Below are 81,036 nucleotides of genomic sequence, written 5' to 3' on the forward strand. Positions count from 1 at the left end.
GGCATAAAAACAAAAAACAAACACACTATCGAGTTCACAAACAACACCCCCACATTTGCAATTCACCCGAGGATGAATCTCAAAGGGGCTTTAGCGCCTTGCAACGTTTCCGTCGCCCTCAGCGCAACGAGTTATAGATTAGGCCGTTTAGAGGCTCGCCGTCAAATCAAAACACTATGACGACGAGCACACCTTTAAAAACGGCTCATCGGACAGCAACTACAGCCAGATTCCTGCGGCCCTTACGGATCAAAACCAGCCCGCCAGCCAGCAGATCATCCGCACTCAGCACTGCCTCTTCGTCTTCCACTTTGACCTTATTGACGTATGCTCCACCACCCGCGAGGGTACGACGCGCAGCACTGCGCCCCTTTTCAAGGCCGGTCTCTACAAGAGCGTCAACAAGAGTCGCCCCCAACGGAAGTTCCGCGCGCGGGAGGTCACTTGTCGCAGCAGCCAGGGTGGCCTCGTCAATCGACGAAAGATCACCGGTCCCCCACAAGGCCTCGGTCGCAGCCTGCACACGCTCAAGCTCCTCTTGACCGTGAACCAACGCAGTGACGCTGGCAGCCAATGCTTTCTGTGCAGCGCGCTGATGCGGACGCTCTGCGACCTCAACCTCAAGAGCCTCGATCTCTTCGCGCGAGAGGAAAGTAAAGATCTTCAGAAAACGAACCACATCGTCATCGGCAACCTGCAACCAGAACTGGTAGAAGGCGTAGGGGCTCATCATCTCAGGATCGAGCCAGATGGCACCGCCCTCGGACTTGCCAAACTTGGTTCCATCGGCCTTAGTAATAATGGGTGTCGTCATCACATGGGTATCGGCGCCTTCGATCTTATGGATCAGATCGACGCCACCAACCATATTGCCCCACTGATCATTCCCGCCGGTCTCAAGGGTGCAACCATAGCGACGGAAAAGTTCAAGGTAGTCATTTGCCTGAAGGATCTGGTACGAGAATTCCGTGTAGGAAATACCCTCGTCAGAGGCAATACGGCGCGCAACAATATCCTTGTTGAGCATGGTGCCAACACGGAAGTACTTACCGATCCCACGCAAGAGATCAATAGCGCTCATCTCTTGCGTCCAATCGAGGTTGTTCACCATTCGCGCTGCTGCAGGACCCTCGAAGTCAAGAAAACGAGAAATCTGCGCACGCAAGCGATCCGCCCACCCCTGGACAACTTCAGTGGGCTGGAGTTGGCGCTCGCCACTTTGACGCGGGTCGCCAATCTGGCCCGTTGCGCCACCCACGAGTGCAAGCGGACGGTGTCCCGCGAGTTGCAGGTGACGCATAACGATCAGCTGAACAAGGTGACCGTGGTGAAGTGAAGGAGCTGTCGGATCATAACCGCAATAGAAAGTGACCGGGCCCTGCGCAAAGTGAGCACGAAGTGCATCAAGATCAGTGTGCTGAGCAATCAGACCACGCCATTGGAGGTCGTCAATAATATCGGTCACGGAAATACCTTCTTCTTGTTGGAATACGTGCGCAATACAGTGTACGGGAAAAGACTCGCCTTAAAGGACGCGTCTTAGTCTTACGAGGCCGCAGATCGGTCTGCGTAGCCGGCAGCACCTAGCCGACGCGAGGCCTCATCCCCACGTCGAGGCGGGTGAAAATCAATTGATTCTGCTCGAACCTTCAGCCAGGTAGCAAAAGCCACGAAGAGAACCCAGTTACCCTCAGTGAGCAAACGAGACTCGGTGAATGACTGGACGAACATCGCCAGCATAAGAACAGCGGCGAGGACGGGAATCAGATCACTCTCAAGATCGCGAAGGGCAACACGGAAGACACGAATCATGACCCACAACACCGCGAAGGCCAAGAGCATAAGCCCGACAATGCCAGTTTGGAATAGTGCCTCGATGTAAGCGTTATGCGCCTGCATTGTTGGAGTACCATCCGGACGAACGACAAGGTTCTTGAACAGAGGCAACCACGGGGGCCACATCACAACCCATCCCCAGCCGAGAAGGGGATGCTCGGTCCACAATTCCAAAAGCTTCGCCCAAATAACACCGCGCCCAGTCATGTCAGAACTGCGTCCCAGTATCTCAGTTACCTGATCCTTCATCACAACAGCCACCAGCAGGAAACTGGCCGCAGCGGTCAAAGCCACACGAACAGCGAAACGCCGCTCATAGAACCCGAGATGACGGATGATCAAAAGGAAGACGAGTGCGCTGACGGAAACCAGCATGGCAACGAACACTGTTGCCGAACCGGTGAGAATAAGAATGCCAACGCAGGCACACACCCACAGTAAATTGCGAACATGCTGATTTCGATCCTGGATCCAGAAAACAAGCACGCACAGAAGCAGTAAGAGCGCAATAAACGCTAAAGGATTGCGGTTTCCCACGAAACCTTGAATCGGCCCTCCCTTAAACAGGGAGTCATTGATCCAGTAATAGAGCTCTGGGACTTCTTTCCAATGGCGCATATACATGGGAGGAATTCGATGGCCAACGAAGAGCGCGACCCACAACTCAAGAAGATACGACAAAACAACAACGATCTTCATCGCATCCATAAATACTTTCAGCATCTGTCGAAGCGGAAAAGCAATTGCCACAAGTATCCCAGCGGAGCTCGTGGCAAGAGTAATCAGAGCTGAGGCGAAAGTTTCAAGACGGTACTGGCTCCAAATCACCGACAGACAGCAGAGCACGATGTAGGAAGAAACAGACAGCGAAATCCTTCGTAAGGTCACACGTCGTCCGGCAGCAAAAAACACGACCCAGCATGCGACCAAAACCAAAACGGTGATGATGCCAAATCCGAGCCAACCGAATGTGTTGCGAACTCCTTGGCCCGCAAAGGCCAAGAAGAAAATCGCGACCCCCGCAATGGGCAGCAGCGACTCGGCTCGAGAGCTAACTGTTGTATTCACGCATGTCCTCAAGACAGAAAGAAATTCTAGTAGGGAGAATAGCCGCAAGAAGCCGTGCCCGCTAGCGACAGGCTAGCGGGCACGGCTGTGTTTGATGAAAACCTAAGAATCGATCGTCCTTAGAGTGCGCTCGGTTGGGATCCTCCCCCAGCCAAGGATGTCAGGTAGTCCTGAGCGTTAAGGGCGCCTTGAGCACTGGTGCAGATAATCAAGACGGTGTCGTCACCCGCGATCGTTCCCACAACGTCGTCAATGCGTGCAACGTCAAGAGCAGAACCAAGAAGGTTCGCTGCTCCAACAAGAGTGCGCAAAACCAATTGATTTCCCACGCATGTTGAAGTGACAAGGAGAGTTTGAAGCCACCGCTGAAGGCGTTCAACACTGGCTTCAGCCTCATGGGACTGCGAACCATCAGCATTGGGAACCGAGTAAATCAGCGCACCACTTCGATCGCGCATCTTTGTTGCGCGCATTTCCATGAGATCGCGAGAAAGGGTGGCCTGAGTGACTTCAATTCCTTGGCTTCCCAATGCACTGCGAAGCTGCTCTTGCGAACTAATGGTTTGGGAGACCAAAAGATTTCGAATCGCCGCGTGGCGGCCAGCCTTCGTTTGAGGTGTCGCTTCAGATGACATCAAAACCCCTTAACTACGTCCGTGAATCGACATTGACTCCACTCCCGTTGCACCAGTGTAAGCGAGAAACGGGCCGTGTGCGAAAATCTTCGCGCACACGGCCCGTTTTCTAAGCGATGCAGAAGTTAGTGATACCTCACTCCTACTTCAGTTGCTCTGCAATGGAGTCTGCCCACTGGTCAATTGCATTCCAATCACGGAAATCGCCTTCAACAGCGCCTGCAAGTCGAACAATCGCACGCTCACGCAGCGACAAGATCGAAGGATCGTACCGTCCAGCAAAGGAACGCAGTTCCTTTGCATCGACACGGGTCAGCACAGGACCGATCCTGCTGGGATCTTGCGGAACATGCTTGGGAACACCATTCATACCGACGGAGAAAGCCCACACGGGTAGCTTATGAAGCTGCTGAGCAAAACGTTCCATAAAGTCGTGAGCTTCAGGCAGCCACTGGGTCATGTACACAGCAGATCCGCAGATCACTGCATCAAAGCCATCAAGTGAGTCAACCTCTTCGGGCGACTTGCGGACAACCTCAAAACCATCGCTGGTCAGACGGCGTGCAATCGCATCCGCAACTTCAATGGTTGCACCGTGATGTGAAGCCGCTGTTACTAAAACCTTCATTAACTACTCCTTCGCGCCAATAACCACATTAATCCTAGCAAGAGGAAACTTGATCATCCGCGCAGCGTTGCTCCAAGAACCTTTCCTGTCTTGCTAACGATGTCAGCACGAACTTTTTGCACCTCATCCGGAGTCAAGGTGTGATCGCTGGCGCGAAGGCGCACAGAGAAGGCAAGAGAACGGCAACCCTCAGGAACCTGGTCGCCCTCGTAAATGTCAAAGAGGACCAGATCTTCGATCAATGCACCCGCAGCCTGGCGAATGACCTGTTCAACACGTGCTACAGGAACATTCGTCGGAACAACCAGTGCAAGGTCTTCTTTCGCTGCAGGATATGTCGAGACAGGCTTAACCTGCATGGGTTCATCGCTCATCACAGAGATCAATGCATCGACGTCAAGCTCGAGGGCGCAGGCTCGTGCAGGCAATCCAAAAGCCTTACACGCCTTCGGCGAGAGCTCACCAGCAAGGGCGAGTTCAACACAATCTTTACCCTGACGGGCGAAAATACGAGCAACCCGCCCCGGGTGCCAAGGAGCGACCTCAGCGGGATCCGTTGCAGCCTCGGGAACTCGAGGCCCCTTAAGCGTTGAGGGTTCAGCAAGCCAAGCACGCGTGACCTCGACGCGCACCCCCAATTGATCGCAGATTGAGCGCGCAACCTCGACTGCATCTGCCCAATCGAAATTACGTTGCGAATCAAGAATTCCCGCGGGTCGGGCATTACCAGCCAGTACTGCGCCAACATGCCACGGCTGGGAAGGAGTCCCTGCTTCAAGTGCTGCAAGTTGCGCGTCACTGGGACGGTGCTCTGCAGAAATCAACCCGGTGGGGACCACACCCTCGGGATGAACAACCTTTGCGATTTCGAAAATCGCAACCGAAGGGATACCGCGAGCCCAGTTGCGTGCGGCGGTATCCAGCAAGGTGTCCAGAACCGAAGTACGAAGCAGTGGCGCATCATCGGCAAGCGGATTACGCAGCTTGACAGCACGACGGCGAGGGTCATTCGCACTCAGGCCCTGCTTATCGAAAGAGTCTGAAACGAAGGGATAACTTTCCACCTCGGTAAGCCCAGCGTGGGCCAGTCCCTGGGCCACCAAACGACGTGCGCGCTGGGCAGTAGTCAAACCAGTACCTGCAGGGGCTGTCGGCAAAACCGAGGGAATACGGTCATAGCCATCCAAACGCGCAATCTCTTCCACAAAGTGTGCAGAACCCGTGAGATCAGGCCGCCATGAAGGAGGAGTCACGCGAACGCGCTGCCCATCAATATCCTCAAGGACACATCCGACCTGCTCAAGCAACTCACAAACACGCTCGGGAGCGTAGGAAACGCCAGTCAGACGCTCAGCATCGCTCAACGCAAACTCATAGCTCGTCGGCACTGGCAAAGTGTTGAGATCAAAAACTGCAGGGTCAGCCTGACCGCCACCGTATTGAACAAGCAGATCAACAGCGCGCTGCGCTGCAACCGCAGGAAGGAGCGGGTCAGTTCCACGTTCGAAACGCTTCGCTGCCTCAGAGTGCAGCTTGTGACGGCGCGAAGAACGAGCAACAGAAACCGCATCGAAGTGCGCAGCCTCGAGGAGAATATCAGTGGTCGAATCCTCGACCTCGGAATAAGCACCACCCATCACGCCGGCGATGCCCAAGAGCCGCGAGCCTTCTTCACCACTGGGCGAATCAGAAATCACCAAATCTTCGGGATCCAAAGAACGAGTGACCTCGTCCAAAGTTGTCAATTCTTCACCTGCGCGAGCACGGCGAACCACGATCGGTGCAGCAAGTGCGGATAGATCATAGGCGTGCATAGGCTGCCCCAGATCCAGCATGACGTAGTTCGTAATATCAACTGCCAGAGACAGCGAACGCATCCCTGCCATCTCCAAACGCTCAACCATCCAACGAGGAGTAGGAGCCTTGGGGTTGACACCGCGAACAATACGAGTCACAAAACGGTCAGCACCCACGCGCCCATGGATGGGAGCACTGTCAGCAACCACAACGGGGAAACCGGCCTCGTTCGCCTCGGGAACCGAAGACACAAGAGTGCCAACCATTCCAGGATCGCGGAAGGCCGCGCCCGTCGAATGTGAGAACTCACGAGCGACGCCTCGCATAGAGAAGCAGTAGCCACGGTCCGGAGTGACGTTAATTTCCAAAACCTCTTCGCCCAAGCCAAGGAAGGAAATCACGCTGTGGCCAACAGCGGGCAGCTCTGCATCGGGGAAGTCCTTCTGCAAGATGATGATGCCGTTATGGTCTTCACCCAAGCCGAGTTCGCGCGCCGAGCACATCATGCCATCAGAAACATGGCCATAGGTCTTTCGGGCAGCAATTTCAAAGGGACCGGGAAGAACCGCACCCGGAAGTGAGACAACGACATAGTCGCCAACCTCGAAATTGTGTGCGCCACAAATAATGCCTCGTGATGGGAGATCACTAGGTTCTTTACCCGTGCCGGGAGCGTCATTGTGCTCTCCAACATCAACACGGCAATAATTCACGAGCTTGCCATTGGACGCTTCAAACTCATCGCGCGTCAGAACACGCCCGACGACAAGCGGACCGCTGACACGAGCCGGGTGAATAGTCTCTTCCTCAAGCCCGACGCGAACCAGGGCAGCTGCGAGCTCCTCGGTGGTCATTGCCGGATCTGCATCGACATAGTCACGCAGCCAGCTCATTGGAACCATTGGCATGTCAGTTGCCCCTTCCCAGTCCATTAACGCCGAATTGCTCAGAGAAACGCACATCGCCCTCGACAATGTCATGCATGTCTGCGATGCCGTCTCGCAGCATCAGGGTTCGTTCGACACCAACACCGAAGGCAATACCTGTGTAAACCTCAGGATCGATACCCGTTGCTCGAAGAACATTCGGGTTGACCATTCCACAACCGCCCCATTCAATCCAGCCGGCTCCGCCCTTCTTTTGGGGGAACCACAAATCCATTTCCGCGCTGGGTTCGGTGAAGGGGAAGAACGACGGACGCAAACGCGTCTTCGCATCGGGGCCGAACATGTGACGAGCAAAGTGATCGAGCACGCCCTTAAGATGCGCCATTGTCAGACCGCGATCGATCGCTAGTCCTTCAACTTGGTGGAAGACAGGGGTGTGTGTCGCATCCAGCGCATCGGAGCGAAAGACCTTGCCGGGGCAAGCCATGTACAGAGGAACGCCTCGAGAAAGAATCGAACGCGATTGCACGGGCGATGTGTGTGTTCGCATCACCAAGTGGCCATCTTCTTCATTTTCACCACCGACGCTGCGACCATCAATGTAGAGCGTGTCCTGCATTTGGCGCGCGGGGTGATCGATATCGAAATTCAAAGAATCGAAGTTGAACCACTCGTGTTCAATTTCCGGTCCCTCTGCAATCTGCCATCCCATTCCGACGAAGAAATCCGAAATCTCTTCCATGATCGTTTCCAGGGGATGACGTGCACCTTGACGCTCGCGCGCGGTAGGAATGGTGACGTCTACAGCTTCGCTCACCAAGACCTGCGCGTCATGGCGTTCCTGAAGGAGCTCCTGACGCTCCTCCAATGCCTGGGTAATGCGCGAGCGGGCACCTCCCAAAAGACGACCAGCAACGCCTCGATCTTTCGGATCCAATTGCCCGATTCCACGGTTTGCCTGGACAAGAGCAGCTGAGTCTCCCATAAATTCCAGGCGAACTGCTTTCAATTCATCGAGGGTTTCGGTATGAGCAATAGCTGAAGTTGCTTGAGTAACGAGCTCTTCAATTGCCTGCTCATCCAAGGGATTGAGGCCACCAGCGGTGCCGGTCATGTCCTACTCTCCTATGATTGGTGTCAGCATTTTTCCTCGTCAAAATACGAGGGTTTTCTTCATTGTAGGTCAACAGCTTCTTCTGGCTGGAACGAAGCCGTAGTGCGGACTAGGCTCATAGGGCAACGAAAGGAAAAGAATGACGGGTTACCTCGCTGACGATTCAGCGCCTCGCACGGATGCTTCGCCCTCCCCTTCTCAGGCTTCCCAAGGCCCTCTAGACAAGAAACGGATCCGTATTCAGCACCTTCAGGCAGCAAAAGAGCAGGGCGTTAAGATTTCGATGTTAACGGCCTATGACGCACTCACTGCCTCGATTTTTGATCAGGCCGGGATCGATATGATCTTGGTGGGAGATTCACTGGGCAACGTTGTTCTGGGATATTCCTCGACGCTACCGGTCACTATTGAGGACATGGAACGCGCCACTTCCTCCGTTGCACGGGCAAGTAAACGTGCTTTCATCGTCGCGGACCTCCCCTTTGGCAGTTACGAGGCCTCCCCCGCCCACGCCCTTACAAACGCAGTCCGCCTGATGAAGGCAGGTGCACACGCTGTCAAGCTCGAAGGCGGTGCGCAGCGCGCCGAGACCGTCAAGCTCTTGACCGAGGCGGGTATTCCGGTCGTGGCACACCTGGGCTACACCCCTCAATCTGAAAACGCTTTGGGTGGGCCTCGCGTTCAAGGACGCGGCGAAGGTGCACAGATCCTTGCGCGCGATGCCCATGCATTAGCTAACGCAGGCGCTTTCGCAGTCGTCTTTGAAATGGTCCCTGAACCGATAGCCACTCAACTGAGTCAGGAACTTTCGATCATTACGATTGGAATCGGTGCGGGCCCACACACCGACGGGCAGGTTTTGGTCTGGTCGGATATGGCCGGTATGACCTCGTGGTCGCCTTCCTTTGCACGCCGTTTCGCGCAGATCGGTCAAGAACTCCACTCCGCGACACAAAGCTATATCTCCTGTGTTCGCGACGGCTCATTCCCCTCAACCGAGAATTACCGAACAAACTAAGGACTACACCGCAATGTCGCACTCAACTGGTGCCGAGCGCGCCCCGCTTGGCAATCTCAAACCTGGGATAATTTCTCCGCGTCGTCCTGTCCCGGCACACATTGATCGTCCGGAATACATGTACCACTCGGGTCCAGAAGTAATCACTGCCTCTGATATCAAGACACCGGAAACCATTGAGAAAATCCGCAAAGCCGGCCAAATCGCAGCACAGGCTCTCCAAGCAGTGGGGGAAGCAATTCGTCCTGGGGTAACCACTGACGAATTGGATCGTATCGGCCACGATTTCATTATTTCGCGCGATGCCTACCCCTCATGCTTGGGGTACATGGGATTTCCGAAGTCCCTGTGCACCTCAATCAACGAAGTAATCTGCCACGGTATCCCCGATGATCGTCCCCTTGAAGATGGCGACATTATCAATGTCGACATCACCGCTTATTACGACGGCGTGCATGGAGATACATGCGCGATGTTCGAAGTCGGGACCGTTGATGAAGAGTCCCATCTTCTGATCGAGCGTACACGTGAAGCGATGATGCGCGGCATCAAGGCTGTTCGCCCTGGTCGAGAGATCAATGTAATTGGCAGGGTTATTGAATCCTACGCACATCGTTTCAACTACGGTGTTGTTCGTGACTACACCGGACACGGTGTCGGCGAGGCCTTTCACTCAGGTTTGATTGTCCCCCACTACGACACTGCCCCCGCACACAGCGAAATCATGGAAGAAGGCATGGTTTTCACCATTGAGCCCATGCTGAATCTGGGCGGAGTTGAATGGGAACAATGGGATGATCAGTGGACAGTCGTGACAAAAGATCGCGGCCGCTCTGCACAGTTCGAGCACACAATCGTTGTCACAGAAAACGGCGCTGAAATCCTGACGCTTCCATAATTCTGGCGTGAATTTTAACGATCCGATAAAGACGGTTATCCTTAGAGAAAAGGCCTTCGAAGGAGAACAACATGACACTTGCATGTGGAATTGATATTGGCGGTTCAGGTGTCAAGGGTGCCCTTGTTGATCTTGAAACAGGGACCTACTCCTGCGAAAGCGTAGTGATCGAAACCCCGGCCCCGGCGACTCCAGATTCAGTTGCACAGGTCTGCGGTGAGCTTCTGCACCAGCTCGGCGTCACCGATGATATTCCCGTCGGGATCACCTTCCCCGCGCCAATTATTCATGGACGAGTTCCCTTTATGGCGAATCTTGATCCATCATGGGCAGGAATCGATGTTGTCGAGCTCATGGATCGCCACTTGGGGCGAACCATCGTTGCTCTAAATGATGCCGATGCCGCCGGATTAGGCGAAGCGATCTACGGTGCCGCTAAAGATGTTCCCGGAGTTGTCATTGTCACCACTCTTGGAACAGGAATCGGATCGGCCATCATCAATGATGGTGTCTTAATTCCAAATTCAGAACTTGGTCACCTTGAGATTGACGGCCACGATGCCGAAACTCAAGCTTCTGCAGGTCAGAAGACCGCGCAGAAACTGGATTGGGTCACATGGGCAGGGCGCCTCCAGCGCTACTACTCGCACGTTGAGATGCTCTTCTCCCCCGACCTTTTCGTTATCGGTGGCGGAGTGAGTGCTAATCACGAGAAGTTCCTCCCCCTGCTGAACCTCCGTACCCCCGTTGTCCCCGCAAAGCTACGTAATACCGCCGGTATTGTTGGTGCGGCTTACGAGGCCGCGCGCGCAGCTCATAAGTAAACGGGCACTCATCGACTGGCAAATAAACTAAAAGGTGTGGCCGCTCGGGTTAACGAGCGGCCACACTTGCATGACAGCCAACCTGTACGCCGGGTTCTGTTCTACGTATTCGTAGTGGCGACCATCTATCTAGGACCACCGTTGCCGATGGTCTCAAGCAACCTACCCGCAGACAGCGAAGGGGCACCTCTTAACGTCTGCTGCTCGGTCTTGCTCCGGATGGGGTTTACCTAGCCGATACGGTCACCCGTATCGCTGGTGAGCTCTTGCCTCACCGTTTCACCCTTACTGCTCTATGCAGCGGTTTGTTTTCTGTGGCACTAGCCCGCGAGTCACCTCGGGTGGCTGTTAGCCACCATCCTGCCCTGTGGAGCCCGGACGTTCCTCGAGACAAAAGCCGCGCGGCCGCCCAGTCGACTGGCATGCACAGGGAATTTTAGCGCGTTTCCCACTAGTGTGGAGGCGTGGAAATTTGGCTGCCCCCATCTGAAGGAAAGAACCCGCCTGGAGAAGGTCCATCTCTTAGCCTCTCAGCACTCTCTTTCCCGTCTTTGACAGATACGCGTAAAAAGATCATCGACGCCTGTGCACAAATCACTGATGAAGAACAGGCGCATCAGATCTTCAATGCCAGTCTTCGTCACTCAGCAGAAATTGAGGCCAACCAAGTGCTGATGTCCCAAAGCTGCGCACCGGCCTCGGCAGTTTTTAACGGCGTACTATTCGACGCCCTTACCGCCCAAGAACCCCGTGCATGGACAGGGGAAGGAAGCCAACACATCACGATCTTCTCAGGACTATTTGGTGCGCTGAAGCCAACTGACCTCATTCCTTTACACCGCCTTGCGATGGGAACAAAGCTCCCCGCGCTTGGAAACGTCACCTCCTTGTGGAAGTCAGTCTTGGGCAGCGCGCTCGCAGAAGATTATTCTGGAAAGCTCGTTCTTGATTGCCGCTCAAGTGACTACAAGCAGGCCTGTCTGGCGCCGTGGGCACACCTGTGGGAAGTTCGCGTTGAACGCCTGCGAAACGGCAAACGTTCCGTTGTCTCTCACAACGCGAAAAAATGGCGCGGAATGCTCAGCGGGGCATTAGCTTTGCGATGCAGCGGGATTGAAGACACTAGCGATTTGGAAGATGCCTTAGCCGAAGTGACACCAACGCTACGATCTCACGATGCACGAGGCACCATAAGCCATGTGAAAGAAATCGAAGTCTCCCCCGCAAAAACGACTTTCCAGGGCGGCAGTGCGCGTACTCTCACGCTGGTAACAGTCGAGGACTGAGGGATCTAGATTCACTAAAAGATCTAGGCCCGGGTCCTCACAACGATCTGACCGGTTTCCTCGGCAAAGTAGAGTTCATCGGCGGGAGTCAGGCGAATACGCTCAAGTTCCATGGGAGAGAGCTCTGCAAAGCCCATTGGGTTCCCATCACGAACTTCGATCACCGCGAGCGCTCCATTCTTTGAACGTGCGCTCTCATATTCGTCAAGAAGCTCGGGATCAATCTGGCCAGCACGTTCACGACGCTGGGCAATCACGCCACGAAGCTCATCATCAAGCTGAGCGACCTCTTCAAGGAAGCGGGCCTTAGTTGCTTCGATATCCGCCTCAATAGCCTGAGCTTCCGCATTCATCTGCTCACGGGCGGCACGTGCTGATTCCGTGCGCTCTTCAGCAGCGAGTTGCTCTTCTTCTAAGCGGGCAATACGCGAATCCATCTGAGCGATTTCATGTTGCATCGAATTAATATCACGCAGGGGAACCTGGTTCTTTTCGATACGTTCGTTCTGGCGATCCCGGCGAGCCTTAACACGTTGGATCTCATCCTCGATCCGGGCCACCTCACGTTCGCAGTCTGAAATAACGGCTCCTTGCGTAACCGCAGCACGCTGCAGGTCAGCAAGACGTCCAGCAAGCTCTCGAACTGTCTCATGTGCCGGATGAGCCTGGCGACGGTGGCGCAGGGCAGATTCTTTCTGGTCTAGCTTTTGTAGCTCAAGCAGGACAAGTTGCTGAGGATGAGGCGCTTTCACAGGTAACTTCCCTCCGTATCCAAATGTAGGCTCCAAGGTTCTGTGACAATGGTAGAGACTTTCACCTCACAGGTGATAGCCAAGCGGCGTGCTTCTTCCCTCAGTTTCTGTGCGAGGACAGGAAGCCACAGGCTTTCCGTTGCCCAATGACTGGCACAAATCAGACTGCAGCCACCATCCTCAAGGAATTCGCTGGCCGGATGATGACGTAGATCAGCGGTGATAAAAACGTCAGCGTTACTGGCACGTACAGCATCAAACATCGAGTCTCCAGCACCGGGACTAACCGCTACACGTCGAACCACACCGTCGAGATCTCCTCCGACCAAGAGGCCCGTTGGTCCTTTCGGCATCACCCGCGCAACCGTATAAGCGAACTCACGCAAAGGTGTTGGCTTGATGGAGCCAATCCTTCCCAAACCGATCGCTTGACCATCAGCATTCACGCCTTCGGGTGAAAGTACTTCGATATCGCTGAGCTCTAGTGCCTGCGCACAGGCCTGCGCAACGCCATCTTGTGCGACGTCACCATTGGTATGAGCATTAAAAAGCGCAATCTCATGGCGATTCAGCGCGGAGATGATTCGTCCCTTCGCACTTTCGTGATTAAGGAAGGATGCCCCTCTCAGCAGTAGGGGGTGGTGAGTGATGATCATATTTGCACCCCACTGCAGAGCTTCCTCGACCACTGCCTGGGTGGGATCTAGCGCAAGAAGAATTCGATCAACCTGAGCCTGTGGCGCTCCGGTAATTAATCCGACCTTGTCCCATCCATGGGCACTTTCAGGCGGATACCACTGATTCATCAGCGAACGAACGTCACCAACATTCCACTTCGTCATAGCTTTAGTGTAGCCGGGTGACTGACAGGTCACACCGATAGGACGAATGTCCCACTCACTAACCAAGACACAGGAATTACCCACAACTAAAATTGAGGGGTGCGGATTTTAAACCTCATCCCTAGCGGACTCACCGATTATTCGGCCGTGAATGACTTCCAACATACTCTTCACGACCAAGTGGCCTCAGGACAGGCCGAAGACACTCTGATCGTCGCCGAGTTCGCACCCGCGTGGACTGCGGGACGTCACACAAAACCTGAAGATATCCCGGACTCAACTGTGCCCATCATCCACGTCGACAGGGCAGGATCCGCCACCTGGCATGGCCCCGGACAAGTTGTTATCTACCCGATTGTTCGCTTGCGAGAACCAGTGGACCTCTACGCTTGGATCCGAAGCGTAGAAAATGGCGTTCTGCAAACCCTACGAAAAGAGTGGGGACTTCCCGTCGAACGAATCGAAGGAAGAGCCGGAGTCTGGCTGCGCGGATCTCAAGGTAGAGATCGAAAGATCTGCGCGATCGGCCTCAAAGTTGCACGCGGCGCCACCATGCACGGAATCGCCCTGAACGTGGCGATCGATCCTGCACATGCATTTAGCGGAATCATCCCTTGCGGCTTAACTGATGCCGACGTTGCTTCACTCTCATGGGAAGGGATCTACTCAGATGTGCCTCATGCTGCTCATCTGCTTGTCCCCCATTTGATCCAGTCCATTACCCCTCAATTAGCCACGCACCCAGAGCCAATTCACTGGGAAGAAGCCCCCGCTGGCGCATTCGCACCGACGGCCTCGTCGGAATCACAGTCGGAAGGACCCACGCAATGAGCACCCTGCCTGATCCCGAAGGACGCAAGCTGCTGCGCGTTGAAGTTCGCAACGCACAAACCCCGATCGAGCACAAGCCTGAATGGATTCGCACAACTGCTCGCGCTGGTGAGAACTACCAGGACATGCGTTCTCTTGCACGCGGCGCAGGGCTGCATACAGTGTGCGCAGAGGCCGGCTGCCCCAATATTTACGAATGCTGGGAAGACCGCGAGGCAACCTTCCTACTCGGCGGAGCAATCTGCACACGCCGCTGCGATTTTTGCGATATCGCCACCGGTCGCCCCACAGAATACGACCGCGATGAGCCACGACGTATCGCTGAATCGGTCGCACAGATGGGACTTCGCTATGCAACCATCACCGGCGTCACCCGAGATGACCTTCCCGATGGCGCAGCATGGCTCTACGCAGAGACAACGCGCCAAATCCGTGCCAAGAGCCCAGGTACTGGTATTGAGTTACTCGTCGACGACTTCCGCGGCTCGAACGAGGCCATCGACATGGTCATTGAAGCTGCACCCCAAGTTTTTGCCCACAATCTTGAAACTGTCCCGCGAATCTTTAAGAAAATTCGCCCAGCTTTCCGTTACGAGCGTTCCCTCGCGATGATCCAGCGCGCCCACGATGGCGGAATGGTCACCAAATCGAATCTGATTCTTGGTATGGGTGAAACTCGAGAAGAAATTATCGAGGCCATGCGTGACCTTCATGAATCCGGCTGTGATCTTCTCACGCTCACGCAGTATCTGCGCCCCTCACCCCTGCATCACCCGATCGACCGTTGGGTGCACCCGGAAGAATTCATCGAGCTTTCTGCTGAAGCTGAGGCTATGGGCTTTGCCGGAGTCATGGCAGGCCCACTCGTGCGTTCCTCGTACCGCGCGGGATTGTTGTGGGCAAAGGGAATGCGCGCCCGAGGCTTCGAGATCCCCGCACATCTGGCACATATTGAAAACTCGGGATCGACCCTGCAGGAAGCTGGATCGGTGCTCGACCGTTTGAAGAAGCGACAGGAACTCCATCGTTCAATGGCTGCCGCGCAATCTGCACAATGACAGAGCAAGAAACGAGCGACGTGAAGACGCCCAATCTCTCCCCCGCTCATGCATTGCTTGCTGCCGCGTATCAACGTCCAGATCGCCCAAGTCTGATCGACGCTTCAAGCGGACGCAGCCTGTCGGTTGAAGAAAGCGCGAGGCTAACCCGCGGACTCGCATGGTATTTCCATTCCCTAGGAATTCGGAGCGAAGACCGCATTGTTGTGTGCGCTCCAAATAGCATCTGGCACTTCATTGTTCACGCAGCAGCATCGTGGATCCATGCGGTCACTGTTCCCCTCTCACCGTTGCTTCCCGACAAGCAACGGCAAGAAATTTACGAGCTCGTCTCCCCCGCACTGATCATCAGCACCGACGGGCATCCCGTTGATGGCGTTTCGGCGCTTCCTCTCTCCCTCATTGAAGAACGTGCATCAGAGACCGCCAATCAAATCCCCGCCGGATGGGAGCCTTTGACATGCTACGAGCAGACTGCCGCTTTGGTTTTCACCTCCGGCACCTCAGGGAAAATGCGCGCAGCTCAGCTCAGCCACGCAAATCTATGGTGGGCATCTCAGTGCTTTAGGGATGGTTTCGAGTACTCACCTGGCTCTGCAATCTGCGGAGTCGTCGCACCGCTGTCACATATCGGGGGTTTCAACGGAACCTCAATGGATATCTTCACTCACGGTGGAACCGTAGTTGTTTTTTCCTCTTTCCAGCCGCTCTCAGTGGTACGAGGTATTGAGAAATGGCGGATTTCGATCATGTTTGTCGTACCCGCTATGTGCCACATGCTGCTGAACGCAGCTTATGAAAATAACGTGGATTTAAGCTCATGGACACACCCCCTAGTAGGCGGCGATGCAATGGGCGAATCACTGTATTCGAAGATGCGCGAGGCCGCGCTTTCCCCTATTCATGTTTGGGGGATGACAGAGCTTGGCGGAGCTGGAACTTTTCTTAGCCCCGAGGCCTGGCAGCATCATCCCGGAGCCATCGGCTATTCCTTCCCCTACATTGAGTTGCGTCTGGTTGATCCTCAAGGAAACCCCATTGACGAGGCCGGGCACAGCGGCTCCATTGAAGTGCGCGGTCCCGGGGTGGCAGCATGCTACTGGGGTGACGAGCCACGCCACCCGGATGAGTGGTTTTCAACCTCAGATATTGGTGTTTTTGATTCAGACATGTGCCTCCACATCCTTGGTCGCGCATCACGAGTTATTAACACCGGCGGTGAGCTCGTCTCCCCCATTCGCGTTGAAGAAGCTCTTCGCACTCTTGAATCAGTTGCTGACTGCTGCGTGCTCGGACTGAAGAATGAAATCTGGGGACAGATCGTTGCAGCAGCCTTAATCCCCGCTTCTGATCAGCGCCCGTCATTGCGCGAATTACGTCAAGAGTTAAACGAGGCCTTGGCGCCTTGGCAGCATCCCCGGAGCATTGTCTGGGTTGATGTGCTCCCCCAAACGACAACTGGGAAAGTCGATATTTCCAAGGTATCGCGGTTATTTGAATAAAAGCTACGTGTAGAGAAAATGTGGGGTGCAGACGGATGTCTGCACCCCACAACGCATAAAGCGGCTCTTCAGAGTTGAGTGTGGGTGACCGGGTGTTGGTCGGGGGTTGCGGGCGATTCGCTGGGCGATCCGTCAGTTACGTTTCGAGGGAGCCGCCATTGCAGGATTGGCTCGACAACTGGCAACTACGTGGAACACCGTGTGGTCCCATATCAAGCCGTGTCTGCAATCCGCATCTGATGACCCCACCCGTTTCACAGGGGTGTGCAGGTACTGGGAGTCGATGAGCACGTGTGGCACCACCAGGACCGAAGCCGCCGGGGCCCACGTGAACTCACCGGTATCGTGGACCTGACACGCGGGAAGGATCATCCCACGGCCCGCCTGTTGGACCTGATCCCAGGAAGGTCTGGCACCGTGTACAAGAACTGGCTGGCCGAGCGCGGCGAACAGTTTCGCTCCGGTATCCAGATCGCGACGCTGGATCCCTTCCAGGGATATAAGAACGCCATCGACGATCAACTCCAAGACGCAACCAGCGTGCTCGATGCCTTTCACATCCTCAAGCTCGCTGGCGACGCCCCAGGTGAGGTGCGTCGCCGCGTCCAGGAAGACACGACCGGTCACCGCGGGCGCAAGGGTGATCCCCTCTATCAGATCCGGCTTCTCCTGCGCGCCTCGCATGATCGGCTCACGAAGCGTCAACAAGAACGACTCCGCGCAGCCTTCACGGCAGATGAAGCGCATATCAGTGTCGAAGTCGCCTACCTTCACCGGGCAAGTGCGCGAGGTCTTCCACCAAGCCACACCCGTCCAAGGCCAACGCCTGGCCACACACCTCATTGAACACCTACCAACGTGGCCCATCCCCGAAATCACTCGCCTGGGCCGGACCCTACGCAAGTGGAAGGACGCCTTCTTGGCCTACCTCGACACAGGCGGAGCCAGCAACGGCCCCACCGAAGCCATCAACGGACATTATCGAACTAGGCAGACGCACCGCCAGAGGCTACCGCAACCCCACCAACTACAAACTCCGAATGCTCCTCATCGCAGGAGGCTTAGACGCCTCCACCCACACTCAACTCTGAAGAGCCGGAAATCTACTACCGTAAGCAATAAACTTTCGTAATGAAAGACAAGGGAGCCAGGTGAAGGAAGAAAAACGTGATTTTATTAATTAAAAGCAGCATCATTGGCATCAAAGCAACCCTCGGAAGGGTGCCTATCGCTTTAAGGCCCAGCCTGGTTTATATAATTCTTGTACTGGTGTCAACGATTCCGCTGCGGCTGCTACATTTCCCTGCTGGATCGACAGAAAGGATGATTCAGCTCGGGTTTCCTATACTTATGTATTTCATCCTAGCCCCGGTACTGGCAGCAATGAGCATCAGACAAGAAGACTTATCAAGGCGGAACCTTCCTGCCTTGATTGTAGCTGGCGTGATACTGTTTTTATGTATTCCAATCAGCCGATTAGCGTACTTCGCCTTTTGGGAGAACCAGTATTTCACTTTTTCGGCCATTATTGTAACTGTAGTTCCTTTTGTTGTGACTGTTGTGGCGACCTTAACAAAGATTGGCGACCTTAATAAAGATTAAAGTCGCCACAACAAAGGTGCAGTAGTTAGCGGCTAAAGATGAAGCTAGCTAGCGCTTTGCAGCAGGCGGTTATCACGTCTGAATCCGGAGCTTCAGATGCAAGCGGATCACGAAATATTGCGTCACTCCATGTCGTATTATCCTCGAACTCGGTAGCTGCGTTCCCTTCTTGTTTGGCACCCACACTCAACTCTGAAGAGCCCATAAAGCGATCACTCACTGGCCGATACTTAGCCCTTGACGCCTCCTGCCTCAACTCCCTTGAAGAAGTACTTCTGTGCAAAGGCAAAGAGAATGATCAAGGGGATCAAAGCAATCATTGTTCCAGCCGCAACGACGCGTTGGTCTGTACCAAATGATGACTGAAGATACTGCATACCAACCGTCAAGGTGTACTTTTCGGGCTCGTTCAAAACAACCAATGGCCACAGGAAGTCATCCCACGCACCGATAAAGGACATGAGCGCCACAACCGATGCCATACCTTTGACATTTGGCCACACGATGTGGCGTAGACGCTGGTATGTGGTTGCGCCGTCAATTGCTGCTGCATCCAGAATCGAATTTGGGATGGCGCGTGCTGCGGTGTACATCAACAACACATTCATCGCCGAAATTGCCCCCGGAAGGAAGACCCCGACGAGGCTGTTCGCAGCGCCCAAAGACTTAATGGTGAGATACTGAGAAGTCAGCGTCACTTCACCGGGAAGCAGCAGGGTTGACAGCATGATTGCCATGAACAGCCCCTTGCCCCTGAACTTCATCTGTGCAAAGGCATAACCAGCAAAGGTCGAGAAGACGACATTTGTCAGCACTGTTCCAATACCAACAAGAAGCGAGTGCCACGCGTAGCTAATAACGGGGACAGTGCGTAAAACCTCTGAGTAATTATCCAGCGTTGGGTTACTGGGGATCAGGCTGGGAGGGAACGCATAAATATCATCCCCAGGCCCTTTGAGGGAGGTTGAAAGTTCCCAAAGGAAGGGGCCAACAGTGATAACGAAACAGAAAAGTAACAGCAGATAACGACCGATAAAACCGGGAAGCGTTGGCTTGTCAAAACCTGCTTCTCCACGTCGCCTCCACGGAAGCTCACGTCTGGGGGTTTCACTTCGAGTATTCACGGTTGCGGTACTCATTGCCTGATCCCCTCCGTGTTTGATGCGCATGCCTCGGCAAGTTCTTCGCGTCCAACGTGAACATTCGTCTCCTTCAGAGATGATTGTTCCTTAAGCCTTAATTCATGAGCCTTCTGTGCCGCCTTGGACTTCTTTCGCAGGCGAAGAGCAGCACGGATTTCAGGTCCCTGATTAATCCACGCAACCAGCAAGAGAGGACCAATAGTCAGGAAGAAGAGAGCTACCGACAGTGCGGAAGCATAGCCAAGATTTCCGCGGAGTCCCTTTCCGGTTGCTTGAATCAACATCACAATTGACTGAGCTTGACCGCCTGGCCCACCAGATCCATTGGTCAGCACGTAAATCTCAGAGAAGATTCGCATTGCCGAGACCGTAATGAGCGCTGAGATCAGCAACATTGCTGGCTTGACGGCAGGGACGGTCACGGTCCAGAAACGACGCCATGCACCCGCACCATCCAGTGCGGCAGCCTCGTGTAGTTCCTTATTCACGCCGGCAAGAGCCGCAAGATACACGACCATGTAGTAGCCGAGGCCCTTCCACACTGTCAGCGACGTTGACGACAGAAGAATGAGCCAGCGATCAACGAGGAAGTTAATCGAGTGGTCCGTCATTCCGACGAATTGAAGCGATTGGTTAATAAGACCCTTCGAGTCAAACAGCCAGGACCAGATGATACCGACCACCACGACCGAGGCGATGACCGGGAAGTAATAGCTCGTCCGGAAAATAGAAATTCCGGGAACCTTCTTCTCAACCAGTAGCGCAAGAAGAAGGGGCAGGAAAGTCAGTAGGGGGACACAGACCAGAACGTAAACCAGTGAAGTCGTCAGAGCGTAACCAAAGCGCTCATCACTAAAGAGAGTGACAAAATTCGTCAGCCCAATAAATTTGGCAGGCTTGAGCGGGCGCGCATCAGTAAATGCAAGAACAACGGTGTTCAAGAAGGGCCAGATGGAAAATACCAAGACCCAAATGACTGCCGGCGCAAGCAGAAGATAGGGAGTTAGCCTCGAATGGGATTTCATGTGTTGTTCCTCCTTATCCCAAAGGAAGTCGGTACACAGTGCCGCCACTGATAACAAGAGCGGCGGGGACGGTGGTGTTGGGAGAAGCTAGCTCCCAACACCACCAAGTGATCAGAGAATCACTTTGCCAGGTTGTCGTTGCAGTACTTGACTGCCTTTTCAAGGGCGTCCTTCGAGGAGATTTCACCCTTCACAGCAAGAGCAAGCTGCTGCTTGACGTAGGTACCCATCTCGTCGGTGAACTGCAGCGGAGACTGTTCAACGGTGTTGGGCAGTTCCTTTGCGGCCAGCTCAGTAGCCTTCTTCTGCAGGTCAAGAGAGACAACAGAGGTGAAAGCCTCGGGCTTCTCGTTACCGGCCTTGGTTCCGGGGAAGAAGCCCTGAGCGATCTTGACGAACTCAACCTGGTTCTTCGTATTGGTCACGTACTGCGCGAACTTCACGGCAGCGGCCTGGTTCTTAGAGTTCTTCGCAACCGAGATACCTTGGATGAACACCGGTGCGTGGCCGATGCGCGGGGTAACCTCGGTCTGATCGATCAGAGAAGGAGCATCTGCCTTAAGCGCGGATGCGAAGCCAGCTGAACCGGTGGTCCAGGTGCTCTTGCCCTGCTTGTAGAGTGCTGCATTGCCCTGGTAGTCAGCGTTCAGCGCCTCGGCGGGCATTGCGCCATCCTTGTAGGCCTTCTGGAACTGGTCGATGATCTTGGCAGCTTCATCGGTGTTGAAGACGAACTTGCCGTCCTTGTAGATATCAATACCAGCAGCCGAGAAGGTACCAATATCGGGAACGGAGGAGATCATCTTGACCTCGCCGTTGCTGGCCTTAGCGACATCTGAGGCCATCGAGAAGAGTTCCTCGAGGGTGGTCGGAAGCTTAGAGGTGTCGATGCCCACTTCCTTCATCTTGCCGACGTTGTACCAGTTCAGATCGGTACCCAAGTACCAGGGGTATCCATAGTGGCCCTCGATGCCCGGGAACTGGTAGGACTTCGCAGCACTTTCGACATACTCGGAGACCTTCGCACCTTCAACCTTGTCGAGGTCGACAAGAAGTCCGGTGTCGGCAAGCTTGTATGCAAATCCCGGGGGCAGATTCAGGACGTCGGGGAGCTCACCGGAGTTAGCTTGCTGGAGGATCTTGTCCTCGTAGCCATCACCGGGCTGATCAATCCACTTGACCTTGATGTCGGGGTTCTCAGCCTCGAAGTCCTTCACCAACTGTTCGAAGTAGGGGGTGAAACGATCGTTCTTCAGTGACCAAGTCTGGAAGGAAATCTCAGTAGTGCCGCCTGCTGAGCTAGAAGCACTGGAGGTGGAGCTTGCACCGGATCCGCCGGTGCAAGCGGCGAGGCTGAACGCCGCAGCAAGTGCGACACCAGTCACGATAGTGCGCGTCTTACGCATGGTCTTCTCCTTCGAAGGTTTTTTCGTTGAACGCTGTGGAATTAGGAATCCCACGTTGAGAGGAAAATATTCTTCTCCTCGTTCTTGCTCTCACCCAAAGAGCGATAACAAGAACGATTCAATTCGATACGCCGGACATCGCCCGCTAATGCGAGTTCCATCCAGCGATCGAAATATTCGTGCCGAGCGTCGGTATCGACGCGCGTCCACTCCTGTGCAGTCAGGGGGAGGGACGAACGTTGCTCACCGCGAGCTCGCACATCCGCCCAACGCTGAGCAGCACGATGGAAGGCCTCTCCAATGGGTTTTGGATTGCCATCCTGTCCCAACAGTCCCAAGGAATGCTCGAGTGCCGGGAAATCCGAAAGCTCACGGGAGACATCGTGGGAGCACCACCAGGTGACTCCTTCGAGGCCTGGCGATACTCCGCCGCCTCGTTCTCCCATGAGAATGTCTACGGTGTCAGTGAGGAACTGCGGAGCCTCTTCGGGATCCACGTAGTTCTCAGGCGCACCGATTTCTTGAAGCCATACTCCACGCGCGGGGTCCTCGGCCCACGCAGCTGCGAGTTCGCACAGGTAACGGGCAAACCACACGAGCTGCGGGGCACGAGCACCAAGACGCGGACCAACCCGACCAAAAATCCATGAATGGACAGTGGTCAGATCTCCCAATGACGTGGCCATTTGGGGAGAAAAAGGCTGGTCGTTTTCAAACCATAGATCGTCATCATGACTGTGGGTGTGAACACCTTCGGGCCATTCTTCACGGGCCGTACCGAGCATTTGCTCCAACCAGCGTCCTGCCTTTTCCTCAGTTACTTTGTGAGGAAAAGGATGACGCGATGCGGCAAATTGGAAGAACTCATTGCCAATCGACAAGCCACTAGCGGCGGGGATACCACGCAGAGCCTGAGCCATCTCGCTGACCAGATTGCGTTCTGCTTGAACGACATCCGGGTCAGTGAAGAGATTGCGTCGATGCCAAGAGGTGACCCATGAAGGCAGGAAGTCAAAAGATGAGAGGTGTCCCTGAAGGACGTCCACAGTCACCTCAAGACCGCACTCCCCCGCAATTTCAACCACGGTTGCAACATCTTCAATTGCCTTTGGGCGAATGAGACTGCGATTGGGTTGAAGTAGCGGCCACAGCGGGAAGATCCTCACGTGGTCAGCACCGATAGCACGGATCGCGTGGAAATCATCCCGCACGGCCTCGGAATCAAAATCCAACCACGAATGGAACCATCCCTGCCGCGGGGTGTAGTTCACACCGAACTTCATGACGACTCACCTATTCACTTCGCGAAGGAAACCCGCAGCGTAGTGATCTGGAAGGCAGACAGATCGAAGCTCCACTCCCCCTGGCCACCGCGGAGCTCGGGTTCGCTTTCGCTCGGACGGTAACGCAGATCGCAAGCGGTAACAGAGCCAGCCTTGGGGGCACGGAAGGTGACGCGAGAGGGCCCACCTTCGGCCTCGTACAGGCGGATCACAAGGTCACCACTGCGGTCAGGAGCCAAGGCAACAGATTCAACGACCGCACCATCGACACTGAAAGGAGCATCGACGGGGGCGCCGTTGATCTCTCGCTCACCCAGGTTAATCTGCTGACCGGCAGCGACTGCCTCGAGAACCGAGGCGTCGGGAACGATCCTGAAATTCCACTGGTGGTGTCCCTGATCCTGATCGGGATCGGGGAATCGAGCCGACTTCACCAAGGTTGCGCGCACCTGCGACCATGTACCGCGCCTGTCGTTTTGGTGACGCGTGACATCCCACCCATAGGTGGCATCGTTTGCGATCGCCCACGAACGCGAGGCATTTTCCAAGCGGACCCAGCGGTGAGCAGAAACCTCAAAGCGGTAGGCATCCCACGAGGTATTCTCATGGGTCGGACGGGTAATGTAGCCCATCTGCGTTTCGTACTGGGCATGATCGGTGTGGAGTTCAACCGGGATCGAAAGCTTGAGAAGCTTTTCGTGCTCGTGCCAATCGGCCTCAACATGGAAGTCAATTGCTTTGCTTCCCGAGGTGAAAATCCAGACCAGCTCCATGCTGGAAGAATCAATACGCGCGGTGGAATGAATCTCTACCCGATCATGTTCAACGACGACATTGGACACTGAACGGTCAGTGACAACACGCAGGGAGTTGCGGTAGAAGGGATCCAAATCCCAAGCGTCCCACATATTCGGGAAGTCCTGATGAATATGGAATTCTCCTGCCTTTTGACCAGCGGGGATCCATTCACGATCAGATTCAATTTCTCGCAGCGAGGTCAGTTCGCCACTTGTAGAAACACGCGCCTTGAAGAAGGCGTTCGTAATTTCGTAGCCATCGTCAACCTGGAGCAGGTGAACACCCTGGGAGTCCTTTTCTTCCACAGGAGCAGCAACCGACAGGGGTGCAGTTCCATGAAGCGAGAAGGAGGAGGCATTGGCAAGCAGTTCCCCGCTCTGACCGTCCTTACTTGATGCGGTAAGAACCGTGAGCGCCTTCTGAATGAGCGCTTCACAGCCTTCACGAATCTGCTTATGAAGCTCACGGACTTCGCGGTAGACCCAAGCGATAGATGTTCCGGGAAGGATGTCGTGGAACTGGCAGAGCAAGAGGGTACGCCAGTAGGAACGAAGCTCCTCGTAGGGGTAATCCATCAAGCCTTGAATCGCCGCGTAGGAACACCACAGTTCGGTCTCGCGCAGGATTGATTCGCCTCGGCGGTTCCCTTGCTTCGCATCAATCTGCGAGGTGAAGGTACCGCGGTGCAGCTCAAGGTAGAGTTCACCGACCCACACCGGGATCTGGTCAGCGTCTTCCAGCGCCCGATCAAAGAACTGCTTGGGAGTTTCCATCACGACTTCAGGCGCGCCGCGGAGAGAGCGGAAGCGGTCAATGCGTTCAAGCATTTCACGGGTGGGGCCGCCACCGCCGTCACCATAGCCGAAGGGCATGAGGGAAACACTTGCGTGTCCCTTGTCCTTGAAGTTTTCGACGGCGTGAGTGAGGTTTTGGCCGGTAACTTCCGCACCGTAGGTGTCCATCGGCGGGAAGTGCGTAAAGATTCGCGATCCATCAATGCCTTCCCACAACAGAGTGTGGTGCGGGAAGGTATTGACCTGGTTCCATGAAATCTTTTGCGTCAGGAAGCGTTCAATTCCGGCTTCTCGGGCGATTTGAGGAAGTGCGGCAGAATAGCCGAAGGAGTCAGGAAGCCAGATTTCTTGGCACGAGGCGCCAAGTTCATTTTCAAAGAAGTCCAAGCCCTCAACCAACTGACGGCACATTGCCTCGCCGCCGGGAAGAACAGCATCCGGTTCGACCCACATTCCGCCTACGGGAACGATTCGGCCCTTTGCGACGAGCTCGCGGACGCGTTCGAAAAGTTCGGGGTCGTCTTCCTTAAGCCAAGCCACATGCTGAGCAGCGGGGAGAGCGAAGATTAAGGAAGAACCATCCTCGATAAGACGGACAACGTTGGCAAGAGTCCTGTTGACCTTGCGACGTGTTTCGCGCAGCGGCCACAGCCATGCAGAGTCAATGTGTGCATGGCCAACAGCGCTGATTCGGTGCGCTCCGGGGTAAGCAGCAGCCTCCATAAAAGGCTTAAGAACTTCACGTGCTGCGCCGGCAGTTGCAACCACATCGTCAAGATCAAGGCAATCGAGCGCACGATTGAGTCCCAGCAGGACATCCCATTCATGATCGCCAAAGTGAGGCGTCGCCTCGATCATCTCGTGCAGAACTTGAATATCAAGTGCCAGTCCGTAGACATCTTCGTTCACGACGACAAGGTCTGCTTGGCGGAAGTGGTACAGCTCCTCGTGCGAAGCCGTGAGCTTGTCGCCATCGTGAGTGGGCTGGAAGGGAGGAATGCCCAAAAGCAAGGGATTAGCCGCTGCCTCAATGACGTAGTCGATGTCGCTTCCGGCTTCTTGTGCGACAGGAAGCCATCGGCTTCGAGGGTTCAGGGCCTTGACAGTCTTTCCCGACGGATCCCTTACCAGTGCTTCGGCGTGGAAACCTACAGAGTGTTCTTCGAATCCCAGATCGATTCGAAGCTCAAGACGCTGACCTTGCGAAAGTTCCAAGTCGCTGGGAACTTGCCCGTGGAGCTTGAACCACGTTGTCTGCCACGCTCCGCCCCATGTCTGCCCTAATTCAAAAGGAGTGAAGTCAGCTTTCATGGCCTGTGCAAAACGAACTGGCTCCGAGATGACACCATCTTCTAAAGGCTGGCGCCACTGAGTGACATGCAGTGAAGAAATCTTCGTGTACTCACGCGGAAGGATTCGTTCCTTCAATGTGCGTGTCACACGCTGCATGAGGATTTCTTTATTATCGTGCATCACGTCTCCGTCTTCTGCAGCACCTCTACTTCGAGGCACTGCGTTCAGAATAACAACTAATCCGGTTTAGTACGAGGTAAACTTGTAACAATCCGATTACGACCAGAGAAGGTGTCGCGATGGCGCGTCCAACAATCCGTGATATTGCGCGAGAAGCAGGCGTCTCCCGCGCAGCCGTATCATTCGCCCTCAACGATCGTCCCGGCGTTTCGCCTACCACACGGGCAAGAATAATCGATATCGCGGCCAAGATGGGATGGCGCCCAAATGCGACAGCACGTGCACTTTCCTCCTCACGTTCCAACGCAATTGGCTTGGTCTTACAACGCCCGCGTGTCAATAATTCTTCAGAACGCTTCTTCTTCGAATTCATTACCGGTATCCAAGACGCTTTAGACAACAGCGGCATTGATCTTCTCCTTCACCTTTCCCACTCAATGGAAGAAGAACTCAAGGCATACGAAAACTGGTGGGCCCAAGGACGCGTCGACGGAACGATTGTGGTTGACCCTCGTGATGACGATCCCCGTCCAGCAAAACTCAACGAATACGGGCTTCCGACCGTCGTTATTGGGCAAAAGTTTGATGAATGCGGCGCAGTTATTGGTGACGATGAACAGATGGTGCGCCTTCTTGCACTTCACTTGGCCGAGCAAGGGTGCCGACACATCGCATTCGTCTGCGGCTCTTCATCCTTCACACACATCCAGCAACGCATTGCCACCCTGCACGATTTTGGTCAGGAGTGCGGAATCTCAATTACTATCGCGGCGAATAACGAGTTTTCCGAGGCCTCGGCCCTTCATGCGACACGAGCACTATTAGCTACAACCAACCTTCCTGACGGGATCATCTTTGCTAACGAAATCCTGACCTTAGGCGGCCTGCAGGCAATCACTCACGCGGGACTGAAAACCGGTAAGGATATTAAGGTCTGCTCCTGCGAAGACTCCCCCATGTTAGGAATGTTCTCTCCCGCTGTAACTGCTATATCTCGAAATCCCGCAACGCTTGGGTTTGCGGGTGCACAACTCCTTCTGGAGCAACTACACGGCGAAAGCCCACGCACAGTTTCCGATCAAGAACCCACGCTTATCGCTCGATCTTCAACTACGTCAACCCAATAAGCTACTCATCCTCTAATTGGAGATGAGTGAAAACACATACGCCTGCCTTTGATGACAATAGGGATTTTAGTAAGCTTTCCCTTATCTAATTAAGGAAGGTATATGCCTCGTCATCGTATTGTCATCATTGGTTCCGGCTTTGCAGGATTGACTGCCGCACGTCGCCTCAAGCATGCAAACGCCGACATCACCATTCTTGCCCGTACATCACACCATCTTTTCCAGCCTCTCCTCTACCAGGTTGCGACCGGAATTCTCTCTGAGGGTGATATCGCACCAACTACGCGCGAAATCTTACGCAAGCAGAAGAACGTGACCGTTCTGCAGGCGCTCGTCGAGGAGATCGACGTCGAGGCTCGCGTCGTCAAGTGGCGCAACCACAACAAGCATGAGCGCACCGAATATGACACGCTGATCGTGGCGGCGGGCGCGGGCCAGTCCTACTTCGGTAACGATCACTTCGCGGTGTTCGCGCCGGGCATGAAGACGATCGACGACGCCCTGGAGCTGCGCGCGCGTATTTTCGGCGCCTTCGAGCTGGCCGAGATCGAGACCGACCCGGCTGCGGTCGAGAAGCTCCTGACCTTCGTCGTCGTGGGCGCAGGCCCGACCGGCGTTGAGATGGCCGGACAGATCCGCGAGCTCGCCTCTCGCACTCTCAAGGGCGAGTTCCGCAACATCGACCCGACCAAGGCGCGCGTCATCCTGGTGGACGGCGCCGAGCATCCGCTCCCCCCGTTCGGCGAGGAGCTCGGTATTAAGACCGAAGAGGCCCTGGCCAAGCTCGGCGTCGAGATGAAGATGAACGCCTTCGTCACCGACGTGGACTCCGAGGGCGTGACACTGAAGTACAAGTCCGGCGAGGAAGAGCGGATCGAGTCCGTGTGCAAGGTATGGGCCGCCGGCGTCGCCGCAAGCCCGCTGGGCCGCGCGCTGGGCGAGGCAACGGGTGCCGAGGTGGACCGCGCAGGGCGCGTCACCGTCGACAAGGATCTCACCCTGCCAGGCCACCCCGAGATCTTCGTGCTTGGTGACATGATGGCATTCCCGGGCGTGCCGGGCGTCGCTCAGGGCGCGATCCAGTCCGCGCGCTTCGCCGCCGACACGATCGCCGCCCGCCTGTCGGGCCGCGCACCCAAGGCCACCGAGTTCTCCTACTTCGACAAGGGCTCGATGGCGACGATCGCGCGTTTTAAGGCCGTCGTGAAGATGGGTAACAAGAAGCTCACCGGCTTCGTCGCGTGGGTGGCCTGGTGTTTCCTGCACCTGCTCTACATCGTCGGCTTCAAGTCGCAGGTGGGCACGCTGGTGAGCTGGTTCTTCAGCTTTCTGTCCGGCGCACGCCCCCAGCGTACGACCACAAACCAGCAATTGGTTGCGCGTCTAGCGATGGAGCAGCTGGGTAGCGGAGTTTCCGGCAAGCTTGTCGCCGGAGAAGACGTCGTTGAAGAGATCGTTCAGGCAGCTCAAGAAGAAGTTCACGAGGCCGAGGATTCGCAGCCAGATAACGCTGAGTAGACGCCGCGTAGTTCTGCAAAAAGATTGGGGTCGGAAGCTTAAGGCTTCCGACCCCAATTCTGTGGGCCCTACCGGGCTCGAACCGATGACCTTCTGGGTGTAAACCAGATGCTCTAGCCAACTGAGCTAAAGGCCCAAAGCACGTTCTGTAATGAACGCACCAGTACAGCATAGAGTACAAGCAGCATTTACTTGGAATCAGACGCTGTGAGATGCATTGCGCACGCTACAAAAGAGCGAGCGCAACACCGTTACGCAAGAATAAATTGCGCGAAAGCTCAGTGCTTTCTCGAACGTGCGGTTAGACGGATTCCGGCCCATTCAGGAGCCAGCGCACTTGCCGAAGTCGCGTGGAGCCCGGCAGTATGAGCAGCCTCTTCAACATCAGAAACCGGGACAGTTCCGGGACGTCCGGGCTTGGGAATCAAGACCCAGATCAGGCCACCATCATCAAGGTTTGACATGGCATCGACCAACAGATCCGCCAGATCTTCCTCTTCGGCATCATCCGCGCGCCACCAAACGATCGCTCCATCGACGACATCTTCGTAGTCGGGATCGACAAGCTGATTACCGCTCTCTTCTTCAGCAAGTTGGCGCAGCGCTTGATCCGCATCATCGTCAACGTAGAACTCTTGAATAATCTGGCCCTTCGTGAACCCTAGCTTGACACTCACCGGAGTTCCCCTTCGAGCCACGACACAGACAGTGTTACATCGCTTTTCACGGCTTCAATCGTAATGCACGCAGCGCAATTATTTTTTGTTTCTCTCGATTCCTGTGATTTTCTCAGCAAAGCACCATCTTTGTCCTTGACAAATGAGGCGTGAATCATGGGTCTGAAGTCCCATTTTCACTCGCATTTTCCACGCGCAGGTACCAAAATAGACCTGTAAGCACGAGGGCGTGCCCCACCAGGCGCTTCCGCTAAGTTAATCAGAGGAGTTCGAGATCCAGTGAGCGAGAACCACCCCGTCGTCAACGGGTTACTCAGCCAGGTACCCGACAATGACCCCGCAGAAACCTCAGAATGGGTCGAGTCACTGAGTGGCCTGATCGAAGAAAAGGGCGGCCCACGTGCACGCTACATCTTGCTGCACATGCTCGATGAGGCACGCCGCAAGGGAATCCAACTTCCTCAGGAATACACGACCCCCTACGTCAACACGATTCCTGTCGATCAAGAACCTTACTTCCCCGGCGACGAGGCCATGGAACGCCAGTACCGCCGTTGGATCCGCTGGAACGCAGCAGTCCAGGTAACCAGGGCTCAGCGCCCGGGCATCAAGGTCGGTGGACACATCTCCTCCTACGCCTCGGTTTCAACGCTTTACGAGGTTGGCCTCAACCACTTCTTCCGCGGTAAGGATCACCCGGGCGGCGGTGATCACGTATTCTTCCAAGGCCACGCCTCTCCCGGACCCTACGCACGCGCATTCATTGAAGGGCGCCTCTCTGAAGAAGAGATGGACGGATTCCGCCAGCAGGTTTCCACTCCTCACGGACTCCCCTCTTACCCCCACCCCCGTCAACTCCCCAACTTCTGGGAGTTCCCGACCGTCTCCCTTGGCCTCGGGCCAGCAGAGGCGATCTACCAGGCTTGGTTTGATAAGTACCTGCACCTGCGTGGCATTAAAGACACCTCATTGCAGCGCACATGGGCCTTCTTGGGCGATGGTGAAATGGACGAGCCCGAATCTCGTGGCATGCTTCAGCTTGCCGCGCAGCAGGGCCTGGACAACCTGACTTTCGTCGTGAACTGCAACCTGCAGCGCCTTGATGGCCCTGTTCGCGGCAATGGCAAGATCATCCAGGAACTCGAAGCCTTCTTCAAGGGTGCGGGTTGGAACGTTATTAAGGTCATCTGGGGTCGCGGTTGGGACCAGCTCTTGGCCTCGGATAAGGATGACGCGCTTGTTCACCTGATGAACGAAACTCTGGATGGCGACTACCAGACCTTCGGCGCAAATGATGGCGCATACATTCGTGAGCACTTCTTTGGTCGCGATCCTCGGACCAAGGCAATGGTTCAGAACTGGACCGACGATCAGATTTGGGCGTTGCAGCGCGGCGGCCACGACTACCGAAAGGTGTACGCCGCATACAAGGCTGCAACCGAGCACACCGGTCAACCGACCGTGATCTTGGCTCACACCATTAAGGGCTATGCGCTGGGTAGCCACTTCGCTGGTCGTAACTCGACGCACCAGATGAAGAAGCTCACCGTGGAAGACGCGAAGCTTCTGCGCGATCGTCTGCAGCTTCCCATCACCGATGAAGAGCTGGAACGCGATCCCTACATGCCTCCTTACTACATGCCGCCGGCAGATCACCCGGCTCTGCTGTACATGAAGGAACTGCGTGAGAAGCTGGGCGGTTGGGTTCCCGAGCGCCGCGATCACCAGCCGAAGCTTCCTGAGCTTCCCTCGAAGCCTTTCGAGGCCCTTTCCAAGGGATCCGGCAAGCTCGAAGTCGCGACCACCATGGCTTTGGTGCGCCTGATCAAGGACCTCATCAAGGACAAGAACGTCGGCAAGTACTTCGTTCCGATCATCCCCGACGAGGCGCGTACCTTCGGCCTGGATGCGATCTTCCCCTCGGCGAAGATCTTCAATACGACGGGTCAGGCCTACACCCCGGTTGACGCAGATATGATGCTGTCCTACCGCGAGTCCGAGCAAGGTCAGGTTCTGCACACCGGTATTACCGAGGCCGGTAGTGCGGCGGCATTCCAGGCGGTCGGTACGGCCTACGCCACGCACAACCTGCCGATGGTTCCCTTCTACATCTTCTATTCGATGTTCGGGTTCCAGCGCACGGGCGACCAGTTCTGGGCTGCCGGCGATCAGCTTTCAAAGGGCTTCGTTATCGGCGCAACTGCTGGCCGTACAACCCTCACCGGTGAAGGCCTGCAGCACATGGATGGTAACTCCCCCGTTCTGGCATCCACCAACCATGCCTTCATCACGTACGATCCTGCTTATGCCTATGAGCTGCGGTACATCATGGCCGACGGCCTTGAGCGCATGTACGGCGACGCAGGTGGACGCGATCCGAATGTCATGTACTACCTGACGGTGTACAACGAGCCCATTCACCAGCCCGCAGAGCCCGAAAACCTTGATGTCAACGGACTTATTAAGGGCATCTACAAGGTCGACGATCACGCGAACTTCGGAGGCCCGAAGGCTCAGCTGCTCGCATCCGGTGTCGGCGTTCCGTGGGCACGCGAGGCACGAGAGCTGCTTGCACGTGATTGGGGTGTCGACGCAGCAGTTTGGTCGGTCACCTCGTGGACCGAGCTTCGTCGCGAGGCACTGGACGTAGAAGAGTTCAACTTCCTCCACCCGAACGAGCCTCAGCGCACGCCCTTCGTCTCCAGCCAGCTGCAGGGAACCGAAGGCCCCTTCGTGGCGTCTTCTGACTTTGACCGTCTTCTGCCCGACCAGATTCGTCAGTGGGTGCCCGGTGACTACTACGTCTTGGGTGCTGATGGCTTTGGCTTCTCTGATACTCGTCGCGCGGCTCGCCGTTGGTTCCACATTGATGCCGAGTCGATGACGGTTCGTGTTCTGAAGGCCCTGGCTGACCGTGGTCAGATTGATCCTTCGGTTGTCCAGCAGGCAATTGACCGCTACCAGCTCTTCAACTACGCGATTTCCGGAGCAGATCACGCTGGCGAAGAGTAAACACTCCTAAGCCTGCGTAACAACAAGCGCAGGCAAAGTGCTGGGTGGTGAGGTTCTCGAAACCTCACCACCCACTTTTCGTTCTGCTATCAAAACAACACAGATTAATAGCAAGAGTCTGAAAGTTGAAACTGCTTGTGCTCTTTCAGTCTCTGGCGTAGTGTCTGTTGTACAAGCAGCGATGCAACGTGTCAGTGGCGATGTGGAGGTAAGTAGAGTGTTACCTGAATCTGCAGTAATTACCCCCCCTCAGCAACACTGTGTCGGAACTCCCCAATCAAGCTACAACGGGATTGAAACAATCTCATGGGATTTCACAACAAATGTTGATGCAATGTTTGCTGCCGACACCCTATTCCAAACTTTGATTGATAACCTTACCAATGCAGCGAACCACGCTTATGCCGCTAGACGTATCATGGAAGGTCAGGCAGCAGCGTGCGTTCCACTGGCGCGAGGAGATTTAAGCCGTATCGAAAACTCGGCATTAGACATCGCAACACTCGTTAAGACCTTGCGGAGCACACTATCTACCTATGCGTGGAGTATGAAAAAAATCCGTGACGACTTCCGATCGATAACCGCTGACGCACAAAAGGCATCTCTAGCCGTCAGTACATGTGGAGAAAGCGCGTTTATTCATCTAGAGGATTCCCAGCGTGCATCTCTACAGTCTTTGTTCGATTCTTTAGCTCAGCGATGCTCATGGGCAAAAACTGCAATGGAGCGAGCAAACTATGAATTTAGTGCTGACCTTGCCAAAATCGACACAAGCTTCATTGAACAATTACTCTTGGATCTGGTTAAACGTTTTAAAGATAAGTTCATCCCCCCAACGGGACATAACGCAGCCTTCAACATGCCAAAGTATCTTCAAGGCTTACTCTCCGAGGGCGCAAAGACTGTACATGGCATCTATTTGTACGCTGAACACGCTTCCTTCTCACCCGGTGAGCAGTTTAAAAACTCGCCAAAATTAAAACGCTTTCTTGCACGCGGAAAATTTGAGAATTGGAAGCCGCAACGTGGTAAACACGCAAAAATCACCATCGAAACTCCACTTGAACCCCTGCCTCGCTCTGGAGCTACAGGCACAGCAGAAGCAGCCGTGACCACTAGTACACTCCCAAAGTCTGTCACTCTTATCGAAAAAGGGGGCAAGATCGGAGGTGGTGCAATCGCGATCCTTGGCGGCGGAATTACTGCTTACGAGTCCTATCAATCCGATACCTACCACCATCCCGGAATGGGCGAAGGGACAAAAATCGCGCGTGCCGGCATCAAAGGTGCGTTAAGTGCTGGTGGCGGCTGGGGCGGCGCAGTGCTAGGCGCAAAAGTTGGGGCTGCAGTCGGAGCCTCGCTAGGTCCTCTCGGAATTGTTGCAGGAAGTATAGTTGGTGGTCTTCTAGGCGGGTGGCTAGGAGGCAACATAGGCAACGGTAGCGCAACATTTTTCAACAGTCACGCGCGTCCTCTTAGGGAAAATTATGGATTCAAGCATTCTTTTTACTGCTTTAGGTTTTCCTTTTGGCTGTTTGGGACTGTACGTCTGGTACATCGAGACATATACGGACACCCCATTGGCCCAGTTTTGGCGGGCATACAGCAAGGAGAATGTACCACGGCGCGTCAACGAAATTGCCATTCCGTTGTGGATGCTTTGCATGATCTCAGGTTCTCTCTTGCTGTTTTCTATAAAGATCGCTCTGCCACAGCCCATCCAATCGGTTTTTGCTGGAAGTATTCCTTTCTTCCTCATGCTCAGCATCGTCTTTTTATTGCCGATTCCAATTCCACACCTAGTGGACCAACAATGGCAGTGGCATAAACGCCACGGCTTTATTGACGAAAACGGAAAGATCATCCCCCCGACCCCTCACCAAACCATTTATTGCTCGTACACCCTTGGAGGTGAAACCGTGACCATCCAAACAAGCATGGAACTACCCGAGACATGGCGAGCACTCGATCTCAATAACCCCAATTCCCCCCTCATCCCTCATCTCCCCCATACATCGACGACACTCAACAACCTCAAAAACTCACTCTTCATCGCTGTCAGCATCCCCGAAAGAACCACAGGGTTCCGACCTAACCTCATCATCACAATGGATCCGACCGGCCAAAATCCCATTCCCCTGGAAGACGCAATCCCAGGATGGCTAACAATCGAAGAAGTTCCATTCCCCATCCACAGTCCAGACGCAACCATGTCAAGCGGAATCTACATAGATGACCAGCAGTCCTACACCGCTATCCAATGGACGTGGACACAAAGAATTGCAGAACATAATATCCGCATTTATGCCACAGCGACATCTACAACAACCCACATCAACCACATCGCCGACGACCTACCAGACATGATCAGTAGCCTAGAAATCACACAATGAACACCAATACACCAAATCCCAATCGCCCCGCGATCGTCATCCCCACAACCTTCGCTCCCTCTTTCATCAGTGTGGCCATCAACCCCCATAATGGTTTTGAAGAATGGAAACACGTGGAAACACGCGCCGGGCGCCACTTATCGGAAGTATCGACGGGAAGCTCCCTAACACCCACTGCGCAGGCGCTGCTCGCGCCAATTGCCGCATGCACCGGACCAATTACCGTCTATTCGTGCTCCCCCGCATATACAACCGATGCCACACGCAAGTTATGTGTATTCCAAGCAAAGGACCACTCGACAGTCCTTCGTAGCGTTGGCGACACAACTCACGTATATCTCGTTGATACCGAGGAAGTTCCTCATGTGGTCCTAGCAAATAGCCCTTTACACACCCGCGAAGGGGACAATGACGCTCCGCACTATATTTTCGATGAAGCAATTCGCGCAATGAGTCACGCAAATTTCGAGCAAGTACAAAGGCTCCTTGCTGATTCCATCACTCAAGATAAGTACCGCAATTTCGCGTCATATATACAAAACGGGCTCTGGGAATACGCAGCGTGGACACGATGGAGGCGAACAGCCACGACCTATGCTCCTACTTCAAGCGTTACTACACTCTCCACGCCAGCGTCAAGTTATCGCTTTGAAACACCTTTAGTTCCTGAGAGCTATCTATCCGCTACTACCTCATTACCATCAAAGGCAAAGAACAGACCGTACGCTCCCCTAGAGGCGTGCTACGAAACACTGCTCTGGTGCGAACTGGCGGCCTACTTTAACTTCACGCCACACACGCTTAAATACTAGGAGCCGTTAAATGTATGACTTCATCGAATGGAACCCTGAACAGGTAGCCGAGTGCGCAAAAAAGTGTGATGCTGCAGGTGAGATCTTCTCAAAAAGCAAGCTCACCTCAATTTCTACCGGCGCTCAACACCAAGAAGATCTTGACGAACTTATTCAAGATATTAACGGGCTTATCGCGGGGCTCACACTTGCATGCGCTGGAGTCTCACAAGCAACAACAGCGGTCAATCAAGCCTTCCAGGAAACAGAAGAACAGAACCGCCATGCGTTAGAAACAGATAAGATTTACGGTCACAACAAAGGCAAGTAATACCGAAATCCCGACATACAAGCATCACCCATCAACGCATTAAAAGACGGGTGTCGGGCAGCTTGCACCGGCCCGACACCCGTTAAGTAAAGAAATCAGTCAACCTGCGCGCCTCGGTAATGAGGGTTCGCGAGGTTTTCCGGCGAAAGAATCGCCTCGACCTCTTCATCCGAAAGCAATCCCATCTCGGCAATCACTTCGCGAACAGTCTTCCCCTCCGCAGCAGCACGCTTACCCACAACATCTCCGAGGTGGTGCCCGATAACGTCATTGAAGTACGTGACAATACCAATAGAGTTCTCAACGTAGGAACGGCAAACCTCGACATTCGCCGTGATTCCGTTGACGCAGCGCTCACGAAGAGTGTCGCACGCATTAACTAGAAGATCGATCGATTCGAAGGTTGCCTGCGCAATAACTGGCTCCATGACGTTCAACTGAAGCTGTCCAGCTTCAGCGGCCATAGTAACAGTCTGATCATTTCCAATGACCTTAAAGCAGACCTGGTTGACGACCTCGGGAATAATCGGGTTCACCTTCGCAGGCATGATCGACGAACCTGCAGCCATCTCAGGAAGATTAATTTCGTTCAAACCAGCGCGTGGTCCCGAAGCAAGCAAACGAAGGTCATTACAAATCTTCGACAGTTTCACGGCTGTGCGCTTAATTGCCGCATGCATTGACACATACGCACCGGTGTCGGAAGTTGCCTCAACCAAGTGGGTTGCAGCCTTAACTCGAGAGCCGGTAATACGGCGCAAGTGACGAACAACCACGTCCTGGTAACCAGTAGGAGTATTTAACCCCGTACCGATTGCCGTTGCACCCAAGTTTGTTTCCAGGAGAAGCTCTGCATTCACTTCAAGACGCGGATCTTCCTCACGAAGCGTAACTGCAAAGGCCGTCATTTCCTGTCCAAGCGTCATCGGCACCGCATCCTGCAGCTGAGTACGCCCCATGGTCAGCACATCACGGAACTCATCGCCCTTCGCGGCGAAAGCATCGGCAAGATCCTCTACAGCACTGCGAAGCCTCTCGATCTTTCCGTGAAGTGCCAAGCGAAATGCGGTCGGATAGGCATCGTTCGTCGACTGCGAATGATTCACGTGGTCATTGGGGTTGATCACGTCATAATCCCCACGAGGTAGCCCAAGCATCTCCAACGCGCGATTCGCAATAACCTCATTGGCATTCATATTGACGCTGGTACCCGCGCCACCCTGGAATTGATCAATCGGAAATTGATCCATGCAGGTTCCATGAGTCAAAATATCGTCACAAGCCGCAACAATAGCCTCTGCGGTCTTAGCGCTGATTACATGGAGTTCACGATTTGCCAGAGCGCAAGCCTTTTTCACCTGGATGATTGCGCGGATCATCTCAGGAACTTGGTTGATTGTCCGACCACTGATTTGATAGTTCTCAAGGGCGCGAAGCGTATGGATTCCCCAGTATGCCTCATCAGGAACTTCTCGCGTACCAAGCAGATCTTCTTCGATTCGTGCCACCTGTGATTCTCCTTGAGTTGGTGTGGTCGCAGACAATAACACCATTCTAGGTCAGAAGTTTGAGACTACCTCACCAGCTCACCGGCACTGCTCGCAATATCTCCGATGGTCACCCATTGGGATACCGCGGCATCCGGGATAGTGATTGCCAGTTCACGTTCGATGGCCGAAACAGCGGCATAAAGAGATAACTTGTCCAGATCAAGCTCGCTCAATAAGGACGAATCATCGATATTCTCTGGAACTACTGAAGCGTTTGAAACAAGCGCATCCTGCACAACCTGACGCACGTGCTCAGCGCGTTCTTCTGCAGCCTGCTCACGTGCCCCTTCAATTGCCTCAACAGGGGCAGCATCAGAATTCGAGGCTAAAGCCTGTCCCAGCGCATCGCCTAAAAGGTCACCGATAGTACCCATAGATTATTAACCTACGCGGTTAAGCCAGCGAACAGGCGCTCCTGCTCCTGCATGACGGAAGGGCTCGAGCTCATCATCCCAAGCCTGGCCCAAAGCCAGATCGAGGCCTTCACGCAGTTCTTCATAAGAACTTGCCTTTTCGATAGCTGCACGCACGCGGTCTTCGGGAACGACGACATTGCCAACGCTGTCCATCTGCGCATGGAAAATACCCAATGACGGCGTATGCGACCAGCGTCCTGCATCGCACGAGGGGCTGGCTTCTTCGGTGACCTCGTAGCGCAGGTGCTCCCAGCCGCGTAGTGCCGAGGCCAAGCGAGCTCCCGTACCGGCGCTTCCCACCCAGGAGTATTCGCAACGGAGCATTCCCGGGGCAGCCTCTTGGGGGGTCCACTGAAGGTGAACTTCACTTCCCAAGGCAGCACCGACAGCCCACTCGATGTGCGGACATAGAGCGGGCGGCGTTGAGTGTACAAAAAGTACACCGCGGGTATAGGACCCTCGCATTGTGGCCTCCTGTGTTTGAGGATCGTCTTCCCCTACGCCCTCAATCCAATGCCACAGCAAACGGTGTGCATTCATTCTAACGCAAAAACTGCGGCGGATCGCGTGGGATCCGCCGCAGTTGCGCAAAGATCAGTTCGACATCTGTCTTTTAATAGTTTGCCTCGCGAATTTCACGCAGAGCGCGTTTACGCGTCTTGCGATCCAGTCGATCAATATAGAGCATGCCGTCAAGGTGATCACACTCGTGCTGAATGCAACGAGCCATCAGTTCTTCACCCTCGATCACTACCGACTTTCCATCCAAGTCAATACCTTCGCAGCGGGCATACCACGCGCGCTCCGTGGGGAACCAAAGCTGGGGAACAGACAAACAGCCTTCGTCACCGTCCTGATACTCGTCTTTGCTGAGCTCAACGATCTTCGGGTTCAAAACGTAGCCGATCTCCCCGTCAATGTTGTACGAGAATGCACGCAGCCCCACACCAATTTGGTTGGCGGCAAGACCTGCACGTCCATCCATATCAACGGTCTCAAGCAAGTCTTCGACCAGTGCCTTCACAGAAGCATCGATATCAGTAATGGGATCACAGGGGGTTCGAAGGACCGGATCACCGATCACACGGATCTCACGCAGAGCCATTTACTTACCCTCCCCCATCAGCTCACGATGAAGCTGCTCGATACGCTCAACCGCAGATTCAACCGGAACCTCGAAAGACTCACCGCTTGCACGAAGACGAATCTCGACCTTTCCATCTGCCAATCCGCGGCCAATAACAACCGCAATCGGAAGACCTACCAGTTCCGCATCAGCAAACTTCACGCCGGCAGATACCTTGCGACGATCATCAAAGAGAACATCGAAGCCATCGCGGTCCAGTGCTGATGAGATCGACTCAGCAGCCTCGAAAATCTCATCCGTCTTACCCGTAGCAAGAACGTGAACATCAAATGGTGCAATATTCGCAGGCCACGCCAAACCGCGCTCGTCACTGTTGGACTCAGCAAGTGCAGCCAGAACACGCGAAACACCAATGCCGTAAGAGCCCATGGTGACAACCTGGCTCTTGCCGTTTTGGTCCAGAACAGTCAGGCCCAGGGACTTTGCATACTTGCGGCCCAGCTGGAAGATATGACCAACTTCGATGCCGCGCTCCAAGTGAAGCGGACCAGAGCCATCTGGAGCCTGATCTCCCTCGCGAACTTCGGCAGCCTCGATGGTACCGTCGGCGGTAAAATCACGCCCCATCGTCAGCCAGTACACGTGCTTCCCGGGAGTATTTGCACCAGCAATCCACGTGGTTCCATCAACCACGCGAGGATCAACCAAGAAGCGAATCCCGCCCACAGAATTACCATCCTCATCGAGGTGGCGAGCAGGCGAATTCGGTCCTGCAGCCATGGGACCGATGTAACCGGGAACCAGCTCGGGGTGCTTTGCCAGATCTTCCGGACCGGCCATTTCAACTTCCGCTGGTGCGACCGAAGCCTCAAGACGCTTCATATCGACATCACGATCACCAGGCACGCCCAAGAGGACGACCTCACGCTCACCGTCGGGATGCGTGAGCGTGACGACGAAGCTCTTCAACGTATCCGAGGCCTGCCAGGGGCGGTCATCGCGGGGGTAAAGCTCATTGGAGCGTTCAACCAAGGCCTCGATAGACGGAGCATTGGGAGTTTCGCGCATCTCAAATTCGGGAATCCCATCGAAAGGAAGCGGCTGCGGAGCAGGCGTCACCACGGCCTCGGCGTTGGCAGCGTAGCCTCCCGGAGAACGCACAAAAGTATCCTCACCAATCGGGCTGGGGTGAAGGAATTCCTCGGAACGAGAACCACCCATGGCACCCGACATCGCGGAAACGATGACGTACTCCAAGCCCAGACGCTTAAAGATGCGCTCGTAGGCATCGCGTTCATTCTGGTAGGCAACATCCAGACCAGCATCATCAATATCGAAGGAATATGCATCCTTCATGACGAACTCACGGCCTCGGATCAAACCCGCGCGCGGACGGGCCTCATCGCGGTACTTCGTCTGAATCTGGTAGATCGTCAGAGGCAGGTCCTTGTACGAAGAGTACTGATCCTTCACCAAGAGGGTGAACATCTCTTCATGGGTAGGAGCCAAGAGGTAGTCCCCGCCCTTACGGTCTTGCAGCTTGAACAGGGTCGGACCGTATTCATCCCAACGATCCGTAGCCTTGTAAGGCTCTGCAGGAAGAAGCGCAGGAAGGTGGACTTCCTGAGCGCCGATACGGTCCATCTCCTCACGAACAATTGCCTCTACCTTGCGCAACAGGCGCAGGCCAAGAGGAAGCCACGTGTAGATACCGGGGGCAGTACGACGAATGTAGCCCGCACGGACAAGGAGCTTATGGGAAACAACTTCGGCATCAGCCGGATCTTCGCGCAGCGTGCGCAGGAAGAAAGAGGAAAGAGTTCTTAACACACCTCAATCCTAAAGCACAGCGGGCACAGGCACGAAGCCTGCACCCGCCGTGGAGTATTGTTCAGCTCACAAAGCCTCTGCGGCTTCCTTCAAATCACGCAGCATCGACATGGTCGAGTAGGACTCGGCACACACGCCGGCCCAGAGGCGCCAGATGGGAGTCGACTCGGTGGCCTGGTGACGCTCACGCAGGTGAAGGCGGGTGCGCCCATTGGCCTCGGGAAGTAGAGCAAAAGTGCAGGTACCGGTGTACTCATCCACTTCGTCTTCCCACTCCAGATTGCGTCCCGGAGCGGGAACGCGAATCACCAGGCAATCACCCTCCTGGCGGATCAGGACACGCCCGTCCTCATCCTCTTCAAAAGCAGCATCGATGACTTCCCACACGCGAGTCGGCAGTGCGTCAATCTCTACCGCACGATCAACGACGACATCAGCATTCGGAAGCTCAAGATCGCCGGGAAGCGAGACCGAGGCCTCAGAACGAGTCAGGCCAATACGGCGCGGAAAACCCGTCGCGTAAATTGCGCCAGCACAGCCCAGGATTCCCAGAGCAGCTACGGTACGAATCTTCATAACAAATCCCCTTTGATCAGGCTGTTACACTCAATGTTCTTATACGGAAGGATACGTGAAATATTCGCGGTTGTGACCCTTATCGGACAACCGGCAGAACTTCGACAGATCCTTCGCCTTCTTCAAGTCCCATTTCTTCAGCAAGCAGGTTCGCATGCTTAATAAGGGTTGGGACAATGTCATCTTCGGGAACGGTTTCAACAACCTCCCCCCGGATGAAGATCTGTCCCTTGCCATTGCCTGAGGCCACACCGAGGTCAGCCTCACGAGCCTCGCCTGGCCCATTCACGACGCAGCCCATGACGGCAACGCGAAGGGGAACAGTCAGATCCTTGAGGCCTTCGGTGACATTTTCTGCCAGCGTCCAAACATCAACCTGCGCACGCCCACAGGAAGGACAGGAAACAATCTCGAGGGTCTTCTCACGCAGGCCCATGAATTCCAAGAGCTTCGTACCGACCTTGACCTCTTCAACAGGAGGTGCCGAAAGAGAGACACGGATCGTATCGCCAATACCATCAGCCAAGAGCACGCCGAAAGCTGCGCAGGACTTAATGGTTCCCTGAAAGGCTGGCCCAGCCTCGGTCACGCCGAGGTGAAGCGGCCAATCGCCCTTTTCAGAGAGCAAACGGTAGGCCTGAATCATGGTCAAAACATCGTGGTGCTTCACCGAAATCTTGAAATCGTGGAAGTCGTTTTCTTCAAAGAGCGATGCTTCCCAGACCGCTGATTCGACAAGTGCTTCGGGGGTTGCACGACCGTACTTCTTGAGAAGACGCGGATCCAAAGAACCCGCATTCACACCAATACGTAGCGAGGTTCCATGATCGGAAGCAGCGCGGCAAATTTCCTTCACCTGATCATCGAACTTACGAATATTTCCGGGGTTCACACGAACCGCACCGCAACCGGCCTCAATCGCTGCAAAAACATACTTCGGGTTGAAGTGAATATCAGCAATGACAGGAATACGCGATTGCTTGACAATGATCGGCAGCGCTTCAGCATCCTTATCGGTCGGGCAGGCGACACGAACAATGTCGCAGCCCGCTGCGGTGAGCTCTGCAATCTGCTGCAGCGTTGCGCCGATATCGTGGGTCTTCGTTGTGGTCATCGACTGAACAGAAACGGGAGCACCCCCGCCAACAGGCACATCCCCCACCATGATTTGACGAGTCTTGCGGCGCGGAAAAGGAGCTTCGTGGACGCTGGGCATCCCTAAGTTTATTTCAGTCACCTTGTCATTATCTCCCACTTGTATGCAGCTGGCACCCGGGCCAGCCAGAGGCTGATGAAAACCGATGAAAGCTCGCAGTGCTGTGAGCGGCCTATTGCAGGCTGATTGGCACGACGATGTCTGCAATCATCAGCAGGACCGTCATCGCTACCAAAATAGTGCCCATCGTGTATGTCAGTGGCATAAGCCGCGCAGTATCGACCGGTGGCGGCACTTCTCTTCCACATACCCGAGCAAGGCCTCGCCGAATCCATTCGTAGATTGCCGGAACGATATGTCCACCATCGAGCGGCGGGAAAGGAAGAAGATTAAACACGAAGAGCGCCATGTTGAGAGAAGCCAGAATCGACAGTAATAGCGCCGCCGATCGCATCCAGCCGCCGCTGCTTGCCGTAGCATCAGACGACGTTGCATCTGCAGCAATCCTGCCGATACCGACGACCGACATGACGCCACCCGAATCACGGGGTGCACCCGTGAAAATCGAACGGCCAACATCCCACAGGGCAATTGGCAGGCGGGCAACAACGCTCACTGTGCCGGTAAAGGTCTCCCCTACGGCGGAGGCGACAGTTCCTACGCTGGCAGCTTGATATTCAGTCCCCGCAATGACACCAATGCTGACGCTATCTCCCGATCGCAACGGATCAACTTTCACATGAAAAAGTTGGCCATTTCGCAGGTAGTCAATATCGATACTGCCCTGTGAGCCTGCAACGTTTTGACGCATCTGCTCCCACGAGGTCACGGCACTACCGTTGACTCCTGTGATCGTATCCCCCGCTCGAATACCTGCGGCGTATGCCGGCGCATCGACAGTGGCTCCCTGAGTAGTCAGCTGCTGCGGAACCTCACTCAGCGTCAAAGAAGCTTTGGGAATTCCAATTCCGACCAGAGCAATCGATAGGAAGAGAATTGAAAGGAACAGATTGACCAGCGGACCACTGATCATGACGATGATCTTCTGTGCGGGATGAAGAAGATAAAATGCGCGAGAGCCGAAGCCTTCAGGAATTTCTTCCATGCTGGCCTCACGAGCCTCCTGGGCAAGGGTCGGCTTTCCGCGTCGATTCGTCGTTTTCACCCCGTCACGAGCCGGTGCAAACATCCCTACCAAACGAACGTAGCCACCCAGAAGAATCGCTCGAAGAGAATAGGTCGTCTCCCCTTTTTTGACGCCAAAAATCTGAGGCCCAAAACCAACAGCAAATTCAGGAACGTAAACGCCAAATTTCTTTGCAGGAATCATATGGCCACATTCGTGAAGTGCGACAGAAATTAACAACCCCACGACGATGACTAGAACACCGATAATTCCCACGAAAATCCTTTTTCTTTCCTCTCACATGATGTGAGAACGAGCAGAAGCCTTCGCCCACTCTTGGGCGCCAAGAATATCGTCCAGCGTAGGCTCATCGATGCCTTGGTGCTCGGCCAGAACTTCCTCAAGAAGATCCACGATTGACAGATACGCAAGCTGTCCGCGTAGAAATGCATCAACGAAAACTTCGTTTGCGGCGTTGTACACAGCGGGATGGGTCGGCGATTCACTAACAGCCGCACGTGCCAAATTTATCGCTGGGAAAGTCTGCGAATCAACCGGCTCAAAAGTCCATTCTTGTCGCTGAAGGAAATCCACCGGTTTTTCGATATCTGGAAGTCGCTTGGGCCATGTCAATCCCAATGCAATAGGAAGCTTCATATCGGGGGGCGAGGCTTGTGCAATCGTCGCCCCGTCCTTCCAGGTCACCATGGAGTGAACGATGGACTGAGGATGGACAACTGGGACAATATCCGAGGCGGGAACATCGAACAGAAGATGCGCCTCGATGAGTTCTAGGCCTTTATTGACCAGAGTGGATGAGTTAATGGTGACAACAGGTCCCATATTCCACGTTGGGTGCGCCAGCGCCTGCTGCGGGGTTACTTCCGCTAGATCAGCGCGTTTCTTTCCCCTAAAAGGCCCTCCCGAGGCCGTGAGAACCAATTGCGCAAGCTCACTCTTGCCGGTGACTCGCTGTGCGGTCAAACCTCTTTCGTGAACTCCGCTGGCAAGACATTGGGCAATGGCCGAGTGTTCTGAATCGACGGGGACGATTTGCCCATCGCGCTTCATTGCACGCCGAACTAGGGGGCCACCAACAACCAAGGATTCTTTATTTGCCAAGGCAAGGGTCGATCCGGCCCCGAGGGCGGCAAGGGTGGGACCAAGGCCAACACCGCCGGTAATACCGTTGAGGACGACTGCATGAGGGAAGGACCCCGCAATCTGTGTTGAGGCATCCGGCCCAACCAAAATCTCTGGAATTTCACCAGCAGCTGCAGCAATCAGGCGCTCAAGGCTGTGCGCATCACCATCGTGGATGCCAACGACCCGAGGTCGATAACGAACACATTGCTCCGCCAAAAGCTCAAGAGAGCGGCCGCCAGCGCTCAGCGCGACAACCTCGAAATCGTCGTGGTGCTGGTCAATAACCTCAAGCGCCTGTGTGCCGATTGATCCCGTAGAACCAAGCAGAACAACCTGTGTACTCATGTGTCAGTTCACTGAAAGAAGGATTTCAACGGCGCGCCCAAGATAGGCATCGACCGGACCCATTGCATAGGCTTTTTTACCGCGCGCGGACTTGAAAAGCGCATGCCGCACATCATCAGCAGCCAGATCCTCACGATCGTCAAAGAAAGCTGCAATCTGGTCCAAAAGGTCATCGACCTGTTCAGCGTTATAGCCGATTCCCGAACGGGGATGTGAAAAACGCTGTCCATAGGGGCGGAGCAGACGCGGATACAGTGTCGTCGCACGATCGGCTACCTTTTCGTACCAAGCGCCTTCGCCATTAACAGCGATGTGATCGGCACGGTCGCGCTGGACAAAAGCAGCTTCAAGTCGGCTCATTGCCGCATCTACCGCTTGGGTGTCATAGCCATTACGTTGCCTCGGGAAGGACGCTTGACGAACCTGTTCAGCACTGAACTGTTCAGCCGGAAGCCCTCCTTCATATGCATGACGAGCATCGATGAAGAACTCATCTACGGCATCCTTACCGTAACCGCGCCGGAAAATTCCCGTAGTCGGGAAAGCGTCGCTCATCACTTCTCCTCTTCGTGTGCACTATTTTCACGTGCACTCTGACGTGCACGCTCACGGTTATTAACAGCCGTTGCGAGCTGACCGCAAGCCCCGTCGATATCGGAACCACGTGTGTCTCGAATCGTTGTCGAGATTCCATTGTCTCGCAGCGTCTTCACAAATGCATCCTGCGCCCGACGGGTGGATGCAGTCCAGATCGAACCAGGAGTGGGATTCAACGGAATGGGATTGACGTGTGCCCATCCCTTGCCTCTCTTGTTGAGTTCATCTGCTAGCAACTGAGCACGCCAAACCTGATCGTTCATGTCTTTAATCAGCGCATACTCGATAGAAACGCGCCGACCAGTAGCCACAAAGTACCTACGCGCCGCGTCCAGAAGCTCCCCGACTTTCCATCTGGAATTAATAGGAATGAGCTCATCGCGAAGGTCATCATCCGGTGTGTGCAGTGAGACCGCAAGAGTCACCGGAAGACCTTCTTGAGAGAGACGATCAATTGCGGGAACCAAGCCAACCGTTGAAACCGTCACGTTCCGTGCAGACATCCCAAAACCGGCAGGTGCGGGATCGATAATGCGGTGAAGAGCTGCGACTACTGCCTTGTAGTTGGCTAAAGGCTCCCCCATTCCCATGAAGACCACATTTGACAGGTGTGTTGGAGAGCCCCCAACCAGCCCTTCTTCACATGCTTGGTGGGCAGCACGCACTTGGTCAATAATCTCTGCGGTTGAAAGATTTCGGGTGAGCCCCATCTGCCCCGTAGCGCAGAAAGGACAACCCATGCCGCATCCAGCTTGGGAAGAGATGCAGAGCGTCGTACGGTCGGTATAGCGCATCAAAACAGATTCGACGCGGGCACCATCATAAAGTTCCCATAGGTGCTTGAGCGTTTCCCCGCCATCAGCTTCCAGAACAGCAACCTCACGGACAAGAGATGGAAGGAGAGTCGATGCAATAAGATCGTGGGCGCTCTTTGGCACGTCCGTCATGAAAGCAGGATCGCTGATATGACGCTCAAAGTAGTGGCGCGACAACTGATCAGCGCGGAAGGAAGGAAGTCCGGCCTCGGAGACAAACTCCTTGCGTTCCTTCTGATCAAAATCTGCAAGGTGGCGAGGAGCCTTACCGCGCCGACGCGCTGCAAAAGTAACTCGAGGCTTCGCATCAGGCGAGGTCGCACCCTCTGGTAACTGGTCGGTTGGGCGAACTTCTCGTCTTGCTCGATTGGTTGTGCTCATTCGTTGCTCCTCCTCTCCCCGTGCATAGCCTAGTCGCATGCACCCTCAAGTGCTTTCATTCAGATGCGAACTTAACGCAAAGCGAAAATAAAGATCACATAGAAAACAGGGGCGGTCATCACCAGCGAATCAACACGATCAAGCACACCGCCGTGTCCTGGGATCAATCCTGACATGTCTTTGAGCCCAACCTCACGCTTAATCAAAGATTCGGTGAGGTCCCCAATCGTCGCGCACACGCAGCCACAGACACCGGCAATGACACCCCACCACCACGTTGCACCCAGCAGCATAAAGCCACCGATTCCAGTAAGGATGCAGAAAAGCAAAGAACCGATGAAGCCTTCCCAGGACTTCTTCGGAGAGAGCCGCGGTGCCATGGGGTGTTTACCAAACATAATCCCTGCAAGCCACCCACCGATGTCATTGAAGCAGGTGACAAGGACATAAACACCGATCACCGCTGGCGAGCGAAAATCTCGCAACAAGAGAACAACAAAGCAGGCTAAGAAAGGAACGTAGACGGCGCTGAAGACACTCGCAATGATGTCAGTGATTCTGGAAGGAGTCGGCGCATCCACCAATCTCCATGCGACAACAGCAAAAACCGTCAAGTACAGCGCCATTGTGACGGCCTCGGGACCCAAGAACCACGCGCACACCATCATCCCGATTGCGCCAAGATACAGCGGCGCCATGGCAAGACGCGTCCCCACGCGAGCAAAGGCTCCACCCAGCTCCCATAAACCGAGGAGTGCAATGCAGCATACAAAGGCAACAAAAATACCTTGAACAACAAGCAGTGAAGCAACAAGAAGGGCAATCAGTACGACAGCAGAGGAAACCGCTGCCGGAAGGTTCCTTCCCGCTCGCCCGGTAGGTGCAAGCGGCTGAGTGTTTTCGCGCGGCTCCGGAGAGAAGACGCGCGAAAACACTGAGGGACGCGGTTGATGGGATGAAGCCGACATCAGATTGTCAGGAGTTCGCTTTCCTTCGTAGCCAAAAGCTTGTCGATCAACTCAACACGTGCCTTTGTAGCGGATTCGAGGGCTTTTTCTGCGCGTTCGACCTCATCCTCACCTGCATCGCCGTCCTTCTTCAGGCGATCAAGAGCTTCCTTGGCCTTACGACGGATAGAGCGAACAGAAACGCGAGCGTCTTCGGCTTTGTTCTTTGCCTGCTTCACGTATTCCTTACGGCGTTCTTCAGTCAGTGCAGGCAAAACCACGCGGACAACATTGCCGTCATCGGTCGGGTTGACGCCCAGATCCGACTCACGCAGAGTCTTAATGATTTCTTGAGTCGCAGTGCGGTCGAAAGGCGAAATCAGAACCGTGCGGGCCTCGGGAATCTGGAAAGAGGCGAGTTGCTGCATGGGAGTCGGGGCACCGTAGTAGTCCACCAAGAGCTGTTCAAACATTCCGGCATTTGCGCGGCCAGTACGGATATTTCCGAACTCATGGCGGGCAGCCTCGACCGTCTTATCCATCTTGTCTTCTGCTTCGAGCAGGATGTCATCAATCACGGAAGTGTTCCTTTCAGTGTGATTCGCTGAGCACAAGCGTACCGATTTTTTCGCCTCGTAGCGCTGCAGTAACGTTACCAGCTTCGGACATGCCAAAGACGCGCATTGTGAGACCGTTTTCCTGCCCAAGAGCAAACGCTGCCGCATCGACAACCTTCAGGCCTCGGCTCAAGGCATCTTGGTAGGTGACAAAGTCAAGTTTCTTCGCATCGGGGTTAATTCGGGGATCGTCATCATAGACGCCGTCCACACCATTCTTTGCGACAAGCAGTTCATCGCAATGAGTTTCCAAGGCTCGCTGCGCAGAAACGGTATCGGTGGAGAAATATGGAAGGCCCGCGCCAGCACCAAAAAGAACGACGCGGCCTTTCTCCAAGTGACGGATTGCGCGCAGAGGGATGTAAGGTTCTGCAACCTGCTGCATGGCAATAGCACTCTGGACGCGCGCGGGAACACCGGATTGTTCAATAAAGTCTTGAAGCGCCAGTGCATTCATGACAGTTCCGAGCATTCCCATGTAGTCAGCGCGGGAGCGGTCAAGCCCCTGCCGAGAGAGCTCAGCACCACGGAAAAAGTTACCTCCACCAACGACGACTGCAACCTGGATCCCTGCATGAACGGCATCTGCGATCTGTTCTGCGATTGAACGGACTACCGTGGGATCGAGGCCGACGGAACCTCCGCCGAAAGCCTCACCTGAGAGTTTGAGCAGGACACGACGAGCAGCTGGCATGAATTCTTCTCCTTTGAATATGTGCTGAGTCGAAAGAGATAGGGCGATGGCCCCGCCAGAAGCGGGGCCATCACACGAAATCAGGCGCCGACGTGGACGCGCACGAACTGGGTGACCTTTGCACCAGCCTCGCGCAGGACCTGTCCGACGGACTTTGAAGGATCGCGGGCAAATGCCTGATCGACCAAGCAGTTGTCCTTGTAGAACGCTTCAAGGCGTCCCTGAACGATCTTCGGAACGATGTGCTCGGGCTTGCCTTCCTCAAGGGTGATCTTCTCGAGGGTTGCGCGCTCCTTGTCAAGGACATCGGCAGGAACCGAGTCACGATCGAGGTAGGCGGGCATGTATGCGGCGACGTGCATCGCGATATCGTGGGCAACGCCTGCACCTGCTGCGTCGGTAACGACGAAGACACCAACCTGCGGAGGCAGGTCAGGGCTGGTCTGGTGCAGGTAGAGATCAACGTTCTCGCCCTCAACGCGGATCACGCGGCGGATCTCAAGCTTTTCGCCGATGACAGCGGCCATAGCATCAAGCTGATCCTTAACGGTGGAGTCGCCCATGGGGGCTGCAAGCAGCGAGTCAACATCAGAAGCACCGGAAGCAACTGCGGCTTCGAGTACTGACTTAGCGAAGTCAATGAACTTCTCATTCTTTGCGACGAAGTCGGTCTCGGAGTTGACCTCAACCATAACGCCCACGCCATCTTGAACCGAAGCGGCAAGCAGGCCTGCAGAAGCCTGACGACCCTCACGCTTGGACAGAGACTTCAGACCCTTGAGGCGAATGATCTCGAGAGCCTTCTCGGCATCGCCATCGGCTTCCTGGAGCGCCTTCTTGACGTCCATCATGCCTGCGCCGGTCTTCTCGCGCAGAGCCTTCACATCAGCGGCAGTGAAATTAGCCATTACTGAATTCCTTTCTCAGCTCAGTCCTGTGCGGGCTTTTCGGACTCTTCGGCAACAGCTTCTGCTGCGGACTCGTCAGCCGCAACTTCACCTTCGAGGAGTTCGCGTTCCCACTCAGCCAGAGGCTCAACTGCGGAGGAATCCTCAGAAGCATTCTTACGGCCGGCGCTGCGCGCAAGCAGGCCTTCAGCAACTGCGTCTGCAATCACGCGGGTCAGCAGTGCAACTGCGCGAATTGCGTCGTCGTTGCCGGGAATACGGTAGTCGACCTCATCCGGATCAGCATTGGTGTCCAGGATGGCAACGATCGGGATGTTGAGCTTGCGAGCTTCAGAAACAGCGAGGTGTTCCTTCTTGGGGTCAACGATCCACACTGCGGAAGGCACCTTGACCATATCGCGGATACCGCCGAGGGTGCGAGCAAGCTTGTCCTTCTCGCGACGCATCATGAGCAGTTCCTTCTTGGTGCGACCAGAAGACGCCACATCGTCGAAGTCGATCTGCTCAAGTTCCTTCAGGCGCTGGAGGCGCTTGGAAACGGTGGAGAAGTTGGTGAGCATACCACCGAGCCAGCGGTGGTTCACGTAGGGCATGCCAACGCGCTGTGCCTGCTCGGCGACAGCTTCCTGTGCCTGCTTCTTGGTGCCGACGAAGAGGATGGTTCCGCCGTGTGCAACGGTTTCCTTGACGAAGTCGAAGGCAATATCGATATCGGCAATGGTCTGCTCGAGGTCGATGATGTAGATGCCGTTACGTTCGGTGAGGATGAAGCGCTTCATCTTCGGGTTCCAACGACGGGTCTGGTGCCCGAAGTGAACGCCAGATTCCAGAAGCTGGCGCATGGTGACGATTGCCATTGCATCGTCCTTTCCCCGCTGAGCGGGATCATGGGGTTTCCCCCGGTTTTCTCGGTTAATGTGCCTTTCGGCCCTGGTGCCATGACGTTGCGACCCATTGGACCGTGACGCAACTGCCCCGGCACTTTCACTTCCGTGAGGTGCTCGGAAAATGGCACGCGAAGTCATCCGCATAGCGAATGCTGTTCAATCCTACCGTATTCGTTACGGAGATTCGGCCTTCAGAAGGTGCGCGACGACGAAATTCAGCTTGTGATTGCTCACTTTTTATCCACAGGGTGTACGCCCTCTCCGTGTTGTCCACAGATTCAAGCATGCTCATGCATACAGATGGCTTTTAAAGAGATCGTCGTCTATGGCGATATTTCCTAATCTTCGAAAGAAGCTGACACACATAGGACTGGCAACACTCGTTGCCTTTGCATTTCTAGGTCTACCGGCATACGGCGTCACTCAGCCACATTTCGCTTCGCAGTGGCACCAACCTTTCAGAGGCGGCTTCACCCTGGTTAAAACTTTTAACCCACCGGACAGACCCTGGCTGAGTGGATCTCGAGGAGTATGGCTCAACCTCTATAACCCCCAAGGCACAATCGAATCGCCATGCGATGGCAGGGTGATCTACAGCGCCGATCTCGCTGGTCGAAAGGTTCTTTCAATTGACTGCGGCGGAATCCATTCGACTTTCGAACCTGTGGTGACCACACTGCGCACGGGCCAAAGTGTGAGGCGAGGAGAGCAAATTGCGTCAGTTCCTCCCCTAGGGAGCGAATGGACAAGCACATCTATTCGAGAAGCACAGATTCATTGGGGTGCAAAAGTATCGCGCACTCGATATATCAACCCATTGCGAATGCTCACTGGGCACCCCAGGCTTAAAACCCTTTGAACACGCTAGGCACGCGGGTGTGCTTGTCGATAGATTGCACTTAGGCGCTGGGCATCAACATGCGTATACCTTTGCGTTGTTTGAAGCGAGGAATGCCCAAGCATTTCTTGCACTGCCCGAAGATCGGCTCCCCCACCCAAAATATGCGTTGCTGCGGTATGCCGAAGGGCGTGAGGTGCAATATCTCGAACCCCTGCACGTGCACACATCCGGTGGAGCATTCCTCGGATTACGCGCGGATCGATACGTTTACCTTTGTCACCGACAAAGAGCGCCTTCCCTGCTTCCGGATGGGCCAACTCTTGTCTTGGCCCATTAAGCCAACGCTGAAGGGCGTTGAGACAAGTTCGGGTAAAGGGAACAATGCGTTCCTTGTTTCCTTTACCAATCACACGAAGGGTCATTCCCTGTTGATCAATCGAGGTCGTATCCAAGGAGCAGACTTCGCTCACACGCATTCCAGTCGCGTAAATGGTTTCTAGAATTGCCCAATCTCGTACTGCTGCTGGCGAGGGATCATCACTGGCTTGGAGCTCAGCACATGCAAGGAGACGTTCAGTGTCAGAAACTGTTTGGACCTGCGGAAGCTTTTGATCACCGCGAGCGCTGGTCACAAGCAGCCCGGGATCAGTTGTGAGATAGCCCCGACGGTGAGCCCACGCGGTGAATGAGCGTATCGAGGCAGTCTTCCGTGAGACAGTTGAGCGTGAGTTCCCCTTGCGAAGTTCATCCGCAAGCCACATGCGAATTGCGCGCAAGGTAACGACGTTATTGACGTTATCTACTGTGAGCTCATCGGTATCGGTATTTTCGAGAAATGAATGCAAGTCTCCGATGTAGGCACGCAGAGTATGCGGAGAAACTACAGCATTAGCGCGCAGGTAGGTCTCCCACGCTTCCAGCAGTCTCTCATCCATACCGAGCAGTTTAGTGATGTGGGGATTTACTTCGGTGCCAGCCGCGCTCATCGTTTGCGACATAACCCTCTAATTGAAGTCGAACAAGCGCGATCTTCACGCTCTCTTCATCCAGACCAGCAGCAACCGCCGCTCTTTCAATTGTCATTGAACGCCTCTGCGGAAGCGCCTCAAATACTCTGCGCATCAGTGGCTGAAGCGCATCAATCCCATGATCGGAAGCTACTGGGTCTCCAAATAGTGGCATTTGGTTTTCTTCAGGGAGCTTCTCCCCGATCATGTCGACGATATCTGCCCAATCACGAACGAGTATTCCTCCGTTACGTAACAGTTCGTGGACGCCTCGTGAAGCCTCTGAATAGACCGAGCCGGGAACTCCGCCAACGGGGGTCCCCATCTCTAGTGCCCAACGCGCAGTTGCCAGCGCACCAGAGCGTGGCGAAGCCTCGACGACGACAACCCCAGCGGCAGCTGCGGCGATCAGGCGGTTCCTTCCTAAGAAGCGCCACTTAGCGGGACGGAAAGTGCAGGGAACTTCGGATACTAAGGCCCCTCCACACCTCAGAATCGCACGAAATAGATCGCTATTGCTGGCTGGGTAGAGGTTTCCCAATCCACCAGCCATGTAGGCACAGGTCTGGCCTCGAACATTAACGCTTCCCTGGTGCACCGCGGTATCTATGCCTATCGCCCCGCCCGAGATTGTCCCATAACCACGATGCGACAGCTCTGATGCCAGTTCACTTGCTACTTCGTTCCCATAGTGCGATGAGGCTCGAGCGCCAACGATTGCGATAGCTGGCGACTTCGGCATTTCCCCGATGACCCAGAGCAACCGAGGCTGCCCTTCCCCTAGTTTTTCAAAGCCACCAGGCCAGTCAGGATCGCTCGGAAGAACAAGACGCCCACCGATTTTATTCAAGATTTCCAATTCAACGTGTGGATTCGCAGACAAAGCGCGCGGTCGCCAGCGCTTCCAGCAGGAACGAAATACTTCTTCCTCACTTCTCAAGCACTGAGGGATTACCAGCGTCGAGGCTAAAATCCAAGATTTCGCTTCTTCGTCTCCCAAACGCAGTCGCAAAAGATCAAGGTGCGCATCCGATGGTTCGCTCACGCTATTCCACCAGATTTCGTCGAGTAGTTCGGGGGTCTCATCCAATGCCATAGTTCTCGCCTCCTTGCCTGAGCTGGAGAGCTGCAGAGAACTCATCCAGTCCAATCGAGTTTTTTCCTGAATAATCCGCGCAGGTCCACATAAGTCGCAGTAAGCGATCCGCTCCCCTCATTGAGAGCCGACCTTGATCAACTGAGTGATCGATCATGCTCAGGATCTGATCCGAAGGTGGGTGATGCGATCGAATCCACGAACCCGCGACATCCCGATTCAGACGCCATTGAGTACCTTTAAGTCGATGAGCAGCTCGTTCACGCGCCTCGCAGACCTTGTCTTTGAGTGAATGCGAGTTGAAGTGAGATTCACAAGCAAGATCCGCCTGGCTGGGAACACGCATCGACAGTGTGATGTCAATGCGATCAATCAGAGGTCCTGAAAGACGTGCCAGGTAACGCCTCCTTTGGATGGAGGAGCAGGAACACGAACGAATTCGTCCACCCAGGTGCCCACACGGACAGGGATTTGTTGCCATCACCAATTGGAAAGAAGCCGGGTAACGTGCCGTATGGCCTGAACGCTGGATACGCACCCACCCTGACTCAAGCGGTTGCCGAAGAGAATCCAGAACTGCCGGCGCAAATTCTGTCGCTTCATCAAGAAACAGAATTCCTGCATGCGCCAATGAAGCGGCACCCGGGCGGATCACACCGCTGCCTCCACCAACCATTGCAGGGATCGACATCGAGTGATGCGGAGCTTGAAATGGAGGTTCTGTAAGCAATTGTCCGCTGCTCAAGTCTCCGGCAATCGAATGAATAGCGCTAGCAGTTAAGGCATCGCTTTGTTCAAGTTCTGGAAGGATTGAAGGAAGTCTGGAAGCCATCATCGTCTTCCCGCTTCCGGGTTCGCCGATCATCATCAGATGATGGCCGCCCGAGGCCGCGATGGCGACCGCCTCGATTGCCGAGTTATGCCCACGTACTTGAGAAAAGTCTCCTACTCCCCCGCTTTGCATTGCTTCTTCCCCAGCATTTTTAAGCACCGATTCTTGAGCGGCTAGCCCAAGTACTCGTGCTCGTTTTGCCTGCCCGCCGAATGCCTGGACGAAGTCCGCGAGGTGCGCGAATGCGCACACTTCTATCCCTGGAACGAGTTGGGCTTCGCTGCGCGCCTCAAGAGGAACGAATACTCGGGTAATACCCGATCGTCGCGCCGAAATTACCGCGGGCAAAATTCCCGGAAGAGTATGCAGACTGCCGTCCAAAGCAAGTTCACCAATGAAGACTTCACCTGCAACTCCTGTGCTTTGGATCTTCGAAGTTGCCAGAAGTATCGAGGCGGCAATGGAGAAATCAAATCCCGAGCCCGATTTTGGAAGCCCAGCGGGAGAAAGTCCGACCGTAACGTGCCGGTCGAGAACCTCCAACTCACAGGCTTGGAGGGCTGAGCGAACACGATCGCGAGCCTCTCTTAGGGATGCATCCGGAAGCCCGACGAGGGTGAAATTCACCAGCCCGCGGCCAACATGCGTTTCAACGTCGACGATATTTCCATCTAGGCCCACCAGAGCAATTGCGCGAGTACGTGCAAGCGAAGAAGTCACGCGATCCCCCTGAGCCATTCGATCTTCGGGGGATACCGCAAGAAATCTACACTTCCGCCTTCTCGCAGTTCTTGTCCGCAGGCGCGAGGCACCGTCAACGCAACGATGTCGATACGCAGTTTTGAATGGAGCCTGCGCTGACGAGCCCACTGGGCTGCAAGCCGTCGAAGTTTCAGTACCTTCCGAGTATCAATTGATTCGAGCGCGCTGCCGTAACCAATTCCGACGCGAGTGCGCACCTCGACAACGACTGCGGTATTTCCTTCGCGAGCAAGAATGTCGAGCTCTCCGCGGTTCGAGTCGCGCCAATTCCGTTCAAGAACTTCTAGTCCTTGTTCTTCAATGAAACGACACGCATATTCTTCGCCCGCTTGACCGAGGTATTTTCTGTAGTCCACCACAGCTCCTTCCCGTTGAAGGAAGGATGACAAAACAGGGATTGCAGGAAAGTGTCCACACGAAATTCTGTGGAAAACACCGATGAAGTGTCATCCCTGTGGACAATGCGCCTGCCGCAATAATGAGATGCTCAGCAGACAATGAAGCACGCATCGGATTAGTCGATACGTGCTTTCCAATAGAAGCACCAACTTAAGCGAGAGGGAGCTCAGGCTTATTGAGTTCCTCGACGTTGACATCCTTGTAGGTAACGACGCGCACTGAGTGTACGAATCGCGAGGAACGGTAAATATCCCAGACCCATGCATCGGTCAGGGTCAATTCAAAAAAGATATCCCCGCCAACTGGACGAGCCTGCACATCGACGTGGTTACACAGATAGAAGCGACGTTCAGTTTCGACGACATACTTGAACAAGCCGATGACATCGCGATATTCGCGAAACAGTTCAAGTTCGAGGTTGTTTTCATACGATTCGATATCGCCAGCCATGATCGCCTCCTGTGTTGCTCCCAGTATCTTAGAGCGCGACCGAGTAATTCAGCTTTCGACACCCGGAAGCCGCCATGAGCGCCGGTGAAGCTCCGAAGGACCCAAACGCTTCAAAGCATCGATATGCGCAGCCGAAGAATAGCCTTTGTTCGATGCCCATCCATATCCCGGGTCCTCGTATTCTTCCATCAAGCGATCGCGAAAGACTTTCGCAGCAACTGAAGCAGCAGAAACCGTCGCACACGATGCATCCGCCTTAACACGAGTGACAACCTTTGGGGTAGAGACCGTGGGATAAAGAGGACCATCAAAATCATCAAAAAGATCCGGAGAATCGCTCAGCCAATCGTGGCTTCCATCCAAAATGACGATATCTGCTTGAAAGCCACGATCAGATGCGGCCTTTAAAGCACGCCGTCCAGCAAGTCGAAGTGCGGCAATAATTCCATAACGATCGATCTCATCGTTGCTTGCCTGGCCAATTTCAATGCAGGGACTCCACTGAAAAACAGGCTCAAATAAGGCCTCGCGAGCGCGAAGACTGAGCATCTTTGAATCAGCGAGCCCCAGAAGAACTGGAATCCCAGCAGGAGGAGCGAAAGCCAAGCCAACGCATACCGGACCGGCAAGAGATCCGCGTCCAACCTCGTCCATGCCAGCAACCACACCGAAACTGTGTTGGAGCTCCTCTTCCCACTCTCGGGTGGGAGTAATTTTGGACGAGCGCTTCGGTGCTTCTCCGCGGCTCGAAAAAGTCTGCTTGGAGGCGTTCATTTGGCAGCGGGGACGTCAGCGAAGACCGAGCGGTCCCCCAACCAGCTGACGCGATTGGTTGGCCAAATTACCGCGAATGCACGGCCGACAACGGCACTTTCGGGCACATATGGGGTTTGCCCGTTCCCCATGTGATAACGAGAATCCGCAGAATTTGAACGGTTATCTCCCATAACCCACAGAGAGCCTTCAGGAACAGTGACGTCGAAAGTAATTGACGAGGCCGCACCGTGGTTGGCGATGTAGGGCTCGGTGATCGTGACGCCGTTGACCTGAAGCTTGCCATCTGCCGTACAGCAAGTCACGTGATCGCCGCCTAGACCAATGACTCGCTTCACTAGGGTTTGTTCTCCGCCCGCTGGAAGCAATCCGGTAAATTCAGCCACTTTTCGCAAAGGCGAAGAGGTATCTGTTTCGCTCTTGGCAAGCCATCCCAAAGTGTCATCAAAAACGACAACGTCTCCACGCTTAATGTCTCCCGTGAAGTGGGAAACGCGAGATACAGCGATGCGGTCTTTTTCGACCAGAGTATTACGCATCGACGCAGAGGGAATCCAAAAGACCTGCACAAGGAAGGCGCGTAGAAGCGAGGAAATCACCAGGGCACAGACGACGATTACGGCAAGCTCACGCAGCCAATTGAAGGGGTTCTTCCGTGCCCGACGTTCTTCGCGTTCAATATCCTTAATCGAAGGGCCGTGAGCGACCGGCATTCGGACGGCTCTCCCGCGTGCGCCTGATCGACTCATAAACAGATCCCTTTCCTATGTCTACCGTAAATTCTCACACGTATGCGAAAGCCCGGCATCCTTAAGGATACCGGGCTTATATCGCGAGCGAGTGTCACTCGGCAGATCCGGAGCGGTGCTCCTTGATCTTTGCGGCCTTACCGTGGCGCTCACGCAGGTAGTAGAGCTTTGCGCGGCGCACGTCGCCCTTGGTCACGACCTCGATCTTGTCGATCGTGGGTGCGTGCAGGGGGAAGGTACGCTCAACACCGACACCGAAGGAAACCTTGCGGACGGTGAAAGTTTCGGAAACACCGTGGCCACGACGTGCGATAACAACGCCCTGGAAAACCTGGATACGCGAGCGGTTACCTTCGATAACCTTCACGTGAACCTTAACGGTATCGCCTGCACGGAAAGCAGGGATGTCTTCGCGCAGCGATGCTGCATCGACGGCGTCCAGCTTTTGCATTTTCACTCCTTGACGCTTCTGCCGCAGGTCAGTCACGTCTTTTCGGCAGGTCAAGCCTGCGTTTCTTCATGTATCTGTATGATCCGGCGGCCCCCCACGGCAGGTAACGCCACACACAGACCGTTTAATTTTGCCACAGCTCAGGTACTAAAGAACACCCCGAAAGCCCAGAAGTGTGAGCACGCAGCGGTGATTTCGCTAACTCTGCGCGGGACGAATCATGACGACGTCGGTGGCCTCGGTATTGGCACTCAAACGGAAATGACGCCTTCCTGCCTTTTTAAAACCGTGCTTGCGATAGAAACGCTGTGCGCGTTCGTTATAGATGTGTGTTCCTAAAACGATTTGGCTTGCGCCTTCTTCTCTGGCAATACGAATCGTATGCTCCAGAATCGCTCCAGCAATGCCGCTGCCGTGAACCTCTTCGCACGCATAGCACTTCGACAGATAGGCAGCACGATCATCCAAGGGGTACTTGCCATTTCCTCGCGGCATATCTTTCGGACTGCGTAAGAAAATCAAGGTGTAGGCAAGCAGCTGGCCTTCACTCTCTGCAAGGAAACAACGCGCATTGGGATCAGCAAGGTATTCCTCGAAAACCTGAGGATTCAATCCATCGGAAATAAAAGCCTGGACATCTTCCTCAGGAATAAAGTCCGGGGGTGCCATGGGGAAAGTGAGGCTGGCAAGCTCACTGATGCGCTCGGCCTCGTCAGGGCGCGCAGCACGAATCTCAATGGGCACAACGTGATCCTCACGCATCAGCACACCGTTCTCCGCCAAAATTTCCCTGTCTTGGGTACTCAGCTGGTCAGCCGACGAGCATGCAATACGCGCAATGATATCCGGGCGTCGTTGCGCTGTACGCTCAAGACTACGATCTAGACGCCAACGATCGATCTTTGCGTGGTCACCGGACATTAATACATCGGGAACCTGGTGCCCGCGCCATTCTTGCGGCTTCGTGTAAACCGGGTATTCCAAGAGGCCAATACCGCTATGGGATTCTTCAACCAGAGAATCGGGGTTCCCAATCACTCCGTCGATCAAGCGACCAACAGCTTCAACCAAGACCAAGGCTGCCACTTCCCCACCGTTGAGGACGTAATCCCCGATAGAGAATTCTTCAACCACCACGCCACGGCTACGGTAGTGATCAGCAACGCGCTGATCAATGCCTTCGTATCGTCCGCAGGCAATGATGATTCGATCGAAATGCGAAAGTTCCTCTGCTTTTCTCTGGTTAAAAGGGATTCCCGAAGGTGTGGGGATTGCTAGAACGCACTTTCCGGCCTCTGCACCGATGACGGTATCCAGTGCCTCTCCCCAGACATCAGGCCTCATGACCATACCCGCACCCCCACCATACGGGGTGTCATCAACCGTTCGATGACGATCATGAGTCCATGAACGCAGGTCATGGACGTGAATGTCCAGCTGACCGCTTTGACGGGCCTTCCCCATGAGAGAAAGATCGAGAGCGGCAAAGTACTGCGGGAAAATGCTCAGCAGATCGATACGCATAGGCTTCCTCTTCCTCAGCGGGCCTCAATGGCTTGATCGTCAAAAAGCCCGGGCAGCGGCTCGATCGTCACAGTACCGTTTGGGATGTCAACTGTGGGGACAAGTTGATGGACAAAGGGAACCATAACAGTGCTTGCGAAGGTCTTTACTAATAGGAGATCCTGAGCGGCTCCCATTTGGAGCCCTTGAACCACGCCCAGCTCATTCCCCTGAGGATCAACTGCGCGCAGGCCCTTGAGCTGATGCGGATACCACGCATCTTCTTCTTCCCTCTCATCGACAAGCAGACGAGCGCCGCGCAATGCTTCGGCGTCCTCGCGGCTTGAAACCTCATCAAAAAGGGCGATCATGCGATCTTTTTGCTGACGAATTGAAGAAAGCGTGAGCTTGGGAAACGCCGCATTCGAGGTCGAGAAGCTTTCTCCAGGGGTAAAAAGCTGCGGATCGTCGCTTCGAATATCGACAATGACTTCCCCACGCAGTCCGTGTGCGGGTCCGATCTGTGCTGCCGTCATGAGCATGGGATGAATCCTTTTCGGGGGTATGCCAAACGGGGACCTGTTTAAGCCAGGTCCCCGTTTGAGATCACTAAGTTGTCACTCGCGGTCGGTGTCAACGACATCAACGCGGACATTTCCCCGGGGAGAAAGCGCGTTCATTACCGTGCGCAGCGCACGGGCCGTACGACCTCCGCGGCCGATGACACGCCCCAGATCCTCAGGGTTCACACGAACCTCAAGCATCTGCCCGCGACGCATGTTGCGAGAAGAAACCCGCACGTCTTCGGGGTGATCAACGATTCCGCTGACCAGGTGTTCGAGTGCATCAGCAAGCATGATCAGGCTTCCTCGCCGGCTTCTTCAGCCTTGGGCTCTTCTGCAGCTTCTTCAGCGGCAGCGGCCTGTGCGGCTTCCTCTTCAGCCTTGCGAGCAGCTTCTTCCTCAGCCTTCTTGGCGGAGGCGTCTGCCTTGCGCTTCTCAGCAGCGGCTTCGGCGTCCTTGATCGCCTGAGCAGCAGCGGCTGCCTTGTCGGCATCTGCGTACTGCACGCGGGACACTGCGTCTGCCTTGCCATTGAAGCGAGCGATGTCACCGGTCAGGACCAGCAGGTTACGAACCTGGTCCGAGGGCTGTGCGCCAACGCCGAGCCAGTACTGAACGCGGTCAGACTTGATCTCGATGGTCGAGGGGTTCGGGGTCGGATCGTACAGACCGACCTCTTCGATGACGCGTCCATCACGCTTCTTGCGCGAGTCAACGACAACGACACGGTAAACGGGTGCATGGATCTTGCCCATGCGCTTCAAACGAATGCGAACTGCCACTGTTGTGGTCACTCCTGTTTCAAATCGGTGTGGGATAGACATACGTCAGGTAGGGAAACACAGACGATGATTATCCCGGGACGCGACGAACTCAGATGAGAGGGCTCTTCGCACGTCGAGTACAGCGATTAATTATGCCAGTTTTAGCTGGTCTTTCCAAGCCAATCGGCGTCAGACTCAGCCAATTCACGGTGGTCTTGGTCACCGCTCATGCGAAGAGGTTGAAGAAAGCGCGACAAGCTCTCCGCCTCGACACAGCCAAAGAGGTGCGAGAAGTGCATCAATGTCGTCGGGACAAGCAGAGTATCCGACAAGATCAGCACTTCCTCCAACGAGCCCTTCGTCAACCCCCAGATAGCGGCGCGTTTCCAAAGTTGCCCTTTGAAGAATTTCACGAGGCCTCACCCCAAGTCCGCCCCACGCGCGCAGTTCAGCAAGGATACTTCCGGGTTCTTGGTAGCCGCCCGTATCGCTTGCAGGTAAGAGCGTAATTCCAGAGTCGAAGAGCTCTTGAGCCTGCTCGTATCTGCCTTGCCAAAGCGTATTCATTGTTGCTGAATATCGCGGATATTTGCGTGCCGCCTGCTCAGAAAATTCCTTGAACAATTCACGCTGAAGCATGGTGACAGACACAGCGATCCCACGTTTTTTCGCTTCGCAGATCTGATCTTTATCCATACCACTGGCATGTTCGATATCATCAACACCTGCTTCAATGAGGTCATCGATGACGCGCGAGGAAAAGGCATGGACCGCCACACGCCCTCCGGCCTCGTGGACCCCGGCGACAGCCTCGATAAGGATTTCACGAGGCCACAGGGGCTCGAGGTCAGCCTCCACTCCCCCGCTGCGGTCAATCCAGTCGCCAACGATCTTCACCCACCCATCGCCGCGCGCACACTCTTCACGCGCGATATCTGGCAGCTCACGAACATCGCTGATCTCACGCGCAAGACCCCGGATATACCTCATTGGCCGAGCGATATGACGACCGCACCGGATAAGAGTCGGATATCGGGGCTCATCATTTACCCACGAAGTGTCAACTGGCGAGCCACAATCTCGCAGAAGAGTCACCCCGGCGCGAAGCATGGCATCAAGTTGCTCGCGTTGTTGAGCGCGCTCAAGAGACGTCGCAGCTGCACCGACACCGATGTGACAGTGCACATCTGCAAAAGCGGGTGCAGCCCACCCACTCAGAACTCGCGAATAGGCAGGAATCTCATCGACGGGCGAGATTACTGGAGTTAATTTCCACTGACCACTGACCCATCCCGAATCAGTAAAAAGGTGCCCGTCGAAATACATCAGCCTCGGCCGAGCATGCGTCGGATATCTTCGGGCAGATCATCCAAGGTCGGGCGCGGCGCGTTGGGTGCCTGCGCGGGTGTTTCAGTCACGCCGAATGCGGATCCCGCCGGAGCTGAAGGACGCTGTTCACGAGGAAGCATCGCCTCTAATTCCTGCTGACGACGCTTTGCAGGGTTACCACTTCGCGCCTTCTTTGCAACGCGAGCGCGCTGGGCACGATCCTTACGCGCCTGCGCCTTTTGCTTGGCCTTACCACCGCTGCCAGGCATCGAACCAAATCCGGGCATTCCTCCCGGGCCCATCTGTCCCATCTGCCCCATCATGGTCTTTGCGGCTTCAAAACGCTTGACTAGGTTATTGACCTCAGCGACCGTCACGCCTGAGCCGCGGGCGATGCGCGAGCGACGAGAGCCATTGAGAATCGAGACATCGGCCCGCTCGGCGGGAGTCATTGAACGGACGATCGCTTCAACGCGATTAACCTCGCGTTCATCGAAATTCTCAAGCTGATCACGCATCTGAGCCATTCCGGGGATCATCCCCAGAACCTTCTTCATAGACCCAAGCTTGCGGACCTGCTGAAGCTGGCTGAGGAAGTCATCAAGCGTAAGTTCACCGGACATGGCCTTCTTGGCCATCTTCTCAGCTTCTTCAGCATCCAAGCGCTTTTCAGCTTGCTCGATGAGCGTCATGATATCGCCCATATCGAGGATTCGAGACGCCATGCGGTCGGCATGGAAACGTTCGAAGTCGTCCAAACCTTCGCCCGTCGAGGCGAAGAGGATGGGAGCTCCCGTTACGCCGCGCACGGAAAGGGCGGCACCGCCTCGGGAATCGCCATCAAGCTTGGAGAGCACGACACCGGTGAAGCCAACACCGTCACGGAATGCGGTCGCGGTATTGACCGCATCCTGACCGATCATGGCGTCAAGGACAAACATCACTTCGTGCGGATTGACAGCCTGGCGAATAGCAATCGCCTGATCCATCATCTCTTGATCGACACCCAAACGGCCCGCGGTATCGACAATCACAACATCGATGCCGTGAGTGATCGCATAATCCAAACCGGAACGTGCCACTTGAACCGGATCACCAACACCGTTACCCGGTTCGGGTGCCCACACCTGAACGCCCGCGCGCTCACCGACAATTTGAAGCTGGCCGACAGCATTGGGACGCTGAAGGTCAGAGGCGACAAGCAGGACGCTCTTTTCCTCTTCACGCAGCCACTTACCAAGTTTTCCGGCCAAAGTCGTCTTACCTGCACCCTGCAGACCTGCGAGCATGAAAACTGTCGGGCCTCGCTGGGCAAAATGCAGCTCTCGGGTTTCGCCACCCAGGATCTCAACAAGTTCATCATGAACAATGCGGACAACCTGTTGACCGGGGTTAAGCGCGCGGGAACGAGCTGCTCCATAGGCCTTCTCGCGAACCTGAGTGGTGAACTGACGAACGACAGGAAGGGCAACGTCAGCATCGATCAGGGCACGACGAATCTCGCTAATAGTCTGATCGACATCAGATTCCGTCAAAACTCCACGCGAACGGAGCCTCTTAAAGGACGCGGTCAAACGATCAGAAAGATCCGAGAAAGCCACTGTGACTACTCCTCACGAGCACAACTTCTAAATAACTAAATGTTAAGAGTAGTGGGTTTTAGCCCACGATTGCATCAACAAAGGACTGCGGATCGAAGGGAGCAAGGTCGTCCGGGCCCTCTCCAAGTCCCACAAACTTGACGGGGACACCCAATGCTCGCTGGACTGAAACCACAATTCCGCCCTTAGCTGAGCCATCCAGCTTGGAGAGCACAATACCTGTTACTCCAGCAACCTCAGCAAAAACTTCAGCCTGTCGAAGACCGTTTTGACCGGTCGTCGCGTCCAGAACCAGAAGGACTTCACTGACTGGAGCGTGCTTTTCCATCACGCGCTTGACCTTACCCAGCTCGTCCATGAGCGCAGACTTCGTCTGAAGTCGGCCCGCGGTATCAACCATGACGACATCGCAGCCCCGTCGAATGCCTTCTTCAACCGATTCAAATGCAACGGACGCCGGGTCAGCACCTTCACGATCAGAACGGACAACATCAACGCCAACGCGACTTCCCCAGGTCTCAAGCTGTTCAGCTGCAGCAGCGCGGAAGGTATCGGCAGCCCCCAGCAAGACCTCATGTCCTTCGGCGCGGAAAATGCGTGCCATTTTTCCAGTGGTTGTCGTCTTGCCGGTTCCGTTAACACCAACCATCAAGATAGTTGCAGGGACCTGAACACCGTCAACGTCTCGAAGCGCTAAGTTCACAGAGCGGTCCATATCGGGATCAACAAGCTTGAGCAGTTCTTCGCGCAAAAGAGCACGCACAACCTGCGGATCCGAAGTGTTCTCAACCTTCACTCGCGTGCGAAGGGCTTCCATCAATTCATCGGTTGCTTCCAAGCCCAAATCTGCGACCAGAAGAGAATCTTCCATCTCTTCCCAATCCGCAGCTGATAGATCGCCGCGCGACAGCAAAGAAAGAAGGGATTTACCCAAGGCTCCCGAACGCGCCAAGCGCGCACGAAGACGTCCCATTCGTGAAGGAATGGATTCGGGGAGCTCAACAGAAGTGCTTTCCGGGTGTTCCTCTCCAATTCCCGAGGCCGAGGTTTCCTCTTGCGAGAACATGTGCTCGGCATGAGGCGCAGCAGCCTCAGAGCGGTCAGCAGTCTGCGCTGCAGCACCATCTCGGGAACGCTGGGCTCCTTCAACCTCGCTTTCCTGAGCTTGCGGAAGTGAAGCCTCAGGGACAACGGAGGTCGATGGGGGCACTTCACTTTGTGTGCGTGACGACTTGAGCGAACGCACAACAAACGAAACAGCCGCGACAAGAACGACAATGACGCCCGCCAAAATGATGGGGGCCACGGGGTTATGAATAAAGTCCATGACAGCCTGCATAGGTCAATCTTCCCTTAGTGCGCTTCTCTTATGCATCTTTCGAGGTATCGGCCTCAGTTGGGGCGGGCTTCGCGTGTGCCCCACGCCTGGTGGCGATATCTTCAATGCGCTCAGTCATTGCTTCCACGGCTTCGAAACCTGGAAGGCCATCCGCCACCATGTACCCACGAGAACCTTTTGAGGACTCAAGGACAGCGTTCATGTTTTCTTCACGAACACTAATTTGCGGGATCTGGGTGGGGATCTCTTGCCCGGACTGATTGCGCAGATGGTCTCTCCACTGATCAGCGCTTCGCCGGTGCAATGCAAAACCTAAAATGACGGCCGAAGCGATGGCAAGCATGACGATCATCGTGACGATGTAGACCGCAATTCCTTCAATCATGCCTTAACTTTCCCATCCCACACGCAGCTGTGCCAAGTGGACACGGTTTATTCGTTTCAATCATTGAGGCGCTGAGAAACCACACGCGTCACGCCATCTCTCATCGTCACGCCATAGAGTGCATCCGCAATCTCCATCGTGCGTTTTTGGTGAGTGATGACAATCAGCTGCGAAGTCGCGCGAAGTTCTTTAAATATTTCCAGCAGACGCGACAAATTGATGTCATCCAAAGCCGCTTCGACCTCATCCATCACGTAGAAGGGGGAAGGACGAGCTTTAAAGATTGCAACCAAGAATGCCAAAGCTGCCAAGGAACGCTCTCCACCAGAAAGCAAAGATAGTCGCTTGACTTTCTTCCCAGCAGGTCGCGCCTCAATCTCAATCCCCGTATCAAGCATGGAATCCGGATCGGTCAAAACCAGACGTCCCTCTCCCCCGGGGAAAAGAACACTAAAAACATGCTCAAAGTGGCGCGCGGTATCCGCCCATGCCTCCTCGAATGCTTCCTGGACCAAGCGATCAACATCCTCGATGATCGTCAGCAGATCTGACTTGGATTTCTTCAGGTCCTGTACCTGGGCAACTAAAAACTCATGGCGTTTGGCAAGTGCTGCGTGTTCTTCCAATGCCAGTGGATTTACGCGTCCAAGTTTTTCAAGCTCTTTCAGTGCCTGATCAAGGGTGCGAACCTGCTCTTCACGCACATAGGGACGAGCGGGGTTTTCAGCATCTTCTCCTGCCTCGATATCTGATTCTGCGGATTCTTCGCTCAAAACGGGAACAAGATTGTGCGGACCGTAGTGCTCAATCAGTTCATCGCTTTCTAAAGAGAGCTCCTCCATGGCACGCGTCTCTAATTGTTCAACCCGCATCCGCAATTCGGCACGCAGAATCTCAGCTTGCTGCGAGGCTAAAGTAAGCTGCGAGATTTGCGCACGAACGTCATCAAGTTCTCGACGTACGGAAGTCAGTTTCTCCGAATCAGCCTTTCGTGATTCTTCAATCGCATCACGGCGCGCTTTTGCTGAGGCAACCGCGCTCTGAGCGCGAGCATAACCTTTCTGCGCTTCTTCCAAAACTCCTTGAGCGCGCGCCAGTTCACGCCGACGACGTTCTTCCCTCCGCTGATAAGCAATGCGTTCTTCACGACTTCGCGCGGCGGCTTGGCGAAGGTTTCGCGCTCTGGACGCGGCGCTTCGTGACTCTTCTTCTGCAGCTCGTAAAGCCAAGCGGGCCTGGGTTTCTTCGTCACGGGCTGCACGTGCGGCTGCCGCACATTCTTCTGCGTGACGGCTGGCGGCCTCGAGATCAACATCGGGTGCTTCCAAGGCTGCGTTTTTCAGACGCTGCTGAGCATTTTCATGAGATTCGCGCGCCTGTTCCAACTGCTCTTGCGCACGTTTGAGGGTTTCCTCGGCACGAGTAGTCTCAGCGCGGGCAGCACGAAGCGCGCTGTGAACACGCGCAGCTTCCTGCGCAATCTTTGCTTGACGCGCATCTTCTTCACGAAGTGTCTTCAGAGCCTGATTCGCGCCGCGAACTGCCAGGTCAAGAGCTGCGTTAGCACGTGTCAATTCTTCTTGGGCGCGTCGCTCTTCCTCCATAGCTGCGCTTGCGGCTGCCGCTGCTTCCTCATATTGCGCGCGAAGGGCAAGTGGTGAGGCGCTTTCTTCGCCTGCGACCAACATGGACGTGCGTGAGAGAACATCTCCCTGAGTCGTAGCAACACGTTCGATTTCCGTGTGTGTAAGTGCCTGACGAGCTTCCTCCAGAGTCTCACACACCCATGAACCCGCGAGAAGAGCATCGACAAGCCCATCGAATGCTGTCGAAGTGACGAGATCCTTTGCCCATGCACCTGCAAGACCATTCAGTTTCGGCGCTTGTTGAGAATTCGATGCATCGTCGACAAGAAGACGCACTTGTCCTTGAGCCTTTTGTCGCGCATCGGCAGCGGTCTTCCACGCATGTTCTGGGGTATCGATAACTAGGGCATCAGCAAAAGGAGAAAGCAATTGCGCAATTGCGTTTTCATAGCCCGCACGAATGTGAAGTGCGCTGGGTAGATCGCCCTTCGCACCGGGAGCATTCATATACGAGGCGGTGCCGTCACTGGGAGTAAGCGTCTGGGCAAGCGCGTCACGGCGCGCTTCCCAGCGTGCGCGTTCTGCCCGGGCATCACGTTCTCGCGCCAGAAGTTCATCGACCTTTTCGCGCGCTTCCTCCCGCTTCGCTTGCGCGATATTCAGGGCTTTAGCGGCAGTTGAATCGTTTTGGGGATCGCTTTCCGAATATGCTTCGGCCTCGCGCGCAGCTTGAGCCTCACGCTCTCGTGCCGCATCCAGTTGATGCGCCGCGCGTTGCGCTTCCGATTGCGCAGCATCCAGACGTGACGCAGCCGAGGCCACCCCAGCACTCAGACGCGCGCTTGCCTCGCGATAATCGGCAAGCAGACGATTTGCTTGTGCAAGGGCACGCTGGGCCTCGTCATCACGTTTTTCAGCCTCACCACGTTGCCTCAGTGCCTGATCAACGCGTTCTGAAGCACTTTGCACACGCTGAAGAATCTGCGCATCCTCATGGCTTGCTGCCTGCGCACGTTCATCCAAAGAAGCTGGGTCCTCACTTTGAGGTGCTAACTCTGGCTGAGAATGTGTCAATACTCGTTCGCGAGCAATCGTCATGGTCGCGTTGAGGCGTTCAGCGATTGCGGTGAGAGCCTGCCATTCCTCCATCGCTTGCGCGGCATGCGGATGGCGCTCGGCTTCCTCTGCTTCTAACTCACGGATACGCGCTTGTGCACGTGCCTCTTCTTCTTGAAGGGAGGTCAAGCGTTCATGCTGTGTGCCTGCATCCTCGGAACCTCGACGAAGCTTATCGCGAGCAATGACCAAATCATCAGCAAGCAATCGTGCCTTCGCATCACGTACCCGCGCTTGAATGATCGACGCACGCCGGGCAATCTTTGCCTGACGGGCAAGCGGACGTAATTGACGTTCAATCTCACTGGTTAGATCAAGAACTCGAACCAGGTTCTGATCCATATCTGAGAGCTTTCGAAGCGCGCGCTCTTTCCGCCTGCGGTGCTTCAACACTCCTGCCGCTTCTTCAATGAAGCCACGCCGTTCCTCGGGAGTCGAGGACAAAATCGTATCCAGTTGGCCTTGGCCGACAATGACATGCATCTGTCGCCCCATGCCGGTATCCGAAAGGAGCTCTTGAATATCTAAGAGCCTAGCGGGAGTTCCATTAATGGCATATTCGCTTCCACCCCCTCGAAAGAGGGTGCGCGAAATAGTGACCTCGGAATAGTCAATGGGGAGAAGGCCATCTGAATTGTCAATGGTGAGATCGACTTGAGCACGTCCTAATGCGGCCCGGCCAGATGTGCCGGCGAAGATCACGTCCGCCATATTGGCGCCGCGAAGAGTTTTTGCCCCCTGCTCCCCCATCACCCAAGCAAGAGCATCAACAACATTAGATTTGCCAGAACCATTCGGACCGACGACACAGGTAATCCCCGGTTCAAGGCGAAGAGTCGTTGCGCTGGCGAAGGATTTGAATCCTCTCAGGGACAGGGTTTTCAGGTGCACGAGACCCAGCCTAAAGCTTCCTGAAGGTTTTCAGTGGATTATTAATCAATGCGTGCCGCCCTCGAGCATATCGCGGGCAAGTTCCAGCGCTTTGTCGCAATCAGGTCCCTGAGCGCGAACATGGACGTGCTCACCATGGCGCACACCCAGGGACATAATTTCGAGGACAGACGAGGCATCGACATCGTTGATCCAGACCTGGACGTCCAAGGATGCGAGTGCACGGACAAGAAGAGCGGCCGGACGTGCATGTAAGCCTGCAGGATCAGTGACAACCATATCGGCTTCGCGAAACTTCTTCGACGCATCAAGGGATGAAAGAACATTCGAATTCGCGTCAAGGCTCACGCTAGTGATCTGCCCAAGTTCACTGCGTGCTCTGCCCGCCATATCGATCACGCTCTGATAGGCAGCTGCAGCAACTTGGCGAAGTCCCATTCCGCCCCGTGCAGCAACCGCGGCGGCAATTGTGCCTTCGACAAGAGGCACATTGATGCACATGCAGTCTTTTGGATCGCCTCGGAGTTCGAGCACAGTCTGCGCCACCATGGTTGCTGAGCCAAGGTCACTCATCAAAAGAACGCCCCTGCAACATTCTTCATCGCCCGGTTTGTGAACCTGCGCTAATGCGCGGTCAAGCGCGTTTTCAACTTTGTGCATGGATGTACCCAAAGCACCAGTGTCATCTCCAGCTGCGATCTCAAAGTGAACGTCGGGGGCCATCTGCGTCGCGAGGTCAACGACTCCTTTTGCCAGTTCGTGGCTGTGAGAAATGATCACAAAAGAAACACGCGCCATTGGGGGTGTCCTATTCTTCAGCGGCAGCACGCGCTGCCTGCATGATGATGATTGCTGATGAAACGGCGCCCGGGTCTAGATGTCCAACGGAACGTTCACCCAGGTAGGACGCGCGCCCCTTCAGAGCCTTCATTCCTTCGGTGAGGGTAGCGCCGCGCTGCGCAGCTTGGGCAGCGCAAGAGAGAACCTCATCAACAGAGGCACCTTTCTCACACGCATCGCGAGCGGCATGAGCGGCGGGAAGCCACGCGTCAAGCATGGTCTTATCCCCGGCCTCGGCATTCCCTCGGTGGGCAATACCTTCCGCGATGGCCTCGTACAGGAGGACAATCGTTTCACTGGCACCGAGGTCGGGATGCTCTGCAATGGCGCGCCCTCCGCGCAGGAAACCTGTTCCATACAGTGGACCCGAGGCCCCGCCAACGTGTGCAAGCAAGGTCTTTGCGACCAGGGTGAGACCTTCGCAGAGGGAGGCGGGAGCCTGCTGTCCAAGGAGTTGACGAACCTCAGTGAAGCCACGCGTGATATTGATGCCGTGGTCACCGTCACCGATCTGTCGGTCAAGTTCGGTCAGTCGTTCTTCATCTCGAAGCAAAGCGGTGGCGCAAAGGTCCATCCATTGCTCGAGCCATTGTGTGTTGATGGTGGTCATTATTCACTCCATGAGGGGGCAAGTGTCGGAGCATCGTAGAGGTTAAGGATATCGGGATTTGCACGCATAAGTGTGATTGACAGCCCGTCCATGTCTGCACTGGTGACGAATCGCCCAACTTTGGTGCGCGCAATATTTATACCTGCGTTTTCTGCGCGTTCATTGACGCCCAAAAGGGCGCTTTCAATGTCATTGGGGTCTGCCTGTCCAAGATCGTTGACCAGAACGATCAAAGGATCATTTCCAGGGACAAGTTGAGAAAAAACTTCATCGACGCAGTGTTCAATCACTTCGTGGCGCTGTGAAAAGACGCGGCGATCTACTCCCCTCTCGCCATGAATTCCCACTCCCAGCTCGGCCTGCCCCGCGGGGATATCGTAAACGGGAATTCCTTGCTCATCTGAGGGAGCACGGAAGGCAACGCCGTAGCTGACAATGGATTCGCCGATTTGATTGGCATAAGAGACGAGTTCTTCACTGGTTTGCCCCAGCCAGGCTGCAGCGCCCAGGATTTTCTCATACAGCAGGGTCCCCGCAATTCCGCGAGCGCCTTGAGACACCTCTCGAGTCGCGCTATCGTCGCAGACACGAATGAGCGTGCATTCAATCCCAGAATCTGCTGTTAGCTCCGCGGCCAACTCAAAATTCAATACATCACCGGTGTAGTTCTTCACCAATGCGACAATCGTATTCACGCCCAGCTCGGTCGCTACTTTTTCCATCAATTGGGCGATGTCAGGTGCAGAGGGCGATGTAAAACGAGGTCCCGTCACGCAGGCGTGAAGCATCCCAGGAGCAACAAATCCGGAGTCAAGCGGCTCATGTCCGCCACCGCCACCGGAAATGAACGCGAGGGCAGGGTGTGAATCTGAGCGGACGGTGATCACAACTTGCGATTCAGTCAACCGTATCTACCCCCTGATCAGGCCCTTTCCTTCATAATACCCGCGTACATCCTGAAAATACTAGGGCACTCGAGTAGTCAAATAAGGTGTTCAGGGGCGAATATCCATTAATCGCAAAACCTCACCGGCCAACAAAACCGAACCGAAGACAACAACACCCGTCGCAGGTGCACTTTCGTCTCCAGATTCGCCAAGGTTTACCGCGGTCGCGATTGCTTCGAGGATATCTTCTTGGACATCTACTCGGTCGGAGCCAAAAACTTCTCGTGCAATCTGCGCAATTTCTTCTGCAGGCTTTGCACGAGTCCCTGGCATCTGCGTAATGACGATGGAATCCAGATAAGGTTCAACTTCGCCGAGAACTCCCTCGATATCCTTATCCCCCATCGCCGAGTACACGCCAACGACTCGCTCAAAGTCAAAGGCCTCGGAAATCGACTCACCCAGAGTGTGCGCACCCGCGGGGTTGTGCGCAGCATCAACGATAATCGTCGGCGAATGGCGTACGACCTGAAGGCGCCCCGGTGATGTGGCGCTGAGCATTCCAGCCTCGACAACCTTGGCGTCCAGAGCCCGGCCTCCCATGAAGGCCTCAACTGCTGCGATAGCTGCGGCCGCATTGCTTGCCTGGTAATCACCGAAGAGAGGGACAAATACGTCTTCGTAGACAGCGGCGGGTGTGCGTACGGTAATCATCTGCCCGCCGACTCCCAACTGGCGATCTAGGACTTCATAGTCCCTGCCTTCAAGGCGAACAATCGCATCGACCTGGGCAGCACGCTCTTCAATGATCCGAAGAGCTTCTTCTTGTTGCTTGGCAACAATCACGATCTGTCCAGGCTTGATAATCCCTGCTTTTTCTTCCGCAATTTCACGAATTGTCGAGCCCAGCCACTTTTCGTGATCGATGGCGATGGGCATGATGACACCAACGCCGGCATCGATCACATTCGTTGCATCCCAGCGGCCACCCATACCGACTTCGACGACGGCAGCATCGACGGGGTGATCAGCAAATGCCGCGAAGGCCATGACGGTAAAGACCTCGAAGAAAGACAGTTTCGTCCCATCAGTTTCGGCGTGGGCGCGGTCGACCATCTCGATGTAGGGTGCAATATCCTCCCACGTGCGAACGAATTCATCGGGAGAAATTGAGTCACCTTCGATCGTGATGCGCTCACGAACGTCAACCAGATGCGGCGAGGTAAAGCGACCAGTGCGCACGCCAAAGGCACCCAGGAGCGCATCGATCATGCGGGTCGTGGACGTCTTCCCATTCGTTCCGGTGATGTGAACGCTGGGGTAGCTATTTTGAGGGTCACCCAAGATGTCTAGGGTTTCGGTCACGCGGTCAAGAGTTGGCTGAACCTGATGCTCAGGAACGCGAGCGATGATCTGTTGGTAGATTTCTTCAACTTGCTCGAGGACTGCTGCTGTGTGTGCGGCATCATTAAGGGCCTCGCGATGCGCATCTTCTGCGCGGCGTTCAGCAAGCTCTTCCTCCCAGTCCTCACCCCACTGCGAGTAGTCACCTTCGAGCTCAGCAACGATAGAAGGATCTGGACCCAAGAGCATGGAGTTCAGAGCCAAGGCCTCCAGGGCAAGATCACGTTCGCTCACTTCTTCTTGCTGATCGTCGCTGACTGATTCTTCATCATCAACGCGATCGGCTTCTTCAAGGTAGGGAATGAGATCTGCGGGAATCGTGCCGTGAAGCTGGGTGTCGTCTTCCGCACGCGCTGCACGCGTTTCCTCGTTTGGATCGTGCGTGAAGAATGATTCGCCAGCCATGAGTCCTCCTTGGTTAGCCCTCTCGCGTGGTCGGTGAGTGGTCGCGTTGGGCTTCGTTTGCTGCCTAGTGAGCTGCGCCCATTCTATCGACGAGGCCACACAGGCGCTGCGCACTCAGGCCGCGGTTCGCTCCTGGCGTTCACATTTCATTCGTGCTTCTGGGCACAACAATTCGCCGCGATAACGCAAGGTACTTCTGGGCACATGCAACGGAAGAACTTTTTACAGACGATGTTTTGAAGCATAAACTTCGACAAGTTTGGCAATGAACACAACAGATCGATAAGGACGACATGTCTCAATTCACTCCAAATTCCGCTTCTCCCGCCCCTCAAGGATTCCCTGCCCCCCAAGGACAGTACCAAGCACCCCAGGCTCCCCAGACGCCTAGGAAAAAGGGCAGTGCTGGAGTATGGATTGCTGTTGCTATCGTCTTAGCCATCATCTGCGGCTTCTTCTTGATGCGAGCACTTACCCGCAGTGGTTCATCGAACTCCACGTCTGGTCCTTCATCATCGGCGTCAGGTACTCCGACTCCTACTTCGTCTTACCTCGACGAGGGGATCACTGTTGAGATCACTACGGAAAGTCGAAAGGCGTGTCGAAAAGCGGTAGACGAATCCGGAAAGATGGATACCACCACCATCATCAAGACGCGCTCCGTGAGGAACCAGGGCAAAACCGAGAGTGGGGACTTGAAATATACGTACACCGCTTCCCTCACCGGAACTGCTAAGGGCGCAGCAACTGAGAGCACCTATGAGGTCACCTGTTCCGTCGTTAATCCCCACGACACGAACAAATATTTTGTCGACGGAGATCCAAGCATCACTCCCGACCCGGCTTCATCCCACTGACCCTTCACGAGAAGGTTCATGATCGAGACGAACCTTGCTACAGACCTAACGTGCTTCTTCGCGAAGCGGATAGGAATGCGTCAGGACCTTCACTGCCTCGCGTCCGGGAACTAAACGTCCCTCAGACACATACCCTTCTTCGCGTCCCTCAAGCTCTGAGATCAGGTAGTTTCTTCCACGAAGAAGCGCGTCGCTGACTTCGCTGCTTCGCGCATCAGCAGAAAGTTTGCACAGGTCGACCAATTCCTCGGGGTCTTCATCGAGGTCGAAGAGCTGTTCGACTCCCCAGCTGGAGAACCACACATACTTGTAAGAATCGAAACGAATCCACTGAATCGACTGATCAAATAAGTAATGCTCCCCGTGAAGGTACTCTCTCCACGGAACTTCATCATCGGCCTCGGCAATCAGGGGAAGGACAGAGCGCCCCTCAACTTCCTCGGGGATCTCAACTCCCGCAACGTCCAGCAGTGTTGGCATTACGTCGCGGATCTCAACCACGCTATCCACGCGCCTGCCGGGAGCGATCCCCGCACCGTACAAGATGAAGGGAACGTGTGAGGAAGCCTCGTAAGGGTAACCTTTTCGCCACAGTCCGTGATCACCCATCATGTCTCCATGGTCGGAGATAAAAGCAACCACCGTATTTTCAGCCAGCCCAAACTCCCCTAGCGTCTGGATGAAGCGAGAAATCTGGGAATCGATGTGCGTCATGTGCCCGTAGTAGCCGGCACGAGCAAGCCGCACGTCCCGCTCACGATAGTGAGCAGCGAGGGCGGTCGGATCCCAATCCCGCCTCTCTTCACTCATCAATTCATCCGACCAATTGTCCTCGCCTGGAAGGGTGAGTTCGTCCTGTTCGTAGCTATCGAAAGCCCACTTGGGCGGGTCGAGTGGAGCGTGCGGACGGTGGAAGGACAGGTAGAGGAAGAACGGACAGGTGGGGTCGCGCCTGTAGAGCCACTGCGTTGCCTCGGTGACGACCCAATTCGTCGGGTGCAGTTTTTCCGCCTTATCCCAAGGACGCGCAACCATCGAATTACATTCGAGGCCATTATCGATGTAATCCTCTACGGCACCCGCGCCTTCCTGCTCACGCAGCCACGTCAGGTAGTCGTCGTACATCCGAGAATCGCGCTCGCGGTGACGCGAGTAGTGAAGATAGCCATCGTGCAAAATGACATCATCAAAACCAATGCGACCGCGCTCTGGCCAGTAGTGCATCTTGCCGATTGCTTGAGTCTGGTACCCGGCATCGCGAAGCGCCCCGGGAAGCGTAACCGGCATATCGAAAGTAATTCCGTCCTGATAACCGATCCGGCGATGCGTGGTTGGGGCGGTTCCGGTCATGAGTCCCATCCGAGAAGGAACACAGGTGGGGCAAGCCGCATAGGCCTGCGTCATCTGCGCTCCTCCCCCAGCTAGCTGATCAAGATAGGGGGTGCGCACATCGGGGTGTCCCAGAATCGACAGGCAATCCCCCCTCCATTGATCAACGGCAATGAGGACGATATTCGGATGGTTCTCACTCACGGTTACTCCTACTTGATACCCGTCATCGCGATGCCCTGAACGATGTGCTTCTGCGTGAGGACGAAGAGCAAGCACACAGGGATAAACAGCATGAGAGATCCCATTGCCGTCAGGTTCCAAGCGGTGAAAGATTCACTCTTAAAGATTGATAGTCCAATGGTAATTGTTCGCATCTCCAGCGAGCTGGTCGCAATCAAAGGCCACAAGAATTCATTCATCTGGAAAACAAAGGTGAACAATCCCAGGACCGTCAGTGCGGGTTTGCACTGCGGGAGAACAATCGAACGGTAGATCCTCAGCTCATTTGCTCCGTCCACACGGGCCGCTTCGATCAAAGAGTCGGGCACGCCCGCGATGAACTGGCGCATGAGGAAGATCGAGAAAGCGCTCATGAGGAATGGCATGACCAGCCCCTGATAGGTATCAAGCCACCCGATCTGCGAGAACCACACATAGAGCGGGATCATACGCACGAAGAGCGGGATCATCATGGTCGACAAGATCGCAATGAAGAAGACCTGTTTGCCCGGGAAATCAAACTTCGCAAAAACGTATCCAACCAGCGGAGCGAAAAGGATGTGCGAGCAAGTGATCAACCCGGCGACCAGGATCGAGTTGAAGAGGAAACGGCCAAAGGGTGCCGCCGCAAAGAGCCTCCCAATGTTCTCCCATTGCCACTTCGCGGGGATGAGGACCGCAGATCCACCAGAAACTTCAGCGTCGGATTGGAAAGCCAAAGAGATCATGTACAGCAGCGGGGCAACAGCGATCGCGGCAGCAATCCAGATGAAGATCAGCGAAACCAGGCGCGCACCCGGGAAGAGCTCTTCGTCAGCGATGCTCTTCTTCTTTTTGATGACTTCCGAGGCCGGGGGCGGGGTAGGTACGCACATCATAGTGCCTCTTTCCTTCGTCCCGTCCGAATCTGGATCAGGGACAAAACCATAATGACTGCCAAGAAGGCGAAGCTCATAGCAGAGGCATAGCCCAAGTTTCCACTCTGGAAGGTCTCACGGTAAACCTGGTAGACGTACAAGCTCGTCGCGTTTCCGGGCCCACCATTGGTCACCAAGTACGGTAGGCCAAATTGCTGGAGGGTTGAAATCATTCCGACCAGACCGACAAAGAGTGTTGTCGGGGCAAGTAGTGGAAGGGTCAAGGACCAGAAACGCTTCCAAGGGGATGCACCATCGAGGCGCGCGGCCTCGTAAATCTGAGGATCGATGCCCTGCAAGCCAGCCAGGAAAAGAAGCATGAAGTAGCCGGCTTCTTGCCACACGGTAATCCCAACGAGCGTTGCCAGCGGCGCGGTGGTGAGCCACTGCTGGGTGGGAAGGTGCAGGCTGGAGAGCACCGAGTTCAAGATACCCGTCGTCGGGTCCAAGATATTGCGCCACATCAAGCCAACGATGGCCACCGAGGTCATATAGGGGGTCAGGATCATCGTGCGCGCAAGGGTGCGCCCACGGAATTTCTGGTTGAGGATGAGAGCAAGGAGCAAGCCCACGCACGCACCCAAAATCAGTGCCGAGGCCGCGTAGATCAGGGTGATTCCGAAGGCATGTTGGACTTCGGGGTCACGAATGATCGAGGAATAGTTCTTCCATCCCACGGGGCGCAGCGTTGTAAAGCCGCGCGTAAAGGACAGCTGAAATTCCTGGATCAGCGGCCAGAACATGAAGAGAACGAAGTAGATGACCGCGGGGGTCAGGAAGAGATACGCGGTACGCGCTTGGCGTGCGCGCATCCCTCCCCGACGCCCTCGGCTCCGAGTCGAGACGGACATGAGTTACTGCTTCAGGAGTCCCGCAACTGTGGTCTCGTAGGTCTGGACCTGAGCAGCCGGGTCCTTTCCGTTGAGGATGATCTCTTCGTACATCACCTTGCGGGCGTCCGAGATCTTCGCGGCGTTTTCATTACCCCAGAATGCCTTGTCGGGGGTCGCGGCAAATTCACGCGACTTAGCGACGACGGAGAGAATCGGATCATTCTTGACAACATCAGAGTTCGCCCAGGACTTACGCGACATTGCCATTCCGGTCTCAGCGGTGACGGCTTCTTGGACCTTGAGGCTGGTCATATCCTTGATGAGCTGCCATGCGAGCTCTGCGTTCTGCGACTTCGAGGGGATCATCATGCCCGAGCCAGCCAGGTAGGTCTTCTGGACATCGCCCTTGAGGGGTTCACCAACGGTCAGCGGGAAGTTCGGGTCTTCCTTGCGCACTGCTGAGATATCCCAGGGGCCGGTGAGAATGAAGCCTGCTCGCTTGGAGGTGAAGACCTTACGCGGTGCAGCGTAGTCATTCGAGGCGACAGGAACCGGGGCCAGCTTGTCCTTGTAGATCAGGTCGTGCTGGAACTGCATGGCTTCGGTTGCCTTGGCTGCGGGAGTCATGGGCTCGTTACCGTCCTTGGTGAAGGTGACTCCAGCCTGCATGAGGAAGGGGACGGTGTAGGAGGCGTCGTTGTTGAGTGCCAGACCATACTCAACGCCGGATTCCTGGATCTTCTTGGAGGCTTCACGCAGTTCAGCCCAAGTCTTAGGCATGGTCACGCCTGCCTTGTCCATCATTTCCTTGTTACCGAAGACGAGGCCGCCCATGGTCACGTGGAGAGGAATGCCGTAGGTCTTGCCGTCGGCTTGACGGTTTGCAAGGCCAGATTCGACGAAGTCATCGAGGAATCCGGATTCCTTCTGGAGGAAGGGATCGAGGGACATGATATTGCCGTCTGCGCCCCAGCGAGTGGACCACCAGCCGCCGTTTTCTTCGACGAGGTCAGGGGTCTGGCCGGATAGGAAGTCAGCGGTGAGCTTTTGCTGCAGGTCGCCCCACTGGTAGTACTGGACGTTGATCTTGACGTTGTGCTCCTTCTCGAAAGCCGCGAAGGTGTCGGTGTAGGCCTTGTAATCGCGGCCAGCCGACATGTAGATCAGGATTTCCTTACCGGTGCGATCGCCCTGGATTCCCAGCGACTGCGAGGATTCGCTCGAGGAACCAGAGGACTGTTGTCCAACTCCACCGGGAGTTGAGCACGCGGCAAGAGAAGCGGCCATGGCAAAAGCCGCGCATACCGACAGAGTGCGGCTGAGCCGCTTAGAAGAGCTGTGTCGCATCGTTGCGCTCCTTATGTTCTTTCTCGTTTAGTGCGTTGTCCCTCGGGGCATGTAGTGCCACCGAAGGGTCAGCGTTGTCGACTCCGGTTCTTCACCGCTGAGTGTGGACAGTAAGGTCACCGCACTATCCAGGTCTTGGTTGTCGAGGCCGATTGTGGACAGTGCGGGGTGAAGGTCGCCGCCATCGACGGAGGCGCCTGTGCCGATGATTTGGAGGTCATCGGGGATTGCGATTCCGCATTGAGTTGCTGCAAGGACTGCGCCAATGGCAACTCGATCAGAATCGCAATACACCGCATCGGGAAGGGGATCTCGACCGGTGAAAATCGTGGTGGCGCACTGGAAAGAAGAGGGGATGCTCCCCTCTGTGTACGCCAAAATTTCAGGGGTACCCAGGTGTGAATCGCTGAGGAATTTCGTGTATGCATGCCAGCGTGGTTCGTTTTCAAGTTCTTCGGCGTTACGGCGCTGGGTGAGGTAGGCGATCTTCTTCGCTCCCCCGTTGACGAGGCCGCTGAGAGCCTGCGTAATCCCCGAGGTTTCGTCAATGGTCACCCCGATGTAGGAGGGGTTTGGCGCGAGGGTACCAAAGATCATGGTGGGGATTGGCGGGGTTGGGAGGAGATCCATGAGGACTTTGGCGCTGGCGGGATTGCAGGCGAGGCAGGCAGTGTCGTAGAGACCGCACGACAGGGCGTTGACGATCTGTTGTTCTTCGCCGATGCGAACTGGGATCGACACTAGGTGGAGGTTTTCTTCTTCGAGGCGCGAGCTCGCGTGTAGTTGGAATCTCTCGACGAAGCGGTCCATGGGAGGGGTGTAGAAAAAGCAGATTGTGCGCGTAGCACCGGATTTCAGGGAAGAGCCAAGAATTGAACGAGTGTAGCCGAGGCTTCGTGCGGCGTCGTGAACCTTCTTCTGGGTCGCGGAAGCAAACGCGTCAGCGCGACTACCGCTGAGGATGAGTGAAGCGGTAGTCGGTGAAACTCCAGCGTTTCGCGCAACGTCGACAAGTCGGACCCGTGAGGCCATGTCGATACTGTAGCGCGTGCACCGAGACGAATTAAAACGTTTTTATAAAACGTTATAACTCTGTTATCTGGGACACAATAATGTCTTCCTTGCAGATAAGCTCATTGATAGAATCGCCCCTATCACGAAGACACAGCCCAAAGGAGGGCACGCATGGGTATCTGGATTGGGGATGCACGCAAGTTCGAAGAACTGCGCGAAGAAAATGAGCGCTTGAAGGAGCGAGTTGCACATCTCGAACGACTCTTAAAAGCCTCCGGAGAAGCCATCGACCTAGCGCTGAGCCCATCTGAACGCGCACTGGTGCTAGATGGACGCAAGCTCGAAGCCGTCAAGGCCTACCGAGACCGCACCGGCGTTGGCCTAAAGACAGCGAAAGAAGCTGTCGACGCGGTTGGGTGAAGCACCTATGATGAAGCGCTCTATCTCTTGGCGCTGAGCAGCGCTCAGGATCACAATGCGGGGGGGCGGGCCACACATCTGTGTGGC

Annotated in this window: 74 protein-coding genes, 1 tRNA gene, 1 other RNA gene and 1 pseudogene; 19 read left to right on the forward strand and 58 right to left on the reverse strand. The window is 55.1% G+C overall.

Going from position 1 to position 81,036, the window contains the following annotated elements; all coding sequences use genetic code 11:
* A partial coding sequence (locus tag ADG72_RS08730) for a hypothetical protein (RefSeq protein ID WP_204372710.1) occupies positions 1–180 on the forward strand: 180 nt, incomplete at its 5' end.
* Between the two features lie 25 nt (positions 181–205).
* On the opposite strand, the gene tyrS is transcribed toward ADG72_RS08730, so the two are convergent.
* The 6 genes from tyrS to pheS all read right to left on the reverse strand — a co-directional run bounded on the left by tyrS (position 206) and on the right by pheS (position 7,965).
* Positions 206–1,465 (reverse strand): tyrosine--tRNA ligase, encoded by a 1,260-nt coding sequence (gene tyrS / locus ADG72_RS00985; protein WP_048711519.1) that lies wholly within the window; start codon positions 1,463–1,465, stop codon positions 206–208.
* Positions 1,466–1,545: 80 nt separating this feature from the next.
* A complete protein-coding gene (locus ADG72_RS00990) occupies positions 1,546–2,904 on the reverse strand; it encodes an O-antigen ligase family protein (protein ID WP_048711521.1) in 1,359 nt (452 codons plus the stop codon).
* Positions 2,905–3,023: 119 nt separating this feature from the next.
* Positions 3,024–3,539 (reverse strand): arginine repressor, encoded by a 516-nt coding sequence (argR, locus tag ADG72_RS00995; protein ID WP_048711522.1) that lies wholly within the window; start codon positions 3,537–3,539, stop codon positions 3,024–3,026.
* Positions 3,540–3,681: 142 nt separating this feature from the next.
* The gene (locus ADG72_RS01000) at positions 3,682–4,167 is read right to left on the reverse strand and encodes a flavodoxin domain-containing protein (protein ID WP_048711524.1); all 486 of its coding nucleotides are present in this window, start codon (positions 4,165–4,167) and stop codon (positions 3,682–3,684) included.
* A gap of 53 nt (positions 4,168–4,220) precedes the next feature.
* On the reverse strand, positions 4,221–6,872 hold the full coding sequence (gene pheT / locus ADG72_RS01005) for a phenylalanine--tRNA ligase subunit beta (protein WP_048711525.1): 2,652 nt from the start codon (positions 6,870–6,872) through the stop codon (positions 4,221–4,223).
* A gap of 1 nt (position 6,873) precedes the next feature.
* The gene (gene pheS / locus ADG72_RS01010) at positions 6,874–7,965 is read right to left on the reverse strand and encodes a phenylalanine--tRNA ligase subunit alpha (RefSeq protein ID WP_048711527.1); all 1,092 of its coding nucleotides are present in this window, start codon (positions 7,963–7,965) and stop codon (positions 6,874–6,876) included.
* Between the two features lie 139 nt (positions 7,966–8,104).
* Here pheS and panB point away from each other — a divergent pair, with 139 nt between their 5' ends.
* From panB to ppgK, 3 genes are all read left to right on the forward strand, one after another.
* A complete protein-coding gene (gene panB / locus ADG72_RS01015; protein WP_048711529.1) occupies positions 8,105–8,983 on the forward strand; it encodes a 3-methyl-2-oxobutanoate hydroxymethyltransferase in 879 nt (292 codons plus the stop codon).
* A gap of 13 nt (positions 8,984–8,996) precedes the next feature.
* Entirely contained in the window at positions 8,997–9,881 is an 885-nt protein-coding gene (gene map / locus ADG72_RS01020) for a type I methionyl aminopeptidase (protein ID WP_048711531.1), read from the forward strand.
* 71 nt (positions 9,882–9,952) lie between these two features.
* Positions 9,953–10,705 (forward strand): polyphosphate--glucose phosphotransferase, encoded by a 753-nt coding sequence (ppgK, locus tag ADG72_RS01025; RefSeq protein WP_019127044.1) that lies wholly within the window; start codon positions 9,953–9,955, stop codon positions 10,703–10,705.
* Positions 10,706–10,774: 69 nt separating this feature from the next.
* Here the strand turns inward: ppgK and rnpB are convergent.
* Positions 10,775–11,126: RNase P RNA component class A (rnpB, locus tag ADG72_RS08415), an RNA gene on the reverse strand.
* A gap of 43 nt (positions 11,127–11,169) precedes the next feature.
* On the opposite strand from rnpB, the gene ADG72_RS01030 reads away from it, so the two are divergent.
* Complete coding sequence (locus tag ADG72_RS01030; protein ID WP_048711533.1) at positions 11,170–11,991, forward strand: YaaA family protein; 822 nt, start codon at positions 11,170–11,172, stop codon at positions 11,989–11,991.
* A gap of 23 nt (positions 11,992–12,014) precedes the next feature.
* On the opposite strand, the gene ADG72_RS01035 is transcribed toward ADG72_RS01030, so the two are convergent.
* Positions 12,015–12,743, reverse strand: coding sequence for a zinc ribbon domain-containing protein (locus ADG72_RS01035; RefSeq protein WP_009748106.1), 729 nt, complete (start codon positions 12,741–12,743; stop codon positions 12,015–12,017).
* Entirely contained in the window at positions 12,740–13,585 is an 846-nt protein-coding gene (locus ADG72_RS01040; protein WP_048711619.1) for a Nif3-like dinuclear metal center hexameric protein, read from the reverse strand. The genes ADG72_RS01035 and ADG72_RS01040 overlap by 4 nt, the downstream gene beginning before the upstream one ends.
* A gap of 99 nt (positions 13,586–13,684) precedes the next feature.
* Between ADG72_RS01040 and lipB the strand changes: the two genes are divergently transcribed.
* From lipB to ADG72_RS01065, 5 genes and pseudogenes are all read left to right on the forward strand, one after another.
* Positions 13,685–14,416 (forward strand): lipoyl(octanoyl) transferase LipB, encoded by a 732-nt coding sequence (gene lipB, locus ADG72_RS01045; protein ID WP_048711537.1) that lies wholly within the window; start codon positions 13,685–13,687, stop codon positions 14,414–14,416.
* A complete protein-coding gene (gene lipA, locus ADG72_RS01050; RefSeq protein WP_048711538.1) occupies positions 14,413–15,474 on the forward strand; it encodes a lipoyl synthase in 1,062 nt (353 codons plus the stop codon). Before lipB ends, lipA begins: the two co-directional genes overlap by 4 nt.
* A gap of 20 nt (positions 15,475–15,494) precedes the next feature.
* Positions 15,495–16,976 (forward strand): class I adenylate-forming enzyme family protein, encoded by a 1,482-nt coding sequence (locus ADG72_RS01055; protein ID WP_239667612.1) that lies wholly within the window; start codon positions 15,495–15,497, stop codon positions 16,974–16,976.
* A 103-nt stretch (positions 16,977–17,079) separates the two neighbouring features.
* A pseudogene (locus ADG72_RS08490) lies at positions 17,080–18,067 on the forward strand (ISL3 family transposase); the annotation flags it as partial.
* 76 nt (positions 18,068–18,143) lie between these two features.
* A complete protein-coding gene (locus ADG72_RS01065; RefSeq protein ID WP_048711540.1) occupies positions 18,144–18,578 on the forward strand; it encodes a hypothetical protein in 435 nt (144 codons plus the stop codon).
* 230 nt (positions 18,579–18,808) lie between these two features.
* On the opposite strand, the gene ADG72_RS01070 is transcribed toward ADG72_RS01065, so the two are convergent.
* The 5 genes from ADG72_RS01070 to ADG72_RS01090 all read right to left on the reverse strand — a co-directional run bounded on the left by ADG72_RS01070 (position 18,809) and on the right by ADG72_RS01090 (position 26,499).
* A complete protein-coding gene (locus ADG72_RS01070; protein ID WP_048711541.1) occupies positions 18,809–19,717 on the reverse strand; it encodes a carbohydrate ABC transporter permease in 909 nt (302 codons plus the stop codon).
* Complete coding sequence (locus ADG72_RS01075) at positions 19,714–20,745, reverse strand: carbohydrate ABC transporter permease (RefSeq protein WP_048711542.1); 1,032 nt, start codon at positions 20,743–20,745, stop codon at positions 19,714–19,716. Before ADG72_RS01075 ends, ADG72_RS01070 begins: the two co-directional genes overlap by 4 nt.
* 119 nt (positions 20,746–20,864) lie before the next feature.
* A complete protein-coding gene (locus ADG72_RS01080) occupies positions 20,865–22,151 on the reverse strand; it encodes an ABC transporter substrate-binding protein (RefSeq protein WP_048711543.1) in 1,287 nt (428 codons plus the stop codon).
* A 41-nt stretch (positions 22,152–22,192) separates the two neighbouring features.
* Entirely contained in the window at positions 22,193–23,434 is a 1,242-nt protein-coding gene (locus tag ADG72_RS01085) for a glycoside hydrolase 5 family protein (RefSeq protein WP_048711545.1), read from the reverse strand.
* 14 nt (positions 23,435–23,448) lie between these two features.
* Positions 23,449–26,499, reverse strand: a complete 3,051-nt coding sequence (locus tag ADG72_RS01090; RefSeq protein ID WP_048711547.1) for an alpha-mannosidase — start codon at positions 26,497–26,499, stop codon at positions 23,449–23,451.
* A 119-nt stretch (positions 26,500–26,618) separates the two neighbouring features.
* On the opposite strand from ADG72_RS01090, the gene ADG72_RS01095 reads away from it, so the two are divergent.
* Positions 26,619–27,626: a LacI family DNA-binding transcriptional regulator gene (locus tag ADG72_RS01095; RefSeq protein WP_048711548.1), complete on the forward strand. Its 1,008-nt coding sequence runs from the start codon at positions 26,619–26,621 to the stop codon at positions 27,624–27,626.
* 102 nt (positions 27,627–27,728) lie between these two features.
* Complete coding sequence (locus ADG72_RS01100) at positions 27,729–29,144, forward strand: NAD(P)/FAD-dependent oxidoreductase (protein WP_048711550.1); 1,416 nt, start codon at positions 27,729–27,731, stop codon at positions 29,142–29,144.
* Between the two features lie 62 nt (positions 29,145–29,206).
* Here the strand turns inward: ADG72_RS01100 and ADG72_RS01105 are convergent.
* Both ADG72_RS01105 and ADG72_RS01110 read right to left on the reverse strand, forming a co-directional pair.
* Positions 29,207–29,280: transfer RNA gene (locus ADG72_RS01105), tRNA-Val, on the reverse strand.
* 142 nt (positions 29,281–29,422) lie between these two features.
* Positions 29,423–29,821, reverse strand: a complete 399-nt coding sequence (locus ADG72_RS01110; protein ID WP_009748093.1) for a DUF3052 domain-containing protein — start codon at positions 29,819–29,821, stop codon at positions 29,423–29,425.
* A 279-nt stretch (positions 29,822–30,100) separates the two neighbouring features.
* Here ADG72_RS01110 and aceE point away from each other — a divergent pair, with 279 nt between their 5' ends.
* From aceE to ADG72_RS01125, 5 genes are all read left to right on the forward strand, one after another.
* Positions 30,101–32,833: a pyruvate dehydrogenase (acetyl-transferring), homodimeric type gene (gene aceE, locus ADG72_RS01115; RefSeq protein ID WP_048711553.1), complete on the forward strand. Its 2,733-nt coding sequence runs from the start codon at positions 30,101–30,103 to the stop codon at positions 32,831–32,833.
* A 160-nt stretch (positions 32,834–32,993) separates the two neighbouring features.
* Entirely contained in the window at positions 32,994–34,661 is a 1,668-nt protein-coding gene (locus tag ADG72_RS08780) for a hypothetical protein (RefSeq protein WP_239667613.1), read from the forward strand.
* A gap of 91 nt (positions 34,662–34,752) precedes the next feature.
* Positions 34,753–35,226 carry a hypothetical protein gene (locus ADG72_RS08785; protein WP_239667614.1) on the forward strand — a complete coding sequence of 158 codons (474 nt, stop codon included), beginning with the start codon at positions 34,753–34,755 and terminating at the stop codon, positions 35,224–35,226.
* A complete protein-coding gene (locus ADG72_RS08650; RefSeq protein ID WP_157857675.1) occupies positions 35,223–36,038 on the forward strand; it encodes a hypothetical protein in 816 nt (271 codons plus the stop codon). Before ADG72_RS08785 ends, ADG72_RS08650 begins: the two co-directional genes overlap by 4 nt.
* A 10-nt stretch (positions 36,039–36,048) precedes the next feature.
* Complete coding sequence (locus ADG72_RS01125) at positions 36,049–36,348, forward strand: hypothetical protein (protein WP_048711557.1); 300 nt, start codon at positions 36,049–36,051, stop codon at positions 36,346–36,348.
* 95 nt (positions 36,349–36,443) lie between these two features.
* On the opposite strand, the gene aspA is transcribed toward ADG72_RS01125, so the two are convergent.
* From aspA to ADG72_RS01310, 37 genes are all read right to left on the reverse strand, one after another.
* Positions 36,444–37,856, reverse strand: a complete 1,413-nt coding sequence (gene aspA, locus ADG72_RS01130) for an aspartate ammonia-lyase (protein WP_048711559.1) — start codon at positions 37,854–37,856, stop codon at positions 36,444–36,446.
* A gap of 65 nt (positions 37,857–37,921) precedes the next feature.
* Positions 37,922–38,272: an acyl carrier protein gene (locus ADG72_RS01135; protein WP_048711561.1), complete on the reverse strand. Its 351-nt coding sequence runs from the start codon at positions 38,270–38,272 to the stop codon at positions 37,922–37,924.
* 6 nt (positions 38,273–38,278) lie between these two features.
* On the reverse strand, positions 38,279–38,779 hold the full coding sequence (locus ADG72_RS01140; RefSeq protein ID WP_009748084.1) for a DUF3145 domain-containing protein: 501 nt from the start codon (positions 38,777–38,779) through the stop codon (positions 38,279–38,281).
* Between the two features lie 148 nt (positions 38,780–38,927).
* On the reverse strand, positions 38,928–39,419 hold the full coding sequence (def, locus tag ADG72_RS01145) for a peptide deformylase (RefSeq protein WP_048711563.1): 492 nt from the start codon (positions 39,417–39,419) through the stop codon (positions 38,928–38,930).
* The gene (locus ADG72_RS01150) at positions 39,420–41,231 is read right to left on the reverse strand and encodes a proline--tRNA ligase (RefSeq protein ID WP_048711565.1); all 1,812 of its coding nucleotides are present in this window, start codon (positions 41,229–41,231) and stop codon (positions 39,420–39,422) included. It abuts the gene before it with no gap.
* Positions 41,232–41,297: 66 nt separating this feature from the next.
* Entirely contained in the window at positions 41,298–41,807 is a 510-nt protein-coding gene (locus ADG72_RS01155; RefSeq protein ID WP_048711567.1) for a hypothetical protein, read from the reverse strand.
* Between the two features lie 79 nt (positions 41,808–41,886).
* Entirely contained in the window at positions 41,887–43,023 is a 1,137-nt protein-coding gene (ispG, locus tag ADG72_RS01160) for a flavodoxin-dependent (E)-4-hydroxy-3-methylbut-2-enyl-diphosphate synthase (protein ID WP_048711569.1), read from the reverse strand.
* A gap of 112 nt (positions 43,024–43,135) precedes the next feature.
* A complete protein-coding gene (locus ADG72_RS01165) occupies positions 43,136–44,365 on the reverse strand; it encodes a M50 family metallopeptidase (RefSeq protein ID WP_048711571.1) in 1,230 nt (409 codons plus the stop codon).
* A 21-nt stretch (positions 44,366–44,386) separates the two neighbouring features.
* Complete coding sequence (dxr, locus tag ADG72_RS01170; protein ID WP_048711573.1) at positions 44,387–45,580, reverse strand: 1-deoxy-D-xylulose-5-phosphate reductoisomerase; 1,194 nt, start codon at positions 45,578–45,580, stop codon at positions 44,387–44,389.
* Positions 45,581–45,583: 3 nt separating this feature from the next.
* Entirely contained in the window at positions 45,584–46,135 is a 552-nt protein-coding gene (locus ADG72_RS01175) for a DivIVA domain-containing protein (protein ID WP_048711576.1), read from the reverse strand.
* Positions 46,135–47,373 carry a 23S rRNA (adenine(2503)-C(2))-methyltransferase RlmN gene (rlmN, locus tag ADG72_RS01180; protein ID WP_048711578.1) on the reverse strand — a complete coding sequence of 413 codons (1,239 nt, stop codon included), beginning with the start codon at positions 47,371–47,373 and terminating at the stop codon, positions 46,135–46,137. The genes ADG72_RS01175 and rlmN overlap by 1 nt, the downstream gene beginning before the upstream one ends.
* A 71-nt stretch (positions 47,374–47,444) precedes the next feature.
* A complete protein-coding gene (locus ADG72_RS01185; protein WP_048711579.1) occupies positions 47,445–48,341 on the reverse strand; it encodes a phosphatidate cytidylyltransferase in 897 nt (298 codons plus the stop codon).
* Entirely contained in the window at positions 48,341–48,898 is a 558-nt protein-coding gene (gene frr, locus ADG72_RS01190; RefSeq protein ID WP_009748074.1) for a ribosome recycling factor, read from the reverse strand. The genes ADG72_RS01185 and frr overlap by 1 nt, the downstream gene beginning before the upstream one ends.
* Before the next feature lie 13 nt (positions 48,899–48,911).
* A complete protein-coding gene (gene pyrH, locus ADG72_RS01195) occupies positions 48,912–49,631 on the reverse strand; it encodes a UMP kinase (protein ID WP_009748073.1) in 720 nt (239 codons plus the stop codon).
* An 80-nt stretch (positions 49,632–49,711) separates the two neighbouring features.
* The gene (gene tsf, locus ADG72_RS01200) at positions 49,712–50,539 is read right to left on the reverse strand and encodes a translation elongation factor Ts (RefSeq protein WP_048711580.1); all 828 of its coding nucleotides are present in this window, start codon (positions 50,537–50,539) and stop codon (positions 49,712–49,714) included.
* Between the two features lie 20 nt (positions 50,540–50,559).
* Positions 50,560–51,396, reverse strand: a complete 837-nt coding sequence (gene rpsB / locus ADG72_RS01205; RefSeq protein ID WP_048711582.1) for a 30S ribosomal protein S2 — start codon at positions 51,394–51,396, stop codon at positions 50,560–50,562.
* Between the two features lie 894 nt (positions 51,397–52,290).
* Positions 52,291–53,202 (reverse strand): tyrosine recombinase XerC, encoded by a 912-nt coding sequence (locus tag ADG72_RS01210; protein ID WP_048711583.1) that lies wholly within the window; start codon positions 53,200–53,202, stop codon positions 52,291–52,293.
* Positions 53,203–53,212: 10 nt separating this feature from the next.
* Positions 53,213–54,370: a DNA-processing protein DprA gene (gene dprA, locus ADG72_RS01215; RefSeq protein WP_048711585.1), complete on the reverse strand. Its 1,158-nt coding sequence runs from the start codon at positions 54,368–54,370 to the stop codon at positions 53,213–53,215.
* A complete protein-coding gene (locus ADG72_RS01220; protein ID WP_048711587.1) occupies positions 54,357–55,940 on the reverse strand; it encodes a YifB family Mg chelatase-like AAA ATPase in 1,584 nt (527 codons plus the stop codon). The genes dprA and ADG72_RS01220 overlap by 14 nt, the downstream gene beginning before the upstream one ends.
* Positions 55,919–56,320: a YraN family protein gene (locus ADG72_RS01225; protein WP_048711588.1), complete on the reverse strand. Its 402-nt coding sequence runs from the start codon at positions 56,318–56,320 to the stop codon at positions 55,919–55,921. The genes ADG72_RS01220 and ADG72_RS01225 overlap by 22 nt, the downstream gene beginning before the upstream one ends.
* 193 nt (positions 56,321–56,513) lie before the next feature.
* Positions 56,514–56,813, reverse strand: coding sequence for a DUF2469 domain-containing protein (locus ADG72_RS01230; protein ID WP_009748064.1), 300 nt, complete (start codon positions 56,811–56,813; stop codon positions 56,514–56,516).
* 48 nt (positions 56,814–56,861) lie between these two features.
* Positions 56,862–57,587, reverse strand: a complete 726-nt coding sequence (locus ADG72_RS01235; RefSeq protein ID WP_048711590.1) for a ribonuclease HII — start codon at positions 57,585–57,587, stop codon at positions 56,862–56,864.
* A complete protein-coding gene (gene lepB, locus ADG72_RS01240) occupies positions 57,584–58,300 on the reverse strand; it encodes a signal peptidase I (protein ID WP_048711592.1) in 717 nt (238 codons plus the stop codon). The genes ADG72_RS01235 and lepB overlap by 4 nt, the downstream gene beginning before the upstream one ends.
* Positions 58,301–58,430: 130 nt before the next feature.
* Complete coding sequence (rplS, locus tag ADG72_RS01245; protein WP_019127080.1) at positions 58,431–58,787, reverse strand: 50S ribosomal protein L19; 357 nt, start codon at positions 58,785–58,787, stop codon at positions 58,431–58,433.
* A gap of 198 nt (positions 58,788–58,985) precedes the next feature.
* Positions 58,986–60,311: a tRNA (guanosine(37)-N1)-methyltransferase TrmD gene (gene trmD / locus ADG72_RS01250; protein WP_048711594.1), complete on the reverse strand. Its 1,326-nt coding sequence runs from the start codon at positions 60,309–60,311 to the stop codon at positions 58,986–58,988.
* A gap of 14 nt (positions 60,312–60,325) precedes the next feature.
* On the reverse strand, positions 60,326–60,832 hold the full coding sequence (gene rimM, locus ADG72_RS01255; protein ID WP_048711596.1) for a ribosome maturation factor RimM: 507 nt from the start codon (positions 60,830–60,832) through the stop codon (positions 60,326–60,328).
* A 75-nt stretch (positions 60,833–60,907) separates the two neighbouring features.
* Positions 60,908–61,147 carry an RNA-binding protein gene (locus ADG72_RS01260; RefSeq protein WP_019127083.1) on the reverse strand — a complete coding sequence of 80 codons (240 nt, stop codon included), beginning with the start codon at positions 61,145–61,147 and terminating at the stop codon, positions 60,908–60,910.
* A 2-nt stretch (positions 61,148–61,149) separates the two neighbouring features.
* Positions 61,150–61,635 carry a 30S ribosomal protein S16 gene (rpsP, locus tag ADG72_RS01265; RefSeq protein ID WP_019127084.1) on the reverse strand — a complete coding sequence of 162 codons (486 nt, stop codon included), beginning with the start codon at positions 61,633–61,635 and terminating at the stop codon, positions 61,150–61,152.
* A 201-nt stretch (positions 61,636–61,836) separates the two neighbouring features.
* Positions 61,837–62,943: an amidohydrolase family protein gene (locus ADG72_RS01270; protein WP_048711598.1), complete on the reverse strand. Its 1,107-nt coding sequence runs from the start codon at positions 62,941–62,943 to the stop codon at positions 61,837–61,839.
* Positions 62,943–64,547, reverse strand: a complete 1,605-nt coding sequence (gene ffh / locus ADG72_RS01275; RefSeq protein ID WP_048711600.1) for a signal recognition particle protein — start codon at positions 64,545–64,547, stop codon at positions 62,943–62,945. The genes ADG72_RS01270 and ffh overlap by 1 nt, the downstream gene beginning before the upstream one ends.
* A 58-nt stretch (positions 64,548–64,605) precedes the next feature.
* Positions 64,606–65,886, reverse strand: coding sequence for a signal recognition particle-docking protein FtsY (gene ftsY / locus ADG72_RS01280; protein WP_048711602.1), 1,281 nt, complete (start codon positions 65,884–65,886; stop codon positions 64,606–64,608).
* A 28-nt stretch (positions 65,887–65,914) separates the two neighbouring features.
* Complete coding sequence (locus tag ADG72_RS01285; RefSeq protein WP_048711603.1) at positions 65,915–66,271, reverse strand: hypothetical protein; 357 nt, start codon at positions 66,269–66,271, stop codon at positions 65,915–65,917.
* A 56-nt stretch (positions 66,272–66,327) separates the two neighbouring features.
* The gene (gene smc, locus ADG72_RS01290) at positions 66,328–69,864 is read right to left on the reverse strand and encodes a chromosome segregation protein SMC (RefSeq protein ID WP_048711605.1); all 3,537 of its coding nucleotides are present in this window, start codon (positions 69,862–69,864) and stop codon (positions 66,328–66,330) included.
* Positions 69,865–69,909: 45 nt separating this feature from the next.
* Complete coding sequence (locus ADG72_RS01295) at positions 69,910–70,662, reverse strand: HPr family phosphocarrier protein (protein ID WP_048711607.1); 753 nt, start codon at positions 70,660–70,662, stop codon at positions 69,910–69,912.
* A gap of 10 nt (positions 70,663–70,672) precedes the next feature.
* On the reverse strand, positions 70,673–71,314 hold the full coding sequence (gene dhaL, locus ADG72_RS01300; protein WP_048711608.1) for a dihydroxyacetone kinase subunit DhaL: 642 nt from the start codon (positions 71,312–71,314) through the stop codon (positions 70,673–70,675).
* Entirely contained in the window at positions 71,314–72,219 is a 906-nt protein-coding gene (locus ADG72_RS01305; RefSeq protein WP_239667616.1) for a dihydroxyacetone kinase subunit DhaK, read from the reverse strand. The genes dhaL and ADG72_RS01305 overlap by 1 nt, the downstream gene beginning before the upstream one ends.
* Positions 72,220–72,309: 90 nt before the next feature.
* The gene (locus tag ADG72_RS01310; protein WP_048711610.1) at positions 72,310–74,010 is read right to left on the reverse strand and encodes a bifunctional folylpolyglutamate synthase/dihydrofolate synthase; all 1,701 of its coding nucleotides are present in this window, start codon (positions 74,008–74,010) and stop codon (positions 72,310–72,312) included.
* Between the two features lie 293 nt (positions 74,011–74,303).
* Here ADG72_RS01310 and ADG72_RS01315 point away from each other — a divergent pair, with 293 nt between their 5' ends.
* Complete coding sequence (locus ADG72_RS01315; protein ID WP_048711612.1) at positions 74,304–74,867, forward strand: hypothetical protein; 564 nt, start codon at positions 74,304–74,306, stop codon at positions 74,865–74,867.
* A 45-nt stretch (positions 74,868–74,912) separates the two neighbouring features.
* On the opposite strand, the gene ADG72_RS01320 is transcribed toward ADG72_RS01315, so the two are convergent.
* Genes ADG72_RS01320 through ADG72_RS01340 form a run of 5 tightly spaced genes read right to left on the reverse strand, consistent with a single transcriptional unit; the run spans position 74,913 to position 80,547 of the window.
* Positions 74,913–76,400, reverse strand: a complete 1,488-nt coding sequence (locus ADG72_RS01320; protein ID WP_048711613.1) for an arylsulfatase — start codon at positions 76,398–76,400, stop codon at positions 74,913–74,915.
* Between the two features lie 8 nt (positions 76,401–76,408).
* On the reverse strand, positions 76,409–77,296 hold the full coding sequence (locus ADG72_RS01325) for a carbohydrate ABC transporter permease (RefSeq protein WP_048711615.1): 888 nt from the start codon (positions 77,294–77,296) through the stop codon (positions 76,409–76,411).
* Positions 77,293–78,186 (reverse strand): carbohydrate ABC transporter permease, encoded by an 894-nt coding sequence (locus tag ADG72_RS01330; protein WP_239667617.1) that lies wholly within the window; start codon positions 78,184–78,186, stop codon positions 77,293–77,295. Before ADG72_RS01330 ends, ADG72_RS01325 begins: the two co-directional genes overlap by 4 nt.
* A 3-nt stretch (positions 78,187–78,189) precedes the next feature.
* On the reverse strand, positions 78,190–79,515 hold the full coding sequence (locus ADG72_RS01335; RefSeq protein ID WP_019127098.1) for an ABC transporter substrate-binding protein: 1,326 nt from the start codon (positions 79,513–79,515) through the stop codon (positions 78,190–78,192).
* Positions 79,516–79,542: 27 nt separating this feature from the next.
* Entirely contained in the window at positions 79,543–80,547 is a 1,005-nt protein-coding gene (locus ADG72_RS01340) for a LacI family DNA-binding transcriptional regulator (RefSeq protein ID WP_048711616.1), read from the reverse strand.
* A 153-nt stretch (positions 80,548–80,700) separates the two neighbouring features.
* On the opposite strand from ADG72_RS01340, the gene ADG72_RS01345 reads away from it, so the two are divergent.
* Entirely contained in the window at positions 80,701–80,949 is a 249-nt protein-coding gene (locus ADG72_RS01345; RefSeq protein WP_048711618.1) for a hypothetical protein, read from the forward strand.
* The last annotated feature ends 87 nt before the right edge of the window (positions 80,950–81,036 follow it).

Origin of the sequence: Trueperella pyogenes (assembly GCF_001070855.1) — a bacterium.
In the GTDB taxonomy this organism is placed as follows: Bacteria; Actinomycetota; Actinomycetes; order Actinomycetales; family Actinomycetaceae; genus Pauljensenia; species Pauljensenia pyogenes_A.

What these genes read in the sequence shown, in the direction of transcription:
- pheT (WP_048711525.1), bottom strand. Translation starts at nt 6,872, where the DNA reads ATGCCAATGGTTCCAATGAGCTGGCTGCGTGACTATGTCGATGCAGAT.
- pheS (WP_048711527.1), bottom strand. Translation starts at nt 7,965, where the DNA reads ATGACCGGCACCGCTGGTGGCCTCAATCCCTTGGATGAGCAGGCAATT.
- ADG72_RS01090 (WP_048711547.1), bottom strand. Translation starts at nt 26,499, where the DNA reads ATGCACGATAATAAAGAAATCCTCATGCAGCGTGTGACACGCACATTG.
- ADG72_RS01185 (WP_048711579.1), bottom strand. Translation starts at nt 48,341, where the DNA reads ATGTCGGCTTCATCCCATCAACCGCGTCCCTCAGTGTTTTCGCGCGTC.
- map (WP_048711531.1), top strand. Translation starts at nt 8,997, where the DNA reads ATGTCGCACTCAACTGGTGCCGAGCGCGCCCCGCTTGGCAATCTCAAA.
- ADG72_RS01000 (WP_048711524.1), bottom strand. Translation starts at nt 4,167, where the DNA reads ATGAAGGTTTTAGTAACAGCGGCTTCACATCACGGTGCAACCATTGAA.
- ADG72_RS01070 (WP_048711541.1), bottom strand. Translation starts at nt 19,717, where the DNA reads ATGAGTACCGCAACCGTGAATACTCGAAGTGAAACCCCCAGACGTGAG.
- ADG72_RS01315 (WP_048711612.1), top strand. Translation starts at nt 74,304, where the DNA reads ATGTCTCAATTCACTCCAAATTCCGCTTCTCCCGCCCCTCAAGGATTC.
- argR (WP_048711522.1), bottom strand. Translation starts at nt 3,539, where the DNA reads ATGTCATCTGAAGCGACACCTCAAACGAAGGCTGGCCGCCACGCGGCG.
- rpsB (WP_048711582.1), bottom strand. Translation starts at nt 51,396, where the DNA reads ATGGCAATCGTCACCATGCGCCAGCTTCTGGAATCTGGCGTTCACTTC.
- ADG72_RS01270 (WP_048711598.1), bottom strand. Translation starts at nt 62,943, where the DNA reads ATGTATTTCGACGGGCACCTTTTTACTGATTCGGGATGGGTCAGTGGT.
- rplS (WP_019127080.1), bottom strand. Translation starts at nt 58,787, where the DNA reads ATGCAAAAGCTGGACGCCGTCGATGCAGCATCGCTGCGCGAAGACATC.
- lepB (WP_048711592.1), bottom strand. Translation starts at nt 58,300, where the DNA reads ATGCCGGTCGCTCACGGCCCTTCGATTAAGGATATTGAACGCGAAGAA.
- ADG72_RS01230 (WP_009748064.1), bottom strand. Translation starts at nt 56,813, where the DNA reads ATGGCTGGCGATATCGAATCGTATGAAAACAACCTCGAACTTGAACTG.
- ADG72_RS01175 (WP_048711576.1), bottom strand. Translation starts at nt 46,135, where the DNA reads ATGAGCGACGCTTTCCCGACTACGGGAATTTTCCGGCGCGGTTACGGT.
- ADG72_RS01325 (WP_048711615.1), bottom strand. Translation starts at nt 77,296, where the DNA reads ATGATGTGCGTACCTACCCCGCCCCCGGCCTCGGAAGTCATCAAAAAG.
- ADG72_RS01220 (WP_048711587.1), bottom strand. Translation starts at nt 55,940, where the DNA reads ATGGCTCAGGGGGATCGCGTGACTTCTTCGCTTGCACGTACTCGCGCA.
- ADG72_RS01345 (WP_048711618.1), top strand. Translation starts at nt 80,701, where the DNA reads ATGGGTATCTGGATTGGGGATGCACGCAAGTTCGAAGAACTGCGCGAA.
- dxr (WP_048711573.1), bottom strand. Translation starts at nt 45,580, where the DNA reads ATGAGTACACAGGTTGTTCTGCTTGGTTCTACGGGATCAATCGGCACA.
- ADG72_RS01295 (WP_048711607.1), bottom strand. Translation starts at nt 70,662, where the DNA reads ATGGCGCGTGTTTCTTTTGTGATCATTTCTCACAGCCACGAACTGGCA.
- ADG72_RS01085 (WP_048711545.1), bottom strand. Translation starts at nt 23,434, where the DNA reads ATGAAGTTCGGTGTGAACTACACCCCGCGGCAGGGATGGTTCCATTCG.
- ADG72_RS01340 (WP_048711616.1), bottom strand. Translation starts at nt 80,547, where the DNA reads ATGGCCTCACGGGTCCGACTTGTCGACGTTGCGCGAAACGCTGGAGTT.
- pyrH (WP_009748073.1), bottom strand. Translation starts at nt 49,631, where the DNA reads ATGCCAGCTGCTCGTCGTGTCCTGCTCAAACTCTCAGGTGAGGCTTTC.
- ADG72_RS01125 (WP_048711557.1), top strand. Translation starts at nt 36,049, where the DNA reads ATGTATGACTTCATCGAATGGAACCCTGAACAGGTAGCCGAGTGCGCA.
- ftsY (WP_048711602.1), bottom strand. Translation starts at nt 65,886, where the DNA reads ATGCAGGCTGTCATGGACTTTATTCATAACCCCGTGGCCCCCATCATT.
- panB (WP_048711529.1), top strand. Translation starts at nt 8,105, where the DNA reads ATGACGGGTTACCTCGCTGACGATTCAGCGCCTCGCACGGATGCTTCG.
- ADG72_RS01235 (WP_048711590.1), bottom strand. Translation starts at nt 57,587, where the DNA reads ATGAACGCCTCCAAGCAGACTTTTTCGAGCCGCGGAGAAGCACCGAAG.
- ADG72_RS01285 (WP_048711603.1), bottom strand. Translation starts at nt 66,271, where the DNA reads ATGATTGAAGGAATTGCGGTCTACATCGTCACGATGATCGTCATGCTT.
- ppgK (WP_019127044.1), top strand. Translation starts at nt 9,953, where the DNA reads ATGACACTTGCATGTGGAATTGATATTGGCGGTTCAGGTGTCAAGGGT.
- rlmN (WP_048711578.1), bottom strand. Translation starts at nt 47,373, where the DNA reads ATGAGCACAACCAATCGAGCAAGACGAGAAGTTCGCCCAACCGACCAG.
- lipA (WP_048711538.1), top strand. Translation starts at nt 14,413, where the DNA reads ATGAGCACCCTGCCTGATCCCGAAGGACGCAAGCTGCTGCGCGTTGAA.
- dhaL (WP_048711608.1), bottom strand. Translation starts at nt 71,314, where the DNA reads ATGACCACCATCAACACACAATGGCTCGAGCAATGGATGGACCTTTGC.
- ADG72_RS01080 (WP_048711543.1), bottom strand. Translation starts at nt 22,151, where the DNA reads ATGCGTAAGACGCGCACTATCGTGACTGGTGTCGCACTTGCTGCGGCG.
- dprA (WP_048711585.1), bottom strand. Translation starts at nt 54,370, where the DNA reads ATGGCATTGGATGAGACCCCCGAACTACTCGACGAAATCTGGTGGAAT.
- rimM (WP_048711596.1), bottom strand. Translation starts at nt 60,832, where the DNA reads ATGCTCATGACGGCAGCACAGATCGGACCCGCACACGGACTGCGTGGG.
- ADG72_RS01075 (WP_048711542.1), bottom strand. Translation starts at nt 20,745, where the DNA reads ATGAAATCCCATTCGAGGCTAACTCCCTATCTTCTGCTTGCGCCGGCA.
- ADG72_RS01330 (WP_239667617.1), bottom strand. Translation starts at nt 78,186, where the DNA reads ATGTCCGTCTCGACTCGGAGCCGAGGGCGTCGGGGAGGGATGCGCGCA.
- ADG72_RS01100 (WP_048711550.1), top strand. Translation starts at nt 27,729, where the DNA reads ATGCCTCGTCATCGTATTGTCATCATTGGTTCCGGCTTTGCAGGATTG.
- ADG72_RS01155 (WP_048711567.1), bottom strand. Translation starts at nt 41,807, where the DNA reads ATGAAGATTCGTACCGTAGCTGCTCTGGGAATCCTGGGCTGTGCTGGC.
- ADG72_RS08650 (WP_157857675.1), top strand. Translation starts at nt 35,223, where the DNA reads ATGAACACCAATACACCAAATCCCAATCGCCCCGCGATCGTCATCCCC.
- ADG72_RS01260 (WP_019127083.1), bottom strand. Translation starts at nt 61,147, where the DNA reads ATGCTTGCTGATGCACTCGAACACCTGGTCAGCGGAATCGTTGATCAC.
- ADG72_RS01210 (WP_048711583.1), bottom strand. Translation starts at nt 53,202, where the DNA reads ATGGATGAGAGACTGCTGGAAGCGTGGGAGACCTACCTGCGCGCTAAT.
- ADG72_RS01040 (WP_048711619.1), bottom strand. Translation starts at nt 13,585, where the DNA reads ATGACGAAGTGGAATGTTGGTGACGTTCGTTCGCTGATGAATCAGTGG.
- ispG (WP_048711569.1), bottom strand. Translation starts at nt 43,023, where the DNA reads ATGCCCAGCGTCCACGAAGCTCCTTTTCCGCGCCGCAAGACTCGTCAA.
- ADG72_RS01095 (WP_048711548.1), top strand. Translation starts at nt 26,619, where the DNA reads ATGGCGCGTCCAACAATCCGTGATATTGCGCGAGAAGCAGGCGTCTCC.
- trmD (WP_048711594.1), bottom strand. Translation starts at nt 60,311, where the DNA reads ATGCGTATCGATCTGCTGAGCATTTTCCCGCAGTACTTTGCCGCTCTC.
- def (WP_048711563.1), bottom strand. Translation starts at nt 39,419, where the DNA reads ATGGCTCTGCGTGAGATCCGTGTGATCGGTGATCCGGTCCTTCGAACC.
- ADG72_RS01140 (WP_009748084.1), bottom strand. Translation starts at nt 38,779, where the DNA reads ATGCGAGGGTCCTATACCCGCGGTGTACTTTTTGTACACTCAACGCCG.
- tsf (WP_048711580.1), bottom strand. Translation starts at nt 50,539, where the DNA reads ATGGCTAATTTCACTGCCGCTGATGTGAAGGCTCTGCGCGAGAAGACC.
- ADG72_RS01310 (WP_048711610.1), bottom strand. Translation starts at nt 74,010, where the DNA reads ATGGCTGGCGAATCATTCTTCACGCACGATCCAAACGAGGAAACGCGT.
- ADG72_RS01335 (WP_019127098.1), bottom strand. Translation starts at nt 79,515, where the DNA reads ATGCGACACAGCTCTTCTAAGCGGCTCAGCCGCACTCTGTCGGTATGC.
- ADG72_RS01135 (WP_048711561.1), bottom strand. Translation starts at nt 38,272, where the DNA reads ATGGGTACTATCGGTGACCTTTTAGGCGATGCGCTGGGACAGGCTTTA.